The sequence below is a fragment of the Streptomyces sp. NBC_00878 genome (assembly GCF_026341515.1).
In the GTDB taxonomy this organism is placed as follows: Bacteria; Actinomycetota; Actinomycetes; order Streptomycetales; family Streptomycetaceae; genus Streptomyces.
Window position 1 is genome coordinate 6,641,256 of record NZ_JAPEOK010000001.1, and the last position, 115,343, is coordinate 6,756,598.

Consider the following 115,343-nt stretch of genomic DNA (forward strand, 5'->3'; position numbering starts at 1 on the left):
CTACGAAGACCTGCTCTTCTCCGCTCAGGCCTACGCCGCCGCCCGCCGCATCACCCTCATCCCGAACCGCGTCTACGACTGGAACGTCGTCGACAAGGCCGCGACCAAGTCGATCAGCAACCGGCGCGCCGAGATCGCCAACTTCGCGCACCGGATGGAGATCCATCGGCGCGTCGATCAACTCCTCGTCGACAAGGGGCTGCTGGACCTCAAGTTCCACAAGGACGTCAAGTTCCTCAAGCACGACCTGGTGCTGCATCTGCGTGATCTGCCGTTCCGGGACGCCTCCTACCGGGAGGAGTTCGCCGCGATCGCCCGCGACTACCTGGAGTCCATCGACCGCGCCGCCTTCGACGAGGTGGAGCCCATCCACGCCATCTGCGCCTATCTGCTGCAGAAGAGCGACTGGGACAACCTCCTGCCGGCCGTCGACACCCTCACCAACCGCGACAAGATCTCCTCGCCGCTGGTGGAGCGCGACGGCCGGATCTACTGGTGTGCGGAGCATCTCGACGACCATCTCGACGACCATCTCGACGACCACCTCGACGGCGACTTCGCCCGGCACGTCCTCGACGTCACCGAACTCGGCTATCACGCCAAGCCCGTCGAGAAGATGTTCCTGCGCAACGTCCTGACCGGGTACACCGGGCATACCGGGTACACCGGTCACGAGGAGGCCGCCGGGGCTGTCCGGCTGGTCGGGCGCATCACCAATCCCCTCGGTGTCATTCCGTCCGGCGCCCGGCTCAGCGGCGAGCTGGAGTTCGCCGCCCGCCGCAAAGGCGTGCGGTTCCAGACCTTCCGCTTCCCCGTGGCCACCCTGCGGCACGAGGGCGAGGCCATCGCCTGGGAGGCGTCGGTCGACCTCGCGCGCGGGCTGCGGCCGCTGGGCATCGTGGACGCGGTGTGGGACGTACGGCTGCACCTCGGCGTCGACGGCGTACGCACCACCACCCGCCTCACCGCCGCCGAACCCGGCCTGGTCGCCGGGCGGTTGCCCGTCCGGCCCCGGCTCACCCGACTGGTCGCCGACCACATCACGCCCGAGATCTCCTCGCGCGGTCACCTCTGCTTCCGGATCGTGACCCGCGAGAAGGTGGACGCGCTCGTCGAGCGGGGTGTGCGGGGCGCCCCCGGCCGGTTCGCCAAGTCCGGGTACCGGAAGGCGAAGGAGGTCCGCAGGAAACTCACCTCCGGTGACACCAAGATCCGGCTCTACCACGAGGTGTTCAGCCGGCTGCCCGTGAAGAAGGGGCTCGTCGTCTTCGAGAGCCACCTCGGCCGGCAGTACAGCGACAGCCCGAAGGCGATCTACGAGGAAATGCGGCGCCAGGGGCTCGACTTCGAGGCCGTGTGGTCGTACACGGGGAACAGTCCTTCCGGGTTTCCGGCCGACGCCACTCTCGTACGCCGCTGGTCGCTGCCCTATCTGAAGGCGCTCGCGCAGGCCGAGTTCTGGGTCGACAACCAGAGCTATCCGCTGAAGCTCACCAAGCGGCCCGAGACCACCTACATCCAGACCTGGCACGGCTCGGCGCTCAAGCGCATGGGCTTCGACGAGCCCGAGTGGAAGCTCAGGTCCCAGCCCGAGCAGGCCGAACAGCAGCGCACCCTCGACCGCTTCGACCGGTTCCTGATCCGTTCCGAGCACGATGTACGCACCCTCGCCCGCGCGTTCCGCCTGAAGGAGAAGACGCTGCTGCGGGTGGGTTACCCCCGCAACGACGCCCTCGTGCAGACCAGGAAGCGGGAAGCGGACGTCGGCCGTCGCGAACGCGGGGCGCTCGCGGTCGAGTTGGGGATTCCCGATGGCAAGGCCGTGCTGCTGTACGCGCCCACCTTCCGTCAGCACGGGGGCAGGCAGCGGCGGTTCGAGCTGCCCTTCGACGTGGAGCGGTTCGCCGACACGTTCGGCGACCGGTACGTCCTGCTCGTGCGCTCGCACTACCTGAACCACGTCGTGCTCCCGCCGTCCGTGCGCGGGCGCGTCATCGACGTATCGGCACACCACGACGTGACCCCGCTGCTCGCGCTCGCCGACGGGCTGATCACCGACTACTCGTCCGTGATGTTCGACTACGCGCTCCTCGGCCGGCCGATGTTCTTCTTCGCGTACGACTACGAGGAGTACGTGCACGAGGGGCGCGGTACCTACTTCGACCTGCTGGAGCGGGCGCCGGGGCCGGTCGCGCGCACCGAGGACGAACTGCACACCGCCCTCACCTCCCTGGACGAGCAGGCCGCGAAGTACGCGGAGGCGCGGGAGGGGTTCGTGGCGGAGTTCGGCGAGTACGACCGGGGAAACGCCGCCCAGAGCATCGTCGACCAGTTCTTCGCGCAGTGGAGGCGTGGATGACCCTCGTGAGTACGGATCCGCAGCGGGACGTCTTCTTCGTCTCCAACAGCGTCAACGAGCTGGGCGGAGTGACCAGTTGGTCGCACCAGATGGCCCGGCTCCTCACCGAGCGCGGGCATCGCGTCCATGTCGTCGGCATCACTCCGCCCGGCGTCGAACAGGAACTCGGCGATGTCCCGTACCCGTTGACCACGTTGTACGCCGGACAGCCGCCGCGTCCCGGCCGGGCGCGGGAGGCGAGCATGCGCGAGCAGGCCGCCAGGCTCACCACGCTGTTCGGGGCGGCGCGGCCCGGCGCGGTCGTCATCGTCACGCAGGTGTGGGCCATGGAGTGGGTCGCGCAGGCCGACACCCGCGGGATGACCGTCATCGGCATGAGCCACGAGTCGTTCGACTACTCCAAGGCGTCCTCGCGCTTCCAGCGGGTGCGGCAGCACTACCAGGACGTCGACCGCATGCTGGTACTGACCCGCGAGGATGCCGACCTGTGGATCGGGCAGGGCCTGAACAACGCCTCGTTCATGCCGAACCCGCTGCCGTTCATGCCCGAGGTGCCCTCGCCCCGGACCGAGAAGGCGGTCATCAGCATCGGCCGACTGCAGGACCAGAAGGGCATCGACATGCTCCTCGACACCTGGGCGGAGGTCGCGCCGCGCCATCCCGACTGGCGGCTGCGCATCTACGGCTCGGGCGAGGACGAGGAGATCCTGAAGAAGCGGTGCACGGCTCTCGGACTCGACAACTCCGTGGACTGGATGGGCCGTACGAGCGATGTGCCGGGCGCCCTGCGCGGCGGTTCCGTCTTCGTCCAGTCCTCGCGCGGCGAGGGTTTCCCGCTCGCCCTCATGGAGGCCATGGCGACCGCCGTACCCTGCGCCGCCTTCGACTGTGCCCCCGGTGTCCACGAAATCGTCCGCGACGGCGAGGACGGCCTGCTCGCCACCGTGGGCAATACCGGTGAACTGGCCCGCCGCCTCGACACGTTGATGTCCGACAAGGAGCTTCGGGACAGAATGGGAGAGGCGGCGAGGATCAATATCCAGCGCTATACGACGGACGAGGTAGTGCGGAAGTGGGAGGACCTGTTCGCGTTCCTGGAGCGCTGAAAGGCGGCCTTCCGTCTGTCACTTGCCTCCGCCTGCGGTGAACTTCTCGTATTCCTTCAGTACTTCCTCCGTCGGCCCGTCCAGGCGCAGTTCACCGCGTTCGAGCCACAGCACCCGGTCGCACGTGTCCCGGATCGAATTGTTGTTGTGGCTCACCAGGAACACCGTCCCGGCATGCTTCCGCAGCTCCCGGATCCGCGCCTCGGACCGCTGCTGGAAGGAGCGGTCCCCGGTGGCCAGCGCCTCGTCGATCATCAGTACGTCGTGATCCTTGGCGGCGGCGATGGAGAAACGAAGCCGCGCGGCCATACCGGACGAGTACGTCCGCATGGGCAAGGTGATGAAGTCGCCCTTCTCATTGATGCCGGAGAAGTCGACGATCTCCTGATACCGCTCGCGCACCTGCTCGCGGGACATTCCCATCGCGAGACCGCCGAGATAGATATTGCGCTCACCGGTCAGGTCGTTCATCAGGGCGGCGTTCACCCCGAGCAGTGAGGGCTGCCCGTCCGTGTAGATCCGCCCGTGCTCCACCGGAAGCAGTCCGGCAACGGCTTTGAGCAGCGTGGACTTTCCGGATCCGTTCGTGCCGATGAGCCCGATCGCCTCTCCTCGGTACGCCGTGAAGGAGACCTCTTTCACGGCGTGCACCTTCCGTACGCCCGCCGCCTGTTCGGCCTTTTTCCCGCGCAGGATGCGATTCAGTGCGGCGGTGGCGCTGCCGCGTCCGGCCCCCGTGCCGTTGACGCGGTAGACGATGTCGACGCGGTCGGCGACAACCGTGGGGACGAGTTCGGCCGCGACGGTGGGGACACGGTCCGCGACGAGAGCGGGGACGGGTGCGTTCTTCGGATCAGCCACGGCCGTACGTCTCCTCAGCCTTCCAGAAGTAGATGAAGCCGCCGACGCCGGCGAGCAGGGCCCAGCCGACCGCGAGCGCCCACACGTGCGGGGGCAGCTGGCTCGCGTGGAAGGTGTCGATGAGTGCGAACCGCATGAGGTCGATGTAGACCGCGGCCGGGTTGCACTCCAGGGCGATCAGCACGATGTGCGGCAGGTTCTGGTGAGCGGTGAGCACCTTGTCGATGCTCCACATGACACCGGACACGTACATCCAGGTGCGCAGCACGAACGGCATCAGCTGTGCGATGTCCGGCGTCTTCGCACCCATCCTGGCCATGATCATCGCCACGCCCGCGTTGAACGCGAACTGAAGTGCCAGCGCGGGAACGGCCAGGAGCCAGGACACGCTGACGGGCACTCCGACGCAGAGCAGGATCACGAAGAGCGCGGCCATGGAGAACAGCAGCTGCTGGAGCTGTTGCAGCGCGTACGAGACCGGGAGCGCGGCCCGTGGGAAGTGCAGGGCGCGGACGATGCCGAGGCTGCCGGAGATGGCCCGGGTGCCCGCCATGATCGAGCTCTGTGTGAACGTCCACACGAAGACGCCGGTGACCAGGAACGGGATGTAGTCCGGCACGCCCCGGCTCGTGCCCATGAGTTCGCCGAAGATGAAGTAGTAGACCGCCGCGTTCAGCAGGGGCGTGGCCACCTGCCAGACCTGGCCGAGCTTCGCCTGGCTGTACTGGGCGGTGAGCTTGGCCGTCGCGAACGCCGTGATGAAGTGCCGGCGCGCCCACAGCCGGCGGACGTACTGCGGCAGTGAGGGGCGGGCGCCGCTGACCGTGAGGCCGTAGCGGGCGGCGAGTGCCGCGGGGTCGTCGGACAGGGCGGCCGATGACCGCACCGGGTCCGGTGTCGGGGGCGGTGTGTGGAGGACCTGACTCACATCCGCTGCTTTCGCTCGGAGCGCGGGGCTCGGGGGAGGGGGTGTGCGAACGCTTCTTTTACGTCGCTACGGGCCCGTCTTTACCTGCACCTGAAACCCTCTTTACGTCGGGACGGGGCCGTATCGTCGTAACGTGAGCGTAGGCCGATCTTGCGTCGGAACGCAACCGTTTCGTCGTAACGCCCCTATGCTGTTCCGCATGACCACGAACGCCGACGGGGCACCAGAGAGCCCGCAGCAGCCGCGTCGCCGGGCTCCCGCCGGGGCGGCGGTGCTCCGGGAGGACGTGACAGAGGCCATCAGGGCGGCCGTCTTCGAGGAACTCGCGGCCGTCGGATACGCGCGGATGTCCATCGAGGGGATCGCGCGCCGCGCGGGTGTGGGCAAGACCGCGGTGTACCGCAGGTGGCGTTCCAAGCTGCACCTGGTGCTCGACCTGGTGTCCGCGGTCGCGGTTCAGGGGCTGCCGGCGCCGGACACGGGCACCCTGGAGGGCGACCTGCGCCTCCTGTACGAGGTCACGTCACGCGCCCTGCGTCACCCTGTCGCCTCGCAGATCATCCCCGACCTCCAGGCCGAGGCCGCCCGCAATCCGGACATCGCCGAGGCCATGCAGAAAGCTCTGCGGGAGGGGCAGGAGGGCGTTGCCAGCGGTATCGTCGCCGCGGCGGAGCGGCGCGGCGAGGTCCGTATGGGCATCGACGACGAGCTGGCCCTCGACCTGATCTCCGGACCGCTGTACTGGCGCTCGGTGGTGATCCGCAGCCCCAAGCTGCCGAAGGGGTACCTGGAGAGCCTGGCCCGGGCCACGGCGGTGGCGCTCAAGGCGTTGTAGGGCGCTGTAAGGCGTTGCAAGGAGTTGTAGGGCGTCGTAAGGCGTCATAAAGGCGCCATAAGGGCGTCGTGCGGCGTTCTGCGGTGTCGTGAGGCGTGGCCGGGATCACGAAGTCGGCGTTCGCGCGCGGGTCGTGGTGGCGGCCGCGGCTGGTTCCGCCCATGCCGTGGAGCCGCGCATCGTCGCAGCTCCGCACGTATGGAGGGGTGCCCCCGCACGGCGCGTCAACCTCGTAGCGTCCGGATCGTTGTCATCCGGGCCTCACTTTCGAGGCCCTCGGGGGCGCATACTGGACTGACGATGACGAAGCCATCCGCGCCCCGGCGCCACCTGTCCACCAGTCCCTTCAAAGCTCCGGTTGTCCCGGTCGCCAAGCACTTCGCCCTGGGTGACCGTGTTACGCACGACCAGTTCGGCCTGGGCAGGATTGTCGGCGTCGAGGAGGGCATTGCGATGCTCGTCGACTTCGGCTCCCGCCAGGCCCGTATCGTCAGCCCCTATACCCGTATGGACAAGCTCTGACGGATCCCGTCGCACACGTCACACACTCGCCGCGGCCCCGGACGATGTCCGGCCCGCGGCGAGTGTGTTTCTGAGCGTGTGGCCCTGTCGGCTTCCCCGGTCCGGCGCCGCCGGCCTCCCAGCTTTGGCCCAGCCGGGCCTCTGGTCCAGCGGCCCTAGGGCCCTGTCGTCGCGTGGCAGGCGGGAGTTTGACGACAGGTCCTAGCCCAGCCGGGCCTCGGGATGAAGTCGTACCCACCCCTCCCAGGCCGACGTGATCATGTCGTGGACGTCGTACTTGGCCTTCCAGGCCAGTTCGGCGGCGATGCGGTCGGCGGAGGCGACGACGCGGGGCGGGTCGCCGGGGCGGCGCGGGGTGACGGTCGGGGGGAGCGTGTAGCCGGTGACCCCGTTGATCCGGTCGATCATCTCGCGGACCGAGACGCCCTCGCCCCGGCCGATGTTGAGGGTCAGGTCCGTGCCGGGCGCGGCGGCCAGGCGGCGGGCGGCCGCCACATGGGCCTCGGCCAGGTCGGTGACGTGGATGTAGTCGCGGACGCACGTGCCGTCGGGGGTCGGGTAGTCGTCGCCGAAGACGCGCGGGGGCGCGCCCTCCGTGAGCTTCTCGAAGACCATGGGGATCAGATTGAAGACGCCCGTGTCGGCCAGCTCCGGCGCCGCCGCGCCCGCGACGTTGAAGTAGCGCAGGGAGGCCGTCGACAGGCCGTGGGCGCGGCCCGTGGCGCGGACCAGCCACTCGCCCGCGAGCTTGGTCTCGCCGTACGGGCTCATCGGCACACAGGGCGTCTCCTCGGTCACGAGGTTGACGTCCGGCATGCCGTACACCGCCGCGGAGGACGAGAACACGAAGGACGGCACCGCGGCGGCCGTGACGGCCTGCAGCAGCACCCGCAGCCCCTCGACGTTCTCGCGGTAGTAGTGCAGCGGCAGGTCCACGGACTCGCCGACCTGCTTCTTCGCCGCCAGGTGGACGACGCCCGTGACGGCGTGGTCCTGGAGCGTGCGGGCCACCCGGTCCCCGTCCAGGGTCGAGCCGACGACCAGCGGTACCCCGTCGGGCACGCGCTCGGCGATTCCGGTGGACAAGTCGTCGTACACCACGGCCCGTTCGCCCGCCTCGGTCATCGCGCGGACGACGTGCGCCCCGATGTAGCCGGCGCCGCCGGTGATCAGCCAGGTCATGTATCGGCCGTCCCCTCGTGTGTCGGTTCGTGTGTCGGTTCGTGCGTGGCCGGAATCACTGAGCCGCCTCTCAGTGAAGCAAACGCCTCATTCTGCGGCGCAGCACAATGGTCATTCCGCGCCAGCCGGGCGCCAGTCGCAGCGCCAGGGAGCCCGCGTGGGTCGCGTACGGCTGGACGAGCAGCATCCCGTGCCGGCCGTTCGGCACGACGGAGCGGCGCAGCAGGCCAGGTCCCGCGACGGCGTGCGCGGTGGTCTCGCGGCTCGTGCCGTCGTGGAAGCGGAGGCGCAGACGCAGGTCCCAGGTGCCGGACCCGAGCGCCGCGAGGTCGACGGCCGCCTCGGCCGTCCAGGAGCCGATGCCCGAGCCGATGCCCGAGCCGATGCCCGAGTCGATGCCCAAGCCCGTGTCCATGCCCGGGACAGCGCCCGAGTCGTCGTCTCGGGGATCGGGGTCGTCCGGCCGGAACTCCGCCGTCACCGTCAGCCCGACCACCCCGTCCTGCCGGTTCACGAACTCGGCGTCCACGGACGCCGGTGCCGCGTCCGCCATCCGCCCGTACAGCTCGTACAGGCGCAGCCGCAGCCGGGTGGCACGCATGCGTGGCCGCAGTTCCGCGTCGACGGCCACAGGGAGGAGGCGTACGGGCCGGGACAGGAGGTGTTCCAGCGTCACCTGGGGCAGGTCGGCGGACCAGACCGGCGTACCGTCCGCGAGCCGGGCGTAGGGCGGCCGCAGCCGGGCCGGGCGCGCCGCGACCTCCTTGACGCGAGTCAGGTCGCGCGGCTCCTCGGAGGCCCTCACGACCTGCGCGACGACCCGTCCGGGCGCCGGCGCGAGCGCGAGGTCGGCCGCGTCGAACGTCGCGAGGTACGCGCGCGTGAGGGCCCACCACTCGTTCCGGTACTCGGGGCCGCGCCGATCGAGCTCACGCGCGTACATCCGCAGCGAGTGGTCGAGGAACCTCGCGCGCGTCGCCCGCGCCAGCCGCTTCTCACCGGCGCCGAGGAGGATGTCGTACGAGAGTCCGTGGGCGGTGATCCTGGACCGCCAGTTGTCGACGCCCGCCCGGTCAAGGGAGATCGACAGCCGCTCGGCGCCGCGGCGCACGTGCCAGACGTACACCGTGTCCGGGATCAGCGCGACGCGCGGGCCGGCGGCGAGCACGCGCGCGGTGAAGACGAAGTCCTCGTAGGGGAAGCGTCCTTCGGGGAAGCGGATGCCGTGCTCGCGCAGGAAGTCGGTGCGGTAGAGCTTGTTGACGCAGAGGGTGTCGTGGACCAGGTGGATGCGACGGGACGGGTGCGTCACCAGGGCGGTCGTCGCGTACAGCTCGGGCTGCCAGGGGACCTCGCGGCCGGACGGCAGCTCGCGGCGTACGCACAACCCGGCCGCGACCTCGGTCCCGCGCCCGGCGACCGCGTCGAGGAGCGCGTCCACGGCGCCGGGCGGCAGGACGTCGTCGCTGTCCAGGAACATCACGTACGGGGCCGTCGCGGCGTCGATCCCGTCGTTGCGGGGGCTGCCGCAGCCGCCGCTGTTGACCTCGCGGCGGAGCACCTTCAGACGTGGCTCGTCGAGGGCGAGCCGGTCCAGGAGGTCCGCGCTGCCGTCGGCCGAGCAGTCGTCCACGGCGATCACCTCGCGGACGGCGGGCCCCTGCGCGAGGGCCGAGCGCACCGCGTCCGTCACATGGGCGGCGTCGTCGTACCCGATGACCACGACGCACACCTGTGACGGGAGGGGACGCAGGCCTGCTTGCGCGGGTGGCACGGGCTGTACGGGCTGTACGGGCTGTACGGGCTGCTCAGGCTCGACGGGTCGCTTGGGTCGTATGGGGTGCATGGGTCGTATGGCTTCCACGGGACGAAATAGTGAACTGTGTAGGTAATTTTCCGTTAAGAGGTGCTTACTGTCTCGTGGGGAAGATGGCGGGAATTGTGTGAGGGTTCCATCTCGGTGGATCGGCTTCCCGTGGGCCTGCTTCCGGTGGGCCGGATTCCGTCCGGCCGCATTGCGGCGGTCCACAGGCGGCGGAAGGAGAGCGCCGCGGCCGCGACGAGCAGTCCGTTGCGGACGAGCATCAGCAGCGAGCCGGTCCAGGTGCAGTCCATGACGTCCTCGTACAGGACGGGGTACACGAGGGCGCTCGCCGCCGTGGCCGCCGTGATCAGCGCGGCCACCGGGCGCTGCGTGGTGTGCCGTGAGGTCAGACACACGGCGGCCAGACCGAGCAGCCACACCAGGTACTGGGGGCTGATCACCCGGCTCGTCACGGTGAACAGGAGTACGGCGCAGAGCGCGGCGTCGTACGGAGTGGCCGGCGTCCAGCGGCGGGCCCGCAGCCGCCACAGCAGCAGGGCCCCGAAGGCGGCGACGGTGAGCGCGAGCGACATCGCGGCGACCGCGGTGACGTACGGCCCGGTGAACTCCATCGCCCCGTACCGGTAGTGCACCTGTCCCGGCCAGCCGGCGTGGCGGGCGAAGGAGAGGGCCGTCCCGCCGAGCGACTCGATCTGTACGCCCCGGCCGCCCTGCTGGCGCAGGAAGTCGAAGGGGTCGCGGAAGAGCGCCGCGAGAGCGAGGAGCAGGACGCACGCGGTGACGGCCGCCGAGGTCCACACCTCCCTCGTCGTCCGTCCCCTGGGGGTGCCGATCAGGGTGAGGGCGGGCCACACCTTCACGAGGGCGCCCATAGCGGCGAAGGCACCGCACGCGCGCGTGGAGCGCGAAAAGGTCAACAGGGCGATGACGGCGAGGGCGGTGACCTGCACGTCGTAGCGGGCGAGCGGGAGGTGCAGGAGGAGGGGGAGACCCGCAGTCCAGAGGGCCGCGCCGCGCAGGCTGCGGCCCGTCCGGGTGCCCGCGCGCGTGAGGGCGACGGCGACCAGGGCGTCGGCGGCGAGCGTCACGAGCACGAACGCCTGGAAGTACGTCAGCCCCGGCAGCAGCCCGGGGGCCAGCATGACCGGTCCCGCGCCCGGCGGGTACTGCCACAGCCGGTCGCCCGACGGGAACGTGCCGTGGGCGAGCACGCCGTACCAGCGGGCGTACAGCTGGTGCACCTCACGTGCGATGCCGCCGATGCCCAGCGGGGCACTCTGGTCCCGGGTCAGCAGCCAGAGCATCAGGGCGCGGGTGGTCAGCCAGCCGGCGGTGAGGGGGAGGACGCGGGGCTTCATCCAGGGCTTCACGCGAGGGATCGTAAGCCGCAAGAAGACATATACCGTCTGATGACGGGTCAATCACCAATGAAGGCTGACTAATAGCACAAAATATCTTGCATGCTCGTCAAGCGCCCGCAGGTCGCCGTCGTCGTCGCCGTGCTCGTACCCGTACTCGTCATGTCCGGGATCGGTCTCTGGGGGATCGATCGTGGCGGGATGTGGCGGGACGAGGCCGTCACCTTCGAGGTGGCGCGGCGCTCGCTCCCGCAGATCTGGCAGCTGCTGCACTCCGTGGACGCCGTGCACGGCCTCTACTACTTCCTCATGCACGCCGTCCTCGCCCTCCACCCCGGAGAGGTCGCCCTCCGCCTCCCCTCGCTCTGCGCGGCCGCCGTGACGGCGGGCCTCGTCGCGGCCCTGGGGGCCCGGCTCGCCCGCCCGAGGGTGGGCCTGTGGGCAGGCCTGCTGTACGCCGTGACACCGATGACCGGGCACTTCGCCCAGGAGGGACGTTCGTACGCGCTGGTCGCCGCCGGGGCCACGGCGGCGACGCTGCTGCTGGCGCGAGCGGCGACGGCGACGGCGACTGAGGCGACGGTGACGGTGAAGGTGCCGGCCGGCCCTGCCGGGAGGCACGCGCGCGTGGAGGAGCGGACAGAGCACGCGCGCGTGGAGGGACGGAAAGGGCACGCGCGCGTGGAGGGACGGAAAGGGCACGCGCGCGTGGAGGGACGGAAAGGGCACGCGCGCGTGGAGGGGCGGAAAGGGCACGCGCGCGTGGTCGCCTGGTGTGCGTACGGAGGGGTCGTCGCCGTCACCGTCCTGCTGCACGAGTTCGCGGTACTGATCCTGCTCGCGCACGCCGCCACCCTGGCCCTCGCACGGATGCCCCGCCGCGTGTGGCGGGAGTGGGCCTGCGCCGCGGGTGCCGTACTCCTCGTACTGCTGCCGCTCGCCCTGGTCTCCAGCGGCCAGGCGGACCAGGTCGCCTGGCTCCAGCCCCCGGGCGGCGGCACCGTCGAACGCCTGCTGCGCTCCTTCACGGGCCCGACCCAGCTGGTCCTGGGCCCGTACCTGCTGCTGATCGCCCTCGCCCTGCGCGCCCCCTTCGCCCCGCCCGCCCGCCGGGGCGAACTCTCCCTCCCCGCGGTTGCCCTGCCGCTGCTGCTCCTCCCGCCCGCGGCCCTCATCGCGGTCTCGCGCCACTGGCCGCTGTACGACGACCGCTATGTGCTGTACGCGCTGGCCGGGGCGCCGCTGCTGGCGGCGGCGGGGGCGGAACGGCTGATCGTGGCGGCGCGCCGGGTCGGCTTTCCACGGCGGGACCCTGACGCCTCAATGACCTCCGCGACCCTCGCCGCCTCCGCCACCGCCTCGGCTTCGGCCTCCGCCGCCGACGCCCCGACGGGGGACCCGGGTGGCGCTCCGGGTCGCGTACGTGGAGGCGTCCGGGTGCCGTACGCCGCCACGCTCCTCGGCGTGCTGGCCATCACCCTCGCCTTCGTCTCGCAGTTCCCCGTCCTTCGGGAGGACCGGGACCCCGCCCGCCGCCCCGACAACCTCGCCGTCGTCTCCGCGGCGGCGGCCCAGCGGATGAGCCCCGGCGACCCCGTGCTCTTTCTCCCGTCGGTCGGCAGGCGCTCGGCGCTGGCGTATCCGAAGGGGTTCCGGGGCACGTGGGACATCGCGCTGGAGGAGCCCGCCCGCGTCTCCGGAACGCTCTACGGGCGCGAGACCGGCCCGGACGAGCTGCGCCGCAGACTCGGCGGCCTGGACCGTGTATGGGTGGTCGCCGAGCCGCGCGCGCTGAGGCCGGGCTGGCATCCGAGCGATGCGACCGAGCGGGTCAAACTCGCCGTCGTGGGCAAGGAGTTCGTGCCGCGGGCGGAGTTCGTACGGAAGGGGACGATTCTGCGGCTGTATGTGCGCAAGGCTTCGACGATGTGAGGGGCGGGGTGAGGGCTGGGGTGGGCGGGGTGCGTGGGCGTGGTGCGTGGCCGGGAGTGTGGTTCGGCAGCGCGTTGTCGTTGGTTACGCGTCGGATCCCGAAGTCTCGTCCAGTGCCGCCGTGTCCAGTGCGTTCGTGAGTTTGTCGAGGCGGGCCCGCAGTTCGAGGACCTCGGTCAGGTCGAAGCCCGTCGCGGCGGCGATCCGGCGCGGTACGCGCACGGCCCGCTCGCGCATGGCCGCGCCCTCGTCCGTGAGCCCGACCACCACGGACCGTTCGTCCCGGGCGCTGCGCTCACGCCGTACGAGACCGGCCGTCTCCAGCCGCTTCAGCAGCGGTGACAGCGTGCCGGAGTCGAGTCGCAGATGTTCGCCGACCTTCTTCACGGGCAGTTCGCCGTGTTCCCACAGGACGAGCATGACCAGGTACTGGGGGTAGGTGAGCCCCAGCTCCTTCAGGGCGACCCGGTACACGCTGCCGAAGGCGCGGGACGCGGCGTTCAGGGAGAAGCAGATCTGTTGGTCGAGACGGAGGAAGTCGAGGAAGTCCTCGTCTCGTGCGGGGTGGTGTGCGGGCGTCGAGGTCATGCCCTCAGGATACCTCCAGTGCGTCATTTAGTTGTGCGCAATTAAGTTGTGTGCTCTACTTGTGGCCGTGAGGCGGCCGGACCAAGGCTCGCCGATACGACATTGACCTTGAGAGGGATGGTTTCCATGGACGCGCTCTACACCGCTGTCGCTACCGCCACCCACGGCCGTGACGGCCGCGCCTACAGCTCCGACGGGAAGCTCGACCTGGAGCTCGGCATACCGACGGAGATGGGCGGCAACGGTCAGGGCACGAACCCGGAGCAGCTGTTCGCGGCCGGTTACTCGGCCTGTTTCGCCAGTGCGCTCGGTGTGGTCGGTCGGATGGCGAAGGTTGACGTCAGCGACGCGGCGGTGACTGCCGAGGTCGGTATCGGCAAGCAGGGGGAGGGGTTCGCGCTGGCTGTCACGCTGCGCGTGGAGCTGCCCGAGTCCGTGGACGCCGCGCTCGGGCGCAAGCTGGTCGAGCAGGCGCACCAGGTGTGCCCGTACTCCAACGCGACCCGGGGCAACATTCCGGTGGAGATCGTCGTCGAGTAGGGCTGTCCTCGCCCCCGCCGCCCCCAAGGACGAAAGACAGGGGCGCAGCCCCGTCTTTCAGGGGCGCGGGGAACTGCGCGACCAGCCCCCACGCACCCGCACCCGACACACCACACTCCCGCTCCTAAAGACAGGGGGCCTGCCCCGCAGGCGCGGGCACGCCGGCGAGCGGGGCCGAAGGGGACTGGTCCGCCGCCGACATCGCCGGCGGCGCCGGGCGGCGGTCCGCGAGCGGTACCACCGCCGGGAGCCCCGCCGTCTCGCCGAGCACGAGTCGGCGTACCACCCTCTCCGCCGCGTGCCCGTCGTCGTACGGGCAGAAGCGGGCCCGGAACGCCGACCGGAGCTGCGTGGAGCGGGACCCGCGCCAGTGACCCGTCGCGAAGATGTCGATCAACTCGTCCTCGCTGCGCGCCACCGCACCCGGCGGGAACGCCCGCAGGTCGAAGTAGGTCCCGCGGGCCGCATCGTACGCGTCCCAGTCGTCCGCGTGGATCACGATCGGCCGGTCGAGGTTGGCGTAGTCGAACATCAGCGAGGAGTAGTCGGTGACCAGCGCGTCCGAGGCGAGGCACAGGGACTCGACGCTCGGATGGTCCGACACGTCGATCAGGCGGCCGGAGCTGCGGGCGAGCGGGGCCCCGTACGTGTGGTGTGCGCGGGTCAACAGGACGAAGCGCGGGCCGAGTTGGCGCAGGATCCGCTCCAGGTCGAGCGCGGTGCGCTGGGTGCGGCGGTAGTCGCGGTGCGTGGGCGCGTACAGGACGGCGACCGCGCCCTCGGGGATGCCGAGGCTCTCGCGCAGCCGGGCCACGTCGGCCGAACTCGCCCGCTGGAACACGTCGTTGCGCGGCTGGCCGTACTCCAGTGTCGTGTGGGCGGACGCGAAGACGCGCTCCCAGACGAGCGTGGAGTGGCGGTTGCCGGACAGGCAGTAGTCCCACTGGTCCGCGCCGCGCAGCACCTCGGCGAAGTCCGTGTCGCGGGCCGCCGCCGGGCGGTCCTGGAGGTCCAGGCCCATCTGCTTGAGCGGTGTGCCGTGCTGCGTCTGGACGAGGATCTGCCCCGGGCGCTTGACCAGTCGGGGGTCGAACTCGGCGTTGTTCACGAGGTACTTGGAGCGGGCGAGCGCCGTCCAGTACGCGGCGGTGCCCGGCGTCAGCCGACGGGTCGACGTCGGGATCGTGTGGTGGAACTCCGGGCGCGCGATCCACGCGGTGCGCACCTGAGGCGCGTACGTCCGGAACGCGTCCTCCAGCGCCCCCGGGTTGCAGCCGTGACCGCGCCCGCCGTGGCTGGCGAACACGGCCCGGTCGGCACGGACGGGCAACCGGAGCTGGACCTTGTAGTGCAGCCGGAGCGCGGCCGTCCGGACGGTCCGGGCCAGCGCCCCGGTGAGTCGCGCGGCTCGTCGCGTCAGCCGCGTCGCCGCCCACACCGCGCGGTACGCGCGGAGACTGCCCAGGCGTACCAGCGCGTGCCGCGGCCAGGTGTGGGGCGGGGCCTCGACTCCCTGTACGCGGTAACGGCCGTAGTGGGCACGGGCCTTGCGCAGGAACCGGGCACGGGAGCCGTGCGGCAGCCGGTCGCGCTTGAGGAACACGGCCGACAGATGCTCGACCATGCGGCCGAACAGGACCGGGCGCCACTGCGCCAGTTCGGGGTGCGCGTCGAGATGCGCGAAGACCCGTTCGTACTGGTCGAAAATGTCGAAGTGCCGGTCGCTGACCGTGCCGAGGATGTTCCCCTGGCGCCGTTGGCGGTAGTGGACGCAGACCTGGTCGAGGGTCGCGATCGTCTCGGCGGTCATCAGGACGGGGGCTGTCCAGGGGATGTTCTCGTAGTAGCCGGGCGGGAAGGCGAAGCTCTCCCCGGCGACGAACTCCCGGCGGTACGCCTTGTTCCACACGACCATGAGGAGCTTCAGCAGCCCCGGACGGTCGTCGAGGCGGAACGGCGCCGGGCCCTGCTCGGTGAGTTGGCCCGCCTCCGCGTCGCGTACCTGCTCGCCCGACCAGAAGGTGCGCGCGTAGTCGTAGACCAGGACGTCCGGGTCGCCGGTCTCCTCGATGCGGTCGGCGATGGCGCGCAGGGCGTCCGGGGTGAGGCTGTCGTCGCCGTCCAGGAAGACCAGGTAGTCGCCGGTCGCGTGCCGCATACCGGCGTTGCGGGCGCGGCCGAGGCCCACGTTCTCCTCAAGGTGGACGGCCCGTACGCGGGGGTCTCGGGCCGCGAACTCGTCGATGATCGTGCCGCAGGCATCCGGTGAGCAGTCGTCCACCGCGATCAACTCAAGGTCGGTGAAGGACTGTTCGAGGACCGATGCCATGCACTCGTGCAGATACGCCTGCACCTGGTACGCGGGGACAATGACACTGAACCGGGGCAAGGTACATCCTTGTGTCGGCGCGGGCATACGGCCCGGGAACGGCCAAAGGGGTGACCTGGTTACGCCGAATGCGGCATGTGGGGGACCCCGGGTGAACGCGAAAGGGGCGGACCGGTGTCGGCCCGCCCCTCGCGAGATGTACTCCAGGTGCCTCGACTCGCAGGCCCCCGACTCGGAGGCTCTCCGACTCGGAGGCTCTCCGACTCGGAGGCCCCGGACGCTACTTCACCGCTCCCGCCATCACCCCGGACACGAACTGCCGCTGGAACGCGAAGAACACGGCCAGCGGGATCACCATCGAGATGAACGCGCCGGGCGCCAGCGTCTCGATGTTGCCGGAGAACTGGCGGGTCTGCTGGGTCAGGGCGACTGTCAGCGGCCGTGAGTCGGAGTCCGAGAAGACCAGCGCCACCAGCATGTCGTTCCACACCCACAGGAACTGGAAGATGCCGAGCGACGCGATCGCGGGCGCGCCGAGCGGCAGGATCACGGTGGTGAACAGACGGGTCTCGCCCGCCCCGTCGAGCCGTGCCGCCTCCAGGAGTTCACGGGGGATCTCCGCGAAGAAGTTCCGCAGCAGGAAGATCGCGAACGGCAGGCCGAAGCCCACGTGGAACAGGACGACACCGATGATGGTGCCGAAGATCCCGAGATCGCCGAAGAGTTCGGACATCGGGATCAGGGCGATCTGCACCGGCACCACGAGCAGCGCCACCACGGCCAGGAACCACCAGTCGCGGCCCTTGAAGTCCATCCAGGCGAAGGCGTATCCGGCCATGGCCCCGATGACGATGACCAGCGCGGTGGCCGGCACGGTGATCCAGATCGTGTTGAGCAGGGAGTCGGTGATCTCCTCCTTGCCGAGCAGGGTCGAGTAACTCTCGGTGGTGAGCTGGGCCGGCTTGCTGAAGACCGTCCACCAGCCGGAGTCGGCGATGTCGGTCGGGTCCCGGAACGACGAGGCGAGCAGCCCCACCGTCGGCGTCACCCAGAGCAGTGCGACCACGATGAGGAAGACCCGCATCACACCGCCGGTCGCGCCGCTCGCCAGCCTGGAGACGAGCGACCGCTCGGGCGGACCGGCCGCTTCCGCGGTCTCCGGCGGGGCTTTCAGGGGTACGGAGGGTGCGGTCACCGTCGGCGCTCCCTTCGCAGTCGGCGGATGTTGACGATCATCACCGGCATGACGAGCAGCAGCAGGACCACACCGATCGCGCTGGCGAGGCCGAGGTCTCCGCCACCGCCTGTGTACGAGTTGTAGAGCTGCAGGGCCAGGACGTTGGCCTCGTCCTGGGTGGGCTGCGGGGCGATGATGTAGATCAGGTCGAAGATCTTCATCACGTTGATCATCAGCGTGATCAGTACGACGACGAGGACCGGCGCGAGCAGCGGAACGGTGACCCGGCGGAACACCTGCCACTCGTTGGCCCCGTCGACCCGGGCCGCCTCCAGGAGGTTGCGGTCCACTCCGGCGAGCCCCGCCGCGATGAGCACCATCGCGAAACCCGCCCACATCCACGCGTACGAACCGATGATGGCCGGCGTGATCAGGCTCGGGCCGAGCCAGTCGACGCCGTTGTAGGGCGCCGCGAAGTTCGAGGCGGGCAGGCGCAGTTGGGCACCGTCGGCGGAGGCCGGCAGCGTGAACGTACCGTCGTCGCCCGCCTTCGTGGAGGCCACGACCTTGCCGTCCTTGACCGCCTCGACCTTGATGCCGGGCAGAGCCTTCTCACCCGCGTCGATGGCGCCCTTCTCGCCGCCGCCACCCAGTTTGAAGTCCAGCCAGACCGTGCCGGACACCCCGTCGCCCGAGGCCTGGGCAGGCTCCGCGTCCCCCGGGTCGCCGGGCAGCTTGTTCGGGGCGATACCGACCAGCGGGAGCAGCACCGGAGTGCTCGCGCTCACCGTGCCCGTGGAGGTGAAGGAACCCCCGCCGGACGCCTTGAGATCGCTCTCGGTCGACGGGCGCGCCTTCGGATAGACCGACGACTCGGCGAAGGTGTCGTGCACGCCCACCACCACGGCGTTGGCCACGCCCTGGTCGGGGTCCGCCTCGTACACGAGCCGGAAGATGATGCCCGCGGCCAGCATGGAGATGGCCATCGGCATGAAGATGATGAGCTTGAACGCCGTTGCCCAGCGCACCCGTTCGGTCAGTACGGCGAAGATCAGGCCGAGCCCGGTGACCAGGGCGGGCGCCACCGCGACCCAGATCGCGGTGTTCTTGACCGCGGTGAACGTGGCGTCGTCCGTGAAGATGTCGCCGTAGTTGCCCAGCCCCACGAAGCCCGAACCGTCGGCGTCGTACAGACTGCGCCAGACCGAGTACCCGATCGGGTAGACCACGAGCGCGCCGAGCAGCACGAGCGCGGGCAGCAGGAACAGACCTGCCACCCACGGCCGGGTACCCATCACGCTCTTGCGTTTTCCGGCGGGGGGCACCGGACCAGCCGGGCCCCCCGCCGTCGCCACCTGCGACGACATGGGCTGCCGTCAGCCCTTGTACGCCTTGGCGGCGTCCGCTTCGAGCGCCTGCTGCGCGCCCGCGACGTCCGAGGGGGTCTTCAGGAAGTCCTGCAGCGCCTTCCACTCGCCCGCGCCCTGGGTACCGCCGAAGGCGGCCGGGGCCTGGTCGGACATGTCGAAGCGGAAGTCGTCGCCCGCGTCGAGCAGCGCCTTGGCGATGTCTCCGGCCACGTCGTCCTTGTAACTCTTCAGGTCCATCTCCTTGTTGGGGGAGATGATGCCGCCCTGCGCCGCCCAGAGCTCGGCCGCGTCGGTCGACGCGAGGAAGGTGATCAGGGCCTGCGAGGCCTTGTCGTCCTTCAGGATCACGGCCACGTCACCACCGCTGACCACCGGCGACTCGTCGCCGACCGCCGGGAACGGGAAGACCTTGGCGTCCGTGCCGATCTTCGCCTTCGTGTCGGCGTTGATGTTCGCCGCGACGAAGTCGCCCTCGTAGACCATCGCGGCCGGGGTGTCACCCGAGAAGGTGTTCGTCACCGACTTGGGGAACTCGGTGCGCAGTGCGCCGGCCTTGCCGCCCGCGATCAGGTCGTCCTTGCCCCACAGTTGGGCCAGCGTGGTCAGAGCCTCCTTGACGGAGGGGTCCGTCCATTTGATCTCGTGCTTCGCCAACTGGTCGTACTTCTCCGGTCCTGCCTGCGAGAGATAGACATTTTCGAACCAGTCGGTGAGGGTCCAGCCGTCCTGTCCGCCGATGGAGACCGCGGGCGAACCGGCGTCCGACAGCGTCTGCGCGGTCTGGACGAACTCGTCCCAGGTCTTGGGTTCCTCGGTGATCCCGGCCGCCTCGAACGCGGCCGTGTTGTACCAGACCAGGGACTTGTTGGCGGCCTTCGCGTAGACGCCGTACTGCTTGCCCTTGTAGGCGCCCAGGTCCTTCCAGCCGGCCGAGAAGTTCTTGTCGATCTGCGCCTGTGCCTCGGCGCCGAGGGGCTTGACCCAGCCCTTGTCGACGAACTGATGCAGCACACCGACCTGCGGCAGGAACGCCACGTTCGGCGGCTTGCCGCCCTGGATCTTCGTGCCCAGGAAGGTGGACGTGTTGTTGCCGGTCGGTACGAAGCTGACCTCCGCGCCCGTCCGCTTCTCGAACTCGTCCATGACCTTGGTGAAGTTGTCCTGCTCAGGGCCGGTCCAGACGGCCGCGACCTCCAGCTTCTGGCCGTCGAGCTTGGGGAGTTGAACACTGGCGGCGCTGCCGCTGGTCTCGCTTCCCCCGCCTCCTTCGTCGCCCTTGTCGTCGTCACCGCCGCACGCCGTGAGCGTGAGCGCCATCGCCCCCGCGACGACGGCGGCCGCGGTTCGTGCGGTCCGGCTCCTCTTGCGCGATGCGTTGTGAGACGTGTTGTGCGACGCGTGTATACGAAGAGTGTTGCTGCGCATGGCTTGCCCCGTTCTCCGTCGAACGTCCGAGCGTTGTCCGTGCGTTCTTGGTCTACGCCCGTGCGCTTGGAGGCGGCAAGAGCGCCTGCGCTGTCAAGACCGTGATCGTGACCGCGTCGTGACGTGGGGTCATGGGGGCGGAGCCCCGGGGGGACTCGGGGGCTCCGCCCCCGAACCCCCGCTCCTCAAACGCCGGAGGGGCTGACTACCAGCCTGTCCGGCGTTTGAGGACGAGCGCGTTCAGCGCGATGCGGGGGTCTGGGGGCGCAGCCCCCAGAAAGGGACGATGGGGGTCCCCCCGCTCGAGCGAAGCCGAGAGTGGGGGAGGGTAGGGGCGGCGGGGGCGAAGAAAAAACCAAACGCCGCCGGCGCTAAAGAAGCGACGGCACCTCCGTCGCCGACACGGACCGTGCGGCCCGCTCCAGCGCGCTCGCCAGCAGCGCCAGATCCGTCGGCCCATTGCCCAGCTCGCGCACGGGCCTGCGCGCGGGCGGATCACCCATCCGAGCCCACTCCAGCGGCACAACCGTGGGCCGCAGCGTCGCCGTACGAGGAATACGCCCCGTCACCCGGCCCGCCTGGAACGGCGTTGAACGACCGGCCGACACGCCGAGACGCCCCCGCCCCGGCGCGGGCTCCTCCGGCCCGGCCGTGGGCGCTTCGAGAACGACCCGCAGGCTCGCCCGCCGGGCCAGCTCCGTCTCGTCCGTCCGGGCCCCGCCCCCGGTCGCCGCGACCAGATGCACCCCGAGCCGCTCCCCGTCCCGCGCCACCGCTTCCAGCGCCCGCACGACCGAACCGGCCGCCGGCCGCCCGGGGGAACCCAGCGCGGGGGACAGCAGCGCGTCCAGGTCGTCGACGACCACGACGAGCCGGGGGAGCGGCGGGCCAGCCTCCGGCCGGGGCCGGGCCGCGGCGGGCCGCAGCCGAAGCGTGGAGGTGGAGGACGCGTCGAGGTCCCCGGCACCCGCACCGGCGGCGACCCCGCCCGCCGACCCAGCCGTACCAGCCGCGCCGACCGAACCAGCCGACCCGGCCCCGGCGGAGCGCTGCGCGACGACACGGCCCGACACCCCTTGCCGGTCGTGTCGGTCGTGCCGATCCTGCCGGTCGTTGCGGTCCTGCCCGGCGTGCCACTCGGCGAAGTCGAGCCGCCCGAGCAGCTCGGCCCGCCGCTTCAGCTCCGCGGACAGCGACTGGGCGAACTCCCGCATCCGTACGGGATCGTGGGCGCCCAGGTGCGTCGTGACATGGGGCAGGTCCGTGCACACCTGGAGCCCGTCCCCGCGCGTGGCCGCGCCACCGCCCGTACTGTCCCTGCCGTCGATGAGCACGATGCCGAGCCGGTCGGGCCGCTCCGCGGCGGCGAGCGAGGCGGCGACGGAGCGCAGCAGCTCCGTACGCCCGCTGCCCGAGGGGCCCTCGACCAGCAGATGCGGGCCCTCGTCCGAGAGGTTCACGCAGACGGGCCCACGAGGGCCGGCGCCGAGCACGGCCGTGGCCCGGCCGCCGAGCGCCTCCGTGTCGTCGGCCGCGTCCGCCCAGCGCGCCATCAGCGACGCCGGGGTGGCCCTCGCCAGCCCCAACTCGTCCAGCAGCCGGGCGGCTTGGGGCAGCGGCGCGGACACGCGCGTGTGCCGGTCACCGGCCACGCCGTCCGCGCGGAGCGGTGCCAGCGCCCGGGCGAACCGCTCCGCCCACGCCATGGACACGGCGTCCACCGCGGCGACCGTGCCGTGGCCGACCGGGCCGCCCTGTGGGGTGGCCGAGCCGCCGCCCGCCGGCTTGCCGTGCGCCACGCGCAGCAGCCGCAGCGCCGTCGCCACGTCACCGCTGAGCAGCGCGACGGCACCGCACTCCCGGAAGGCGGGCGAGGCCGCGCAGGCCGCCTCGTACGTGTCCGTCACCGGCGAGGCGGGCGACGCGGACGGTGTCTCGGCGAGACAGATGACATGGATGCCGGCCTGGGGCCCCTCGGCCGCGAGCCGTGACACGGCCTCCCGTACACCGGCCGACCCGGGGTCCCCGTCCACCACGACGACGGTGTGGGGGCCCTGCCACCCGGCCCGCGCCGGATCGTCGGACCGCGCCCAGGAGGGCCGCCTGGCCTGTCCTCGGGCGGCCGCGTCACTGGTCTGCGTACCGCTGCGGGGGAGCCCCAGGTGGGTGGTGTTGCTGTCGCGGGCGGTGGGGTGGGCGCGGGCGGGTGCCGGGCCGGAGGTCTGGTCGGTGGTCCGGGACCTGGAATCGGTGCGCTCACCGGCGAGGGCCGGGTCGTCGTCCGACGCGTGGCGTGGGCGGGCGCGGGTGGGGTCGTCGGGGGACGCCCCGGGGCGGTCGTTCGTGCCGCCGCCCTGGCCCCGCTCGGTGCCTGGCTCCCGCCGCTCGCCGGCGCCCGATCGGTTCAACGGCGAGAAGGCCCCGTTGTCGTCCGGTGAGCCCGCGCCGAGCCGAAACGCTCCACCGCCGGCAGCGGACGCCCGGCCCACCTCCGCCAGGTGGTCCTCAAGGCGGCGGACCAGCTCCTCCGTACGCGCCGTCGCCTGTTCGCGGTCGTAGGCCAGGAGGAGACGGCAGTCCTGGCCGTGGGTGGGACGGAGGTGGGGGAGCCAGCCGAGCCAGGACCACTCGGCGGTGCGCTCCTCCACGGAACGCGAGCGGTCGGTGCTGATCAGGGTGATTTCCAGGGTGTCGGGCGAGTGCAGCGCGGCGAGCTGGGCGACCACCGCGCGCGCGAGCCCCGACAGACGGCCGCGCGGCCCGGCCAGGCCCAGTGCGCCGACCTCCCGCAGGCCCGCCGTCACCGGCACCGAGGGCAGTGTGCCGGAGCCGTCGGGCGCGCTCCGGTCCGCCGTGCCGAGCCGCACCGTGAGCGTCTCCGGGTGTCCCGGGCCGCGCTCCCACAGCCGCGGTCCCGGTCCGAGCGCGGTCAGCAGCAGCGCGGCGTGATCGGGCCACCGCTCGGGCTCGGGCGCGCCCGCGGCCACCGGCTCGGCGGCCGGTGTCTCGTACGCCCCGTACGTCTCGTACGCGTCGTCGTCCTCCGCGTCCGGCTCGTCGCTCCGGCCGCCCGCCAGCCGGCGGGCCCACGCGGAGAGTCCGCCGCGCTTGCGCGCCTCGCGCGGCGCGGACGTCCCCCGGAGGGGAGTGCCTTTCCGCCCGCTCTCACCGGGGGCCGAGGTGTCCGGGCTGTCTTCGGGGACCGCTCCGGATGGCGCTCCGGAGTCGGTGCTCTCCATCCGCGGCGCCCCGCCCTGTCCGGGCACGACGGCCGGGCCCGCGGGCGTGTGCCCCTGGGCCCCGTGGGAGCGCCCGCCCTCGGCGGCACCCCAACCGGCGGTGCCGTACCCGTGATGCGTCTCGCCGGTGGGCGGTGCGACCCGGGAACGGGACGCCTCCGGAGCGCCCCCGTCACTCTGGTCGCCCTCCTCGCCCGCCTCGCGCGCGTGGGGCACTCTCGCGGCCTCGCCGGGCGCCGACTGCTTCTGTCCCGCACCGCCGACAGGGGCCGGCGGGGCTCCTCGCCCGGGTGTCTCCGGGGCCGTCACGACCCGGACACGGCCCTCGCCGTCCGGCGCTGTCTCCCGTACGACATCCGGTTCGCCCGCCGGGGTCAGGCGCAGTGCCGACTCGCCGACCCGCAGGAGGGACCCCGGCGCCAGTCGCACCGGGCGCTCGCTCACGCGTCGGCCGTCCAGTGTCGTGCCGTTCGTGGAGCCCAGGTCCGCGACCGAGACGTGGCCGTCCGCCGCGACCGTCACGGCGCAGTGGAGGCGGGAGACGTCCGGGTCGTCCAGGGGTACGTCGGCGTCGGCGGAGCGGCCGATGTCGATCCGGCCGCCGTGCAGGAAGTGGACCCCTCCGGCATCGGGTCCTGCGACCACGCGCAGCTGTGCCGCGGCGGGGTCGAGCTCGGGACCGGGCTCCGCGGGGGCGCCCAGGGACAGCACGGCGCCGTCCATGAGAGGTGGCTCACCCAGCGTGCAGCGCTGTGCGTCGAGCCGCTCCGCTCCCGCGAACAGCACCCCGGCGCCCTCGCCTCCGACCGCCGAGGCGAGGCCGGAGGCCACCGCCGCGAGCGCGGTCCCGGCGGGTGCTGTGACCAGCACGTCGCAGGACGCGGGGCGTCCCTCGGGGCGCGTCCCCAGCGGGTCTACGACGGTCAGCCGGATCTGCATCGCCGTCAGCGGTCCCTTCTGTCGCGGGCGCCCGCGCCGGGGCGCCCCGCGGTCCCCCACCGCAGATTCCCCCCACCGCACACGGGCACGTCGGCCAGTACGGGGAGCATCCTCCCACCTGCCACTGACAATGCGCCCGCGGTCCACCGGCAAGTGATCTTGATTGGTCGGCTCTGCCCGCAAAAGTGCCTGACCAATGCCTGGCCGATGTCCGCTTGAGATCGGTCACGTCAAGGTCAGGCAACCAAACCACCCAAAGCGAGCGTCTTTTCATCGAACACATACCGGCACGCCCTGCGTAATGCATGGGCGGACGGAGTGAGGGAAACCGCAGCAGGACGACAGCCCGGTGCCAGGTTCGGCGGCACTACAGTGGGGCGGAACCACCCGTATCACGGTGGACGGATCAGTCAGGCAAGCAGCAGGGAGCGCATGACGTGCGGCCGGTAGGGAGCAAGTACCTCCTTGAGGAGCCGCTTGGACGCGGCGCCACAGGCACCGTCTGGCGCGCCCGCCAGCGGGAGACAGCGGGGGCCGAGGCGGCTGTGCCCGGTCAGCCGGGCGAGACGGTGGCGATCAAGGTCCTCAAGGAGGAGCTCGCCAACGACGCGGACATCGTGATGCGGTTCATGCGGGAGCGCTCCGTGCTGCTCCGTCTGACCCACCCGAACATCGTTCGCGTACGGGACCTCGTCGTCGAGGGCGATCTGCTGGCGCTGGTCATGGACCTGATCGAAGGTCCCGACCTCCATCACTACCTGCGCCAGAACGGGCCGCTGTCGCCGGTCGCCGCCGCGCTCCTCACCGCCCAGGTCGCCGACGCGCTCGCCGCCAGCCACGCCGACGGTGTCGTGCACCGCGACCTCAAGCCCGCGAACGTCCTGCTCGACCAGGCCGGCGGCCAGATGCACCCGATGCTGACGGACTTCGGCATCGCCCGCCTCGCCGACTCCCCGGGTCTGACGCGCACCCACGAGTTCGTCGGCACGCCCGCGTACATCGCGCCCGAGTCGGCCGAAGGCCGCCCGCAGACCTCCGCCGTCGACATCTACGGCGCCGGAATCATGCTGTACGAGCTGGTCACCGGCCGTCCGCCGTTCGGCGGCGGGTCCGCTCTGGAGGTCCTTCACCAGCATCTGAGCGCCGAGCCGCGCCGGCCCTCCACGGTCCCCGACCCGCTGTGGACCGTCATCGAGCGCTGCCTGCGCAAGAACCCCGACGAGCGGCCCAGCGCCGAGAACCTCGCCCGCGGCCTCCGTACGGTCGCCGACGGCATCGGCGTGCACGCGAACTCCGCGCAGATCTCCGCAGCCGAGGCCGTGGGCGTCATGCTCGCCCCGGACCCGGCGCCCGCCGCCGTACCGGGCGTGCCCGGCGCCGCCGACCCCACGCAGGTGCTCCAGCAGGGCGCCGGATCGTACGACCCGAACGGCGCGACCAGCGTCCTGCCGCACACCGGCGCCGCCGACCCCACCGCCGTACTGCCCCATCGCGGCGCGGCCGACCCGACGGCCGTGATGCCGCCGGTGCCGCCGAACCAGCCCGGGGCGGGCGGCGGCCCGGAGGAACCGCACCCCTGGCAGAACCAGCTGCGCGCGGCCCGCGACCGCAACGAACCGACGCAGGTGCAGTCGTACATCGACCCGAACGAGGACCCGCTGCGGCGGCGTCCGCAGCGACAGGTCGCGCGGCCCCAGCAGCAGCCACCGCCGCCGCCGAGGCAGCAGCAGCCTCAGCAGCGCAGGCAGCAGCGGCCGCCCCAGAACCAGCCGCAGTACGGCTATCCGCAGGGACAGCAGCCCCAGCAGCCGCAGGGGTACGCCCCCCAGGGACAGCCTCAGCAGCGGCATGCTCCGCCCCAGCAGCCCCAGCAGCCTCAGCAGCCCGCGCCGCGGCCGCCGCGCGAGCCCCGGCAGCGCAGCGCCAACCCGATGAAGATCCCCGGGCTCGGCTGCCTCAAGGGATGCCTGTTCACCATCGTCATCCTGTTCCTGGCCGCGTGGGCGATCTGGGAGTTCAGCCCGCTCCAGAGCTGGATCGGGACGACCGAGAGCTTCTGGGACCAGCTGACGGACATGTTCGACACGGTCGCCGGGTGGGTCGAGGACCTGGGCGGCGGATCCGGTAAGTAAGTCTTTTCAGGAGGCTGTAAGCCTTTTCCGGTCTTTCCTGCTCTTTCCTCGGATTGCCCCTTGAAATCCCCAGAACTGCGGTGCGGTTCTGGGGATTTGTCGACACCTGGGGGGTGATTTCTGTCGCGGAAGTGAAGGTTGGCGCTGCGGGCGCGTAGCTTTATCGGCAACACGCGCCCGTAGGAGCAGTCTTGGTACGGAAGATCGGCAGCCGGTACACCGCGCACCAGATTCTGGGGCGGGGCAGCGCCGGCACGGTGTGGCTGGGTGAGGGCCCCGACGGGCCCGTCGCCATCAAGCTGCTGCGCGAGGACCTCGCGTCCGACCAGGAGCTCGTGGGCCGGTTCGTGCAGGAGCGCACGGCCCTGCTCGGCCTCGACCATCCGCACGTCGTCTCGGTACGGGACCTCGTGGTCGACGGCAACGACCTCGCGCTGGTCATGGACCTCGTCCGCGGTACGGACCTGCGGACCCGGCTCGACCGGGAACGGCGGCTCGCGCCCGAGGCGGCCGTCGCCATAGTGGCCGACGTCGCCGACGGACTCTCCGCGGCCCACGCAGCGGGGGTCGTGCACCGCGACGTCAAGCCGGAGAACGTGCTGCTCGACATGCAGGGGCCGCTCGGACCCGGCGGCTCGCACCCCGCGCTGCTCACCGACTTCGGCGTGGCCAAGCTCATCGACTCACCGCGGCGGACGCGGGCGACGAAGATCATCGGTACGCCGGACTATCTGGCGCCGGAGATCATCGAGGGGCTGCCCCCTCGGGCGGCCGTCGACATCTACGCGCTGGCGACCGTGCTGTACGAACTCCTCGCGGGGTTCACGCCGTTCGGCGGGGGACACCCGGGGGCGGTCCTGCGGCGGCACGTCACCGAGACCGTCGTCCCGCTGCCCGGAATCCCCGAGGAGCTGTGGCAACTGCTCGTGCAGTGCCTGGCGAAGGCGCCCGCGTCCCGCCTGCGCGCCTCCGAACTGGGCGAGCGGCTGCGGGAGCAGCTGCCCCTGCTGGCGGGAATGCCGCCGCTGGACGTGGACGAGCCGGACGGGGACGAGGACGGGGGCGGCGGGTACGACGACGCGCCGACCGAGCCACAGGCTCCCCGCGAGCGGGTCCGTCGCGGAGCCGTTCCCCTCGTACCCGGGGCCAAGCCCGACTCGAACCGGGACACGCATACGTCGATGCGGGTGCCGGGGCCGGACGAGCTCGCGGGCGGCGCCCGTGGCACGGCCCGCGCTCCGCGTGCCGCCGGGGCGCCCCGGCCGGGGTCCGCGCGCCATCGGGCCGCCGCGGCCCGGCGCCGGCGGATCACGCTGGGGGTGGCGGGGGTGGCGCTCGTCGCCGCGGTGGGGGTGGGCGCGTGGCTCGCCACCTCGGGCGACGACGCGGGCGCGACGCCCCAGGAGACAGGGACGTCGGCACCGGCTTCGCCCTGACGGGCGGGGGCCGTCTTCCGGCTGCGGGTGGGTGGGGGCTGGTCGCGCAGTTCCCCGCGCCCCTGAAAAGCAGGGGGCTGCGCCCCTGAAAGACGGGAAACGAGAGCGCCCCGCCTGTTGGGCGGGGCGCTTGTGGTTGCTCAGCGGGTGAGACCGGCCCTGGCACCGTCAGGCGTCGGCCATCGCGGAGACGATCGGCCTCTTCGCCGCCCTGCGGGCGGGCAGTACGGCCGCGATCGCGCCCGCGAGCGCGGTCAGCGCCGAGTACCCGGCCAGTTGGAACAGCGGGACCTCCAGCACCAGGTTGCCGTCGCTGCCGAGCAGGGCCTGGCTCGTGGCGAGTCCGTAGACCACACCGAAGGTGATGCCGACGACCGCGCCGACCAGTGCCATCAGAACTGCCTCGATCACCAGGGTGAGTTGCAGCTGTTCCCGGGTCAGGCCGAGAGCGCGGAGCATCGCCGACTCGTGGGTGCGCTCCAGGATGGACAGGGAAAGGGTGTTCATGATGCCGATGAGCGCGATGACGATCGCGAAGGTGAGCAGGGCGGCGATGATGCCGATCATCGACCCCGCCGCGTCGCTGATCTTTTCCTGGTTGCCGGCCGTGTCGCTCACGGAGACCAGCGGGTGCTGGACCAGGACCTTGTCCAGCCGGTCGCGTGACTCCTTGGCCGGGACGCCCTCGGCGGCCTTGACGAGGACCTTGGTGTCGTCCTTCCAGTTCTGTACGGCCGCCATGTCCTGCCAGCTGACCACTGCCCAGCCGATTTGGCTGAAGCCGGTGTAGGTGGCGACGACGGTGAGGGTCCGGGCCTTGCCCTTGGCGATCTTCACCTTGACCCGGTCGCCCACGGCGACCTTCAGAAGCCCGGCCTGCTCCTTGCCCTGGTACACGGCGATGGTGCCCTTCCGGAGGGCCTTCATCGACCCGGTGCGCGCCTTGGGCAGGGCCGAGGTGCCGGCCGGGTCCACCGCCGCGATGTTGTCGACCGAGAGCCCGTCGTCCTTGCCGTTGTCGATGGAGCCCTCGGTGCTGCGGACCCTCGCGACCGTGGCGAACCTGGAGTCCTTGCGCAGCTGCTGCGCGACCGTGACCGGGACGCCTCGGGGCTGCTTGTCGGCGGAACTCTCCTCTTCCGCCACGGCGCTGGGCCGCCCCTGATCGTCGGACGTGACGTCCTCGAGCATGGCCGCGCTGAGGACGTAGTCGACGGGGAAGTCGTCGTTGATCTCGGCACTGGCCGACGCCTCGGCGGTGGCGATGATCACGCTGCTGCCCGCCATCAGGCTGACACCGATCATCAGAGCGACCGTGGTCGCCGCCGTACGGGCCGGATTGCGCCCCGCGTTGGCCGCCGCGAGCCGGTACGTCACCGAGGCCCGGCGCCCGGGGAGCCGGCCCAGGAAGGCGATGAGCCGTCCGGCGAACAGCGGCGCGAGAACCACCACCCCGAGGAACGCGGTCACCCCGCCGAGTACGACCTGCACCATGGCGTCTTCCGTGTTCACCGCCGTCTTCGCGTCGCTCAGCCCGTCGAGCGTCAGATACACCCCCAGGCACAGGAGCACTCCGGCGAGGACCATCCGGCCGAGACCGATGCGGCGCTTCGTGTCGGGCGCTGACGACTCGGCGCGCAGGGCGGCCAGCGGCGGTACCCGGGTGGCGCGGACCGCGGGGATCAGCGAGGACAGTACGGTCACGACCAGGCCGACGAGCACCGCGGCGACCAGCGGCAGGGTGGTGACGACCGGCGCGTGCAGTGGCAGTGCCTGGCCGATGACCGCGGTGCCGCCGAAGAGGGCGTAGCAGACGACCAGTCCGCCGGCGATGCCCACCGCCGCGCCGAGCAGGCCGAGCACCACGGCTTCGACCAGCACCGAGCGGAAGAGCTGGCCGCGGTTGGCGCCGGTGCAGCGCAGCAGCGCCGTCTCGCGTACGCGCTGGGCGACGCGGATGGTGAAGGTGTTGTGGATGACGAAGGCGGAGACGATCACCGCGATCACCGCGAAGACATTCAGCGCCTTGAAGAAGCCGCCCACCTTGCCCAGCGTGCCCTTGGCGAGGATGTCAGCGCGTTCTGTGCCGGTGAGGACCTTTGTGCCCGAGGGCTGCACGCCCCCGATCCGGCCGGCGAGCTCGTCCGCGCCGACACCGGAGTCCGCACGGACGGCGATCTCGTCGTAGCCGGATGCGCCGGTGAAGGCGGTCAGCTGGGCACGCGTCACCACGACGACGGACTGGCCGGAGTAGCGCGGTGAGATACCGAGGTCGATGACGCCGACGAGCTTGAGGGTGCGCTTGGCGTGCTTCTGGTCGAGCACGGTGACGGTGTCGCCGGGCTGGTAGCCGGTCTGCTCCGCGGTGGCGCGGTCGAGTGCCGCCTCCCCCGCCGCGGTCGGCACCCGGCCCTCGCTCAGGTCGTACTCCCGCATGGTCTGGTCGTCTCCCGCGGAGATGCCCAGACCCGGCGACCCTCCGCCGGAGGTGATCAGTCGGCCCTTCTTGTCCAGAAGGGGCAGGAGCTGGGTCATCCGGCCCTCGGCGGCGGCGACTCCGGACACCGCCTCGATCTTCTTCAGGGTCTTTGGCGCCAGCGGGTCGCTGCTCTCTTCCCGCATCGCGAAGACGTCGACGTTCTTGGCGCCGCGGGCGAACTCCTCGTACACCGCGGCCTTTGCGGTATCGCCGAAGATGAGGGTGCCCGCGAGGAATCCGACGCCGAGGGCGACGGCGAGGAGAGTGGCGAGGAGCTGGCGGGTCTGGGCCCGCAGGCCGGCGAGTGTGACGCGCAGCATCAGGCCCTCACCTGCTTGAGGCTGTCCAGGACCATTTGAGCGGTGGGCTCGATGAGCTCTCCCGCCACCCGGCCGTCGTCGAAGACCAGCACCCGGTCCGCGTAGCCGGCGGCGGCAGGGTCGTGCGTCACCATGACGATCGTCTGGTTCAACTCGTCGACGCTGCGGCGAAGGAAGTCCAGCACCTCGTGGCTGGTGCGCGAGTCGAGGTTGCCGGTCGGCTCGTCGGCGAACACCACGTCGGGCCGGGTGACCAGGGCGCGGGCGCACGCGACGCGCTGCCGCTGGCCGCCGGAGAGCTGCCCGGGTGTGTGGTCGAGCCGGTCGCCGAGTCCGAGGACGTGGACGAGGTGGGCGTACCACTCCCGGTCCACCCCACGGCCGGCCAGGTCCAGTGGCAGCCGGATGTTGTGCGCGGCGGTCAGGGTGGGCAGCAGGTTGAACGACTGGAAGACGAAGCCCACCCGCTCGCGGCGAAGACGGGTCAGCTGCTTGTCCGTCAGTGCGGTCAGCTCCGTGTCGCCGAGGTGTACCGTCCCCGCGCTGACCGAGTCCAGCCCCGCGGCGCAGTGCATCAGGGTGGACTTGCCGGATCCGGACGGACCCATGATCGCCGTGAACCTCCCGCGTGGGAAGTCGAGGGACACGCCGTCGAGCGCCGTCACGGCCGCGTCCCCCGTGCCGTAGGTCTTCACCACGTTCCGCATGGTGATGGCCGCTTGGTGAGGTGGCGCGCTGGTTGTGATCATGGTCGTTCTCTCCCTTGGTCGCGGTGAGAGCGACACTAGGAACGGCCGGGGTGCGCGGTCGTCTGCCCCCGGGCCGCATTCCGTGTATGCCTCAGGTCCCCGTCGAAGGGGGGCCCTGTCGGCGGAGGGGACCTTTCGGCAGCGCGAGGAAATCTTTTTTGCGGCCTATGTCAGGCTTTCGGCACGGTACGGCCGGGTGACAGGGCGTCCCGTGGTCCCGCGGCAGGCATACGTCACCCCCGGCGTGTATGCCTCACGGCATACACGTCAGATCTGTCCTGGTCCGGACGACGCCGACCTGAGCTCCTCCCTAGTGTTGCGGCCACATCGAATGACGTTTCGGAGGAGAGAGCATGCGCAGGATGATGTCGATCGCGGCGATTACCCTGACGGCGGGAGTGCTGACGACTAGCTGTGGCCTCCTCGACAGGAGCGGCGGCGCCTGGGAAGTGGAAATGAAGGTGACCGGCGACAAGGTCGAGTCGATTTCCTACTCCCTGCCCGACACCAGCCGAGAGGGAGGGAAGGCGGAGCCGAGCGTGGAGTCCAAGCCGACCCTGCCCTGGAAGATTCTGCGGGTCGGGGAGCATGGCGAGGCGGTCCTGACCGTGGTGCCCGCGAAGGACGGCACCGCCACGTGCGAAATCCTTGTCGAGGGTAAGAAGACCGAACAGAAGGGGAAGCCCGGGCAGAAGGTGACCTGCACCGCGAAGCTCGAAGACTGAGGCTGCCGGTCGGGGCCCGCTCCGCGCACCACGGCATCACCCCGAGAGAGGAAGACCATCCGATGGATCGGACGCCGAACTCATCGGAGACCGGTGCCCCGCCGGACGGCGGCAACGCGCCCGGTACCGGAGACGCCCCACCGGCCGGGGCTCTCCCGCACCCCGCTCCCCGGCGGTCGTGCAGGTCGGTGGTGTTCGACAGCCTGGTGGCCTGCGTCACGGGCATGTTCGCGCTGCCCATGCTGGCCGGACTGGACTCTCCCGCCCTGCTGATCAACAGCCTTGCCATGGTGGCGGCCCTGCTGTGGCGCCGCCGCCGCCCGGTCCAGGTGCTGGCGGCGGTGGCGGCACTCGCGCTGTGCCAGGTGGTGTTCCTCGACCCCCGGGCCCTTCCGGTGGACGTGGCGACGCTCGTCGCCATGTACTCCGTGGTCCGGTACGGGCGGGACATGCGCTCCTCGGTGCTGGCCGCGGTGGTGATCGGGACAGGCGTCGGGTTCCAGCTCCTCCAGCTGGACTTCTCCGAGGGGGCGGGCCCGGCCCTTCTCTACGTCACTGTCTGTTCGGGGGTGTGGATGGCCGGCTACGCGATGCGCGCCCGTGACGAGACGCTGCGGGCGCTGGAGGAACGGGCCGCCCTCGCCGAGCGGGACCGCGACCATCTGGCGCAGCTTGTCGCGGCCGACGAACGGGCGGCCATCGCGCGCGAGCTCCACGACGTCGTGGCGCACGGGCTGTCGGTGATGATCGTCCAGGCCGACGGGGCGGCGTGCATCCTCGACCCGGAGTCCGAGCAGGCGCGCGGCGCCCTGGAAGTGATCGCCTCGACGGGCCGGGACGCCCTGGAGGACATGCACCTGATCGTCGGCATTCTGCGGGGCACCCGCACGCTCCCCGACGCGGACCGCCGCGTCAACACCGTCGACGAGATCGGCACCCTGGTGGAACGGGCCCGCGCCGGCGGACTGCGGGCCGAGCTGCATGTCACCGGGGATGCCTCCGGCATCAGTGCCGCGGAGCAGCTCACCGTCTACCGGATCGTCCAGGAAGCACTCACCAACGTGCTGCGCCACGCGGGAGCCTCGCCCGCGGTGGACGTCCGCCTCCTCTACGCGCCGGACAAGGTCACGGTGGTCGTCACCGACGACGGCGCCGGGCAGCTCGCCACGGATGCCGGGGTGGGCGTCGCTTCCGGTGGGCACGGGCTGGTGGGCATGCGAGAGCGGGTCGCGGTCCACGGCGGGACGATCGAGTCGGGCGCGCGGCTCGGAGGGGGCTGGCGCGTCAGCGCCACCATTCCGTTCAAGGGCACCCACCCCGATAGGGTGCGCGAAACCCAGCGAGCACGATGAGCGAGGCCGGCCATGGCTTCGCAAGGTCAAGGTACGAAAGCGGGCTGTATGGCCATCAAGGTCGTAATCGTCGACGACCAGCCGTTGGTGCGGGCCGGCTTCCGCATGGTGCTCTCGAAGCAGCCGGACATCACGGTGGTCGGCGAGGCCGGTGACGGCGAAGAGGCCCTGAGGCTGCTGGCTCGGACACCGGCCGACGTAGTTGTCATGGACATCCGGATGCCTGTCCTCGACGGCGTGGAGGCCACCCGTCGGCTGCTGGCCGAGTCCGTCGACCCGCCCAAGGTGCTCGTCCTCACCACCTTCGACACCGACGAGGACGCCTTCGCCGCGCTGCAGGCCGGTGCCAGCGGTTTCCTGCTCAAGAACTCCCCGCCGAGCGACCTGATCACGGCGATCACCTCGGTCGCGAACGGTGACGCCGTGGTCGCCCCCCGGATCACCCGCCGCCTCCTCGACCGCTTCGCCCACCAGCTCACCCCGGCCGCCCCGTCCTCGGAGGACGCCCCGTCCCCCCTCACCGACCGGGAACGCGAGGTCCTGCTCCACGTGGCACAGGGCCTGTCCAACGCCGAGATCGCCGTACAGCTCTTCATCGCGGAAGGCACGGTCAAGACCCACATCGGCCGCATGCTGACGAAGCTCGATCTGCGCGACCGGGTTCAACTGGTCGTGTACGCCTACGAGTCGGGACTCATCCGTACCGTGAAGTGAGCGTGTCGTTCATCCGTGCCCTCACGGGGCGCGTGGCTGTGCCATGTGCGGCTCCGCCGCGATGGGGGTCCCCCGCTCGAGCGAAGCCGAGAGTGGGGGAGAAGCCGAGAGTGGGGAGCGACCAGCCCCCACCGGGCCCGCACCCGACAAACCGAGCCCCGCAAACACTGACCCCCGTTCCACCGGCGGAGCCGCTTCGTGGAGCCGTTACGCTGGACGCGTGGCAGTCGTCGATGTATCCGAAGAGCTCAAGTCCCTCTCCTCGACCATGGAGTCGATCGAGGCCGTCCTGGACCTCGACAGGCTGAGGGCAGACATCGCCGTGCTCGAGGAGCAGGCGGCGGCGCCGTCCCTGTGGGACGACCCGGACGAAGCGCAGAAGATCACCAGCAAGCTGAGCCACCTCCAGGCGGAGGTGCGCAAGGCCGAAGCGCTCCGCGGGCGTATCGATGATCTCAGCGTCCTCTTCGAGATGGCCGAGGAGGAGGACGACCCGGACACCCGCGCCGAGGCCGAGACCGAGCTCACCGCCGTCAAGAAGGCGCTGGACGAGATGGAGGTCCGGACGCTGCTCTCCGGGGAGTACGACTCCCGCGAGGCGCTCGTCAACATCCGCGCGGAGGCCGGCGGCGTCGACGCCGCCGACTTCGCCGAGAAGCTGCAGCGCATGTACCTGCGCTGGGCCGAGCAGCACGGATACAAGACGGAGGTCTACGAGACCTCTTACGCGGAAGAGGCCGGCATCAAGTCGACCACCTTCGCCGTCCAGATCCCGTACGCGTACGGGACGCTGTCGGTGGAGCAGGGCACGCACCGCCTGGTGCGGATCTCGCCCTTCGACAACCAGGGGCGGCGGCAGACGTCGTTCGCGGGTGTGGAGGTGCTGCCCGTCGTCGAGCAGACCGATCACATCGAGATCGACGAGTCCGAGCTCCGGGTGGACGTGTACCGGTCGTCCGGGCCCGGCGGCCAGGGCGTCAACACGACCGACTCCGCGGTGCGGCTCACCCACCTCCCCACCGGCATCGTCGTCTCCTGTCAGAACGAGCGGTCGCAGATCCAGAACAAGGCGTCCGCGATGAACGTGCTGCAGGCCAAGCTCCTCGACCGGCGCCGGCAGGAGGAGCAGGCCAAGATGGACGCCCTCAAGGGCGACGGCGGCAACTCCTGGGGCAACCAGATGCGTTCGTACGTCCTGCATCCGTACCAAATGGTCAAGGACCTGCGCACGGAGTTCGAAGTCGGAAACCCCGAGGCCGTTTTCAATGGCGAGATCGATGGGTTCCTGGAGGCCGGAATTCGCTGGCGCAAGCAGCAGGAGAAGTAAGCGACATTGCCGGACATCGTTTTGTCGACAGGGCAACTGCCGTCCACGGGACGGCGGTTGCCCTTTGTGCAGCCCAATGTCTGGGTTTTACATCACACTCACATGACACTGTGCCGGTCAAATGAGCTGGATCGGGACATCGCGGTCGCAACGACCTTGACGTTGCTTTGAAAAGTGGGAAGGCTGACGCGCGGCATGCGTATCTCTGGGGCGCATGTGAACCGGGGACTTCACTGAGCTTTCCCCGACTGTCGCGGCCCCGGGCGCTGCACCATTGACGATGAGCTACTGGGGGTAGCAACCAGATGACCAAGAAGACGCGCATCCGGATCGCGCGGATAGCCGCCGGCGCGGTGATCGCCGCCGGTGCTTCGATGACCGCCGCCGGTGCCGCCTCGGCCCTCGACGTCGGTGTCAACGTGGCCGGTCTGAACGTCGGCGCCAGCGTCGACGAGAAGGGTGTCGGTGTCGGCATCGGTGTCGACGACCCCACACCCACCGACCCGGGCACCGAGGAGCCGACCGACGAGCCGACGGTGATCCCGACGGATCCCACGGACGAGCCGACCGACCCGGGCACCGAAGAGCCGACGGACGAGCCGACCGAGCCCACGGACGAGCCGACCGACCCGGGCACCGATGAGCCGACCGACCCGGGCAACGGCAACGGCGGTACCACCGGCGGCAACGACAACGACCCCGACGGCGGCTCCAAGCCGGTCGAGCAGGGCGCGGGCAAGGAGGCCCTGACCGACACCGGTTCGGACACCTCCGCCCAGGGCACCGGCGGCGAGCTGGCCGAGACCGGCGCCGCCGAGAACATCACGTTCCTGCTGATCGGCGCCGCGACGATGATCGCCGGCGGCATCGGCTTCCGTATGCTGCCCCGCCTCATGAACGGCCGCGGCGCCGCTGCCTGACGGATGTCCCGAGGGACGTCCCGGCGGATGTCCTGTACGTAGCCGCGTGAGTGTGTGAGAAGGGCCCGGAGCTCCTGGAGCTCCGGGCCCTTCTCGTTGCTTCTCCGCCGCCGTGCCTCGGGCCTTGTGTGTGCCCCGCTGTGCCTCGCGCGCGTCCTACGCGGTCTGGTGGGCCAGCAGGGCCACCGCCGCGATCAGTACGGCGAGCAGGGCGATCAGCGCCATGGGATTGAGGCCTCCGAAGGGGCCCTCCTGCTGCAGCCGGGCGCGGTTCGCGCGGCAGACGGGGCAGCGGCCTTCGTTCACGGGCGCGGCACAGTTCGCGCACACCAGCCGGTCGTACGTCATGCGCTCGCCCTCCTTGCACCGGTTCCACGTACACAACGCTCTCGGGAACGGATACGTTCCCCCTCCACTGTGCCAGGTTCCTCCGGAGGGTGCGCGGGTTCTTGTGCGGGGGCTGGGCGGGGCGCCTCCTGAGGGGTGGCTTGCGTTGTCTCGCGGCTACAGGCCGTGTGTGGCTGGTCGCGCCCACGCGGCGGAGCCGCATATCGATACAGCCCCGCGCCCCTGGCGGGGGCGCGCCCCCGCCCCATCCCCCCTCAAAGGTTGCCCCGTACAAAAGCGCACAACCCTTGCGCAACCTCTCTCGGCGACTGCGCGCGTGTACCCGGGTCGCGTATGGTCACGCTCATCTAACCCCGATACCCCCGACGGCCTGTGGTGCATCCGTGATCCGATTCGACAACGTATCCAAGGTCTACCCCAAGCAGACCCGCCCCGCTCTCAGGGATGTCTCCCTGGAGGTCGAGCGTGGTGAGTTCGTGTTCCTGGTGGGGTCCTCCGGCTCCGGAAAGTCCACCTTCCTGCGGCTGATCCTCCGCGAGGAGCGGACCAGCCACGGCCAGGTGCACGTGCTGGGCAAGGACCTCGCGCGCCTCTCCAACTGGAAGGTGCCGCAGATGCGCCGCCAGCTCGGGACGGTGTTCCAGGACTTCCGGCTCCTGCCGAACAAGACGGTCGCCGAGAACGTCGCGTTCGCGCAGGAGGTCATCGGCAAGTCACGCGGCGAGATCCGCAAGTCCGTGCCCCAGGTGCTCGACCTCGTCGGGCTCGGCGGCAAGGAGGAGCGGATGCCCGGTGAGCTGTCCGGTGGTGAGCAGCAGCGCGTCGCGATCGCGAGAGCCTTCGTGAACCGGCCCAAGCTGCTCATCGCCGACGAGCCGACCGGAAACCTCGACCCGCAGACCTCCGTCGGCATCATGAAGCTGCTCGACCGGATCAACCGGACGGGCACGACCGTGTTGATGGCGACGCACGACCAGAACATCGTGGACCAGATGCGCAAGCGCGTCATCGAGCTGGAGAAGGGCCGACTAGTCCGCGACCAGGCGCGCGGCGTGTACGGCTACCAGCACTGACCGCGACCTCCCTCACGCTCTCGGCGCCACCGCAGAGCAGAGGGAGGACTCCCCACGCATCCGCCACGGAAAGGCCTGAGAAGACGCCATGCGCGCCCAGTTCGTTCTGTCGGAGATCGGTGTCGGTCTCCGCCGCAATCTGACGATGACCTTCGCGGTCGTCGTCTCGGTCGCCCTGTCCCTAGCCCTGTTCGGCGGTTCGCTCCTGATGAGCGACCAGGTGAGCACGATGAAGGGCTACTGGTACGACAAGGTCAACGTCTCGATCTTCCTCTGCAACAAGAGCGACGCGGAGTCCGACCCCAACTGCGCCAAGGGAGCGGTCACCACCGAGCAGAAGAAGCAGATCGAGACCGACCTCGACAAGATGTCCGTCGTCGAGACCGTCTCGCACGAGTCCAGCGACCAGGCGTACAAGCACTACAAGGAGCAGTTCGGCGACTCCCCGCTGGCCGCCTCGCTCACCCCGGACCAGATGCAGGAGTCCTTCCGCATCAAGCTGAAGGACCCGGAGAAGTACCAGGTCATCGCGACCGCCTTCGACGGCCGTGACGGCGTGCAGTCCGTGCAGGACCAGAAGGGCATCCTCGACAACCTCTTCGGGCTTCTCAACGGCATGAACTGGGCCGCCCGCGCGGTGATGGCGATGATGCTCGTCGTCGCGCTGATGCTGATCGTCAACACGGTGCGCGTCTCCGCCTTCAGCCGTCGGCGTGAGACCGGGATCATGCGCCTGGTGGGCGCCTCGGGCTTCTACATCCAGGCGCCGTTCATCATGGAGGCCGCGGTCGCCGGGCTCATCGGTGGCGGGGTCGCGTGTGCCTTCCTGCTGATCGCCCGGTACTTCATCATCGATCATGGGCTGGCCCTGTCGGAGAAGCTGAATCTGATCAACTTCATCGGCTGGGACGCCGTTCTCACGAAGCTGCCGCTCATCCTCGCGACGAGTCTGCTGATGCCCGCTCTTGCCGCGTTCTTCGCGTTGCGCAAGTACCTGAAGGTGTGACGCATGACAAGAGGGCCGTACCGGCAAGCGCCGGTACGGCCCTTCTCGTTGTCCTAGACTCACCGGCATGTCAGGCCGTGACCTGTTCTGTCAGCCCCGCCGCTTCGGCCGCGGGGCGGCCCTGACGTTGGTCTTCACGAGCGTTCTCGCGGCGGGCGCCGCGACCGGCTCGTTCGACACCACAGGCCGGAAAAGCACATCCTCGTCGGCCCGGTCCGCCCCGGCGGGCCACCAGGAGGACGTCGCCGACGCCGCCGCCGAGGCGATGGCCGACGGCAAGTCCCCGGTCGAGGCCGCCGAGCGGGCCGTCAGCCGCAGCGGCGACCGCTGGGGCGCGGTCTACTCCCAGGGCGAGTACGAGGAGTTCGAGGAAGCCCTCGACGGCCAGTACACCGGCGTCGGCCTGTGGGCCCGGCGCGAGCGTGACGGACGGATAGAGGTGAGCCGGGTGCAGTCCGGCTCACCCGCGCAGGCCGCCGGGATCCGCAAGGGCGACCGGCTGCGCAGTGTCGACGGCCGCCGGGTCGACGGCAGACCGGTTACCGAGGTCGTCTCCTTACTGCGCGGCGACGCCACCGACGCGACCGCCGGCACCACCGTCACCCTTGGCCTGGAGCGCGGCACGCGCGCGTGGAGCGAGACCCTGCGCCGGGCGCGCCTGTCCACCGACTCCGTGACGGTCCGCGAACTGCCCGGCGGCGTCACCGTGATCAAGGTCGCCGCGTTCACCAAGGGCTCCGGCGACCGCGTACGGACCGCCGTGGCCGACTCCCCCGCCGCCGGGATCGTGCTCGACCTGCGCGGGAACTCCGGCGGCCTGGTCACCGAGGCCGTCACCGGTGCCTCCGCCTTCCTCGACGGCGGCCTCGTCGCCACGTACGACGTGAACGGCGACGAGCGCGCCCTGCACGCCGATCCCGGCGGGGACACCACCAGACCCCTGGTCGCGCTCGTCGACGGCGGCACGATGAGCGCGGCCGAGCTTCTCACGGGAGCCCTTCAGGACCGCGGTCGCGCGCTGGTCGTGGGGTCCAAGACGTTCGGCAAGGGTTCGGTCCAGATGCCGAGCCGGCTGCCCGGCGGTTCCGTCGCCGAGCTGACCGTCGGGCACTACCGCACCCCCTCCGGACGCGGGGTCGACGGCCGCGGCCTCACCCCCGACCTGGAGGTCGAGGACGGCGCGCTGGAGCGGGCCGAGACCGTACTGAGCGGGCTCGGCGACCCTTCGTAGCCGAATGTAGCTGAACGTATCCGACCGGCACAGTCTTCTGGACCGACGGTTCGCGGCCTTCGGGGCCGACACTTCGCGGCCTTCGTAATCGGCTTTCCCTCCGACCCCTCTCTAGTGCGAAAATGGCCAGCACTATGAGCAAGGGCATGTACGTACCGAAAGAGTCCCAGCCGAAGCAGGGAGGGGGTACCTCCGGCAAGGTCAAGGACGGCAAGCGCAAGATCGTCGCGCAGAACAAGAAGGCGCGGCACGACTACGCGATCGTCGACACCTACGAGGCCGGGCTCGTCCTGACCGGCACGGAGGTGAAGTCGCTGCGCCAGGGCCGGGCCTCGCTGACCGACGGCTTCGTCCAGATCGACGGGAACGAGGCGTGGCTGCACAACGCCCACATCCCGGAGTACAGCCAGGGCACGTGGACCAATCACTCCGTGCGCCGCAAGCGCAAGCTGCTCCTGCACCGCGAGGAGATCGACAAGCTGGCGTCGAAGTCCGACGAGACCGGGCACACGATCGTGCCCCTCGCGCTGTACTTCAAAGACGGCCGGGCGAAGGCCGAGATCGCGCTCGCCCGCGGCAAGAAGGAGTACGACAAGAGGCAGACCCTGCGGGAGAAGCAGGACCGGCGGGAGTCGGACCGGGCGATCGCCGCGGCCAAGCGGAAGCAGCGGGGCCAGTAGCGGGCGGGCCCGTGGGCGCGCGGCGGCCGGGAATGCGGTGGCATGTGCGCACGTTGGTCACGTACGATGGCGTCAGCGCCTCACCGAGGGCGCGTGGGTCGAAAGACCCGGCTTTGAAAACACAACATGGGGATGATCGGTTTCGACAGCGGCTGTCGAAGCAGGGGAAGCGAGCCGAGGAAGCGGCAATGATCTCGTTAACCATATGTCGCAACCAATAATCGCCAATTCCAAGAGCGATTCCCAGTCCTTCGCCCTCGCTGCCTAATAACAGCGACTGAAGGACCCTAAAAGGGTGTCAGCCCGGGGGTGTTCCCGACCCGGATCCTGGCATAATCTAGGGAACTAAACCGCCGAGCCCGGTCACGGGGTTCGGTGGGAAATCAAACAGTGACTGGGCCCGTCGGAGACTTGTTCGCGAGATCTCCGGGGCCGAGAAAATCACAGCGAACTGCGCTCGGAGAAGCCCTGATTCTGCACCGGTGGACGCGGGTTCGATTCCCGCCATCTCCACTTTCCCATGTTAAACGAAGGCCCCGCTGCCCAGGCAGCGGGGCCTTCGTCGTGTCCGTACCCGTATCCGTGTCCCAGCGTTGTGGCGCGCGTACTGTTCTTGGGGCCCGTCATCCGGGATGCTCCTGTGGCATGAGAAGAGTGGGAAGACCCAAGAGATCTCACAACTCCCGTGTGTATCAGTGGACCTGGGCCGTTGTCCTGGGCCTGGTGGTGGCGGGGCTCGGGTCGAGTGGGCCGGCCGGGGCCGATGCCGGGAGCAGTGGGCTGCCCGAGGCCGTCGACACCATCCTGGGGGACGCGAGGCTGGAGGGCGGTGCGGCGAGTGTCGTGATCGCCGACGCCGTGAGCGGTGACGTGCTGTACCAGCGGCAGCCCACCCTGCGGCTGATGCCCGCCTCCAACACCAAGCTGCTCACCTCGGCGGCAGCGATGGAGATCCTCGGACCGGACTACACGTTCACCACGGACGTTCTGACGACCGGGCGGCAGGCCGGCTCCGTACTGAGCGGCGACCTGTACCTGCGCGGCACCGGCGACCCGACCGCCCTGGCCAAGGACTACGACGCCCTGGCCGCACGCATCGCCGAGGCGGGCATCACCCGCGTCGACGGGCGGCTGCTCGCCGACGACACCCGCTTCGACCGCAACCGCCTCGGCCCCTCCTGGGCCTCCGACGACGAGTCCGCGTACTACTCGGCGCAGATCAGCGCGCTGAGTGTCGCACCGGACACGGACTACGACACCGGTTCGGTGATCGTGCAGGTCGCACCCGGCGCGGCGGCCGGTGACGAGCCCCGGGTCACCGTCACCCCGAAGACGAAGTACGTGGACATCGACGTGCGGGCCACGACCGTCGCCGCGGGCGGCGCGAACGACCTCACCGTGGAGCGGGAGCACGGCGGCAACACGATCGTCGTCAGCGGTACGACACCGGTGGGCGGCTCCGGTACCTCGGAATGGGTGAGCGTGTGGGAGCCCACCGGGTACGCGGCCGCCGTGTTCCGCGACGCGCTCACCGCGCACGGGGTGAAGGTGACCGGGTCGACGCGGCTCGGGCACGCCACGCCCGCGGCGGCGCGGCAGCTCGCCTCGCACACCTCCATGCCGCTGAAGGACCTGCTGATCCCCTTCATGAAGCTGTCGAACAACATGCACGCCGAGATCCTCACCAAGGCCATGGGCCGCAAGGTCTCGGGGGAGGGGAGCTGGAGCGCCGGGATCGCCGCCGTGCGCGGGTACCTGAAGGGTGTCGGCGTCGACACGGGCAAGCTGCGGCAGGTCGACGGATCGGGGCTCTCCCGGATGAACAACATCCCCGCCGGTCAGTTCGCCAAGCTGCTGCTCGCCGTGCGGGCCGAGCCCTGGTACGCCGACTGGTACAAGTCCCTGCCGGTCGCCTGCGACCCCGACCGCTTCGTGGGCGGCACCCTGCGGACCCGGATGTGCGGGACGCCCGCTGCGCTCAACGCCCGCGGCAAAACGGGGTCGTTGACGGGGGCTTCCGGGCTCTCCGGGTACGTGAAGGACGCGGGCGGACGTGAACTCGTCTACAGCATCGTGCTCAACAACTACCTCGCCTCGACCGTGAAGCCGCTGGAGGACGCGATCGTGGTGACGCTGGCGCGGTCCACGGCGGACGAGGCGGTACTCGTGAAGCCGGGCAGCAGCACGCGGAGCGCCGAGCGGGCCGAGGGAGCCGAGCAGGACGCGGGCCTGGAGTGCTCGTGGAGCAAGTCGGGGGAGTGCTGAGCGAGTGAGGGAGCGCTGAGCGAGTGCTCAGGGAGTAGCGAGCCGCGGCCCGGGGCGCCTTTTCGGTGTCCCGGGCCGCGGCCGCACTACCTCGTCGCCGGTCCGCCTCCGGTCGTCACGCAGTGGTGACTCATCACGCGGTCGTTCGGCGGGCCGTGCTCGACCGCACGGTCAGCCGTGGTGACAGCAGGGTCGCCTCCGGTACGGCAGAGGCGCCGCCGAGCTTCCTCATCAGCAGTTCCACCGCTCCGGCGCCCACCTCGGCGGTCGGCAGATCGATCGAGGTGACGGGGACGCGGGCCCGCTCGGCCACCTCGTCCGGGCAGATCGCCGTCACCGACAGATCCCCGGGCACCCGTAGGCCGAGTGCCTCGAACGCGTCGATCAGCGGCTCCAGGACCGGCTCGTTGTGCACCACGACACCCGTCAACGCGGGCCGCTCCCGCAGGAGTTGCTCGGCGACCTGACGGGCCGCCGCGGGCGCCGCCTCGCACGGGTGCACCGAGGAGGACAGCCCGCCCCGGTCGGCCGCGGCCGTGAAACCCTGGACCACCCGCTGGGCGAACCCCGTCTCCCGTACGTACACCTCGGGCGGTGAGCCCACCAGGCCGATCACCCGGTGTCCGAGGCCCGCCAGATGCTCGACGCACAGTTCGCCCGCCGCCGTGAAGTCCAGGTCTATGCAGGTCAGCCCGGCGGGCTCGGCCGGGAAGCCGATGAGTACCGACGGCCGGTCCAGGGCGCGCAGCAACGGCAGCCGCCGGTCGTGGAGTTGGACGTCCATCACGATCAGCGCGTCCACGAGGGCCGTGTCCGCGACCCGCCGCAGCCCCTCCTCGCCCTCCTCCTGCGTGAGCAGCAGTACGTCGTGGTCGTGCCGGCGCGCGGCCGTCACCACGGACACCGCGAACTGCATCACCACCGGCACATGGATGCCGGCCCGTAACGGCACCACCAGCGCGAGCACGTTCGACCGACTGCTCGCGAGGGCCCGGGCGCCCGCGTGCGGCCGGTAGCCCAGTTCGCGGATGCTGTCCTCGATGCGCTGCCGGGTCTCCTCGGAGATCGGGCGCTTGCCGCTCAGCGCGTACGAGACGGTACTGGCGGACACCCCCGCGTGCCGTGCCACGTCGGTGATCTTCACCATGCTCAGCCCCGCTCCTGCGCGGCTGCCGGCTCGGGTCCCAGGTCGAGGGAGAGGAACCCGGTCCCGGCCTTCGCCCGCGCCACCCGTTCTCCTGCCGCCAGCGCCCAGGGCGCCGACGGGTCGCTCGACGAGGCCCGCAGGGTGTCCCCCTCGCGTACGACGGTGAAGGTCACGCCGTCCACGGGCACCGTGACCTGCGCGCCGTGATCGAGCCCGTACGCGTGCAGGGTCACGCCGTCCGCGTACGGATAGTCCGGCCGGTCGTCCACGGCTCCCACCGGGATCACCGCGCCCGGCCTGACCAGCAGCGGCACGCTGGAGAAGCCGTGCTTCTCGCGGACCCAGCGCGGACCGGTCACCGGCCGGCCGCTGAGGAAGTGCGTCCAGGTGCCCTCGGGCACGTAGTACGAGACGTCCCCCTCGTCGGAGAACACCGGGGCGACCAGCAGGTCCGGGCCGAGCATGTACTGCCGTTCCAGGTGCGCGCACCCGGGGTCGTCCGGGAACTCCAGGAGCATCGCGCGCATCATCGGCACCCCCTCCGCGTGCGCGGTGCGGGCGGCCTCGTACAGATACGGCATGAGGCGCAGCTTCAGCCGGGTGAACAGGCGCAGGACGTCCACGGCCTCCTCGTCGAAGAGCCATGGCACCCGGTAGGAGGAGCTGCCGTGCAGGCGGCTGTGCGAGGAGAGCATGCCGAAGGCGAGCCACCGTTTGAACAGGGCCGGTGTCGGGGTGCCCTCGAAGCCGCCGATGTCGTGGCTCCAGTAGCCGAACCCGGACAGGCCGAGCGACAGGCCGCCGCGCAGCGACTCGGCCATCGACTCGTACGTCGCCTCGCAGTCGCCGCCCCAGTGCACGGGGAACTTCTGGCTGCCGGCGGTCGCCGAGCGCGCGAAGACGACGGCCTCCGCCTCGCCCCGGTGCTTGCGCAGCACGTCGAAGACGGTCCGGTTGTAGAGGTAGGTGTAGTAGTTGTGCATCCGCTCGGGGTCGCCGCCGTCCGCGTACGCCACGTCGAGCGGGACCCGCTCCCCGAAGTCGGTCTTGAAGCAGTCGACGCCCTGCGCGAGCAGCGCCTCCAGCTTCGACGCGTACCAGTCGCGGGCGGCCTCACTGGTGAAGTCGACCAGTGCCATGCCCGGTTGCCACAGGTCCCACTGCCAGACGCTGCCGTCCGGCCGCTTCAGCAGGTGTCCGAGGGCCTTGCCCTCCGCGAACAGTGGTGAGCGCTGCGCGATGTACGGGTTGATCCAGACGCTGATGTGCAGCCCGCGCTCCTTGAGGCGGGCCAGCATCCCCTCCGGGTCCGGGAAGACCCGCGGATCCCACTCGAAGTCGCACCAGTTGAACTCCCGCATCCAGAAACAGTCGAAGTGGAAGACGGAGAGCGGGAGTTCACGCTCCTTCATGCCGTCGATGAAGGAGGTCACGGTCGTCTCGTCGTACGACGTGGTGAAGGACGTCGACAGCCACAGCCCGAACGACCAGGCGGGCGGCAGCGCCGGACGGCCGGTGAGGGCCGTGTATTTGCGGATGATGTCCTTCGGGGTCGGGCCGTAGATGACGTAGTACGTCAACTTCTGTGTCTCGGCGCTGAATTGGACCCGGGACACCGTTTCCGAGCCGACCTCGAACGACACCCTGCCCGGATGGTCGACGAACACGCCGTAGCCCGCGTCCGTCAGATAGAACGGCACGTTCTTGTACGCCTGTTCCGTGGCCGTGCCCCCGTCGGCGTTCCACATGTCGACGACCTGGCCGTTCTTGACGAGCGGCCCGAAGCGCTCGCCGAGTCCGTAGACCTGTGTGCCCACACCGAGGTTGAGCTGCTCGCGCAGATAGTGGCCGCCCGTGCCCGAGTCCCGCATGATGCCCATGCCCTTGGCGCCGCTGGTGGTCAGCGTGCGGCCGTCGGCGAGGAAGTCGACGTGCCAGGGTCCGGTGCGGCTCACTCGCACGGACAAGGCGCCCGCGGTGAGGGTCGCGGACTCCTCGTCGTACTCGGCGTGCGCTGCGAACTCCTCCCTCCCCAGCTCGAATTGGGGCCCGCGCGACTCCTCGCCCTCGAAGTGCGTGAACGTGACGCCGATGACGTCCGGCATCGGCGCGTGCGCGCTGATCGTCACGACCGGTCCCTTCAGCAGGTCGCCGCGGTGGCGGATGGGCTGGGTCGGCGCGTGGATCTCCAACGCGCCCTGCCCGGCGGTCACATCGAGGACCTCGACCGGATGGGCCGCGCTCACGCCGTCGCGCAGCAACCAGTAGCCGTCGGTGAACTTCACACGCACACCCCTTACTCGACCGCGCTCAGGGCGGTCACTTGAGCGCTCCCACGGCGATGCCGCGGGTGAGCGTCCGCTGGAAGACAAGGAAGAAGACAAGAGCGGGCAGGACGCCCAGAAGCGCGGCAGCGTTCGTCATCGTGGCGTCCATCAGGCGCTGGCCCTGGAGGACGCCGAGGGCCACCGACACGGTCTGGTTGTCGTTGGAGATCAGCATGACCAGGGGGAGCAGGAACTCGTTCCAGGTCCAGATGAAGAAGAAGACGAGGAGTACGCCGATGGTGGGGCGGCTGACCGGCACCACGATCCGCCACAGCACCTGCCACTTGTTCGCCCCGTCGATCCGGGCGGCCTCGATGATCTCGCGCGGGAACTGTCCGAGGACGGAGGCGAGGAGATACGTGCCGAAGGCGGCCTGGATCACGGTGAAGACGATGATCACGCTCAGTCTGGTGTCGTACAGGCCGACTTCCTTGCTCAGGTAGTAGACCGGGTAGACCAGCGCCTCCTGCGGCAGCATGTTCGCGAGCACGAAGAAGGCGAGCACCCAGGTGCGGCCCTTGATGCGGCCGATGCCGATCGCGTACGCGTTGAGGACCGACAGGACGACGGCGCCCAGGGCCACCGACCCGCTGATGAGGACCGAGTTGACCAGCTTCTGCCCGAAGTCGACGCGCTCCCAGAAGTCCTTCAGACCGTCGAGGTAGACGCCCTCGGGAAGGCTGAGCGGGCCGTTCGACGAGTACTCGGCGGGCGACTTCACCGCGTTGACGGCGACGATCAGGAAGGGCAGGACCATGAAGAGGGCGCCGATGAACAGGGCGATGAGGACGGGATAGCGGCGTAGGGCGGTCACACTCGGAGCCCTTCCTCGGCGTCTTCGGCGCGGGTCTGGAGCTTCAGTCCCGCGAGGGCGAGGACGAGGATGATCACGGTCAGGACCGTGGAGATCGCCGCTCCGTAGCCCACCTGCGTCTTCTCGAAGAAGGTGGTGAAGGAGAAGTAGGAGGGGACGTTCGTGGTGCCGCCGGGCCCGCCCTTCGTGAGTACGTACACCGCCCCGAACACCTTGAGCGCGGCGATCGTGCACCACAGGAGCACGACGTAGATCTCGGGCCTGATCTGCGGCAGCGTGATGTGCCAGAACCGCCGCCACCAGCCGGCGCCGTCCAGTTCGGCGGCCTCGTACAGCTGCGGGTCGACGCGTTGCAGGCCCGCCATGAAGACGACGAGCGGGAAGCCGAGCTGCACCCAGACCATCACGCCCATGACGGTGTAGAGGGCGAGGTCGGGGTCGCCGAGCCAGTCCTGTTGGAGGCTGCCGAGGCCGATGGCCTTCAGGAGCTCGTTCAGCGAGCCGTTCTCCGGCGCGAGGATCCAGCTCCACACGATGCCCGCGACCGCGATCGGCAGGACCTGCGGCAGATAGAAGCAGGCCCGCAGCACGGCGACCGTCCTGCTGCCGAAGTGCTTGCCGACGAAGTCGAACAGGGCGGCGGCCAGGACGAGTCCGACGACGGTCGGTACGGCCGCCATCGCCACGACCATGAACAGGCTGTGCCGGAAGGACGCCCAGAACTCCGAATCGTCCATCAGCTCCCGGTAGTTGGCGAGCCCGGTCCACTTCGGGGAACCGACGCCCTGCCACTCGGTGAAGCTCACGCCCGTGTTCATCAGGAACGGCACGACGATGATGGCGAAGAAGGCGAGCACTCCGGGGAGCAGGAACAGCGCGTACGAGTCGCGGGGTCGGCGCGGGTGTTTCGCGTGTTGATGCGCTTCGACGATCCGGCCTCCTTTGAACCGGCCGCCCCCGAACCGGCCGCCCCTGCCGCGCCGTTCGACCGTGACCGTCATGGGGCCTGTACGCCCTTGTCGTACGCCTCCCGCACCGCGTCCAGGTAGGCGTCCGGTTTCGCGGTGCCCGTGATCAGCTTCTGGGTCTCGGAGACGAGCACGTCGTAGAAGCCGGCGACCGGCCAGTCGGGGTAGAACGCCAGACCGTCCCGCTCGGCGAGGGTGTTGAAGTTGGCGATGAGGTCCTTGGACCGCGGGTCGGTGATGGCGGCCGGGTCGGCGGCCACCGGGATGCCGCCCTTGTTGCCGAGCAGGTTCTGGATCTTCTTCGACATGGTGATGTCGATGAAGTCGTACGCCAGGTCCTTGTTCTCGGCGCCCTTGGGGACCACCCAGAGGTTGCCGCCGGAGCCGAGCGTCATGTTCGAGCCGGGCCACAGGAAGGTGCCCCAGTCGACCTTGCTCTCCGCGACGAAGCGGCCGTACCACCAGCTGCCCGAGAACAGGATGGGACTCTTGCCCTGGATGAAGGAGACCCCGGCGTCCTCCGCCTTCGTACCGGTGGACTTCTCGCTGATGTAGCCCTTCTTCACCCAGTCCGCGAAGGTCTCCGCGCCGTACGTCCAGGCGGCGTCGTGGAAGTCGGGCTTGCCCTTGTAGAGCTCGTACGAGTCCACCCAGGCGCGGTCGGCCTTCGACAGGGCCAGCTGGTAGAGGTACTGCTGGGCCACGTACTCGGCGCCCGCGTTGGCGAGCGGGGTGATGCCCTCGTCGACGAACCTGTCCATGGCGGCGGTCAGTTCGTCGAAGGTCTTCGGCTCGGCGATCCCGTACTTCTTGAAGAGGTCCTTGTTGTAGAACACCATCGTGTACTCGGCGTAGTTGGGGATCCCGTACCACTTCCCGGAACCCATCACGCCCTTGGCGTCGTACTGGCTCGTGGTCCGCACACCGGCGCTGAGCTTCTTGTCCCAGCCGCGCTTGGTGGCCTCCGCGGTCAGGTCGGTGAGAAGCCCCTGCTGGGAGAGGTGTCCGGCCGTCGCGTTGCCCTTGTTGTACTCCATGAGGTCGGGCGCGTCGTTGGAGTTGAGGACCATCGGGGCCGTCTTCTGGATCTGTTCGAAGCCCTTCTCCTCGAACTTCACCTCGACGCCCGGATGGGTCCTCTCGAACTCCTTGATGGCCTCGTTCCAGGCCAGGCCCATCGCGCTGTCGGGCCCCTCGTAGTGCCACAGCTTGAGCGTCTTCCCGTCGGCGGATCCGCTGCCGGAGCCGCCGCCGCAGGAGGCCAGCAGCAGGGTTCCGCTCAGCACCGCCGCAGCCGTCGCCAGCACACGCCTTCGTGTCGTCGACATCCAGTGCCTCCAGGGGAGTCGGATGGGGTATCGGGACCTCACGCAGCGTTCATCGAATCGATTCGATGCGTGACGTCGAAGCGCTTCGACGATGGGAAGGTATGTGGGGGCTGCGGGCGCGTCAATGGGGTGCGCGTGAATTGGGCAGGGTTTCGTGAACGCGGGCGGCTGTTCGACGGGCCGAACGGATGTGGACCTCTCAGCGGATGCCGTGGAACCTGGCCCCCGCCCCCAGCGCGGCCACACTCACGAAGGCGACGGCCAGCAGGTAGTACCCGGGCGAGACCTGTGAACCGGTCGCCGTCACCAGAGCCGCGGCGATGGTGGGAGTGAAGCCGCCGAAGACCGCGACGGTGGTGTTGTAGCTGAACGAGAGGCCGGTCGCGCGGGCCTCGGCCGGGAACGCGTCGGACATCACCGACGGCAGCGCTCCGAAGTAGGCCGCCTTCAGCAGGCCGAGGATCGCCATGCACAGCACGAGCGTCAGGAAGGACGGCGACCTGGTGAGCCAGAGGAACAGGGGTACGGCACTCGCGCCGATCAGCAGCGCGGCCGGGACCATGATCCGCAGCCGGCCGAACCGGTCGGCCAGCAGACCCACCACCGGCGTCCCGAACGTGAGGATCGCACCCGCGACGAACAGCGCCACGAACGACAGGGAGTCGTCCAGGCCCAGCTCCTTGATCCCGAAGGTCGGCAGGTACTGGAGGATGAAGTTCAGAGCCGTCGACACGACCAGGGCACCACCGGCGATCAGCAGGCCGCTCCAGTGATGACGAAAGACGGCGCGGATCGGCGACGGCGAAGGCGATGGCGACGGGCTCACCTGGCTCACCTGGCTCGTCGGGCTCACCGGCGACTCGTCGACGTACCGGCGGACGAAGTACCCGACCGGGCCGATCAGCAGGCCGAACACGAACGGCACCCGCCAGCCCCACGACGTCATCTGGTCCTCGGACAGCGTCGCGGTCAGCCCCGCGGCGAACGCGGCGGCCATCAGCGTCGACAGGCCCTGGCTCGCGAACTGGAAGCTGCCGAGGAAGCTCTTCCGCTGCTCGTTCCGCTCGACCAGGAACGAGGTGGCCGCCCCGAACTCCCCGCCCGCCGCGAAGCCCTGGACCAGCCGCGCGACCACGACGCCCAGCGGCGCGAGGATGCCGATGGCCGCGTACCCCGGCATGAACGCCATCATCAGCGTGCCGACCACCATCAGCCGGATCGACAGCATCAGCGCCTTCTTGCGCCCGTGCCGGTCGGCGTACGCGCCGATCAGCAGACCCCCGATCGGCCGGATCAGGTACGTGATGCCGAACACCGCGTACGTCTGGACGAGTTGTACGCCCGGGTCATCGGCGGGGAAGAACGCCCGGCCTATGTACGAGGCCATCAGGGCGTACACCACGAGGTCGAACCATTCGAGGGCGTTGCCGATGCTGGCGGCGGCGACCGCCCGGCGGGTGGAGGAGCGCCCCGGGCCGGACGGCTCGGCGAGTGGGGCGGTCGGCGTCGGCCGGGAGGACTCGGCGGACTCGGCCGACTCGGCGGACCCGGCCGACTTGGCCGACTTGGCGGACCCGGCTTCCTGCGGGGAGATCTCGGTCATCTGGGGGCCTCCGGGGACGGGGGGAGGGCGGCGGGGAGGGTGACGGGGAGCGGGTGGTCGGGCGTGGGGTTGCCCAGTGCGTGGAAGAGAGCGGTCGCCAGGACGACGCCCTCGCGGGCGATCGAGCCGAGCATGTGCTCGTCGGGGGCGTGCTGGAGACAGCCCGGGTACGAGTGCGGCAGCCACAGCGTCGGCAGGCCGAGGACGTCGGTGAACACGTGGTTGGGGAGCGAGCCGCCGATGTTGGGGAGGACGGCGACGGGCCGGCCCGCGGCCTGTTCCAGGACCTCCACGGCCCAGCCGACCCACGGGTCGTCGAGGGGCGTACGGCTCGCGGCGAAGTGGCTGCCGACGGTGACGCCGACCATGTCGTAGCCATGGGCGGCCAGGTGCCGGGTGACGACGTCCGTGACGCGGTCGACGTCCGTGCCGACGACGTACCGGAGTTGGAGAACGGCTCGTGCCCCGCCGGGTATCGCGTTGACGGGACGCTCGATGTCGGCCGCTCCGAGCGACAGGACCTCCAGGGTGTTCCAGGCGTAGAGCCGCTCGGCGGGGGTGAGTTCGGTCGCTCCCCAGCTCGCGTCGGGCAGGGGGTCGCCCGGGCTGTCGGCGACCGAGACCCCGGCGAGCGCCGTGCGGACGGCCTCGGGCAGTTCGGTCGGCAACAACTCCGGGACTCGTATACGGCCGTGCCCGTCGACGAGGGTCGAGATCGCGCCAGTCAGGGTCGTCGCGGGGTTGCGGAGGACACCGCCCCAGTTGCCCGAGTGGTACGCGTCCGGCCGCAGGTCGACGTCGAGTTGGAGCTGTACGCCGCCGCGCGAGCCGAGGAACAGGGTCGGGGTCGCCGCGTCCAGGCGGGGGCCGTCCGAGGCGACGAGCACATCGGCGCGCAGCAACTCCCGGTGCGCGGCGGCGAATTCGGCGAGACCCGGCGAACCGATCTCCTCGCCGGTCTCGAAGAGGAAGGTCAGATTGAAGCCGAGTCGCCGCTGCTCGGCGAGGAGCAGCCGCAGTGCCGCGATGTTGACCAGGTGCTGTCCCTTGTTGTCGGCGCTCCCGCGGCCGTACCACCGGTCACCGTCCGCCGTCAGGGTCCATGGATCGCGGCCCTCGCTCCACTGCCCGGCGTGCCCGTCCACGACGTCGGCGTGTCCGTAGCAGAGCACGGTCGGCAGCTCGGGGTCCTCGACACGGCGGCCGACGAGGAAGGGGCCGCCGGACGGGTTCTCGGCCTCGGTCACCGAGCACCCGAGGTCGAGCAGGGCAGGTGTCAGTACTTCGTCGAGGTATGCCTTGACGGCAACGCCACGCTCGGGCCGGGAACTCTCGGTGGGGTACGCGACCATGGCGGCCAGCTCGTCGAAGTAGGCACCCGAGGTGGCGTACGCCTCGGCTTTACGGACCAGTTTCTCGGGGATCACAGGGAGATTTCTCCTGAGGAACGCAGGGGAGGAGAAGGAGGAGGAGAAGGGGAGAGGGCGGTACGCGGAGACGCCGTGTTGGCTCAGCAGCGTAGAGCCGTTTTCGGTCGACGACCATTGCCGTTTGTGCCGCTCTGCGTTCTACTTTCAGCAACGCAGGAAAGGGTCGGAGGTCCGGCCGTGGGAATGGGGCCGGAGGTCCGATGCAGCAACTCGTCCCGGTGAGCCTCGCGTACTTCCTCGAAGTCGCCCGGACCGGATCGGTGACCGAGGCCGCCCGCACGCTGAACGTCGCCCCTTCGGCGATCAGCAGACAGATCGCCAAGCTGGAGTCCGGCATCGGTGTACCGCTGTTCACGCGCCATCCGCGCGGGATGACCGTGACCGACGCCGGGTCCAGGCTGCTCGCGCACGCCCGCCGCAGCGAGGCCGAATCGGCTGCCCTGGTCGACGAGTTGAGGACCGGACGGGGAGCCGACGTCCGAAATGTCACCGTGGCCTGCTCGGAGGGGTTCGGGCGGCAGCTCGTCCCGCGTGCGATGGCAGCCTTCCGGCGTGACCATCCCGACGTGGTCTTCCAACTCGATGTCGTCCAGCGCCAGGAGGCGACCCGCCGGGTCGTCGAGGGGATCGCCGACGTCGCCGCCACCTACGCGATGGGCCCACAGCACGACGTACGGGTGGAGTGTGCCGTCGTCATCCCGGTCGCCGCCATCGTCCCGCTGGGGCACGAACTGGCGGGCCGGGAGCTGATCACCCTGCCGGAGCTCTGCGCGCATCCGCTGGCGCTCGCCTCGCCGGGCACCAGTCAGCGTGAACTGTTCGACATCGGGGCGCAGTTGGAGGGGCTGACCGTCACCCCGGCCCTGGTCTGCGACGCCCTCGCCCCGCAGTACGAGTTCGTCCGCTCCGGCGGCGGCATCGCCCTCGTCGGCGACCTCGGCGACCTGGACCGGGACGGCCGCGCCGAGGGCGTCACCCATGTCCGCGTCGACCACCCGGTCTTCCGGCAGCGCGAGGCCCAGATCCAGACGGTGCCGGGCCGTCGGCTGTCCTGGGCGGCGACGCGGTTCACCGAACTGCTGGTCGCGCTGTTGCGAGGGAGATCAGCAGAGCCGTCACGGCCGCGGTGACCGGCACGCCGTACCCGGCGGTCGTCGACACGTGCTCCGCGACCCACCCCCCGGCCGCCGACCCGCAGGCGATCCCGCCCAGCAGGCCCGTCACCGCCAGGGTCATGCCCTCGTTCAGCCGGCCCTCGGGCGTGCGGCGCTGGACCAGGGTCATGGCCGTGACCATCGCCGGGGCGGTAGCCATCCCCGCCATCAGCAGCGCTCCGGCGAGCACCACGAGGGAACCCGTGAGCGAGGCGGCCAGGAGCGGCAGCCACATGAGGACGGCCATCGCGGCGAGAGCCCACGGGTGGCGCCGCTCGGCCGGGCCCGCCGGCAGGGCTCCGTAGAGGAGCCCCGCAGCGCACGACCCGGCCGCCTGGAGACCGAGGACCACCCCGGCCGCCGCCCGGTGCCCCTGCGCGTCCGCGTACGCGATCGTCACCACCTCCATCGAGCCGAACACCGCGCCGGTGGCGAGGAAACCGACCAGCAGCGGGGGTATGCCGGGAGCGCGGACCGGCGACGGGGCGCGTGGGGCCGTACGACCCTGCGCGGGCGGTTCCGTCGAGCGCCGCGCCGCGAAGGCCAGGACACCGGTCAGCAGCAGGACGACCCCGACGAGGGTGCCGGCCTCCGGGAAGAAGGCCCCGCACAGGAACGCGGCCAGCACCGGTCCGAGCATGAAACTCAGCTCGTCCGCGGCCTGTTCGAAGGAGTTCGCGGTGTGCAGGCGCGCCGGGTCGCCCTTCAGGACATGGGCCCAGCGTGCCCGGGACATGCCGCCGGTGTTGGGCGTGGTGGCCGTGGCGGCGTACGCGGCGAACAGGGTCCAGTCGGGCGCCTCGTAACGGACGCACAGCAGCAGCGCGAGCGAGCCGAGCGCCGCGAGCGCCGTGGCGGGCACGGCGATCCGCGCCTGCCCGTACCGGTCGACCAGCCGCGCCGTCCAGGGCGCGACGACCGCCGTCGCCGCCAGCCCGGTCGCCGCGACGGCCCCGGCGAGCGCGTACGAGCCCCGCGTCCCCGCGATCATGATCACGGCGCTCACGCTGAACATGCCCATGGGGAGGCGCGCGATCAGACTCCCGACCGTGAAGGCCCGGGTGCCGGGGACGGCGAAGAGGCGGCGGTACGGGTTCGGCCCGCGCGGGGGCCGTCCGGGGGCGGTGGTCCGCCGCCGTGGGCCGGGGGTCCGGCGTCCAGGGTCGGGGACCCGCCGCCGGGGTCCGAAATCGGCCACCACCAGGGCGTCGGCGGTGACGGTGGGGAGGGTCGTACGGCCCTGGGGGCGGGGGTAGGGCCGAGGGGGCTGCCGCGGGCCTTGCCGAGGAGGCGGCTGGGCGGGCGGTTTCGGTGTGCGGGCGGGGGGTTGCGGGGCGCCGATGGGTGGTTGCGGCGTACGAGGGGGCGGTTTCGGCGTGTGGGCGGGCGATTGCGGCATGCGGAAACCGTCGCCCGATCCGCCGTCAGGGGTCCAACACCTACTCCGTACCGATTGACGCACCCGCGTTGTAAATTCGCCGGGTGCCGATGCCCGCCCACCTCGACCCCCGCCTGCTGCGCGCCTTCCTCGCCGTCGCCGAGGAGCTGCACTTCACGCGCGCGGCCGCCCGGCTGTACGTCGCCCAGCAGGCCCTCAGCCGTGACATCCGGCGCCTGGAGCGGGAGTTGGGCGCCACCCTCTTCGTACGGACCACCCGGCAGGTGACGCTCACCCTCGACGGTGAGCGGCTGCTGCCGTACGCGCGGCGGGCGCTGGCGGCGCAGGACGAGCTGCTCTCCGTCTTCGGGCGGCCGGACGCCGAGCGCCCCCTGCTCGTGGATGTGAACAGCCCCGGGCTGTTCTCCGGGCGCGTGCTGGCGCTGGCCCGCGACCTCGCCCCCGACTGCGAGCTGATGACCCGCTTCGAGAGCGGTCTCACCGGGGCCGCCGCCGAACTGCTCGCCGGCCGGCTCGACGCGTCCTTCGGGCGGTTCGCGGGCCTGGACCCGGCGGTCCGCGCCCGCCTGGAACAGCAGCCCGTGCGGTACGAGCCCATGGCCGTCGTGCTGCCGGAGGACCACCGTCTGGCCGGATTGGATGCCATACCGCTCGACGCGCTGGCGGGCGAGCAGGTGTACGCCGGTGCCGGAAATCCCCGCACGTTGGAGTGGACCGATCTGGCCCATCGGCTTTTCGAGGGACGCGGGATCGAGGTCGCGGCGCCGGCGCCGCTCGCCGTCGGCACCGAGGAGTTCCAAAGGATCATGGCCAAGAAACGGAACCCCATCCTCGCCGTGATGGATTTTCCGGCCATGCCCAAATCGATACTTCGACCCCTGATCGACCCCGTGCCGCTGTCACCAGTGTCGCTGGTGTGGCGCAAGGGGCTTATGCATCGTGGCATGGAGGCGTTGCGCACCGCGGCGGCGCGTCTCGCAGCCGAAGAAGAGTGGCTGAAGTGCCCTTCGGATGGGTGGATTCCGGCCACAGATGCACTCATCATGATGAGCCGGGCCTGACACAGAACCCTCACTGATGCTTACGTGCGCTACATTCAGGGGCCGGGTGCAGTGTGATAAAAGGGGCGCTCGGGCTGGATGGGGGTCCGGTCCGGACGATGAGTACGAGTGCCCGGGTCGTACCGCACCCCTGGAACCAGTCCCGTGGGGGGATGTGCGTGCGCGTGGAAAATTGGCGGGAAGACGCCCAACGGGGTCGGAGTGAATCCGATCAGCCCGGTGAGGGCGGGGCCCTTCCGTCGGACCGTCATGAGGACGGTCCGTCGTTCCGGGGCGAACCCGGTCGAGCAGTCCGTCGGGAGGCTGGGCAGTCGTTCCGTAAGGACTCCGGTGACGGTGCCCCTGGCGGTAGCGGTTCCGGCGGTGGTTACGCCGGCGGCAGTGACTCCGACCGTGGTGACTCGGATCGTGGTCCGTCCGACGTGTGGCTCCGCCGTGCCGCGGCCCCGTCGGTGCCTCAGCAGAGAGACGACGAGCCGAGCGACGGTCGACGGAGCGACGACGAAGGCGGGAGACGTGGCGAGCCTCGGAAACACCGTGCCGGGGGAGCCGTCGAGCGGGGCGTGACGCCGCTGGAGCCCGGCCGGCACGTCGGGTCCGTCGGTTCTCCCGTCGGGTCCGATGGGACCACCTGGGGCGACGCCGACTCCTACGCCGGTCAGGACTCCTGGCAGGAGTCCGAGCACCCCGAGCACACCCATGACCCGCACGAGGTCACGGTCCAGATGGACGGTGTGGGACGGCAGTTGGAGGACTGGCTCGTCCAGCAGGCCAAGGGCGCCCCCAGCGCCCAGGACGCCTCGGACGGCCCGGTCTTCGTCGACGAGACGGGCCGCCGCAGCCGCAGGTACCGCAGGATCGGCATGGCTGTCGGCATGGCCTGCGCGGTCTACGCGGTGGTCATCCTCGGCACGCTCCTGTCGGGCAACTCCAGCGCGCCCTGGCTCCCGGAGCTGGGCCAGAAGCAGGAGGACGGCCCGGCGGGCAAGGTCGACACCCCGCCGCTGCCCGCCGACTCCGCTGGCCCTACCGGCTCGGTGAGCCCCTCGCCCGGTGTGACGCCGCCGGCGGGCGGCACGGTGACCAACTCGCCGGGGGCCGGCACCTCGAAGGACCCGTCGGCCAGCGCCTCGAAGACGGGGGAGAGCCCCGATCCCAAGCCGTCGGTGACCAGCACGAAGCCGGACACCCCGAAGCCGACGCCCACCGGGCCCTCGAACACGCCTCCGACCTCACCCGACCCCGATCCGAGCGTCAGCGTCAGCAGCGACCCCTCGGTTCCTCCGGGCGGTGTCGACACCGACACGGTCGCCGGTGACCCGCTCACGCCCGAGCCGATCCCCCTGCCTCCGGACCCGAGCGCCGCCCCATCCGCACAGTCCCCGGAGAACACCCTCTGATGGCACGCCGCACCAGCCGCCGCGGCGCAGAGCAGGGCGCCGTCAGGCGCCGTCGCCTGCCCATGCGCTACCTGCTGCCCTCGCTCATCCTCGTCGCCCTGATGGCGATGCTGATGCTGCGGGGCTTCGTACACAACGAGATCCTCGCCGACCACCGCATCCAGGCGTCGGCCGCGTCCGACCGGGTCCCCAAGAACATCTTGGAGGGCGGCCCGGTGATCGACACCCGCAGCGGCCGCGAGGACAGCGTGAAGGTCCCGGACCACAAGCTGGTCCTGACCTTCGACGACGGCCCGGACCCCGCGTGGACGCCCAAGGTGCTCGACGTGCTCAAGAGGCACGACGCGCACGCCGTCTTCTTCGTCACCGGCACCATGGCCTCGCGCTATCCGGACCTCGTCCAGCGCATCGTCGACGAGGGCCACGAGGTCGGTCTGCACACCTTCAACCACCCCGACCTCTCGCTCCAGTCCAAGCGCCGCATCGACTGGGAGCTGTCCCAGAACCAGCTCGCGCTGGCGGGCGCGGCCGGCATCCGGACCTCACTCTTCCGGCCGCCGTACTCGTCGTTCGCGGGCCAGATGGACAACAAGTCGTGGCCGGTGACCGAGTACATCGGCAGCCGCGGCTACATCACGATCGTCAACAACACCGACAGCGAGGACTGGCGCAGGCCGGGCGTCGACGAGATCATCCGCAACGCCACGCCCAAGGGGGACGACGGCGCCGTCGTGCTGATGCACGACTCCGGCGGCGACCGCTCGCAGACCGTGGCCGCGCTCGACCGGTACATCGCCGGACTCCAGGACGACGGCTACACCTTCGACACGCTCACCGCGTCCCTGAAGGTGCCCAGCGCGCACACCGAGGTCACCGGCCCCGACCTGTGGAAGGGCAAGGCGTGGGTCGTAGCGGTCCAGGCGTCCGAGAACACGACCTCCGCCCTGGTCGTCGGCCTCGCCATCATCGGCGGCCTTGTCCTCGCCCGCTTCGGGCTGATGCTGCTGCTCTCCGTCCTGCACGCCCGCAAGGTCCGCCGCCGCGGCTTCAGCTGGGGGCGGCCGATCACCGAACCGGTCTCCGTCCTGGTGCCCGCCTACAACGAGGCGAAGTGCATCGAGCAGACGGTCCACTCGCTCACGGCGAGCGATCACCCCATCGAGGTGATCGTCATCGACGACGGGTCGAGCGACGGCACCGCCCGCATCGTCGAGAACCTGCGTCTGCCGAACGTACGCGTAGTACGCCAGCTCAACGCGGGCAAGCCCGCCGCCCTCAACAGGGGTGTGGCGAACGCCCGTTACGACCTCATCGTGATGATGGACGGCGACACGGTCTTCGAACCGGCGACCGTCCGCGAGCTGGTCCAGCCCTTCGGCGACCCGAGCGTCGGCGCCGTCGCGGGCAACGCGAAGGTCGGCAACCGCGACTCGCTGATCGGCGCCTGGCAGCACATCGAGTACGTGATGGGCTTCAACCTCGACCGCCGGATGTACGACATGCTCAACTGCATGCCGACCATCCCGGGCGCGGTGGGCGCGTTCCGTCGCTCCGCGCTCAAGCGCGTCGGCGGCATGAGCGACGACACGCTCGCCGAGGACACCGACATCACCATCGCGATGCACCGCGACGGCTGGCGGGTCGTATACGCGGAGAACGCCCGCGCGTGGACCGAGGCCCCGGAGTCCGTCCAGCAGCTGTGGTCCCAGCGCTACCGCTGGTCGTACGGCACGATGCAGGCGATCTGGAAGCACCGCAGGGCGATCATCGAACGGGGCCCGTCGGGCCGCTTCGGCCGGGTCGGCATGCCCCTGGTGTCCCTCTTCATGATCCTGGCCCCGCTCCTCGCCCCCCTGATCGACGTGTTCCTTCTCTACGGGTTGGTGTTCGGCCCCACCGAGCAGACGATCCTCGCCTGGTTCGGCGTCCTGGCGGTCCAGGCGGTGTGTGCGGCGTACGCGTTCCGCCTCGACAAGGAACGCATGACCCATCTGCTCTCCCTCCCGCTCCAACAGATCCTGTACCGCCAGCTCATGTACGTCGTGCTGCTCCAGTCCTGGATCACCGCGCTGACCGGCGGCCGACTGCGCTGGCAGAAACTCCGGCGTACGGGCGCGGTGGGGCTTCCCGGCGGCGCCAGCCCGGGCGGCGGCGCGCCGCAGCAGCAGGAGATGGACCGGAGGCCGGTCGGATGAGCAGTACATTCCCTCCCCAGAAGGTGCCGCACACAGTGACTGCGTCGACTCTCCCCTCCGGCCCTCCCGGGACGGAAGAAGTACCCGACCCCGCCCCGGCGCCCCGGCGCGCCCCCGTCCGGGACCGTTACTTCGACCTGCTCCGCGCGCTGGCCCTCTTCCGAGTGGTCCTCTATCACCTCACCGGCTGGGCCTGGCTCCCCCTGCTCTTCCCCTCCATGGGCGTCATGTTCGCCCTGGCCGGCAACCTGATGGCCCGCTCACTGAAACGCCCGGCCGGACAGGTCATCAAGAGCAGGATCCGCCGTCTGCTGCCGCCCCTCTGGCTCCTGGGAGTCGTGGGCGTCACCGGCATGGTCCTCCAGGACTGGGGACCGAACACCGACGGCCATCCTGGCTGGTGGTGGCTCCACCTCACCTTCTGGATCCTCCCGCTGAGCGATCCGCCGTACGGCGAGGGACTGCCCGGCATCCACGGCGTCATCGGCGAGAACTGGGCCTCCGACCTCGCCGGACCGCTCTGGTACCTCCGCGCGTACCTCTGGTACGTCCTCCTCTCGCCGTTCCTGCTGCGTGCCCTGCGCGCACTTCCCGTGACGACGATCGCGGCGCCGATCGCGTTGTCGGCCGCGTTCGAGCTGGGGTACATCACCCTTCCCGGGGAGCGGATCCCCTCGGCGCTCACGGACTTCAGCACGTTCGGGGCCTGCTGGATCCTGGGCATGGCCCACCAAGAAGGCATCCTCCAGCGTCTACCGAAGTACGTCATTCCGTCCGTGGCCCCCGCCATTGCCCTGATCGGCCTCTGGTACGCCCTGAACCACAACTTCGGCCAGGGCAACGACCTGGACAGCATGCCCCTGGCCCAGGCCCTCTGGTCCTGCGGCACGGTGATGCTGCTGCTGCACGTCAGCCCGTCCTGGTCCGAGTGGCCACGTCGGCTGCGTCGGTGGGACAGACCGATCACGCTGCTCAACTCCCGGGCGGTGACGATCTATCTGTGGCACAACACCTGCATCCTGATTGCGGCGACCCAGTGGGACCGGCTCTGGGACATCGACGTGATCTGGCAGCACTTCTCCTGGCTGCTGGAGAGTCCGTGGCCGGTGCTGGCGATCACGTGGGTGTTGATCGCGGGGTGCGTCGTGTGCTTCGGCTGGGCGGAGGACCTGGCGGCGAAGCGGAAGCCGCAGCTGTGGCCGGACGGGGTGAAGCAGGGCCGGGCCAGAGCCCAGGGCGGAGCGCACCGAGGCTGAGAGACGTTCGGGGACGGTCTCTCCGAGAGAGCGTCCCCGACGTCCGGCTCAACTCACCGCAGTCACACAGTGAATGGTCACCGGCGGATCAGCCGTCCGCCGGACAGGGCCATGGCGGCCAGTCCTACGGCGAGCACGATGAACCGTAACGCGACCGCGGCGGACCCGGCGTCCTCGAAGCGCTCACGCAGCGACGGTATCTGCGTGACGACGAAGAGGCCGAAGCCCAGCATGCCGAGCCCCCAGAGTCTCGGACGCTCGATGTGTCCGGACAACCAGGACGGCAGCCATCCGAGGACCAGGGCCGCGAGGCCCGGCGGGATGGTCACGGCTCCCACCAGGATCAGGAGAGTTGGCATGGTGTCACCTGTCTTCAGGGGTTACTGGGTCTGGGCCTTCGGATAGCCGAAGTAGATCTTCAGTCTGACTCCCTTCTTCGGGCGCAGGTACTCACTGATGAGGTCCGAGACGTACCAGTAGTACGCGGAGATGACGCCGGCGATCACGGAGAACAGCTGACCGCCCGGCATGAAGCCGAGGATTGCCGCCACCGCCGCTCCGACGGCCGCGTGCCTGTTGAGCACATGCATCGCGTGCGTCGCCCGCTTGTTGCTCATGTTGATCTCCAGGCCCCACCAGTGCCACTTGTGGCCGTTGTAGTTGTGCTTGCTCAGGCCGTCGAGGTCCAGGCAGTTGACCGGATCGCCCGAGCAGTACTCGTAGGCGTTGGAGCTGCCCCCGAAGACCGGGTCGGTGGACAGGAAGCGGCCGGTGCCCGCGTTGTAGAGCCGGGCGCCCATGAGGATCACACCGGACGGGGTGTCCGCCGAGCGCTGGTAGCCGCCCAGCCAGCCGTAGCGGCCGGCCGAACCCGCGGTGGCGTTGCCGTACTCGTCCGTCGTGACGACGGTTGCCGTCGTGCCGTCCGCGAGTGGCCGCACCACGCTGACGTCACCGTGGATGTTGGTGAACTGGAGCTTCACGTCACCGGACTTGCCGGTGGTCGCCGCAAGTCCGACGCCGATTCCCAGAACGTTGCGGGTCAGGGCCCCGCTGCCGGAGTCCTCGACGATCCACTTCGGGGAGTCGCTGTCACCCGCGTAGTGGTTCACCTTGGCAGCGGTGGTGGACCAGGCGCCCGAGGACTGCGTCTCCTCCGTCCAGGAGCGGAAACGGTAGGCGGAGTCCAGGGCCCAGGTCTGCCGCTCGGTGCCGCTGGTCTGCTGGTGGACCAGGTCGGTGGCGTAGTAGCCGATCGTGGATCCGGGCAGGCTGGTGGTGCGGCCGAACGCGTCGTACACATACCCGGAGTCGACCAGTCGGTCCCCGCTGTCGTAGCTGTGTGTGGTGCTGGACCCGGTGGACGGGCAGGCGGCATTGGCGGCACCGGAGGCGGCGTACTGGGCGATGCGGTTGGCCCGCTTGTCCAGCGTGTAGGAGCGCGTGGTGCACACTCCGCCGGTGCCGATGTCCTGGACCGTGTTCAGCCGGCCGGCACCGTCGTAGGCGTAGTGCTGGGTTCCTCCGGTGTTGGAAGCCCGGCTGGTGACCTGGTCGTGGACGGAACGGACGACGGACTCGGCGAAGACCGCGGTGCTGTCGCTGTCCCGCGTGTAGGTGCGCTTGGTGAGCGCGCCGTTCGGGTCGGTCGTCTGGTCGAGGGTGTAGCCGCCCGGGAGCTTCTGGCTGGTGATGGCCCCGTCGGCGTCGTACGTCGCGGTGAAGGAGCCCGCCACGGAGTCGGTCAGCTTGGTCACCAGACCGCGCGGGTCGGACGCCGTGTCGTAGGTGAAGGTGGTGGTGGAAGGCGCGGTGTCGGTGCTCTTCACCGGTCGGCCGAGGTCGTCGTACTCCGTCGTGGTGGTGCCGTTATCTGCGTCGGTGTAAGAGAAGGTGCGGCCGAGCTTGTCGTAGTCGCGGGTGATGGTGCCGCCGCCGGTCGATGTGGTCTTCACCAGTCGGCCCGTGTCGCTGTCGTAGGTGTGGGTGATCGCGGGCACGGACTGGCCGAGGTTCCCGGTGACCGTGGAGGTGAGGAGGCGGCTCGCCGCGTCGTACGTGCGGGTCGTCGTCCGGTAGCTGTCGCCGGAGGTGTCGACGGTCTTGAGCGGCTGGCCGTAGATGTCGTACGTGGTGGTGCTGTCGACCGAGGTCGTCGGGTTGCTCCCGCCCCCGGTGATGGCACCGGCGGGACCGGTCCAGCACAGCAGGCCCTCCCACTCGGGGCGGCCCTGGCACGAGCCGCTGCCGGTGGCCTTCCAGTAGGAGTAGACCTTGCTGGTCGCGTCGTTGCCGGTGCCGCCTGACAGGATGATGCCGGTGACGCGGCCCTGCGCGTCGTAGCCCGTGTTGGTGTTCAGCGCCAGGCCGCCCGAGTCCTCGGTCACGAGGGTGGGCAGGCCCTTGACCCAGTCGTACTGGGTGACTGTGACCCGCTTGTCGGTCATGATCGACGAGTAGCCGTCGACGCGCAGACCGGCGGTGACGATGGTGAGCCGGTCTTTGACCTTGGCTGTGCCGTCGGTCGGGCGTCCCTTGTCGTACTCGTTGACCGACCAGGAGCGGGCCGAGACGGTGGTTCCCGCCGGGAGAAGGACCGTGCTGCCGTTCTTGAAGTCCTTCGTCAGCTCCACCCGGTGCAGCGGGCCGAACTCCTCCAGCAGCCTCAGGCCGTTGTCGCTGTAGTAGTTGTACGACGACAGCAGCTCGGCCCGCTGCGCGGTGCCCAGCTCTGAGATGCCCAGCTCGGCGAGTTGGCTGCTGTCGGCCGGGGTCAGGCCGAGCGCGAGGGAACGGTTCGCGGGGGTGAGCTTGCGGACGACGTTGCCGAAGCGGTCGTACTGCGTGCTGGCGATGTTGCCGCCGGGCTCGATGCTGTCGACCTCACGTCCTGAGTCGTCCAAATAGACGACGTCGGCCCGCTTGTAGTCGCCGGAGGAGAGGGCGCCGCCGTCGTGGGACGCCGGTACCTGGTCGGCGGGGAACACGGCCGTCGCGTCGGCCGGGCCCTGACGCTGACCCCACGCCGCCGTGTCACCGGACGCCATCGCGTAGGGCGCGGCGCTGCCGCTGACCGGAACCTCGTAGACGAGGCTGGTCTTCGCGCTGCCGCTGACCGTCGACTTGGTGCCCTGCGCCAGAGCGGGGCGGGAGACCGACAGGAGCATGCCCTCGCCGGAGGCGGAGCTGCTGCCCGCCTTGCCGTACTCGAAGGTCCACGGCAGCTCACCGGGCGGGGTGAGAGTGGTGACACGTCCGGCGGTGTCGTAGGTGTAGGCCGTCTTGAGCGGGGTGCTCAGCCGCGCGTCCCAGGCCTGCCGCAGTCGGCCCGAACTGTCGTACAGATACTTGGAGATGGTGGTGGCGGTCGACGCGCTCGCGGCGGGGGCAGTGGCCCAGAGATCGATCCGCGCCACGCGTCCCCTGTAGTCGCCGAGGTCCGAGGAGGTGGCTGTGGTGGACGTCGCGTAGACGAACTCCAGTACCCGGCAGCCCTGTGTGGCCGGCGTTGCTTTGCAGGTGGCCGCGGAGACCGCGCCGGTCGGCGCGATGAGGTACTTGGGGCGGGCCAGGGTGCTGCTGCCGGTGGTCACGGTCTCCGAGACCACCGTCGTGGTGGAGTCGTCGGTCGGCAGCGACGCGGTGGTGACGTTCCACGCGGGGGAGGCGCTGTCCGCCTTCGCGAAGGCGGTCACAGTTCCGTTGGTCTCGGCCAGCGTGAAGGAGCCGGTGAGCGAGCCGGTCAGGGTCAGTGAGCCGGAACCGGTCTCCGAGGTCCAGCCCCCGGCCGCGGTGGCAGTGAAGCCGGTAGCGATGCCGTCGGCGTCGACGACCGCGACCGACGTGCCGGAGGTCTGCTCCAAGTACTTCCAGGTGGAGCCGCTCTTGTCGGCGGTGACGCCGGAGACCCACTCGGGCCCGAAGATCGGGACCTGGCCCTCCTGCTGGTCGCCCGCACCCGGCCGGCGCGATGAGGCACTGCGGGAGACGCTCAGCCCGAACACCGATACGTCCCCGGCGGACAGGGTGTAGTCACCGGTGAGCAGGTTCACCGCACCGGGGCCGATCTCCTCCTCGGGAGCGTCGCCCGCGATACGGTCCACCGTGACGGCGACTGTCTGGCTGTAGCCGCTCGCCGTGCCGTTGCTGAACTTGGCGCGGACCTCGATCGGCCCGTCCTCGGTGAGGGTGTCGGTCGCCTTCCAGGTGAGGGCGGTGGCCTTGCCAGCCGTCACGGCGACAGGCCAGGTGACGGCCGCTCCACTGGAGGCGACGGTGACATCGCCGGCGGGGACGGTCTTCCAACTGTCCTGCTCGCCGCGCCGGTACTCGTAGACGGCGTCCGTGTAGCTCGACCTGCCGATCGCGGTGAGCGGTACGCGGCGGGCGGAGCGCTGTCCGTCCTCCGGGGACGTCAGGGCGACGCCGTCGCTGCCGACACCGAAGCTGTAGGAGGTGGCGTTCGCGGAGTGGTTGCCGGCCTGGTCGACGGTCCGTACGTAGAGGGTGTGCCAACCGCGGTCGGCGGTCACGGTGACGGACTTGGCACCGCCGCCGGTGCCGTTGGTCTCGTCGTCCAGCCGCTCGGGGGTGTTGGGATCGTCGAGGCCCCAGACATAGCCCTGGCCGTCCGCGGCCGAGGTGTTGAACGTGCACGTGGTGCCGTCCGACAGCGGGGCGTTCCAGTCGCCTTCCGTGTACCCGGCGCAGCTGACGCCGGGAGCGGCGGGCCGGGTCGTGTCGACGGCGAACGTGGAGTACGCGGACCAGTCGCTGTAGGCCTCGCCGTCGTAGGCACGCGCGCGCAACCGCAGATGCTTGCTGTCCGGCAGTGAACTGCCCGACGGCACGGATAGGAGAGCGTTCACGCCGGAAGCGGTGCTCGCCGATGTGCCGGTGTACGAGTAGGTGGTGTCCGAGAAGGCGGGATCGGCCGTCAGTTCGAACTGGGCCTTGTAGGTACCCCCGTCACTGTCGACGGCCTTGGCCCACAGGGTGGGTGTGCCGCGGGTGGTGAAGCGGCCACCGTTGTACGCGTTGACGGAACTGGGGCTGAGGCCCCAGCCGCTCGGTGCCTGCGGGGCGGTGTTCGCTGCGGACTCCGCCAGGGGAGCCTCGACGGCGAAGACCTGGCCCGAGGTCAAGGCCATCACGCAGGCCTCGGTGACCAAGATCAGGGAGAGCGACACGGCAGTACGCCATGGGCCGGAACCACGTCTTCGCGCTGCAGGTGTGCGGAACATGCTTCTCCTCGGGTGCTCTCCCTCGTGGGTCGAGGGGATCTTGGTGAGGGTGACATGTTCATTGTCGATGTGGAGATCTCCTGGTGAGGGTGGGGTGAGTTCGGGTGGCCGGATGAATGGTATTCAGACACTCCTCCGTCGAAGTTTGTCCATTTATCTGACGGAAGGTCGGGTGGCCGGGTATTCCACTTCGGGCTAGGAGTAGACGGTTCGGGACGGGTAGTCCCTTCAAGGGTGGGCTCGGTAGATCCTCTCTGAGTTCCTTCCGGTTCCGGCTCGGCGATGTTGTCCTGTCTGATGCTGCTTTCTCCATGTGGGAGGGGGCTGTGGCAGCCTTCCGTCTCGGCCTCGTCGGCGGTTCTCGTGGCACTGGCCGCGAGAACCGCCGACGATAGTCAGGTTCGGCCGGTGTGCAGTTGAGGTGACGGTAGTGAATACCACGCATCGCGCCCGCTCGACCAACGGTGCGTCAGGTCGTACGGGTGGCTGCCACAGCGCCGGTGTAGAGCTGTGTGGTGAAGTCGTCCTCGTGGATGCCGAGTTCGGTCATAACGGATCGAACGTCGCTGAGTGCCGCTGTCAGGTCCGGCTCCCCACGGATGATCGTTTCGACCTCCAGGAAAGTTCCCTCGATTTCCGGCACCCCCACCACAGCGGCGAGAAAGTTTCGACCAAGGGGGCTGAACTCGTAATTGTGGCAGTGCTTCTGGAACTCGATGACCGGAACATATCCGGTAGCTATTCAGCGGGGTTGAGCGGTGGGGTCAGGCTGCTGCGGTGTCGGGTGCGCGGGATCCACGCTCCGGTGGTGGAGTGCGTCGTAGCGGCTGATGCCCCACTTGGCTGCGGTCGACAGGTACGACTGGACGATGGCGAAGTCTGCCAGCCTTTGGAGGGTTCGCCAGCAGCCTCCGAAGGGGCGTTGCTGAACTTTGGCGGGTCTGCTGTCGCGTTCCGCTTGATTGTTGGTGAAGGGGACGGTGAGGTCGGTGGTGAAGCGGAGGGTGACCTCGCGGTGTTCCTCGAAACGTTTGGCCAGGGTGCGGGCGTGTCAGCCAAGTTGGTGCCGGCCCAAGGGGATGCCCTCAGCGCACTGATTCGGGAGGACCTTTCGCGCAGCCGTATGGCGGTCTTCCTGCATGGCGCGGTTGTTCTGACCGGCGTGGCAGCACTTGTTCCTGTTGTGATCGTCGACGCCGCGACCCCGGACGGGAACGACGCCACGGATGTGGCGGTGGCAGCAGTGCTGGCCTGCGTGCTGCTTGCTGTCCTCGGGGTCCTCGTGTAGAGCAGGCCATCCGTGGTCGGGAGCGCAGGCGCCAGCAGTATCGCGGACAGCTGAGCGCACCTGCAACTGCCCAAGTCTCCGGGGCCCATCCTGCTGTGCTCTACATCGCCTTCATCGCCCCATCGAGGCGATGGGCCGCTAGCTGTGCGCGCAGGCACCGCGCCTCGAAGGAGTGGCAGGCGACCCCGTACTCAACCTCGCGGCCTCCTACCGCACCGCCAGTTTTGTCATCCTGAAGGAGAACGGCATCCCGGCCCGCCTGCGTCCTTACGTGGATCGCGTACGGAGCCGCCTGATGGCGTACGCCCCCGAGAAGAAGCCCTGCGTTCCCTACATCGCGGCCCGGAGCTCCTACCCGCCGCGCTGCCCGGACTGAACCGTGTTGCAGAAGGCCGCGAGCAGTAGGGCTTCCAGGCGGGGCAGATCCGGCCGACGGTGTCCCGGTCGGTGATGTCCCGCTCGGCGGAGAGCAGGACGTCGCTGTCGCCGATGAAGAACATGAACTGCTGGAAGCCGCACAGGTTCAGCAGCCGCCGGGTTCCACCTTCCCGGTGTGGGCGGTTCGGATCGTTGGGCGGATGCTTTGCAGTGGCCAACGCGGTGATGGTGTTGCTTCCCAGGGGGCACTCCTTCGAAGGCTGCAGGCTGCAATTTCATGGATCTATGGGCGGGTTGAGGTCGATGTGGGCGGTCCCTCGGCGTAATTCGCTCTGGTGTCGTCCGGGCCCCGTCGGTAGCGTGGCTGCGCTCATGTCCCCCTCGCCCCACCGGGAGCCGTCCGTGAACCGCCGCCCCACCCTGCTCGTAGCGATCGCGCTGACCGCCGTCGCGGCTCTGTCGCTGTCCGCCTGCGGTAGTGACGACAGTTCCGAGGACAAGGCCAACGACAAGATCGCGGGCGCCGATACAGGCACGGACAAGTCCGCTTCGCCGAGCGCTTCTGCTCCAGCCCCCGCCGGGCGGCCGAAGATCGAGCTGCCTTCGGATCTGACGTACACCTTCGACTGGCCGAAGACGGGCGACAAGGAGAAGGACGCGGTCCTGAGCGACAGTGAGCAGTCCATCAAGGCGGTCGATCTGGCCATCGCCAACCAGAACGCCTTGGACAAGGCGTACCTCTTCTATTACGAGGGCGAGGCGGCCGCGGGGACTGAGCAGTTCATCCAGAACTACGTGAAGAACAAGGCGCGAACTATGGGCGCTTACCGCTTCTACGACCCAGCGGTGACGGTTGGTGGCGACGGGACGGCTTCGCTCAGCTACTGCGAGGACCAGGGCAAGGCGTACGTGATGTACCTCAAGGACAAGAAGGTCAAGAAGACCGAGGTCACTGCGAAGAGCTACGTCAGTTACCACACGTCGCTCAAGAAGAACAAAAAGGGTGTCTGGGTAATCCAGAAGATCATCTCTCAGAGTGGGAGTTCCAAGTGCCAGCCCTGAAGCGCAGGTTGACGACGACTTCCGCGGTGGTCGCCGTCGGAACCCTCCTGCCCCTGCTTCTCGTTGCGGGTGTCGCGCGTGCCGACGACACGCTGGGCGGCAACACTCAGAATCCGCCCCCGACCGGCCCGACCGGCGGCGTCGACGGCGACACCATCTCCTCCGGCGCAGGCGGCGTCGTCTTCGACCGTTCCAAGAACGGCAGTGGCGGTTCCGTCGGAGCCGTGAGACCCACCACGACCTGGACCCCACCCGCCTGCTGGTACGCCCCGAAGTACACGCCGGCTCAGCTCCAGGCTCATCTGGAGCCGATCTGGGAGGCGGGGGCGACGGGGTACGAGTGGGACGCCGAGCAGCGCAAGATGTACGTCGGCGGTGACCCGTACAAGGACTTCAACAAGGACAAGACCGGCAAGGGCTACTTCTGGGACTCGTACGTCAACAAGAGCTACCCGCCCGGCTGGGACAAGTGCAATGAACCCCCCTTCTGGGTGGATCAGGGCGAGGCCCCGCCGCCCGAGATCGAGAACGCCATCACCCCGGAGATACTCGCCCAACTCGCGTACGCCGAGATCCGCGTACCCGGTACCGAGGTGACCCTGGCCCCCGAAGGCACGACGAAGGTGAACCTGCCGACGTGGGCCTGGCTGGACGCAGCGGACTTCAAGCCGGTCTCGGTCACGGCGTCGGTACCCGCGATCGGTATCCAGGCGACGACGACCGCCGAACCGGTCTCCCTGAAGATCGAGCCGGGTACGGCCGACGCGGAGACCTACCCCGCTTCCGGGGTATGCGAGCTCAACGGTGACCAGATCGGCGAGGCGTACGCGAAGGGCAAGTCCGACGAGACCCCGCCGTGCGGTGTGAGGTACCTGCGCTCGTCGGGGGACGGTTCGTACAAGCTCCAGGCGACGGTGACGTGGAAGATCCACTGGACCGGCACCGGCGTGAACGGTGAACAGCCGTTGCCGGACGGCGAGTTCGGGGCGGACCAGGACGTGATCGTCCAGGAGATCCAGGCCGTCAACCGCTGACCGAGGTGGCGGATTCGGGCCGGTCGGCCAACCGCGCCTCCGAGGAGCGGTTGGCCGACCGCCAGGAAGAACGGATAGCGTGATTCCGCTTTCAGGGGAGGCGGAGAGGACGGCACGACGCGACGGCGTGGCCTGTCTTGTCTCGCGGTGCTGCCTGCCTCGCTCGTCATCAAAGTGGAAGCTTTGGGACACCGGGCGTGGCGCTTGGGCCCGACATGGTGTCCCAAAGTTGCCAATTGGTCAGGTGGTGCGCTTGGAGGGGGGCGTCGCTTTCGCGGAGGTGGATGGCTCTCACGCGACTTGGCGGGGCCGAGGGCGCACGACTCGTACTGCCGCATTGGTGGCGCCACTTGCCGGAAGAGTGCTCGTGCGTGGTCCGTCGTCTGAAGCAGGGCGGGAATGTGGATGATCAGCGCCGCGCGCAACCCGGCCGCGTGGTGCTCGAGTTCAGCCAGGTCGATCAGTGCGGCGGGCAGGTGTTCGCGGTATTCCTCCCGCCACCCGCGAGTCCGACGCCCTGTCATTGCGGTCAGGGCATCGGCCAGGGCATCGGCCAGGGCGTCAATGAGCTGACCGTCCGCGCAGTCGTACACGTTGGCCGTGGAACGGACCCGGTCGGCGCTGATGGGCGTACGGCCGGTCTCGGTCATGCTGACGCGCGCCTGGTTGACGCCGAGCAGTTCGGCGGCGCCGGTGGCGGTGAGCCCGGCCCGGTCGCGGAGGTTGCGCAGCTCGGCGCCGAATCTCCGCTGCCGCAACGTCGGATTGCCGGCTGACGGCGTCGCCGCGGTGCGGATGAGATCGCCTTCGTCGTCTCCGGGTGCTTTTGGGTGCTTATGGCGGAGCTGTTTGGTCTTCGGGTCCTCGTTGCGCGGCAGGGCAACGCGAAGTTCGCGGTGCGGTTGCGGGGCGCCGGGTTCACTCCTGTGCCGGGCGAGACCGGCAGGGTTCGCTATCTGAGGCAGGGTGCGTGGTTGCCGGGGTGCGCGGATCCCTTCGGCGGCGGAATGCCCGGCGCGGGAGGTCCGTACGCTCCGTAGACGGGAGGTCCGTACGCTCTGTAGCCCGGTGCCGGAGGCCCGTACGTACTCCTGCCCCGTACCCTGGTCCGCAGGCCCCGGCCCGTACGGCGGGTACACCGGACACTCCCGACGCCCGCGCCCGCCTCCCCTCAACGCCCCCCTGGCACCCCCCTCACCAGTAGAAACCCCCCACCCCCCGAAAAAACCCTCACCGCGCCCCCGGCCCCGGGGTGAGAGCAACGTTCCCCGGCGGTCACCCGTAGCCACAGGCCGGAAACGCGCCGTCCCTACCTTCGGGCACACCACCCGGTAGAAAATGTGGAGGCGTGAGATGACAGCCCCGAGCAGCAGCATCGCACCGCGCAAGGGGGGCCGCTGGATCGAGCAGTGGGACCCGGAGGACGAGACGTTCTGGAACGAGACGGGGGAGAAGGTTGCCCGGCGCAATCTCTTCTTCTCCGTTCTTTCCGAGCACATCGGGTTTTCGATCTGGACCCTGTGGTCCGTCATGGTGCTCTTCATGGGGCCCGAGTACGGGCTCACCCCGGCCGACAAGTTCTTCATCATCTCGATGGCCACGCTGGTCGGCGCCATCGTCCGCGTGCCCTACACCTTCGCCGTCGCTCGCTTCGGTGGCCGGAACTGGACCATCGTCTCGGCGAGCATGTTGCTCCTCCCGACGATCGCGGCCTTCATCGTGATGGAGCCGGGGACCTCCTTCGGGACCTTCCTCGTGTGCGCCATGCTCGCCGGTGTGGGAGGCGGGAACTTCGCCTCCTCCATGACCAACATCAACTCCTTCTTCCCCCTGAGGAAGAAGGGGTGGGCTCTTGGGCTGAATGCCGGGGGCGGCAACATCGGAGTGCCCGTCGTCCAGCTCGTCGGGCTCGCCGTCATCGGCGCCAGTGCCGGACCGCGCGTGCTGCTCGGCATCTACATTCCGCTGATCGTCATCGCCGCCGTGCTCGGCGCGATGTACATGGACAACATCACGTCCGTGAAGAACGACACCGGCGCCGCCAAGGAGGCCGTGAAGGACCCGCACACCTGGATCATGTCCTTCCTCTACATCGGGACGTTCGGGTCGTTCATCGGGTACAGCTTCGCCTTCGGGCTCGTGCTCCAGACGCAGTTCGGGCGTACGCCGCTGGAGTCGGCCTACGTCACCTTCATCGGGCCGCTGCTCGGCTCGCTGATCCGGCCCGTGGGCGGCTGGCTCGCCGACAAGTACGGCGGCGCGAAGATCACCCTGTGGAACTTCGTCGGCATGGGCGCCGCGACCGCCGTCATCGTGGTCGCCTCCATGGAGGAGTCGCTGGCCCTGTTCACCGCGGCGTTCATCGTGCTGTTCGTGCTGACCGGAGTCGGCAACGGGTCCACGTACAAGATGATCCCCGGTATCTTCCAGGCCAAGGCCGCCGCCATGGGGCTGACCGGCGAAGAGGCAGCGTCCTACGGGCGGCGGTTGTCCGGTGCCTCGATGGGGCTCATCGGGGCCGTGGGCGCGCTCGGTGGTCTCGGTATCAACCTCGCCTTCCGGCAGTCGTTCCTGAGCGTGGGGTCGGGCACCGGGGCCTTCGTCGCCTTCCTCGCCTTCTACGCGGTCTGCTTCGCGGTCACCTGGGCCGTATACCTTCGCCGCCCGGCCGCCGCCGGGTCCCCGGCAACCACCGCTTCCGAGGCGAAGTCGCAGCTCAGCTACGCGGAAGTGTGACGTAACACGGATGACATCAACCGGAACCGAGCCTGTCACGCACGATTGACAGGCTCGGTCATCCGCCATGATGCGGGCAAATAGGGCGTGCGGGACGCCCGCCCGGGAGCCCACCCCGCGAACGCGACAGCAGGAGCGTCCACCCCACCCACGCACGCGACAGCGGGACGCTTCACGCGGGACGCCCCCACTCAGCGGGTGACGCAGGACGAACACCACTCCAGCGGGACGAGAGTCATGTACGAAGAGCAGCGACCGGAGCAACGCATCGAGCAGCTACCCGAGCAAAGCCCTGCACAGCTACCCAAGCAGCTACCCGAGCAGCGACCCGTGAAGCGCCCCGAGCAGAGCGTTGAGCGGCGGCCCGAGCGGGCGGACCACGGTCCCCTCGCCGGGTTCACCGTCGGCGTGACCGCCGCCCGCCGTGCCGACGAACTCGGAGCCCTGCTCCAGCGGCGCGGCGCCGCCGTCCTGCACGCGCCCGCCCTGCGTATCGTGCCCCTCTCCGACGACAGCGAGCTGCTCGCGGCGACCAAGCAACTGCTCCACGAGGCCCCGGACATCGTGGTCGCCACCACCGCGATCGGGTTCCGTGGGTGGGTCGAGGCCGCCGACGGGTGGGGGCTGGGGGAGGACCTGCTCGACACGCTCCGCGGAGTCGAGCTGCTGGCCCGCGGACCCAAGGTCAAGGGCGCGATACGGGCCCAGGGGCTGACCGAGGAGTGGTCACCGTCCTCCGAGTCCATGGCCGAGGTGCTCGACCGGCTGCTGGAGGAGGGAGTCGAAGGGCGCCGGATCGCTGTCCAGTTGCACGGTGAACCGCTGCCCGGGTTCGTCGAGTCGCTGCGGGCCGCGGGCGCGGAGGTCGTCGGCGTCCCCGTGTACCGGTGGATGCCGCCGGAGGACATCGGGCCCGTCGACCGGCTGCTCGACGCCACGGTCACCCGCGGCGTGGACGCGCTGACCTTCACCAGCGCCCCGGCCGCCGCCTCGCTGCTGGGCCGCGCCGAGGAGCGCGGGCTGCTGCCCGAACTGCTCGCCGCCCTCAACCACGACGTGCTGCCCGCCTGCGTCGGCCCGGTCACCGCGCTGCCGCTGCAGGCCCGGGGCATCGACACGGTCCAGCCGGAGCGCTTTAGGCTCGGCCCTCTCGTGCAGGTGCTGTGCCAGGAACTGCCGTCCCGGGCGCGGACGTTGCCGATCGCCGGTCACCGGGTGGAGATCCGGGGGCACGCCGTGCTGGTGGACGACGCGCTGCGGCCCGTACCGCCCGCCGGGATGTCGCTGCTGCGCGCGTTGACCCGGCGGCCCGGCTGGGTGGTGGCCCGGGCCGAGCTGCTGCGGGCCCTGCCCGGCGCCGGCAAGGACGAACACGCCGTGGAGACCGCGATGGCCCGGCTGCGTACGGCACTGGGGACGCCCAAGCTCATCCAGACGGTAGTCAAGCGCGGCTACCGGCTGGCGCTCGACCCGGCCGCCGACTCCAAGTACGGCGACGTCTGACGCCCGTCCCGCCCGTACCGGCCGTACAGCACGAGCGCCCACGCCAGGAAGCCCAGGGCCAGCGTGTGCAGTACGGCCCGTACGGCGTTCCAGGCCACCCACGGGTCCTCGAACTTCTCGCGCACGGCGGCCGGATCGGCCAGCGTGGCCGGATTACCGGCGTTCGCGACGTCCTCGTTCAGCGGGATGTTGAAGACGGCGGTCACCAAGAACGCGAGCGTGTACGCGACGAGCGCCGCGAACACCCACGCCCGCACGCGTGGCGAGCCGCGCAGCTGCCAGGCCGAGACGGCCGTCAGCAGCAGCGCGCCGGCGAAGGTAAGGAAGAACATCGGGTTCTGGATGACCTCGTTGATGTCCTGGATGACCTCGATGTAGCCGCGGTCGTCACCGCGGGCCAGCGCCGGCATCACGTTGTTCGCGTACGTGTAGAAGAGCCCGGCGATCAGACCCGTGGCGACCGTGGCCGCGACCAGTACACCCCCGGCGGCCGTCCGCCGCCCGTCGTTGCGCTCCGTGGTAGCTGTCATACCTATGAGTCAACCCGTCGGTCGCCGCGGACGACATGCTCCGGACGCGCGCCCGCATAAGCGGACGTCCAGCGCGTGGTGGTCGCGTGGCGGTCACGTGGCGGAGCGGCGGGTACGAGTCGGCGCGGGGGTTCCCGCCGCGCTCGGGGGAAGGCACTGTAGGGGGTACGGGCCACGCACGGCCCCCTCCTGTACCCCCCGCTCCCGCATCCCCCTCACGATCCCTCTCCGACCCCCTTATGGCGGTAACCCCAAGGCGGTGACAGGCACATGGCACTGGGCACGGCCACAGCCACGGCCTCAGCCTCGTACGAGCTGCGGTTCGACTCCGGACGGATCTGTCTCGATCTCCTGGCCACCACGCACCCCGAGGAACGGCTCGACTCCGCGGAGCCGTTGCGGGCCTGGATCACCGGATCCGGACTCGTCCCGGCGGGCACGCCACTCGCGGCGGCCGACGCCTCCTGGCTCGTCGGCTTTCGCGAACTGCGCGGCCACATAGGGCAGTTGGTGCGAGGGGAGCCCTCCAGGGATTCCCGTCCCTTCGGCATCGCGCTGGCCCGGGTCAATGAACTCGCCCGTACCGCACCGCCCGTGCCGCATGCGGTGTGGGACCCGGGCGGCTCGCTCGTACGCGCTCTGGAGGGCCCGCCCGCCTGTGCCGAGCTCCTCGCGTCCATCGCCCGTGACACAGTGGAACTCCTCACCGACTCGGCCGCTCGTGCGAGCATTCGCGAGTGTGAGGGAGACAACTGCCCCATCGTGTACCTGGATACGTCCAGAGGGCGTCGTCGCAGGTGGTGCTCCAGTGAAGTGTGCGGGAACCGCGAGCGGGTGGCGAGGCACCGGCGCAGAGCAGCCCTCGCGCGGGCTTAGAGTTCACTCGTGAAGGAGAGCCCCCCAACTTCCCCACACTCTCCTCACAAAGAATGCCCGTCACTTTGAACACAGCCGCGCCTGCGCCCGTAATCCGGGATGAGCGACCGACTGGGGGATCCCCCGGACACCGGAGGTAGGCGTGCGCAAGGATTCCGCCGTGGCCGATGAACGATCGCCGAGGGCCCGACATCGTATGTCCCAGCCCTCGGAGCCGGACGAGGAGCTGATGCGTGCGCTCTACCGTGAACACGCCGGACCCCTGCTCGCCTATGTGCTGCGGCTGGTCGCCGGGGACCGGCAGCGCGCGGAGGACGTCGTGCAGGAGACGCTCATCCGCGCCTGGAAGAACGCCGGGCAGCTCAACCGGGCTACCGGTTCGGTACGCCCCTGGCTGGTGACGGTCGCTCGGCGCATCGTCATCGACGGGCACCGCAGCCGGCAGGCCCGGCCGCAGGAGGTGGACCCGTCGCCGCTGGAGGTCATTCCCGCGGAGGACGAGATCGACAAGGCGTTGTGGCTGATGACACTCTCTGACGCGCTCGACGACCTGACCCCCGCCCACCGGGAGGTACTGGTCGAGACGTACTTCAAGGGGCGTACCGTAAACGAAGCCGCCGAAACCCTGGGGATACCCAGCGGCACGGTTCGCTCACGGGTGTTCTATGCCCTGCGTTCAATGAAACTCGCACTGGAGGAGCGGGGGGTGACGGCATGAGCACATACGGGGGATACGGAACGGGTAGTCCTGGACCCATGCAAAGTTCGCAGGGGCAGGGCGATCTGCACGAGACAGTGGGTGCCTACGCACTCGGCATCCTCGACGACGCCGAGGCGACCGCCTTCGAGGCGCATCTGGCGACCTGCGAGTGGTGCGGGCAGCAGCTCGACGAACTCGCGGGCATGGAGCCGATGCTGGCCGCTCTGGCGGATCTGCCGGCGGCCCAGGGCACTCCGGCCATCGGTGAGTCGCTGGCCGCCCGCCCGAGCCCGCAGCTCGCGGACCGGCTGGTCGTCGAGGTCGCCCAGACCCGGGTCCGCGCCAAGAGGACCCGGCGCATGTTCTTCGGGCTCGCGGCCTCGCTGATCATCGGCGGCCCGATCGTCGCGATCGCGGCGACCGGCGGCGGCGACGAGGCCACCAACCAACCGCTGGCCCAGTCGAGCAGTCCCGCCAAGGACGCGTTCACGCAGATGACCGAAAAGGTCGAGGCCACCGACGCGAGCACCAAGGTCACCGCCACGGTCGGCATCGAGAGCAAGGCCTGGGGCACCCACTCGGTCCTGGAGCTGAAGAACGTCAAGGGGCCCGAGAAGTGCTCCCTGATCGCCGTCGGCAAGAACGGCGAGCGGGAGACGGCGACCACCTGGGCCGTCCCGAAATGGGGCTACGGCATCAAGAACGCCACCACCGAACAGGCCAAGAGCCCGCTCTACGTACACGGCGGCGTCGCCATGAATCCCGAGGACATCGACCACTTCGAGGTCATGACCTTCGCCGGCAAGAAGCTGGTCGAGGTCGACGTGTAGGCGATCAAGAGCGGAAACGTAGCCTGCCGGGCTCCCCTTCGCGTACGGTTGACGGCTGCGATGCACGTCAGAAGGGGGCCCGGTGGCGGCTCAGGTTCAGCAGGAAACGGCGTTCGATCCGGTGGGCGACTCCGTGCGCGACCAAGAGGTCGGAGTCGAACAGGAACACCTGGATCGGGTGTACCGGCGCCTTGAGGAAAAGATCCACGAGGCGGAGTTCCTGATGAACGACGCCGCCAAGCGCGGCCAGGTGGGTACGCCGGGAGCACTCGCGGAGCGTGACGCGCAGGTGTTCCGGGCGGGGGTCCACCTCAACCGCCTGAACAACGAGTTCGAGGACTTCCTCTTCGGACGGATCGACCTCCTCGCGGGCAAGGACGGCAAGAAGGGCCCGGACGGCGCGTACACGGCGGTGGAACCCGCCGAGGGCGCTGTACGGCCCGACAACACCGCCGACATCGCGGAGACCCTCCACATCGGCCGTATCGGCGTCCTCGACTCGGACTACGCGCCGCTGGTCATCGACTGGCGGGCCCCGGCGGCCGCCCCGTTCTACCGCTCCACCCCGGTCGACCCCGGCCGGGTCGTACGCCGCCGGGTCATCCGCTCCAAGGGCCGCAGGGTCCTCGGGGTCGAGGACGACCTGATGCGCCCGGAGCTGAAAGCTTCCCTCTCCGGCCGCGAACTGCCGGTGATCGGCGACGGCGCGCTGATGGCGGCGCTGGGCCAGGCCCGCAGCCACACCATGCGGGACATCGTCGCCTCCATCCAGGCCGAGCAGGACCTCGTCATCAGGGCGCCCGCCGCGTCCGTCACGTACGTCGAGGGCGGGCCCGGCACCGGCAAGACGGCGGTCGCCCTGCACCGGGCCGCCTACCTGCTCTACCAGGACCGCAGGCGGTACGCGGGCGGCATCCTGATCGTCTCGCCCACGCCCCTGCTGGTCGCGTACACCGAGGGCGTGCTGCCGTCCCTCGGCGAGGAGGGCCAGGTCGCCATCCGCGCGGTCGGCTCCCTGGTCGACGGCGCCGAGGCCACGCTGTACGACGCACCGGCGGTCGCCCGGGCCAAGGGCTCGTGCAGGATGCTGAAGGTGCTGCGGAAGGCGGCACGGGGAGCCCTGGAAACGCCGGACGCGTCCGGGCGCACGCCCGCGCGAGGCCGCCAGAACGGACGGAACGGGCGGAACGCCCAGGACGAGCAGAACGGGCAGCTCGCGTTCGGCGACCCTGACGACGACTTCGCCGACTCGGACGACGAACCGCAGACTCCCTCCGGGACGCCCACCCGCCTCCGCGTCGTCGCCTTCGGGCGGCGCCTGGAGCTGGAGGCGCCCGAGCTGGACCGGATCCGCCAGAACGCGCTGTCCGGTACCGCCCCGGTGAACCTGCTGCGCCCGCGCGCCCGCAAGCTCCTGCTGGACGCCCTCTGGGCACGGTCCGGCGCCGGGACCCGGCACACCGACCCCGAGCTGGCGGCCGAGCTGCGCTCGTCGTTCGACGAGGACGTCAGCTCCGAGGACAGCTTCATCGCGTTCGTCGACGCCTGGTGGCCCGAGCTGACACCGCGTGCCGTCCTGGAGGCGATGGCCGACGAGAAACGGCTCGGCCGCTGGGCGCGCCGGATCCTCAACCCCGGTGAGGTGCGCCGGGTGGCCCGCTCCCTCAAGCGGGACGGCCTCTCCGTGCACGACGTGGCCATGCTCGACGAACTCCAGGCGATCCTCGGCACCCCGGTCCGCCCCCGCAGGAAGCGCGATCTCGACCCGCTCGACCACCTGACGGGCCTGGAGGAGCTCATGCCCGTACGCGAGGAGACGCAGCGCGAGCGGGCCGAGCGCCTGGCCCAGGAGCGTACGGAGTACGCGCACGTCATCGTCGACGAGGCGCAGGACCTCACGCCCATGCAGTGGCGCATGATCGGCCGCCGCGGACGGCACGCCACGTGGACGGTGGTCGGCGACCCCGCCCAGTCCTCGTGGTCGGACCCGGACGAGGCCGCCGAGGCCCGCGACGAGGCCCTCGGCACCCGCCCGCGCCGCCGCTTCACCCTCACCGTGAACTACCGCAACCCGGCCGAGATCGCCGAGCTCGCCGCCAAGGTCCTGGCCCTGGCCATGCCCGGCTCCACCTCGCCGTCCGCGGTGCGCTCCACGGGAGTACGGCCGCGTTTCGTCGCGACGAACAACGGACACGGCGCGGTGGTGCGGGACTCCCTGGCGAAGACCGTGCGGGAGGAGGCCGCGCGGCTGCTCGACCAGGTCGACGGCACGGTCGGCGTCGTGGTCGCCATGAACCGCCGTGCCGAGACCGCGCGGTGGCTCGCCGGGCTCGGCGACCGCGTGGTGGCGCTCGGCAGCCTGGAGGCGAAGGGCCTGGAGTACGACGCCACGGTGGTCGTCTCCCCGGCGGAGATCGCCGACGAGTCACCGGCCGGACTGCGCGTGCTGTACGTGGCGCTGACCAGGGCCACTCAGCAGCTCACCGTCGTCTCGGCCGACCGCGACGAACCGGACGCGAACGGGGTGCCGGACCTGCTGCGGGACTGACCGGGACCACGGCCCGCGCCCCGACGGGACCGTCCGGCGGAACCTTCTCTGTGAACCTCCGGTACGGGAATTGCCTTACGGGGATCGTTTGTTACGGTTGGTGTGGCACCGGCCCGATCCAAGCCCCCGGGCCCAACCTTCGTCGCTACGAGCGACCACTTGCCGCGAGGCGAGCATGGCGGGTCGGTGTCATTGAACGTGTAGTGAACGTGTTCCGTTCGACGTGTCGTGAGCGGACGAGAGGCCCCTGTCACCCAGTGACAGGGGCCTCTCTTTGATTGAGAACAAAACGTTCGCAATCCAGGGCGGCTACCACGTACTCCGCGGTAGGTGCGACCATCGGACCGGCGAACCCGCGAACCAGCAGCGCTCGCAGCACCCGGTGAAAGCAGAGGAAGTCGGCCATGGCAACGGCGCCCAGCGTCTCCTACTCGATTACGGTCCGGTTGGAGGTGCCCGCGAGCGGAACCGCGGTCTCCCAGATCACCACGGCCGTGGAGTCCCACGGCGGCTCGGTGACCGGCCTCGACGTGACGGCCTCCGGCCACGAGAAGCTCCGGATCGACGTCACCATCGCGGCGTCCTCCACGGCGCACGCGGACGAGATCGTCGAGCAGCTGCGCGGCATCGATGACGTCACGCTCGGCAAGGTGTCCGACCGTACGTTCCTGATGCACCTCGGCGGCAAGATCGAGATGCAGTCCAAGCACCCGATCCGCAACCGTGACGACCTCTCGATGATCTACACCCCGGGCGTGGCCCGGGTGTGCATGGCGATCGCCGAGAACCCCGAGGACGCCCGCCGGCTGACCATCAAGCGCAACACGGTCGCGGTCGTGACGGACGGCTCGGCGGTCCTGGGCCTGGGCAACATCGGCCCGATGGCCGCCATGCCGGTCATGGAGGGCAAGGCGGCCCTCTTCAAGCGCTTCGCCGACATCGACGCCTGGCCGCTGTGCCTGGACACCCAGGACACCGACGAGATCGTCGCGATCGTCAAGGCGATCGCCCCGGGCTTCGCCGGCATCAACCTCGAAGACATCTCGGCCCCGCGCTGCTTCGAGATCGAGGCCCGCCTCCGTGAGGCCCTCGACATCCCCGTCTTCCACGACGACCAGCACGGCACGGCGATCGTCGTGCTCGCGGCCCTCACGAACGCGCTGCGGGTGGCGGGCAAGGCGATCGGCGACATCCGTGTCGTCATGTCCGGCGCGGGCGCGGCCGGTACGGCCATCCTGAAGCTGCTGATCGCCGCCGGCGTCAAGCACGCCGTCGTGGCCGACATCCACGGTGTCGTGCACGCGGGCCGTGCGGACCTGGTGCATGCCGCCGCCGACTCGCCGCTGCGGTGGATCGCCGACAACACCAACCCCGAAGGGGTCACGGGGACGCTGAAGGAGGCCGTGCGCGGCGCGGACGTCTTCATCGGCGTCTCGGCCCCGAACGTGCTGGACGGCGACGACGTGGCCGCCATGGCCGAGGGCGCCATCGTGTTCGCGCTCGCGAACCCCGACCCCGAGGTCGACCCGGCGATCGCCCGGCAGACCGCGGCCGTCGTGGCCACCGGCCGCTCCGACTTTCCTAACCAGATCAACAACGTGCTGGTCTTCCCGGGTGTCTTCCGCGGTCTGCTGGACGCTCAGTCCCGCACGGTCAACACGGAGATGATGCTTGCGGCCGCAACGGCCCTGGCGGACGTGGTGACCGAGGACGAGCTCAACCCGAACTACATCATCCCCAGCGTCTTCAACGACAAGGTCGCGGGCGCGGTCGCGGGAGCGGTCCGCAACGCGGCGAAGGCCGCGGGCGCGACGGCCTGAGCGCCGTCCCGCCCCGTCTGGGGGCCGCCGCCCCCAGGCCCCCGCTGTCGGCCTGAACGGCCTCGTCCTCAAACGCCGGACGGGCCGGTAGGCGGCGACTGTGACAGTGGCCACCCGGCGCCCGTACCGGCGCGTCGCCGGACGTGGGGCCTCGGGCCGCCTCTAGGGTGGCGGCCATGGCTCAGTCCCTGAGGGCCCACCAGGGGCTAAGTCCCTGAGGGCCCACCAGGCCCTGCGGTCCGCTGCCGGGAACCGACGAAGCGTCACCAATTCGAGGCCGTGGCGCTTTTCGTGTGACTCCCAGGGGTGCCGGATTGGCTTTCCCGCCGCAGGTGGGGGCAGGATGCGTCTTCGGGCGCGAGGGTCCGGTCCCCGGACCCGGGTCCGGGGACCGCCGAGGAACCTGGCAGCATCGGCTTCGACGTGCCCAATATGCGGCTCCGCCGCGTGGCACGCCTCAACGGCAAGAAGAACACGGGAGTAACAACATGAACCGCAGTGAGCTGGTGGCCGCGCTGGCCGACCGTGCCGAGGTGACTCGCAAGGACGCCGACGCCGTTCTGGCCGCCTTTGCCGAGACCGTCGGTGAGATCGTCGCCAAGGGCGACGAGAAGGTCACCATCCCCGGCTTCCTGACCTTCGAGCGCACCCACCGTGCCGCTCGCACCGCGCGCAACCCGCAGACCGGCGACCCGATCCAGATCCCGGCCGGCTACAGCGTGAAGGTCTCCGCGGGCTCGAAGCTCAAGGAAGCCGCCAAGGGCAAGTGACCTTGCCGTCCACACCTCGCGGGACGGTGTTCGGCAGGTAGGCAGCAGGTAGGTAGCAGCAAGTGCGATGGGGCGGCACCCGGAGTTCGGGTGCCGCCCCATCGCTGTCGCGCTTACCGATGGCCTCAAACGTCGGCCGGGCCGACTGGTGCCCGGCTGAGTTGAGTGGCCCCGGCCGGGCTGAGTGATCCCCGGCCGGGACTGTGTTCTCGCTAGCCGAGCGCCTTGCCCGGCAGCTCCACCTTCGCGCCCAGCTCAATGAGCTTCTCCATGAAGTTCTCGTAGCCGCGGTTGATCAGGTCGATGCCGTGGACGCGGGACGTGCCCTGGGCCGCCAGTGCCGCGATGAGGTACGAGAAGCCGCCGCGGAGGTCGGGGATGACCAGGTCGGCGCCCTGGAGCTTCGTGGGGCCCGCCACGACCGCGGAGTGCAGGAAGTTGCGCTGGCCGAAGCGGCAGTGGGAGCCGCCGAGGCACTCGCGGTAGAGCTGGATGTGCGCGCCCATCTGGTTGAGCGCGGAGGTGAAGCCGAGGCGGGACTCGTACACCGTCTCGTGGACGATGGAGAGGCCGGTGGCCTGTGTCAGGGCGACCACCAGGGGCTGCTGCCAGTCCGTCTGGAAGCCCGGGTGGACGTCCGTCTCCAGCGCGATCGACTTCAGCTGGCCGCCGGGGTGCCAGAAGCGGATGCCCTCGTCGTCGATCTCGAAGGCGCCGCCCACCTTCCGGTAGGTGTTCAGGAACGTCATCATCGAGCGCTGCTGGGCGCCGCGGACGTAGATGTTTCCCTCGGTCGCCAGCGCCGCCGACGCCCACGAAGCGGCCTCCAGGCGGTCCGGAAGGGCCGCGTGGGTGTAGCCGCCGAGCCTGTCGACGCCCGTGACACGGATGGTGCGGTCGGTGTCCATCGCGATGATGGCGCCCATTTTCTGCAGGACGCAGATCAGGTCCTCGATCTCCGGCTCCACGGCCGCGTTCGAGAGCTCCGTCACGCCCTCCGCCAGCACGGCGGTCAGCAGGACCTGCTCGGTCGCGCCCACGGACGGGTACGGCAGCGCGATCTTCGCGCCGCGCAGCCGCTGCGGAGCCTCCAGGTACTGGCCGTCCGCGCGCTTCTCGATCGTCGCGCCGAACTGGCGCAGTACCTCGAAGTGGAAGTCGATCGGCCGGCCGCCGATGTCGCAGCCGCCGAGGCCCGGGATGAACGCGTGCCCGAGGCGGTGCAGGAGCGGACCACAGAGGAGGATCGGGATGCGCGACGAGCCCGCGTGCGCGTCGATGTCCGCGACGTTCGCGCTCTCCACGTGCGACGGGTCCATGATCAGTTCGCCCGGCTCCTCGCCCGGACGGACCGTCACCCCGTGCAGCTGCAGCAGTCCGCGGACGACCCGCACGTCGCGGATGTCGGGGACGTTGCGCAGCCGGCTCGGAGCGCTTCCGAGCAGCGCGGCGACCATGGCCTTCGGTACGAGGTTCTTCGCACCGCGAACACGGATCTCACCCTGCAGCGGGGTTCCGCCATGGACAAGGAGTACGTCGTCTGAACCGTTGACGGTCATGTATCTCGCGTTCCGGTTGGTGGGGCAGGGCCGAAGAAACAAGCGTAATGGCCGCCTACCCCGGTTCAGTAAGTCCAAGTGCGCCTCAGGAACGTCATAGCTTTGCCACAACACGAACCGCTCGCCGACGGACACACGCGGTCACCGGCGGGGGTGTGCGCTCCACCTGCCTCTGTACGCCCTGAGCTGCATTCACCCGGGTAAGGGCATTGCCTCCCCCCGCATGGGGAAGATGCGAGATCATGTCTCGCATGACCGAGGTGTCCTCGCTCACAGGGCGGTTGCTCGTGGCCACACCCGCCCTGGCGGACCCCAACTTCGACCGCGCGGTCGTGCTGCTCCTCGACCACGACGAGGAGGGCTCTCTCGGCGTCGTCCTCAACCGCCCCACACCGGTGGACGTGGGCGACATCCTCTCGGGCTGGGCGGACTTCGCGGGCGAGCCGGGCGTGGTGTTCCAGGGCGGTCCGGTCTCGCTCGACTCGGCGCTCGGCGTGGCGGTGATCCCCGGGGGCGCGTCGGGGGAGCGGGCTCCGCTCGGCTGGCGCCGGGTGCACGGGGCGATCGGGCTCGTGGACCTGGAGGCCCCGCCGGAGCTGCTCGCCTCGGCCCTCGGTTCGCTCCGGATCTTCGCGGGATACGCGGGCTGGGGCCCCGGACAACTGGAGGACGAGCTCGTCGAGGGCGCCTGGTACGTCGTGGAGTCGGAGCCCGGAGACGTCTCCTCGCCCTCTCCGGAACGGCTGTGGCGCGAGGTACTGCGCCGCCAGCGCAACGAGTTGGCGATGGTGGCCACGTATCCGGACGACCCTTCGCTCAACTGATGCCCCCAGGCTTCAGTACTCTTGCGTCTATGAGCACTCTTGAGCCTGAGACCCAGCCCCAGCGAGGCACTGGGACGGGGACCCTCGTAGAGCCGACGCCGCAGACGTCGCACGGCGACGGGGACCACGAGCGCTTCGCCCACTACGTCCAGAAGGACAAGATCATGGCGAGCGCGCTGGACGGCACGCCCGTCGTGGCGCTCTGCGGCAAGGTGTGGGTCCCGGGCCGTGACCCGAAGAAGTACCCCGTGTGCCCCATGTGCAAGGAGATCTACGAGTCCATGGGCGCCGGCGGCGACGAGGGCAAGGGCGGCGGCGACAAGTAACGCCTCCGGCGCGTCTTTGCCTCCGCCTCCGGCATCCGCCGGACCGGGCAGGCTTGTTCCCGTCCGGCTCGGACATGGGACGGACCTGGCCCCGTCCGGTCCCGACCGGCCCGGCCCGGTGCGCCGCGCAGATCCAGTACGGCCGCGGCGCCCCGATGCGGGTGCCGCGGCCTCGTCGTTCCGGGGCCGGGGAGTCGTGTCGCGCTGCGGCCGGGGGCCCGTCCGCCCGCGTGGGAGGGGAGCCCGTCCGCTCGCGTGGGACAGGTCCCGCGTGTCCGCGCGGGCACACCTCGGAGTCCTGCGCGGGCACACCCCGGAGCTCGTGCGGGCACACCCGGCGTTCGTACGGGCACACCCCAGAGTTCCGTGCGGGCACGTCCACCGTTTCCCTCGGGCACGTCCACCGTTTCCCTCGGGCCCGCCCATCGTTCCCCTCGGGCACGTGGGCGTTATCACAGACGTCGGCCCCGATGCGCGTTATCGTCGCGCCCGGGGCTTTTGTCCTGCCTGCCCGTTGCATGGAATGCTTTCGCCGGTCACAGAGTGGTTGAGACCTCTTGTGGGCACGTTCATGTACTCCATAACCTCCCCGTGTTGTGCAGCGTAAAACCACCATTGCACGTGCTGCAACGCGCTCCCCCGGAGGACGCCCCATGAAACTCCCCAAGCTCTCTGCCCGAATGGTTGCCCCGATCGCCGCACTGGTCGTCGCCGGGCTCACGGCCACCGCCTGCGCCCCCGAGTCCTCCGACAACTCCGGGGGCAAGGACGAGAAGAGCGGCACCCTGCGGGTGTGGCTCTTCCAGGAGGTCGACACCGCACCCAAGGAGAAGGTCGTCGATGGTGTCGTCGCCGCCTTCGAGAAGGCCCACAAGGGCACGAAGGTCGACGTCCAGTACATCCCGGTCGAGACCCGTGCCGAGAAGATCAAGGCCGCCTTCAACGACCCCAAGAGCGCTCCCGACCTCATCGAGTACGGGAACACCGACACGGCCGGTTACGTGAAGGACGGCGGTCTCGCCGACATCACCAAGGAGTTCACGGACTGGAGCGAGTCCAAGGACACCGACCCGACCGCCAAGCAGTCGGTCACGGTCGACGGCAAGATCTACGGCGCCCCGTACTTCGTCGGCGTCCGTGCCCTCTACTACCGCACGGACATATTCAAGGAACTGGACCTCGACGTCCCCAAGACCCAGAGCGAGCTGATCAGCACCGCCAAGGCGATCCGGCAGGCGAAGCCGGAGCTGTACGGGCTCGCGGTCGGCGGCGCCTACACGTACGGCGCGATGCCGTTCATCTGGTCCAACGGCGGCGAGATCGCCGAGGGCAAGGGCGGCTCGTACGCCTCGACGATCGACAGCGCCGCCGCCCAGAAGGGCATCACGGCCTACACCTCGCTCTTCGGTGACGAGAACTGTCCCGCCGCCAAGTGCGCGAGCATGGGCGGCAACGACACGGTGACGGCCTTCGCCTCCGGCAAGGCGGGCATGGCGATCGGCGGCGACTTCAGTCACTCGGCGATCGAGGCCGGGAAGGTCAAGGGCAAGTACGCGGTCGTGCCGCTGCCCGGTGTGAAGTCGGGTGAGATCGCTCCCGCGTTCGCGGGCGGCAACAACCTCGGCGTGCTGAACAGCACCACGCACCGCAGCCTCGCCGTCGACCTCATGGAGCAGCTCGCCTCGAAGAAGGCACAGGACGAACTCTTCGACGCCATGGGCTTCCTGCCGACCTTCACGGACGTACGCCAGGACGTCGCCAAGCGCGAGCCGTTCGTCGAGCCCTTCGTGAAGACCCTCGGCGCGGGTGCCAAGTTCGTCCCGGCCTCGCCCGCCTGGTCCCAGATCGACGCGTCCCTCGTCCTGCCGACGATGTTCCAGGAGGTCGTCAGCGGACGTAAGAGCGTGGCGGCGGCCTCGAAGGACGCGGCGAAGAAGATGAACACCGCGTTCAGCTCCGCGGGGTGAGCCGGATGACGAACCGTCCGCTGCCGGGTGCCGCCCGGCCGCCGGGCCCGTCCGCGCAGCCGGCCTCGCAGGGCGGCGGGCCGGACGCGGCGGAGCCCGGGGCCGCGGCCCCGCCCGCGCCCCGACGGGGCGCGGGGTCCGGCCCGGCCAAGGGTGCCTCGCCCGCACCCGCCCGCACGGCGGCCCGCCCGGGCCGCCGTGGCGGTGCGGGCCGCAAGTCCCCGCTCGCGCGGGGCGGATGGACGCCCTGGCTCTACCTCGCCCCCGCACTCGTCGTCATCGGCGGGCTGCTCGTCTACCCCGTCTACCAGCTCGGGCTGATCTCGTTCCTGGAGTACACGCAGGCCCAGGTCAGCGGCGGCGAGCCGACGACCTTCCAGGGGTTCGGGAACTACGCGACGCTCTTCGGGGACGAGCAGTTCTGGCAAGTGCTGCTGGCCACCGTGCTGTTCGCGGGCGCGTGTGTCGTCTCGACGCTGGCGGTGGGCTGCGCGCTGGCCGTCCTTCTGACACGTGTCCGCGCCGTGCCGCGGCTCGCGCTGATGCTGGCCGCGCTCGGCGCCTGGGCGACGCCCGCGGTGACCGGCTCGACGGTGTGGCTGCTCCTCTTCGACCCCGACTTCGGTCCGGTCAACCGGATCCTCGGGCTCGGCGACCACTCGTGGACGTACGACCGCTTCAGCGCCTTCGCCCTCGTCCTGCTCGAAGTCGTCTGGTGCTCCTTCCCGTTCGTGATGGTCACCGTGTACGCCGGCATCCGCGCCGTACCGGCCGAGGTCCTGGAGGCCGCGTCCCTGGACGGCGCCTCCCAGTGGCGGATCTGGCGCTCGGTGCTCGCCCCGATGCTCCGTCCGATCCTCGTGGTCGTCACCATCCAGTCGATCATCTGGGACTTCAAGGTCTTCACGCAGATCTACGTCATGACGGGCGGAGGCGGCATCGCCGGCCAGAACCTCGTACTGAACGTGTACGCCTACCAGAAGGCCTTCTCGTCCTCCCAGTACAGCCTCGGCTCGGCGATCGGAGTGGTGATGCTGCTGATTCTGCTCGCCGTCACGCTCGTATATCTGAGGCTGATCAGAAGGCAGGGGGAGGAGCTGTGAGTTCCGCAAGTCCCGTGAAAACCGAAGGCTTTGTACGCGATTTCGCACGCCGTTCCGTACAGCGACCGTGGCGGCTGGCCGCCGAGGTCTCGGCGCTGCTGATCGCGGCGGTCGTCGCATTCCCCCTCTACTGGATGGTGCTCAGCGCCTTCAAGCCCGCCGGGGAGATCGAGTCGACCGAGCCGCGACCCTGGACGCTGGCTCCGTCCCTGGATTCCTTCCGGCGTGTCTTCGGGCAGCAGGAATTCGGCCGGTACTTCCTCAACAGCCTCATCGTCGCGGTCACCGTCGTCGCCGTCTCGGCGCTCATCGCGTTTCTCGCGGCGACCGCCGTGACACGATTCCGCTTCCGTTTCCGCACCACCCTGTTGATCATGTTCCTGATCGCGCAGATGGTGCCCATCGAGGCCCTGACGATCCCCCTCTTCTTCCAGATGCGGGACTTCGGGCAGCTCAACACGCTGGGCGCGCTGATCCTGCCGCACATCGCCTTCTCACTGCCCTTCGCGATCTGGATGCTGCGGGGCTTTGTGAAGGCCGTCCCGGAGGCCCTGGAGGAGGCGGCGTACATCGACGGGGCGAGCAGGACGCGGTTCCTGTGGCAGATCCTTTTCCCGCTGGTCTTTCCCGGGCTCGTGGCTACCAGTGTGTTCTCGTTCATCTCCGCATGGAACGACTTCCTGTTCGCCAAGTCCTTCATCATCAGTGACACCTCGCAGTCCACGCTTCCGATGGCTCTCCTCGTCTTCTACAAGCCCGACGACCCCGACTGGGGCGGTGTGATGGCCGCGTCCACGGTGATGACGATTCCGGTACTCATCTTCTTCGTACTCGTACAGCGGCGGCTGGTCTCCGGACTGGGCGGCGCGGTGAAGGACTGACGTGAGGGACGTGAGTGACGTGACAAACAGCGACGTGGCGGGGGCCGGGACAGCGAACGGCGGTACGCCGAGCGGGGGTTCCGGCTCGGCCGGGGTGATTCCGGCGCCCGTCGCCGTCGAGGGTTCCTCGGGCGACGGCGTCCCGCTCGGTGTGGGCACGACCCTGTGGGCCGGTCCCGGCACCGGCAGCACCGAACGCTGGCTGCGCGCGACGCTCGGTACGGCCCTGGGCCTTTCGCTGCCGCCCGGTCCTCAGGACGCCGAGAACTGCGTGCGGTTGCGAATCGACGACACCCTCGAACCGGAGGCGTACGCACTCGGCGTCGTCGCCGGCCGGGGGATCGAGATCCGCGGCGGCGGCCCCGCCGGTGTGTTCTGGGGCGCCCAGACACTGCGTCAGCTCATCGGTCCGGAGGCTTTCCGGCGCGCTCCCGTGCGACGGGACCTCACGTACACCGTCCCGCCCCAAGTCGTCGAGGACGCCCCGCGATTCGCCTGGCGCGGTCTGATGCTAGACGTCTCGCGGCACTTCATGCCCAAGGACGGTGTCCTGCGCTATCTCGACCTGATGGCAGCGCACAAGCTGAACGTCTTCCACTTCCACCTCACCGACGACCAGGGCTGGCGTATCGAGATCAAGCGGTACCCGAAGCTCACGGAGACCGGATCGTGGCGGGCGCGCACCAAATTCGGCCATCGCGCCTCGCCTCTCTGGGAGGAGAAGCCGCACGGGGGCTTCTACACCCAGGACGACATCCGCGAGATCGTCGCGTACGCCGCCGAGCGGCATATCGCCGTCGTCCCCGAAATCGACATCCCGGGGCACTCGCAGGCCGCCATCGCCGCATATCCGGAACTCGGCAACACCGACGTCATCGACACGACCTCCCTCTCCGTCTGGGACACCTGGGGCGTCTCCAAAAACGTACTCGCCCCCACTGACAACGTCCTTCGCTTCTACGAGGGCGTCTTCGAGGAACTCCTCGATCTGTTCCCCGTGGACGCCACGGCGACCTCGGCGTTTTCGGCGTTCATTCACGTCGGCGGCGACGAGTGCGCCAAGGATCAGTGGAAGGCCTCGCCCGCCGCGCAGGCGCGGATCGAGGAACTGGGGCTCGTGGACGAGGACGCGCTGCAGTCGTGGTTCATCCGGCACTTCGACGACTGGCTGACCGCGCGCGGGCGCCGGCTGATCGGCTGGGACGAGATCCTGGAGGGCGGGAGTCGAGCCGAAGGGCGCGCCCCTGTCGAAAGCGACGAGGAGGAGGGAGCGAAGCGACCGCTCGACGAGGAGTGTCGACAGGGGATCCGAGCGCCCGGAGGCGAGACGACAAAATTGGGCCTCGCCCCCGGCGCCGCCGTGTCCTCGTGGCGCGGCTACCAGGGCGGCATCACGGCCGCGCGCGCGGGCCACGACGTCGTCATGTGCCCCGAGCAGCAGGTCTACCTGGACCACCGTCAGCACGGCGGCCCCGACGAGCCGGTGCCCATCGGCTTCGTACGCACCCTGGAGGACGTCTACCGATTCGAACCCGTACCGCCCGAGTTGACGCCCGATCAGGCGCGGCACGTCCTGGGCACCCAGGCCAACCTGTGGACCGAGGTGATGGAGGACCGCTCGCGCGTCGACTACCAGGCGTTTCCCCGGCTCGCCGCCTTCGCCGAGGTCGCCTGGAGTGCTCTGCCCGCCCCCGCGGAGCGCGACTTCGCCGGCTTCGAGCGGCGGATGACCGCCCACTACGGGCGACTTGACGCCCTCGGAGTCGCCTACCGGCCGCCCACCGGCCCGTTGCCGTGGCAGCAGCGCCCCGGAGTGCTCGGACGCCCGATCGAGGGAGCGCCCCCGAACGTGTGAGGTGTCTCCCAAGGGGTGCCGTCGAAGCGGTTGTCCTGGGACGGTGACCCCCATGGAAAAAGACACCCAAGGGACATCGAAGGCTGCCAATTCGCGCTGACGGGCGATGTGGTGCGAAAACGGACCATCTGCCGGTGGCGGGTAGGAATGCCTCCTAGCGGACCCCCGCGTCGTGGGGCCGGGAAGATGTGCCAGAGTTGCCACGTCCGCCCTGTCAGCACGTACCGTACGGCAACACAGGTGGGACCAGGTGGGGCAGCGGGAAGGGGCAGCCGGTTTGACCACGCACGCACCGCAGGCGGCGCAGGCCGTGACGCTGCCCGCCTCGCTGGACGAGGCCGTGGCGGCGCTCGCCGCCATGCCCGCAGCCGTTCCCGTGGCCGGCGGCACCGACCTCATGGCCTCCGTCAACTCCGGGCAACTGCGGCCCGCGGCACTCGTCGGCCTCGGCCGGATCAGCGAGATCCGCGGCTGGCAGTACCAGGACGGCCACGCGCTCCTCGGCGCCGGCCTCACCCATGCCCGCATGGGCCGCCCCGACTTCGCCGCCCTCATCCCCGCCCTCGCGGCCGCCGCGAGGGCCGCGGGACCACCGCAGATCCGCAACGCGGGCACCCTGGGCGGCAACATCGCCACGGCGTCCCCCACGGGGGACGCGCTTCCGGTGCTGGCCGCGCTGGAGGCGACGCTCATCATCGCGGGCCCGGGCGGCGCCCGCCGCGAGATCCCCGTCTCGCACCTCCTCGCGGGCATGGAACTGCTCCGCGGCGGTGAACTCATCGGGTACGTGCGCGTGCCGCTGCTGCACGCCCCGCAGGTCTTCCTGAAGGCGACCGGACGGACCGGACCCGGGCGCGCCATCGCGTCCGTCGCGCTCGTCCTCGACCCCGCCCGGCGCGGAGTGCGGTGCGCCGTGGGCGCCATAGCGCCGATGCCGCTGCGGCCGCTGGACGCCGAGCTGTGGGTCGCCTCGCTGATCGACTGGGACAACGGCCGCGCGATCGTGCCCGAGGCGCTCAACGCCTTCGGGGAGTACGTCGCCGCGGCCTGCATCCCGGACCCGGGGCCCGCCGAGGACGGCTCCGAACAACAGCTGCCGCCCGCCGTACTGCACCTGCGGCGCACCGTCGCCGCGCTGGCCCGACGAGCACTGGGGAGGGCACTTTCGTGACCGACGACCAGCACGGAGAGGGCACCCCCCGGACGGGCAGCCGCTGGGATCCGCTGCCCCAGGGCGACTACGACGACGGCGCCACGGCCTTCGTCAAGCTTCCCGAAGGGGGCATCGACGCCCTCCTCGCGGACTCGCCGCTCGCCGCGCCCGGCCACGGCTACGTACCGCCGCCGATAACGGTCGCGCCCGCCACGGACGAGGGAACCGACCCGGCCGCCCCCGGCCCGTGGGGCGCGCCGCCCCAGGGCCCCGAGGGCGGGCAGCCGCAGGCCGTGCAGTGGCCCGACCCCAACGCCCTGCCCGAGGAGCACCGGCAGCACGCCCAGGACGCCTTCGCGTACAACCCCGGGTCCACCGGCCAGTGGACCTTCGACGAGCCCCCACAGGGCGGCCAGGGCGCGCCGGGCCAGGACGTGACCGGACAGTGGTCCATTCCCGTCGCCAACGGTGATCTGCCCGACGAGTCAGGCGAGTTCTCGACGTCGTCGCTGGTCGAGCAGTGGGGCGGGACCCCGCCGGCCACCCTGCCGGGCGGGGCGGCGGCGCCCTGGGCCAGCGAGCCCTGGGCCCAGCAGCCGTCCCCGGACCAGCCGTCGCCCGCCGAGGAGGCCGTGGCCCACGCCGAGCACGGCACCGTCGAGCACGACGCCGCCGAGATCATCGATGTCTCCGGAGAGCACGCCGACGAAATCGCCGTCTCCGTAGACCGAGAAGAATCGATGCGCGAAGGCACGATGCGCGCAGAACCGGCGGAGGCGTCGTCCGGTCACGGCCCCCCGGAACGGGCCGGCGAACCCGGCGACGAGCCCGGGGCGCCCTCTCCGGAGGAGCGCGCCGCGGCCCGCGCCGACACCGCTGACGCCACCGAGGAGTCCGCGGCCGACGACACCCCAAGTGCGCCCGCGCACAACGACCACCCCCTCGCGTCGTACGTCCTGCGGGTGAACGGTGTCGAACGGCCCGTGACCGACGCCTGGATCGGCGAATCGCTGCTCTACGTGCTGCGCGAGCGGCTCGGCCTCGCGGGCGCCAAGGACGGCTGCTCCCAGGGTGAGTGCGGGGCCTGCAACGTGCAGGTGGACGGACGGCTCGTGGCGTCCTGCCTGGTGCCCGCCGTGACCGCCGCCGGGAGCGAGGTGCGCACCGTCGAGGGACTCGCCGCCGACGGGCAGCCCTCCGACGTCCAGCGGGCGCTCGCCAAGTGCGGCGCCGTGCAGTGCGGATTCTGCGTCCCGGGCATGGCGATGACCGTGCACGACCTCCTGGAGGGCAACCCGGCGCCCACCGAACTGGAGACGCGCCAGGCCCTCTGCGGCAACTTGTGCCGCTGCTCCGGCTACCGGGGCGTCCTGAACGCCGTACGCGACGTCGTCGCCGAGCGCGAGGCACACGCGTCCGGGGACAACGCCACGGACGCTGCGCCCTCTGCGGATGCCCGTATCCCGCACCAGGCGGGCCCCGGCGCCGGAAGTGTCAACCCGTCCGCGTTCGAGTCACCACAGCCGCACCAGCAGCCGCACCAGCAGTCCTACGGCCAGGACGGAGGCCAGGCGTGAGCAACGACACCGCCACCGCGACCACCGCGGAGCCCGGCACCGCTCCGGAGCCGCTGCCCCACGGCCTCGGCGTGTCCCTGCCGTCCGCGGAGGCCCGCGCCAAGACCGAGGGCACGTTCCCGTACGCGGCGGACCTGTGGGCCGAGGGCCTCCTGTGGGCCGCCGTCCTCAGATCACCGCACCCGCACGCGCGCATCCTGTCCATCGACACCACCCACGCGCGCGAGATGCCCGGCGTGCGGGCCGTCATCACCCACGAGGACGTGCCCGGCAACGCGCTGCACGGCCGCGGCAGAGCCGACCGGCCCGTGTTCGCCTCCGAGGTCGTACGCCACCACGGGGAGCCCATCGCGGCCGTCGCCGCCGACCACCCCGACACCGCCCGCATGGCCGCGGCCGCCGTCATCGTCGAGTACGAGACACTCGACCCGGTGACCGACCCGGAGCAGGCCTTCGAGGCCGAACCCCTGCACCCCGACGGCAACCTGATCCGCCACATCCCGCTGCGCCACGGCGACCCGGACGCGGTGGGCGAGATCGTCGTCGAGGGCCTGTACCGCATCGGACGCCAGGACCCGGCCCCGATCGGCGCGGAGGCCGGCCTCGCCGTGCCCCGCCCCGACGGCGGGGTCGAGCTCTACGTGGCGTCCACCGACCCGCACACCGACCGCGACACGGCGGCCGCCTGCTACGGCCTGGAACCGGAGCGCGTGAAGGTCGTCGTCACCGGTGTGCCCGGTGCCACCGCCGACCGCGAGGACCAGAGCTTCCAGCTCGCGCTCGGACTGCTCGCCATGAAGACCGGATGTCCGGTCAAGCTCACCGCGACGCGCGAAGAGTCCTTCCTGGGCCACTCCCACCGCCATCCCACGCTCCTGCGCTACCGGCACCACGCCGACAGCGACGGCAGGCTGGTCAAGGTCGAGGCGCAGATCCTGCTCGACGCGGGCGCGTACGCCGACACGTCGTCCGAGGCCCTCGCCGCCGCCGTCTCCTTCGCCTGCGGCCCGTACGTCGTCCCGAACGCCTTCATCGAGGGCTGGGCCGTCCGCACCAACAACCCGCCCTCCGGGCACGTACGCGGCGAGGGCGCCATGCAGGTGTGCGCCGCCTACGAGGCTCAGATGGACAAGCTGGCGAAGAAGCTGGGCCTCGACCCGGCCGAGCTGCGCTTGAGCAACGTCATGGCCACGGGGGACGTACTCCCGACCGGCCAGACGGTGACGTGCCCGGCCCCCGTGGCCGAACTGCTGCAGGCCGTACAGGACTTCCCGCTGCCCGCCCTCCCGAAGGACACGCCCGAGGACGAGTGGCTGCTGCCCGGCGGCCCCGAGGGCGCCGGCGAACCGGGTGCCGTGCGACGCGGCGTCGGCTACGCCCTGGGCATGGTCCACATGCTCGGCGCCGAGGGCGCGGACGAGGTCTCGACCGCCACCGTGAAGGTCCACGACGGCATCGCCACCGTGCTGTGCGCGGCCGTGGAGACCGGCCAGGGCTTCACCACCCTGGCCCGGCAGATCGTCCAGGAGACGCTCGGCATCGAAGAGGTGCACGTGGCCTCCGTGGACACCGATCAGCCCCCGGCGGGACCGAGTTGCCGCGGGCGCCACACCTGGGTGTCCGGCGGCGCGGTCGAACGGGCCGCCAAGATGGTCCGTACGCAGCTGCTGCAGCCCCTGGCGCACAAGTTCGGGATGTCCACCGAGCTCCTCCAGATCACCGACGGCAAGATCACCTCGTACGACGGTGTGCTGTCGACCACCGTCACGGAGGCGATGGACGGCAAGGAGCTGTGGGCGACCGCGCAGTGCCGCCCGCATCCCACCGAGCCGCTGGACGGCGCCGGACAGGGCGACGCCTTCGTGGGGCTCGCCTTCTGCGCGGTCCGCGCGGTCGTCGACGTCGACATCGAACTGGGCTCGGTACGGGTCGTGGAACTGGCGCTCGCCCAGGACGTGGGACGGGTCCTGAACCCCGCGCAGCTCGCCGCCCGCATCGAGGCCGGCGTCACCCAGGGCATCGGCGTCGCCCTCACCGAGAACCTGCGCACCGCGCGCGGGCTGGTGCGCCACCCCGACCTCACGGGGTACTCGCTGCCGACCGCCCTCGACACCCCCGACATCCGCATCGTCAAGCTCGTCGAGGAGCGTGACGTGGTCGCGCCCTTCGGCGCGAAGGCCGTCAGCGCGGTGCCGGTGGTCACGTCCCCGGCCGCGGTCGCGTCCGCGGTACGGGCGGCCACGGGGCGTCCGGTGAACCGGCTGCCGATAAGGCCACAGGCGGCCGTGGTGACGGCTACGCAGTGACCCCTCCCGGGCGGCAACTGGCGAAGACCGGCGAGAACCACGGGTAGTGGTCCGCTGTTCACGGCAGTGCCAGGGCTCTGGCAGGGCGTTGTCAGTGGTGCCGCGTAGTGTTCTGGGCAGTGGGAAGGACCGCTGGGCGGCGGACGACTTCCACGAATCTCTGTGGGCTTTCCGCGTCTTCCGCGGATTGCCATGGGTTGCCGTGGATTTGCCTGTGCTGCCGCCTGGTCCGGTCCTGCCGGGGGACTCTGAAACACCACGCGCGGGGGCACGATGAGCACGAGCACGAGCACGACCACGAGTACGGACACTGGCACCAAGACGATCACCTTGACCGAGGATGAACTGGACCCGTACGTCACGCACGCGGCGACGCGGAGCTGGCTGGCGAGTCCCGGACTGCCGGGCCCCGGACTTCCGGGCGACGGCGGCCTGTTGACCTTCGAGGCGCTGCGCGCGGGCGGCCCGCGGACGGTGGCGGATTCGATGGGAGACCCGGATCTGCTGGCGGCGGACCTGCGGGACCAGCTGGTGATAGGCGCACTCCGCGGCCCGGCCGACGCCGAGACGGAGTCGATCCTGCTCGACGGAGCGACGGGTGAGGTCTCCACCACGTACGTCCTCCAGGACCGTCCCGACCTGATGGACCGCCGCCCGCTCGCACCCTCGCTCCAGGTGCTGACGGACTTCGTGGCGGCGACGGAGGAGATGGCCGCCCGACGCGGTCGATTCGCTTCCTACGAGGGCCGGTTCGGGCCGAAGGCCGTGGCCGGGATGTCGCGGCAACTGCTCGCGGTGTTCGAGGAGGGCACCGGCGGCGAGGTCCCGCCGTTCTGGCGGATGGCGGCGCTGATCCGCCCGCTGGCACTGGTCGCGGGCCCGCCCGCCGACGCGGCACTGACCCTGGACCTGCCCACTCGTCTGCTGGACGAGGAGTTCGGCCAGGGCCGGGTCGCGCGCTTCGAGGACGTCGACTTCCCGGCGGCGCTGGCGCACGAACCGACCCGCCGCTTCCTGCGGGAGACGGGTCTGCCGGAGGACGGCTTCCTGTTCCAACTGGACACGGACGTGCCGCTGCCGACCCTCGCCGAGTACTACGAGGACGAGCGCCCGGGCGAGTACACCGCCGACGAACTCCCCGACGACGCGGACCACTTGATACGCCTCGGCCACCTCATCGAGGACAACAGCCTGGTGGTGGACGGCGCGACGGGCGCGATCCTCAACTGGAGCGAGCCCGAGGCCACGCTCTACGCCCTGAACACGGACATCTCCACGCTGGCCTTCACGCTCTGGCTGCTCCACCGCGAGAAGACCATCGACGAGACCCTGTCCCACGAACTGACGGCGGATGCCTACGACCAACTGGCCACGACGATGACGCAGACCCTGTCCACGGTCGACCCCACGGGCTCGGCCCCGCAGTCGACTTGGCACTACTGGACGGAACTGTTCCAGGACGAGGCGGGCGGCGTGCTCTGAGCCCTGCGGAGGTCGAGGTGGTTCATCCGGAGGGTCGCGGGCGGTCCGGGTCGGTCCGATCGGTCCGGCTGTTCCGCCAGGTCCAGGCGGCGATGCCGACGCGATTGCGTACGTCGAGTTTGCGCTGGATGTTGGCCACATGGGTTTTGGCGGTGCCGGCCGTGATGAAGAGTGCGGTGCCGATCTCCGCGTTGGTCCGTCCCTGGGCCACGAGCCGGGCGACCTCGGCTTCCCTGTCGGTCAGTGGTTCCGTCAGTGGTTCCAGCAGTGGTTCCGCCAGTGCTTCCGTCGGGCTCAGGTGGTGGTCGCTGGAGCGGGGAGCGAGGTGGCGCAGCAGCCGTACGGTGACGGATGGGCTGATGAGGACGTCTCCTGCCATGGCGGCGCGGACCGCTTCGGTGAGCAGGGCGGGGCCGGAGCGCTTGAGCAGGAAGCCGCATGCGCCGTTGGCCAGGGCCGTGTACACGTATTCGTCGAGGTCGAAGGTGGTGACGACGATGACCTTGGTCGGTTGCGCGGCGTCGGGCCCGGCCAGGACGCGGGTGACCTCCAGGCCGTCCGGTCCGGGCATACGGATGTCGGCCAGGACGACGTCGGGACGGAGCCGGCGGGCGCGCTCGATGGCGGTGGCACCGTCGGCGGCCTCGCCCACGGTGCGCATGTCGGGTTGCGCGTCCAGGATCATCCGGAAGCCGATCCGGATGTCGCGTTGGTCATCGGCCACCAGGATCCGGATGGGTGTCGCGGTCATCGGGTCCGTGGTGGCCATGGTTCCTCCGGTGTCGTCGACAAGGTCGCTCGCGTGGGCGTCCGCGCCGAGGCGGACATCGGCAGGACGGCCGTGACCTGCCAGGTGCCCGGGGCGGTGGGGCCCGCCGTGAGCGTGCCGCCGAGCGCCTCCACGCGTTCGGCCAGGCTGATGAGGCCGAGACCGTGGCGGCGGTGCGCACCGCCGACGGTGTACGCGGGTACCGCGTCCTGACGGCCCGCCGGGGCACGGCCGTTGGAGACGACGACAACCAGGCATGAGCCGCTGCCCTCGTCGCCCGTGCGCTCCTGGTCGTCGGGGTCCTCGGGGCCGCCCGGGCCGCCCGGGCCGTCGTCGCAACCAATGCTGATCTCGACGTGGGCGGCTGTGGGGGCATGGCGGCGGATGTTGGTCAGGGCTTCGGTCACCACCCGGTAGGCGGTGGCGGCCGTCTCCCGGTCCGACGCGGCAGCCGCCTCGTGGTCGACGTGCAGGCGGGGGACCGAGGGGCCGATGGCCGCGAAGTGACCGACCAGGGCGGGAAGGTCGGCCAGCGTGGGCACTCGGGGCGGGCCGGGGCCGACGGCCGGTTCGTCGTCCGTGCCCCGCAGCATGTGCACCGTACGTTCCATCGAGGCGAGGGCTCTCTGCCCCGCCTCCTCGATGCGTTTCAGGGCCGCGCCGACCTCGGGCTGCCCGGCCAGTACATGGGTGGCGGCCTGAGCCTGGACCACCATGCCGGTGACGTCGTGGGCGACGAAGTCGTGCAGGTCCCGGGCGAGTTCCAGGCGCTGGGTCCGGCGGGCCGCCGCGACGGAGCGCGCCCATGCCTCGTCCATCGAGCGCAGATGCAGGCCCACGGAGACGGCGACGGCGGCCCCCAGCGACCAGTAGGCCGTCGTCAGGAGCATGTTGGACAGTGACTCGGGCCACACGACACGTACCATCAGCCCGGCCTCGGCCAGGCAGATCACTGCGATGGCGACCGCGGCCCGGCCGAGCGTCGCCGCCCGCCTGCACACCAGCACGGTCAGTACCAGGAGCGCCCCGGCCTCTCCCACGCCCCACACGGCGATCGGGACTGTCACCCCGCCGCCGACGAGCAGCACCGGGGTCACCCCGGCCGAGACGAACGCGGCGAGTCCGGCCAGAGCGGCGGTCCAGGGCAGGGTGCGCTCGGGGAACACGATGAGGACGACGACCGCGGCCACCGCGAGGACGGCGGGGAGCGGGGCCAGCGGACCGGCGGTGACCCATCCGACGACGGCCAGCACGCCCACCCCGGCGGCGGCCGCCCCCGGTAACCACGACCGCACCCGCTCCCACCCTCCACCGGACATGCAGCTCAACGTACCTCCGGCGGCGCGCGCACCGCGATCTGCCGAACGGCAGAGGACGGCCGACGTCCAACGGTCGGTTTCCGCCGTACGGCAGATGGCGGGCCCGACCGACACACCACGACGCTGGTGAGCAGTCCAGGCCCGGGTCCAGACCCGGACCGGACCCGAACCCGACGCCGAACCGGACGCCGAACCGGCGGGAACCACACCTCACCGATGGAGGACTGACATGACGTTACGCTCGCCCGCGTCAGATCAGCGGCACACTGCCCGGCGGACCGGTCTACGTCGGCCCCTCGCCCTGGCCGCCGCGGCGGTGTTCGCTCTCGCCACGGGCGCGAACGCGGCCACCGCCCCGGCCCCGGACCCGGCAGGCGGCCACCTCACGGCGACGAGTGAACTCACCGAACCCACGGGATCAGCCGGACCAGCCGGACCAGCCGAAGCCACCGGATCGGCCGGATCGGCCGGATCCGCACTTCCGCAGCTCAAGCGACTCATCGAGCGGCAGGCCGACGCGTGGAACCGAGGAGACGGCGCGGCCTTCGCCAACACCTACGCCGAGGACGCCGAGTTCATCACTTTCGACGGCACGCACCTGCGCGGCCGGCCGGAGATGGCCCGCAACTTCCAGATCTACTTCGACAACTACACGAAAGGGACCCGCCTGGTCTTCACCAAGGTACCCGTGACGCTCCGCTACCCGACGCCCACGACCGCCGTCGTGATCACCAACGGCTGTGTCGCCAACCCCGGTGAGCCGGAATGCCGCCCGGACAGCCACTCCGTCCAGACCTACGTGGCCGTTCACCGGGAGCGAGGCTGGGAGCTCGTTTCCTTCCAGAACACCCGGGTCCAGAACCTCCTCCCACCGCCACGGACCTGACCGGCGCCCGCTTTGGTCCCGGGCCAGGGCGTGGCCGGGGGCGAACGCTTCGCCCCCCACCCGTTTGCTTCCGTTGCGCCCCATTCGCGCCCTGCCCCAGGCCGTAGACCACCCGCAGGCTCGAACTCATGGGGGATACAAGCGAGTCGAGCATCATCCCGATATCCGGCCCCGATGGACACCGGCAATCGCCACCGGACGCGCCGCGAGCGTGGGAGAACACCGACCGCGCCCAGGCTGTGATGGAGGGTGCCGCCGGGCCCGAGCCGCCGGCCGGCCCCACCTGCCCCAACTGCGGGCTGGTCGGCGACCGGCATGTCACGTACTACGGCATACACGTTCTCCTTGAGCCGGGTATGCCTGTGCCCGCGCACATGGTGCCCGCCTGGCACCGCTGGTACGTCGACTCCAACGGGACGGCATGGAACAGCCGCGAGGACGAGCCCGCGCCTGGCGCCGTGTGCCGGATACCGCATCAGATCGCTTGTCCGGGCTCGAACCGAAACTGACGGCCAAAGGGGCGGCACCTCTTCCGAGGTGCCGCCCCTTTTGTTATGCCTGTTCAGGCGCTTGAGGCCGTGGCGGGAATTGAACCCACGTGCCTCGCTTTGCAGGTTTGTCCTGGCGGGTCAGGGGGTGGTCCAGACGTGTTCGCGCCCGTTCAACGCTGTACGGACGCTCTACCCGGTGAGGCAGCGTGAACGGGTCCGGACGGCCGCGCACGACTACGAATGAGACGGAAACTGAGACGGAGCCAGGGCCACTGACCTGGGCGGTGTCTCGGGGAGGGGACTTGCAACGAGCTATGCGCTGCACAGTCTCCGTCCGTCGGAGTGCTTAGGGCACCAGCGGTAGTAGCTGTCATCGAGGTTACGGCTGTGCGTTGCCCGGCCGTGCCGGGGCCGCCATCCAAGCCAGTGGCGGGTGTTGCAGCGATTGCACAGCGGCGCGCGTACGAATCCGTGGGTGTGGCAGTGGTCCCACACGACTGCTCTCACGGTCATGCAACACGCGCACATGAACTGTGCCGCGGTCGGCCAGTTTCGTCGGCCAGTGCGATCGACGCGGTAGCGCTCACCCGCCAAATTGCCGTCGTACACCGTGGCGTCCGCGTCGCTGCCCCTCGCGCCGTATACAACCGCTGTGCGCGTGCACTCGCCTCGGTCCGCCACCACTGCGTCCCCGACGCGTTCGAACCACCCGGCGGCATCCTGTCCGTGGTGCGCCCCGAGGCACGAGCAGTGACACTCAGCGCCCATTGCTTCCAAACATGCCCTGGTGCACTGCGACAGCCTCGACATATCTCGCCAGAGCACGATGAACCCGTACCGGTCGACCGCCGCTGTCACCAGCCGCACGAGGCTACTGCGTGGCAGGTTCCATCGGTCGTCATTGAAGTCCGGAGAACGAATGCCCACCGTCTCGTGGAGCCAACGGCGGTTGCCTTTCCGCGGCGGGAGCTTGGCGACGACCTGTCCGTTCAGAGGGAGCCACACCAACGCCACTGGGCCCACCCCGGGTTGGGTGACTGCGTGTCCATCGACGATGCGAACCGGTAAGTCGTCCGTCATGATCCCACGGTGGCATGAAGACCGGGAGTGAGGAACCCCGCCTCCTGATTGTCGGGGCTGGTCAGAGCATGTTCCGGACACGTTCAGAGCCGTACCGTGGGTGTGCGTTGTACGGGCACCACGGCGACAGGTAGACGCCAGGAGCCGGACCGCTGCTGCTGTTCGGCCTCTGGGTCAGTGGAAGCTGCGATTCGAACTCGTGAAGGGCCGTCCCCAACACGCTTTCCAACTGTCCGCTTGGCCGTACGGGGACGTCCGTGGGGGTTCACGCGGCAGGTCAGACGGGGGGCGCGTACGGGTGTGAACGGTGGCGTCCATCAGTGAGCTTCTTCAGCGTTGCCGCTCCAGGGTGAGGATGGCTTTGGAGATTGACGTCATGCGGTTTGGGCTGCATCGGGATCTGCGGAAGATCTGCCAGGCTTGGAGGCGTGCGACGCCACGTTCGACGGGTGCCCGTGCCGAGGCCAGGGCCCGGTTGACGGTCTTCTCGGTGAGAGTGAGTTCCTGCAGGAGCCTGCGTTTGATGCCCGTGGTCACCCAGGGACCGCCGCCCTGGTAGGCGAGATCGGCCAGGACGGGGACGCCCTGGCGCTCGCAGATGGATAATCCGGTGCGTGCGGGCGGCGGTCATGTCGTGGGCTCGGCCCGGCAATGCGGGTGAGAGCCATAGCAGTCGGCCGCTCGGATCGGTGACCACCTGCACGTTCACCCCGTGCCGGCGGTGCTTGTGGGAGTAGTCGGCCCGTCCGTCGCCGACCCGGTCGCACTCGGCGAGCGTGCCGTCCAGCAGGACGAAGTCCGCATCGGTCTCGCGCAGGACCTTCAGCAGACCCGGGGCGCGTTCGGCGAGCAGGTGGATGACTGCACTGGTGTAGGCGTGGGCGGTGGACTCGCTGATCCCGAACCCGGCAGCGATCTTCGCCAGGGTGGTGTGTTCGCGCAGGTACACCAGTGCCACCATCGCGCGCTGGGACGGGCGGAGCTTGCAGCGCCGGTCGCCCTCACGGGTGACGACGAGCATGGTGACCCACTCCACGAGTGCATGGGGCAGGTCGAGTGCGGCAGGATGGATGACCAACGAGGTCCCCGAGCAGCGTGGTTGAGACGTCAGACATCTCGATCAACAGCTCGGGGGCCTCGCTCGTTGCGCTTCGCGGACCGTCACCTGATCGGTGGTGGCCAGCTCGAAGAAGCTCAGTGCACTGGACAAAGACCAGGACAGCGAGCGGTTCTGAGTCGCGAGGTCTCAGGGCGGTTCATCAAGTCGGCGGTCGCTGCCGTGTCCAGGCACGTCTGCGTACGGCGATGAACGAGACGGAACTGAGACGGGTGCGGCCTCCCCTGAGGTAGAAACGCTCGCCCTGTCGCTCAGGCAGCGACGCACCTGAGTTAAAACTGGGGACAGGCGGCAGCCAGCAATGCGACGATCTCATACGTCACCTTCTATTCGACGCACGCCCCGAAAAAGCGACTCGCCAGCACGACTATTATTCTGAAAGGCGCCGTCATGCCGAACGCGGAAAACGTACCAGAATTCGCACAACTAAATAATGGTATGAAGCCAGAAGACTTGAAAGAGGCCATCAGTCGTTCGGGGTACCCGTTTCAGGCCACAACGGCCGCATCCTTGCGTAATCGACTCGCGCGGCATTTTAACGATGTCAATATTCAAGAAGAATGGGAGTACATTGATTCTGAGACGCAACAGGCAAGGAGCGTAGACATCCTTGCAGATATCGGGGTCCTGAACTTCGACCGCCGAGTTTATAAAGCCCCCGCAATGCCGCTCTTTTGTCGATTGAATTTGGTCGTCGAGTGCAAACAGAGCGAGAACCCGTATATATTTTTCCTTCGGGAGGCTCCGCCAGAGGGGGCGCCATCTTTCCCGGAAATGTTCGGACCCATAAAGGAAGCAGTCAAGGTATTTGAAAGAAGCGAAGAGGGTGATATCTCGGACCGCGCAGCGATACTCAATGTTCGAGATCTACTCGGATTCTACGAGTTTGACTTTGTGCTGCCTCCCTTGCCTTACGCGGTGTCCCTGGCGAAAGCGCTCAGGAGTAAATCGAAGGTGGAGGTTACGGGGGAGGAGACGTACCGGGCCCTAACGTACCCGCTCTTGAAGGCCGTAGATCACCTCAGAGCTACAGTAGAAGCGGGCTCGAATTCCCAATTTCAGGAGCGATTTATCGTCCCTATCGCTGTGGTTAGAGCGCCAATGGTTGGCAGTATTTTTTCGCCAGAAGGGGAGCAGAGGCTGATTTCCCTGCCATGGGTCAGGGTGAGTAGGCTCGAACCCGTTCGAAATACTGCCGAAGGGAAAAATGTGGGTACCTTGGTTCGATATTATGACGTGGTCCATGAATCCTATCTTGACACCTACATGGATGCTCTTGCCGAGGCTCTCATCAAGATTTCTAGACGGATCATGGAGCATCCGGACGAGCTTCGTTCTGGCACCGGATCTAGTAACTCCTTCGTGCAGCCATATAGATCACTTGAGGTGCTCCCGGATGATTTTAGGGAGAGCGGTGAAAAGTTGCCCACGTACATGAAGGCCATATATCCAAGTGTCACCCTGGAGGATGACCAGGAGGGTGATCGCCATTCCGTTGGAGGAGCCAATTTTATCGGCTGGACATTTCCAAACCTCCGCATGTGATCTTGGCGCGTTTAATGGCGTCCACTCTCGCGCGGACGTCGTGCCCACTTTCCAACTGTCCGCGTGGCCGTATGGGGGCGTTCATGGGGGTTCACGCGGCAGGTCAGATGGGGTGCGCGTACGGCGGTGAACGGTGGCGTCCGTCAGCGCACTGGACAAAGATCAGGGCAACGAGCGGTTCTGTCCGGGCTGGCCAAAGCGTCATCCGATGACCCGGATCACCTTGTTTTGTAAGGGACCCTGAGCGCAGCAGCCCGATAGTGGTGGACATACCTGGGGTGCCATGGTAGATGCTCACTTTTGAGATTTGAGGTTTGAAAGCACCCCGTACGGCCTACGGCTTCGTGCTCTAGCTGGACGCTCTCAATGTGCGCAACGGTAGATCCTGTGGCAGCTTGGTATTGCCCAGACGAGCTGCGGATGAGACGGGACGGAGGCATCATGGCGGCTAGTAGTGCTTCTCGTCGGAATCTTAAAGCGAAGGCTGGACTGGCGAAGAAGCGTAGAGGGAAACAAGGCAAGCGCATCAAGGAATCCGTTGATTTGCTCGAAATGGAGTATCGTTCTGGGAATATCGACACTCGGGGCTTGATTCAAGGTATGGCTCAAATAAAGAGCTATGCGACTCGGATGCTTGATGGGCAGTGCAGGATTCAGACGCCGTACGCGCCACTGCGTGCGATTTTGGGCAAGGATGGCTTTCGTTATTGCTGCACCCATAAGCCGGTACGGCACTGCTCAAAAGCGCCTTAGTGAAGGGCTGGATGTAGAAGCATGAGCAAGCTTGCCTCATTGCTCGCTACGCTCGCAGCCCCAATTGCTGCACTCCTCGGAGCGCTCCTTGCGTGGCTTTGGGTGGAGGGTGCGTTCTGGTTCGCACTTCTTGCCGTCATTGCCGTGGTACTCATCGGCTGTGTGCTCTATTGGATCGGCGTTCGGAGGATTCCAGTAGACCCCAAAGGTTCAATCCCGTGGCTGGAATGCCGCGCTCTAGCCTTGGGTGGGATGGCGGCGGCGGCGTCAGCTCTCGTAATCCACGTGGCGATCTGGCTGAGCCCTGGAGACAAGGCCAGCGATGGCGTCAAGGAGATTCTTGGAGCGGTAAGCGGAGCCATTGCAGTCGCGCTGGCTGCTCTCTTTATCGATGCTTCCAAGGAAGCGGGATCAAAGTGGCTAGCCGATCCAATTAAGGGGGCCTTTCAAGAGGTATTTAAGTCACATCAATTTGATCCAGAGCAGCCAGCTGCTGTTGCCTTGTATGATGACGAAGGCGGCTGGGGATTCACAGAGAGGCGTCGGCGAGCTAAGGAAATCGCTGACGATATCGGCTTGCCTGTTCGATCGCCATAGCTCATCCCCTGGAGATTTAGGGGATTTCCTTGTGAAGCTGCACCCGGTGTCTTCTAGGTAAGCAGGGGGAAATTTCGCGATGGTCATTCACCATTGACAGAAAGCTACTGTGGCATCGTCGCCTGACTTATATCGAGGCCATCGGATCCCCGTCGGGTCTGTCGCTTCAACTTTCCGTACTTTTTCGATCAACTCGGCTGGCCCGCCCGAGCGGAGTGACGCGAATAGCTCGGCCCAGGTGGCCACCTGGAGAAGCAGCGCGACGCCAAGACCATGAAGAAGCCTGGCAAGGCGTGGACGGTCAAGGCGTGGCTGACGCATTGGATCGAGAACGTTGCGCCCCTCGCCGTCAACGAGAACACGATGGTCGGGTACGGCGTCGCCGTGCGGAAGCACCTGATCCCCGGTTTGGGGGCTCACCGTCTCGACAGGCTCAAGCCCGAGCACATCGAGGTGCTCTACTCCAAGATGCAGGCCAACGGCAGTAAGCCCGCGACCGCTCACCAGGTGCACCGAACCCTCCGCACCGCCCTCAATGAGGCCGTGCGGCGCGGGCATCTCGGCAAGAACCCCGTTCAGTTGGCCAAGGCACCGAAAACGGGAGAGTACGAGGTGGAGCCCTACAGCGTCCAAGAGGTACAGCGGTTGCTCAAGGCCGCTGACCAGAACCGCAACTCCGCTCGCCGGGCCGTTGCCCTCGCCCTCGGACTGCGCCAAGGGGAAGTGCTCGGGTTGAGGTGGGAGGACGTGGACCTTGACGGTGGGTTCCTCGTGGTTCGGCGTAGTCGACACCGGCCGCAGTACGCGCACGGGTGTGTGGACCCCTGCGGGCGTAAGGCCGCCGGCTACTGCCCACAGAAGCGACGCACGAACCCGGAGCTGTCCACCACCAAGTCGCGTGCCGGCCGCCGCGCCGTCGGTCTCCCCGAACAACTCGTTGACCTACTCCGTGCGCATCTCAAGGCGCAGGAAGGGGAGCGAGCGGAGGCCGGGGAACGCTGGGAGGAAAACGCCTTGGTTTTCCCGGATGAGCACGGTCGAAGCCCCTCGCACCGCCGGGACTAGGCCGAATGGAAGGCTCTTCTCACAGAGGCGAGGGTGCGGGACGGGCGTCTGCACGACGCGCGCCATACAGCCGCCACGGTCCTACTCATCCTCGGTGTCCCCGAGCGGGCTGTCATGGGCCTCATGGGGTGGTCGACCACGGCCATGGCCGCTCGTTATCAGCACATGGTGGACGCCGTGCGGACGGACATCGCGAAGCAGGTGGACGGACTGATCTGGAAGCCCGAGACGGACCGGCCGGACGACGATGACGATGGAGCCGCTGGGAAGCTCGTGCGGGCTGGCTAGGGGCGGCTGAGGGCCGCAGTTCCTCGATATGAGAGGTGCGGTCCAACCTGCCGAAACTCGTGCGCATCCGGTCTCCGGCCGCGACATCCTGCCCTTATGGACGAAGGACTTGTGGCGCTAGTGACGGCGGGCGTCGGACTGGTCGGGGCGCTTGGCGGCGCAGCTATAGGCGGACTGGCTGCGGTCCGTGGGGCGCGTACGGGGGCGGAGACCACGGCGCGCGCGACGATCGAACAGGCACGGACCCAGGAGCGTGCTCAACACGACCACTGGTTGCGGGACGAGAGGAAACGTGCGGCGGTCCTCATGCTTGAGGCGTACGACAGGTTCACCATTGCCGCATCCAACGTCACGCGCATGTTCGACCTGGAGATCGAGGCATCAACCGACGTCTGGAGCGCCCATAACACGAGCATGAACGAGATTCGGAGGGCCTACTTCCCCCTCCGTCTCCTCGGACCCGCTCGGGTGCATCAGGCGGCACGTGAGCTTTGGCAGTTGATCGAGCAGTACCACGAAGGGATTCAGGAGTGGGCCGAAGGCATCATGACGGTGACCGACGAAACCAGGGCCGAGTGGCGGGCTCGCGAGGAGCAGCAGAGGTACACGCTCGGACGTGCGCACAGCGACCTGATTGACGCTGTGAGCGGGTCATTGCAGGGCAATGATGCCGTCCTGCGCCCCAACTGAGACGGCAACTGAGACGGAGGACCAAAAGGGCGGCACCCTTCCGGGGTGCCGCCCTTTCCTTTTGCCTGTTCAGGCACTTGAGGCCGTGGCGGGAATTGAACCCACGTGCCTCGCTTTGCAGGCGAGTCCCTAAGCCACTCGGGCACACGGCCACTCTTGAGTTCGGTGTGCCAGCTTTCCGATGTGCCGGTTTTCTGGTGTTCCGAACTCGATATGTCGACCGTAGGCCGTAGTCGGGCGGGGCTCAAGGGTAGGGGCTGGGCTGCAATGGGACTGCCACACGGCGTTCATGAACGGAGGCGGGGAGGGCAGGGAAAGGGCTGAGGGGAGTGGAGGGGGCGAGGGGTGGTCGTACGACCAAGGTCCCGGGGCAAGTCCCGTCTCCCGACAGGGGTCAATGTCAGTGGTGCCCCTTACCCTGGCGGGCATGGCCACCCTGGACCCGAGCGATACCGGCGTCGCTGACAGCCCGAACCCGCAGATCCCGTCGGCCGAAGCCGGCGCCCATGACGGTGTGCTCAGTCGTTCGTATCGGGCGCTCAGTATCGGGATCGTGTCCGTCGTGCTGCTCATCGCCTTCGAGGCGACTGCCGTGGGGACGGCCATGCCGGTGGCGGCGCGGGAGTTGGACGGGGTCTCGCTGTACGCGTTCGCGTTCTCCGGGTACTTCACGACGAGTCTGTTCGGGATGGTGCTGGCCGGGCAGTGGTCGGACCGTGCGGGCCCGCTGGGGTCGCTGACGGCGGGGATCGGGGCGTTCGCGGCGGGGCTGCTGCTGTCGGGGACGGCAGGGGTGATGTGGCTGTTCATCCTCGGGCGGGCCGTGCAGGGGCTCGGCGGCGGGCTGGTGATCGTCGCGCTGTACGTGGTGGTCGGGCGGGTCTATCCGGAGCGGTTGCGGCCGTCGATCATGGCGGCGTTCGCGGCGAGCTGGGTGATCCCGTCCGTGGTCGGGCCGCTCGCCTCCGGCGCGGTCACCGAACACATCGGCTGGCGCTGGGTGTTCGTCGGGATACCGGTCCTCGTCGTCCTGCCGGTGGCACTCGCGCTGCCGCAGATACGGCGGCGGGCCTCCGGCCCGGCGGAGGGCGCCGTCGCGGCGCCCTTCGACCGGCGGCGTATCCGGCTGGCGCTGGCCATCTCTCTGGGCGCCGGGCTGCTGCAGTACGGGGCGCAGGCCGTGTCCGACGAAAGCACGCGGTGGCTGTCACTCGTACCGGCCGTGGCGGGAGCCGCGCTGCTGGTCCCGGCGATGCTGGGGCTGCTGCCGAGGGGGACCTACCGGGCGGCGCGCGGGCTGCCGTCCGTGGTGCTGCTGCGCGGGGTCGCGGCCGGGTCGTTCATCGCGGCGGAGTCCTTCGTGCCACTGATGCTGGTCACCGAGCGGGGCCTGTCGCCGACGATGGCCGGATTCTCGCTGGCGGCGGGCGGGGGCACCTGGGCACTGGGGTCCTACGTACAGTCCAGGGCGCGCGTGGAACCGTACCGGGACCGGCTGATGGCGCTGGGCATGGTACTGACGGCGTCCGCCATCGCCGCCGCCCCGAGCGTGCTGATCGACGGGGTGCCGGTGTGGACGTTGGCGGTGGCCTGGGCCTTCGGCTGCTTCGGCATGGGCCTGGTGATCTCCTCCACCAGCGTCCTCCTGCTCCACCTCTCCGCCCCGGAGGAGGCCGGTACCAACTCCGCCGCCCTCCAGATATCCGACGGCCTCTCGAACGTCCTCCTCCTCGCCGCGGGAGGCGCCGCCTTCGCGGCACTGGGCGGGGGCACGGTGACCCATGCCGCCACAGAGGCCTCCGGCTCCGGCGGTCATCCGGCAGCCTTCGCCGCGGTGTTCCTGCCGATGGCGGGGGTGGCGTTGGCGGGTGCCTGGGTGGCCACGCGGGTGCGGGTCGCCTGAAAGTGGTACCACGGCGACCCCAAAGGTAGTACCGTAGTGGTATGGCTATGAATCTTCGTCTGCGAGACGACCAGCAGGAGGCGCTCAAGCTGCGTGCAGAGGAGGAGGGGCGCAGCATGCACGCCATAGTGCTTCAGGCGATCGACCGGTATCTGGAGCAGGAGGCGGACAGGGCCACGGTTCGTCGCCTGGGGGCCAAGTACGCGGCGGGCCACGCCGACCTGCTGCGGAGGCTGGGGGAGTAGATGAAGTACCTCACGGTCCAGGAGGTCCTGGACCTGGCGGAGCTGGCTTGCGGGGAACAGACCCAGGTTGCCGTACGTGACCTGGGTCTGCTCAGCTCGGCCGTCCACCGTCCCCAGTCGCAGATGTTCGGAGTCGAGGCATACACGGACCTCTTCGAGAAGGCTGCGGCGCTACTCCAGTCGCTTGCCTTGAACCATCCTCTGGTGGACGGCAACAAACGCATGGCGTGGATGTGCACGGTCGTTTTCCTCGACTTCAACGGTACGGAGATGCTCGACGTCGACCAGGAAGAGGCGTACAAGCTCGTCATCGAAGTAGCGGCGGGCAGCCTGGAGGACGTAGGGCTGATCGCCCTGCGCCTGAGGGCCCTGCGTGAGGCGATGTGACGTCAGTCCCATCCCCGGCTGACCCGGCGTCGTCCGCGCGTTGACGCGGTCGGGGCGCCGGTAGGGTGGCCCGGTTGTCATACGCAGCAGTTGTCATACGCAGCCCGAGCCGCCCAACCACCCCACGGAGACCGTGACTACCACCGCCGCCAGCGCCACCTCGCACCACCTGTCACCCGCGTTCCCCGGGCGCGCCCCCTGGGGTACCGCCAGCAAGCTGCGTGCCTGGCAGCAGGGGGCGATGGAGAAGTACGTCCAGGAGCAGCCGCGTGACTTTCTCGCCGTCGCCACGCCCGGGGCCGGAAAGACGACCTTCGCGCTGACGCTCGCCTCGTGGCTGCTGCATCACCATGTCGTGCAGCAGGTGACCGTGGTCGCGCCGACCGAGCATCTGAAGAAGCAGTGGGCGGAGGCGGCCGCGCGGATAGGGATCAAGCTGGATCCCGAGTACAGCGCGGGGCCGCTCAGCAAGGAGTATCAGGGGGTCGCGGTCACGTACGCCGGTGTCGGCGTGCGGCCCATGCTGCACCGCAACCGCTGTGAGCAGCGCAAGACCCTCGTCATCCTCGACGAGATCCACCACGCCGGTGACAGCAAGTCCTGGGGCGAGGCATGCCTCGAAGCCTTCGAGCCCGCCACCCGCCGGCTCGCCCTCACCGGTACGCCCTTCCGCTCCGACACCAACCCCATCCCCTTCGTCACGTACGAGGAAGGGAACGACGGGATCCGGCGGTCCGCCGCCGACTACACGTACGGGTACGGGAACGCGCTCGCCGACCACGTCGTCCGGCCCGTCATCTTCCTCTCCTACAGCGGCAACATGCGGTGGCGTACGAAGGCGGGGGACGAGATCGCCGCCCGGCTCGGTGAGCCCATGACCAAGGACGCCGTCTCGCAGGCCTGGCGTACCGCTCTCGACCCGCGCGGCGAGTGGATGCCCAGCGTGCTGCGCGCCGCCGACCAGCGGCTCACGGAGGTCAGGAAGGGCATCCCGGACGCCGGCGCCCTCGTCATCGCCTCCGACCAGGACTCGGCCCGCGCCTACGCCAAGCTCATCCGCGAGATCACCGGGACCAAGGCGACCCTCGTCCTGTCCGACGAGGCGGCGGCCTCCGACCGTATCGACTCGTTCAGCCACGGCGACGACCGCTGGATGGTCGCCGTCCGCATGGTGTCCGAGGGCGTCGACGTGCCCCGGCTGGCGGTCGGGGTGTACGCGACCACCATCTCCACGCCGCTCTTCTTCGCCCAGGCCGTCGGCCGTTTCGTACGGTCCAGGCGGCGTGGCGAGACCGCCTCCGTCTTCCTGCCGACCGTCCCCGACCTCCTCACCTTCGCCAACGAGATGGAGGTCGAGCGCGACCACGCCCTCGACAAGCCCAAGAAGGAGGGCGAGGAGGACCCGTACGCCGAATCCGAGAAGGAGATGGAGGAGGCGAACCGGGAGGAGGACGAGGACACCGGAGAGCAGGAGCAGTTCTCCTTCGAGGCGCTGGAGTCCGAGGCCGTCTTCGACCGGGTGCTCTACGACGGCGCCGAGTTCGGCATGCAGGCCCATCCGGGGAGCGCGGAGGAGCAGGACTACCTGGGAATTCCAGGGCTGTTGGAGCCCGACCAGGTTCAACTCCTGCTCCAGAAGCGGCAGGCCCGGCAGATCGCGCACAGCCGCAAGAAGCCGGACGACGAGGCCGACCTCCTCGAACTGCCCGCCGAGCGGCGGCCCGTGGTCTCCCACAAGGAGATGCTGGAGCTACGGAAACAGCTCAACACGATGGTGGGCGCGTACGTCCATCAGAGCGGCAAGCCGCACGGCGTGATCCACACCGAGCTGCGGCGCGTCTGCGGCGGGCCGCCGAGCGCGGAGGCGACGGCCGGGCAACTGCGTCAGCGGATCGCCAAGGTGCAGGAGTGGGCCACGCGTATGCGGTGACCCTGCCTGTTCCTATGCTCATTCCCATGACCATTCCCATGCCTCTTGGTCCCATTACCCGTACGTCCCCGTGAGCGTCGGTGCCTTCATCGCGTCGGCATCGCATCGGCGCTCACCGCTCGTGTGCGCTCCGTGTGAGGGGCGTGCACACCCAGTGGCGTGCGCCGGTCATATGGGGGCGAAAGTGAACCTAACTTCGGGTAACCGAACGCGGTCCGTACCTACGAATGCCCGGATTCTGGACGGAGACTTCCGCTGAGCGAACCAGCTCGCTACTGTCCCGCTACGCACACGCCCCGTGGCAGCGCCGCCGCGGAGCGCAGCCGGTGCCGCCCGGGAGAGCCCGGGACGCAGCCGACCGGCGGCCTCTGACGCGCGTCGCCGACGGGACCGGTGACGCATCCGCCGCGTAAGGGGGCCGTCGACCCTCACCACTAAGGAGTGGGCGTCGTGACCGCGGAAACCTCCCAGACGCTCGACCGGGGACTGCGCGTCCTCAAACTGCTCGCCGACACCGACCACGGTCTGACCGTCACCGAGCTGTCCAACAAACTCGGGGTCAACCGGACCGTCGTGTACCGCTTGCTCGCCACGCTGGAACAGCACGCCCTCGTACGTCGTGACCTGGGCGGCCGTGCCCGCGTCGGGCTCGGTGTGCTGCGGCTCGGGCGGCAGGTGCATCCGCTGGTCCGCGAGGCCGCGCTGCCCGCGTTGCGCTCGCTGGCCGAGGACATAGGGGCGACCGCCCATCTCACGCTGGTCGACGGTGCGGAGGCGCTCGCCGTCGCCGTGGTCGAGCCGACGTGGACCGACTATCACGTGGCCTATCGCGCCGGGTTCCGGCATCCGCTCGACCGGGGTGCCGCCGGCAAGGCGATCCTTGCCGCGCGGGCCGCTGCCGCGGAGGAGCCGGGTTACACCCTGACGCACGGGGAGTTGGAGGCGGGCGCCAGTGGTGCGGCCGCGCCGCTGCTCGGGGTTACGGGGGTGGAGGGCAGCGTGGGGGTCGTGATGCTCGCGGATGCCGTGCCGGAGCGGGTGGGGCCGCGTGTCGTTGACGCGGCCAAGGAGGTGGCTGAGGCGTTGCGCTGAGCGGAGGCCCTCCGGGGGGAGGGGGGAAGGGGGAGAGGTTGTACGACGGCTGCGGGTTGGTTGTGGCTGGGCGCGCAGTTCCCCGCGCCCCTAAAAAGCGGGCGGTTCCCTCGCCCCTGAAAGCCAACGGTTTGCCGCGCTCCTAAAAGCGGGCCGTTTCCCGCACCCCCTGCGAAACGGGGGCGCCCAGCCCCCCGCATTGGCGCTTCCGCGCTGCCCAGGCCCCGGCTGCCGGAATTCGCCCTCACGTTAGATTGATCCCGTGCTCTCTCGTCTCACGCGGTTCCAGGCCGTCGCCGTCTGTGCTCTTCCCGTTGTGGCTCTGCTTGCCACGGCGGTGTTCTCGCCGTTGCCCTTCTCGGTGGCTCAGCCCGGGATGACGGCGAACGTCCTCGGCGAGAACAAGGGCGACCCGGTCATCACGATCACCGGCGCCGACAGCCGCGAGACGCGCGGCCAGCTGCGGATGACGACCATCGAGGCGACGGGGCCCGACCAGGACGTGAGCCTGGGTGACGTGCTCGACGGCTGGTTCCGTACGGACCAGGCGGTGATGCCGCGCGACTCCGTGTACCCGAGCGGCGACACCGTGAAGGAGATCGAGGATCACAACGCCGAGGAGATGAAGGAGTCCCAGGACACCGCCACCGAGGCCGCCCTGAACCACCTCGGTGAGAACTCCGGCGACATCAAGGTCACCCTCGAACTCGCCGACGTCGGCGGCCCCAGCGCCGGGCTCCTCTTCTCCCTCGGCATCGTCGACAAGCTGGACGGCGACGGCAGCGGCGGCGACCTCACCGGCGGTCGCAACATCGCGGGCACCGGGACCATCGACGCCGACGGGAAGGTCGGCGCGGTCGGTGGCGTCGCCCTCAAGACGCAGGCCGCCCGCCGCGACGGCGCCACGGTCTTCCTGGTCCCGAAGGCGGAGTGCTCGGACGCGAAGACGGACCTCCCGAAGGGGCTCCGCCTCATCCCGGTGACGACCTTGAAGGACGCGGTCGGCGCCCTGGTGGCCCTGGAGAAGGGCCAGGGCTCGGTCCCGAGCTGCTAGAGCCCATTGGAACCGGCTCCCCCCGAGCCCCCCGGAAGAGTCCGGCCTCGCTCAGCCCTCCCTCACGAACCCCTCCTCCTTCATCCAGTCCAGTGCCACCGCGTGCGGATCCTCTCCGTCCACGTCCACCCTCGCGTTCAAGTCCTGCGCCACGTCGTCGTCGCAGTCGTCGTCGCAGCCGTCGTCTCAGTCGTCGTCCTCCGCGGCCTGTTCCACCAGCGGGATGATCCGCAGCGGTACGGGGTTCTCCATGACGATCGCCGTGGAGGCCCGGACGATGCCATCAAAACCGACAACCCGGTCGATCACCCGCTGAAGATCGGCGTTGGACCGCGCCACGAGCCGGCACAGCATGTCCCCGCCGCCCGTCGTCGTGTGCAGCTCCAGCACCTCGGGAACGGTCGTCAAGTGCGCCCGTACGTCCCGG

Annotated in this window: 86 protein-coding genes, 1 tRNA gene, 1 other RNA gene and 5 pseudogenes (2 of these 93 cut by a window edge); 58 read left to right on the forward strand and 35 right to left on the reverse strand. The window is 69.6% G+C overall.

Annotation, left to right across the window (positions count from 1 at the left end; translation table 11 throughout):
- Together OHA11_RS28840 and OHA11_RS28845 are read left to right on the forward strand one after the other, a co-directional pair.
- A protein-coding gene (locus OHA11_RS28840; protein ID WP_266501303.1) for a bifunctional glycosyltransferase family 2 protein/CDP-glycerol:glycerophosphate glycerophosphotransferase crosses the window boundary here: on the forward strand, positions 1–2,359 show its 3' portion. It extends 575 nt beyond the left edge of the window; 2,359 of the gene's 2,934 nt are visible here — the last part of the coding sequence; the start codon falls outside the window, past its left edge; the stop codon is at positions 2,357–2,359.
- On the forward strand, positions 2,356–3,465 hold the full coding sequence (locus OHA11_RS28845; protein ID WP_266501305.1) for a glycosyltransferase: 1,110 nt from the start codon (positions 2,356–2,358) through the stop codon (positions 3,463–3,465). The genes OHA11_RS28840 and OHA11_RS28845 overlap by 4 nt, the downstream gene beginning before the upstream one ends.
- 18 nt (positions 3,466–3,483) lie before the next feature.
- Here OHA11_RS28845 and OHA11_RS28850 read toward each other — a convergent pair whose 3' ends face one another.
- Both OHA11_RS28850 and OHA11_RS28855 read right to left on the reverse strand, forming a co-directional pair.
- Entirely contained in the window at positions 3,484–4,326 is an 843-nt protein-coding gene (locus OHA11_RS28850) for an ABC transporter ATP-binding protein (protein WP_266501307.1), read from the reverse strand.
- Positions 4,319–5,254 carry an ABC transporter permease gene (locus OHA11_RS28855; RefSeq protein WP_266501310.1) on the reverse strand — a complete coding sequence of 312 codons (936 nt, stop codon included), beginning with the start codon at positions 5,252–5,254 and terminating at the stop codon, positions 4,319–4,321. Before OHA11_RS28855 ends, OHA11_RS28850 begins: the two co-directional genes overlap by 8 nt.
- A 199-nt stretch (positions 5,255–5,453) precedes the next feature.
- On the opposite strand from OHA11_RS28855, the gene OHA11_RS28860 reads away from it, so the two are divergent.
- Positions 5,454–6,089 carry a TetR/AcrR family transcriptional regulator gene (locus tag OHA11_RS28860; protein ID WP_266501312.1) on the forward strand — a complete coding sequence of 212 codons (636 nt, stop codon included), beginning with the start codon at positions 5,454–5,456 and terminating at the stop codon, positions 6,087–6,089.
- Between the two features lie 300 nt (positions 6,090–6,389).
- Positions 6,390–6,611: a hypothetical protein gene (locus OHA11_RS28865; RefSeq protein ID WP_055517933.1), complete on the forward strand. Its 222-nt coding sequence runs from the start codon at positions 6,390–6,392 to the stop codon at positions 6,609–6,611.
- Between the two features lie 201 nt (positions 6,612–6,812).
- On the opposite strand, the gene galE is transcribed toward OHA11_RS28865, so the two are convergent.
- The 3 genes from galE to OHA11_RS28880 form a co-directional block, all read right to left on the reverse strand.
- On the reverse strand, positions 6,813–7,793 hold the full coding sequence (galE, locus tag OHA11_RS28870; RefSeq protein ID WP_266501316.1) for a UDP-glucose 4-epimerase GalE: 981 nt from the start codon (positions 7,791–7,793) through the stop codon (positions 6,813–6,815).
- 70 nt (positions 7,794–7,863) lie between these two features.
- Entirely contained in the window at positions 7,864–9,546 is a 1,683-nt protein-coding gene (locus OHA11_RS28875; RefSeq protein WP_266507528.1) for a glycosyltransferase family A protein, read from the reverse strand.
- A gap of 146 nt (positions 9,547–9,692) precedes the next feature.
- A complete protein-coding gene (locus tag OHA11_RS28880) occupies positions 9,693–10,976 on the reverse strand; it encodes a glycosyltransferase family 87 protein (protein ID WP_266507529.1) in 1,284 nt (427 codons plus the stop codon).
- A gap of 102 nt (positions 10,977–11,078) precedes the next feature.
- On the opposite strand from OHA11_RS28880, the gene OHA11_RS28885 reads away from it, so the two are divergent.
- Positions 11,079–12,908 (forward strand): glycosyltransferase family 39 protein, encoded by a 1,830-nt coding sequence (locus OHA11_RS28885; RefSeq protein WP_266501318.1) that lies wholly within the window; start codon positions 11,079–11,081, stop codon positions 12,906–12,908.
- Positions 12,909–12,992: 84 nt separating this feature from the next.
- Here the strand turns inward: OHA11_RS28885 and OHA11_RS28890 are convergent, their stop codons facing one another.
- The gene (locus OHA11_RS28890; RefSeq protein WP_266501319.1) at positions 12,993–13,496 is read right to left on the reverse strand and encodes a MarR family winged helix-turn-helix transcriptional regulator; all 504 of its coding nucleotides are present in this window, start codon (positions 13,494–13,496) and stop codon (positions 12,993–12,995) included.
- A 126-nt stretch (positions 13,497–13,622) separates the two neighbouring features.
- Between OHA11_RS28890 and OHA11_RS28895 the strand changes: the two genes are divergently transcribed.
- Positions 13,623–14,036, forward strand: a complete 414-nt coding sequence (locus OHA11_RS28895; protein WP_266507530.1) for an organic hydroperoxide resistance protein — start codon at positions 13,623–13,625, stop codon at positions 14,034–14,036.
- Between the two features lie 124 nt (positions 14,037–14,160).
- Here OHA11_RS28895 and OHA11_RS28900 read toward each other — a convergent pair whose 3' ends face one another.
- The 5 genes from OHA11_RS28900 to OHA11_RS28920 all read right to left on the reverse strand — a co-directional run bounded on the left by OHA11_RS28900 (position 14,161) and on the right by OHA11_RS28920 (position 24,515).
- Entirely contained in the window at positions 14,161–16,425 is a 2,265-nt protein-coding gene (locus tag OHA11_RS28900; RefSeq protein ID WP_266501321.1) for a bifunctional glycosyltransferase family 2 protein/CDP-glycerol:glycerophosphate glycerophosphotransferase, read from the reverse strand.
- A gap of 220 nt (positions 16,426–16,645) precedes the next feature.
- On the reverse strand, positions 16,646–17,449 hold the full coding sequence (locus OHA11_RS28905; protein WP_266507531.1) for a carbohydrate ABC transporter permease: 804 nt from the start codon (positions 17,447–17,449) through the stop codon (positions 16,646–16,648).
- A gap of 107 nt (positions 17,450–17,556) precedes the next feature.
- Entirely contained in the window at positions 17,557–18,837 is a 1,281-nt protein-coding gene (locus OHA11_RS28910) for a sugar ABC transporter permease (RefSeq protein ID WP_323186687.1), read from the reverse strand.
- 81 nt (positions 18,838–18,918) lie between these two features.
- The gene (locus OHA11_RS28915) at positions 18,919–20,337 is read right to left on the reverse strand and encodes an ABC transporter substrate-binding protein (RefSeq protein ID WP_266501325.1); all 1,419 of its coding nucleotides are present in this window, start codon (positions 20,335–20,337) and stop codon (positions 18,919–18,921) included.
- A gap of 371 nt (positions 20,338–20,708) precedes the next feature.
- Complete coding sequence (locus tag OHA11_RS28920) at positions 20,709–24,515, reverse strand: FHA domain-containing protein (RefSeq protein WP_266501326.1); 3,807 nt, start codon at positions 24,513–24,515, stop codon at positions 20,709–20,711.
- Between the two features lie 437 nt (positions 24,516–24,952).
- Here OHA11_RS28920 and OHA11_RS28925 point away from each other — a divergent pair, with 437 nt between their 5' ends.
- Both OHA11_RS28925 and OHA11_RS28930 read left to right on the forward strand, forming a co-directional pair.
- On the forward strand, positions 24,953–26,647 hold the full coding sequence (locus OHA11_RS28925; protein ID WP_266501329.1) for a serine/threonine-protein kinase: 1,695 nt from the start codon (positions 24,953–24,955) through the stop codon (positions 26,645–26,647).
- Positions 26,648–26,838: 191 nt separating this feature from the next.
- Entirely contained in the window at positions 26,839–28,083 is a 1,245-nt protein-coding gene (locus tag OHA11_RS28930) for a serine/threonine-protein kinase (protein WP_266501331.1), read from the forward strand.
- Between the two features lie 168 nt (positions 28,084–28,251).
- On the opposite strand, the gene OHA11_RS28935 is transcribed toward OHA11_RS28930, so the two are convergent.
- Entirely contained in the window at positions 28,252–30,882 is a 2,631-nt protein-coding gene (locus tag OHA11_RS28935) for an ABC transporter permease (RefSeq protein WP_266501332.1), read from the reverse strand.
- Positions 30,882–31,631, reverse strand: coding sequence for an ABC transporter ATP-binding protein (locus OHA11_RS28940; protein WP_266501333.1), 750 nt, complete (start codon positions 31,629–31,631; stop codon positions 30,882–30,884). The genes OHA11_RS28935 and OHA11_RS28940 overlap by 1 nt, the downstream gene beginning before the upstream one ends.
- A 353-nt stretch (positions 31,632–31,984) precedes the next feature.
- On the opposite strand from OHA11_RS28940, the gene OHA11_RS28945 reads away from it, so the two are divergent.
- From OHA11_RS28945 to OHA11_RS28965, 5 genes are all read left to right on the forward strand, one after another.
- Entirely contained in the window at positions 31,985–32,356 is a 372-nt protein-coding gene (locus OHA11_RS28945; protein WP_266501334.1) for a hypothetical protein, read from the forward strand.
- A 62-nt stretch (positions 32,357–32,418) separates the two neighbouring features.
- Complete coding sequence (locus tag OHA11_RS28950) at positions 32,419–33,708, forward strand: sensor histidine kinase (RefSeq protein WP_266501335.1); 1,290 nt, start codon at positions 32,419–32,421, stop codon at positions 33,706–33,708.
- 48 nt (positions 33,709–33,756) lie between these two features.
- Positions 33,757–34,422 (forward strand): response regulator transcription factor, encoded by a 666-nt coding sequence (locus tag OHA11_RS28955; RefSeq protein WP_266501336.1) that lies wholly within the window; start codon positions 33,757–33,759, stop codon positions 34,420–34,422.
- Between the two features lie 220 nt (positions 34,423–34,642).
- The gene (prfB, locus tag OHA11_RS28960; RefSeq protein WP_266501338.1) at positions 34,643–35,749 is read left to right on the forward strand and encodes a peptide chain release factor 2; all 1,107 of its coding nucleotides are present in this window, start codon (positions 34,643–34,645) and stop codon (positions 35,747–35,749) included.
- A 305-nt stretch (positions 35,750–36,054) separates the two neighbouring features.
- Positions 36,055–36,669, forward strand: a complete 615-nt coding sequence (locus OHA11_RS28965; RefSeq protein ID WP_266501340.1) for an LPXTG cell wall anchor domain-containing protein — start codon at positions 36,055–36,057, stop codon at positions 36,667–36,669.
- A gap of 156 nt (positions 36,670–36,825) precedes the next feature.
- Here the strand turns inward: OHA11_RS28965 and OHA11_RS28970 are convergent, their stop codons facing one another.
- Positions 36,826–37,017 (reverse strand): hypothetical protein, encoded by a 192-nt coding sequence (locus tag OHA11_RS28970; RefSeq protein ID WP_217453454.1) that lies wholly within the window; start codon positions 37,015–37,017, stop codon positions 36,826–36,828.
- Positions 37,018–37,400: 383 nt separating this feature from the next.
- Between OHA11_RS28970 and ftsE the strand changes: the two genes are divergently transcribed.
- The 6 genes from ftsE to dacB all read left to right on the forward strand — a co-directional run bounded on the left by ftsE (position 37,401) and on the right by dacB (position 43,272).
- Positions 37,401–38,090 (forward strand): cell division ATP-binding protein FtsE, encoded by a 690-nt coding sequence (gene ftsE / locus OHA11_RS28975; RefSeq protein ID WP_266501350.1) that lies wholly within the window; start codon positions 37,401–37,403, stop codon positions 38,088–38,090.
- Between the two features lie 88 nt (positions 38,091–38,178).
- Positions 38,179–39,096, forward strand: a complete 918-nt coding sequence (gene ftsX, locus OHA11_RS28980) for a permease-like cell division protein FtsX (protein WP_266501353.1) — start codon at positions 38,179–38,181, stop codon at positions 39,094–39,096.
- Positions 39,097–39,163: 67 nt separating this feature from the next.
- On the forward strand, positions 39,164–40,327 hold the full coding sequence (locus tag OHA11_RS28985; RefSeq protein WP_266501355.1) for a S41 family peptidase: 1,164 nt from the start codon (positions 39,164–39,166) through the stop codon (positions 40,325–40,327).
- Between the two features lie 146 nt (positions 40,328–40,473).
- A complete protein-coding gene (gene smpB, locus OHA11_RS28990; protein WP_266507532.1) occupies positions 40,474–41,007 on the forward strand; it encodes an SsrA-binding protein SmpB in 534 nt (177 codons plus the stop codon).
- Positions 41,008–41,135: 128 nt separating this feature from the next.
- Positions 41,136–41,523, forward strand: a transfer-messenger RNA (tmRNA) gene (ssrA, locus tag OHA11_RS28995).
- Positions 41,524–41,652: 129 nt separating this feature from the next.
- Entirely contained in the window at positions 41,653–43,272 is a 1,620-nt protein-coding gene (gene dacB, locus OHA11_RS29000) for a D-alanyl-D-alanine carboxypeptidase/D-alanyl-D-alanine-endopeptidase (protein ID WP_266501358.1), read from the forward strand.
- Between the two features lie 133 nt (positions 43,273–43,405).
- On the opposite strand, the gene OHA11_RS29005 is transcribed toward dacB, so the two are convergent.
- The 7 genes from OHA11_RS29005 to OHA11_RS29035 all read right to left on the reverse strand — a co-directional run bounded on the left by OHA11_RS29005 (position 43,406) and on the right by OHA11_RS29035 (position 52,886).
- Positions 43,406–44,419 carry a LacI family DNA-binding transcriptional regulator gene (locus OHA11_RS29005; protein WP_266501360.1) on the reverse strand — a complete coding sequence of 338 codons (1,014 nt, stop codon included), beginning with the start codon at positions 44,417–44,419 and terminating at the stop codon, positions 43,406–43,408.
- A gap of 2 nt (positions 44,420–44,421) precedes the next feature.
- Positions 44,422–46,704, reverse strand: coding sequence for an alpha-xylosidase (gene yicI / locus OHA11_RS29010; RefSeq protein WP_266501362.1), 2,283 nt, complete (start codon positions 46,702–46,704; stop codon positions 44,422–44,424).
- Positions 46,705–46,738: 34 nt separating this feature from the next.
- Entirely contained in the window at positions 46,739–47,503 is a 765-nt protein-coding gene (locus tag OHA11_RS29015) for a carbohydrate ABC transporter permease (protein ID WP_266507533.1), read from the reverse strand.
- A gap of 53 nt (positions 47,504–47,556) precedes the next feature.
- Positions 47,557–48,561, reverse strand: coding sequence for a carbohydrate ABC transporter permease (locus OHA11_RS29020; protein WP_266501365.1), 1,005 nt, complete (start codon positions 48,559–48,561; stop codon positions 47,557–47,559).
- Positions 48,558–49,856, reverse strand: a complete 1,299-nt coding sequence (locus tag OHA11_RS29025; protein ID WP_266501367.1) for an ABC transporter substrate-binding protein — start codon at positions 49,854–49,856, stop codon at positions 48,558–48,560. Before OHA11_RS29025 ends, OHA11_RS29020 begins: the two co-directional genes overlap by 4 nt.
- A gap of 199 nt (positions 49,857–50,055) precedes the next feature.
- Positions 50,056–51,459, reverse strand: a complete 1,404-nt coding sequence (locus OHA11_RS29030) for an MFS transporter (protein ID WP_266501368.1) — start codon at positions 51,457–51,459, stop codon at positions 50,056–50,058.
- Entirely contained in the window at positions 51,456–52,886 is a 1,431-nt protein-coding gene (locus OHA11_RS29035; RefSeq protein ID WP_266501369.1) for a M20 family metallopeptidase, read from the reverse strand. The genes OHA11_RS29030 and OHA11_RS29035 overlap by 4 nt, the downstream gene beginning before the upstream one ends.
- Before the next feature lie 203 nt (positions 52,887–53,089).
- Between OHA11_RS29035 and OHA11_RS29040 the strand changes: the two genes are divergently transcribed.
- Complete coding sequence (locus OHA11_RS29040) at positions 53,090–54,019, forward strand: LysR family transcriptional regulator (protein WP_266501372.1); 930 nt, start codon at positions 53,090–53,092, stop codon at positions 54,017–54,019.
- On the opposite strand, the gene OHA11_RS29045 is transcribed toward OHA11_RS29040, so the two are convergent.
- Complete coding sequence (locus OHA11_RS29045; protein WP_266501374.1) at positions 53,958–55,442, reverse strand: MFS transporter; 1,485 nt, start codon at positions 55,440–55,442, stop codon at positions 53,958–53,960. The genes OHA11_RS29040 and OHA11_RS29045 overlap by 62 nt on opposite strands.
- An 89-nt stretch (positions 55,443–55,531) precedes the next feature.
- On the opposite strand from OHA11_RS29045, the gene OHA11_RS29050 reads away from it, so the two are divergent.
- The 4 genes from OHA11_RS29050 to OHA11_RS29065 all read left to right on the forward strand — a co-directional run bounded on the left by OHA11_RS29050 (position 55,532) and on the right by OHA11_RS29065 (position 61,354).
- Positions 55,532–56,503, forward strand: coding sequence for a LysR family transcriptional regulator (locus OHA11_RS29050; RefSeq protein ID WP_323186780.1), 972 nt, complete (start codon positions 55,532–55,534; stop codon positions 56,501–56,503).
- Positions 56,504–57,066: 563 nt separating this feature from the next.
- The gene (locus OHA11_RS29055; RefSeq protein WP_266501379.1) at positions 57,067–57,903 is read left to right on the forward strand and encodes a hypothetical protein; all 837 of its coding nucleotides are present in this window, start codon (positions 57,067–57,069) and stop codon (positions 57,901–57,903) included.
- The gene (locus OHA11_RS29060; RefSeq protein WP_266501382.1) at positions 57,903–60,098 is read left to right on the forward strand and encodes a bifunctional polysaccharide deacetylase/glycosyltransferase family 2 protein; all 2,196 of its coding nucleotides are present in this window, start codon (positions 57,903–57,905) and stop codon (positions 60,096–60,098) included. The genes OHA11_RS29055 and OHA11_RS29060 overlap by 1 nt, the downstream gene beginning before the upstream one ends.
- A gap of 35 nt (positions 60,099–60,133) precedes the next feature.
- Positions 60,134–61,354 (forward strand): acyltransferase, encoded by a 1,221-nt coding sequence (locus tag OHA11_RS29065; protein WP_266501384.1) that lies wholly within the window; start codon positions 60,134–60,136, stop codon positions 61,352–61,354.
- Between the two features lie 77 nt (positions 61,355–61,431).
- Here the strand turns inward: OHA11_RS29065 and OHA11_RS29070 are convergent, their stop codons facing one another.
- The 3 genes and pseudogenes from OHA11_RS29070 to OHA11_RS29080 form a co-directional block, all read right to left on the reverse strand.
- The gene (locus tag OHA11_RS29070) at positions 61,432–61,713 is read right to left on the reverse strand and encodes a hypothetical protein (protein WP_266501386.1); all 282 of its coding nucleotides are present in this window, start codon (positions 61,711–61,713) and stop codon (positions 61,432–61,434) included.
- 21 nt (positions 61,714–61,734) lie between these two features.
- Positions 61,735–66,543 (reverse strand): RHS repeat-associated core domain-containing protein, encoded by a 4,809-nt coding sequence (locus tag OHA11_RS29075; RefSeq protein WP_266501389.1) that lies wholly within the window; start codon positions 66,541–66,543, stop codon positions 61,735–61,737.
- Between the two features lie 796 nt (positions 66,544–67,339).
- Positions 67,340–67,645: pseudogene (locus tag OHA11_RS29080) on the reverse strand (transposase); the annotation flags it as partial.
- A 412-nt stretch (positions 67,646–68,057) separates the two neighbouring features.
- On the opposite strand from OHA11_RS29080, the gene OHA11_RS29085 reads away from it, so the two are divergent.
- From OHA11_RS29085 to OHA11_RS29095, 3 genes are all read left to right on the forward strand, one after another.
- Positions 68,058–68,261 carry a hypothetical protein gene (locus tag OHA11_RS29085; RefSeq protein ID WP_266501392.1) on the forward strand — a complete coding sequence of 68 codons (204 nt, stop codon included), beginning with the start codon at positions 68,058–68,060 and terminating at the stop codon, positions 68,259–68,261.
- Between the two features lie 404 nt (positions 68,262–68,665).
- Complete coding sequence (locus tag OHA11_RS29090; RefSeq protein ID WP_266501394.1) at positions 68,666–69,325, forward strand: hypothetical protein; 660 nt, start codon at positions 68,666–68,668, stop codon at positions 69,323–69,325.
- A gap of 92 nt (positions 69,326–69,417) precedes the next feature.
- On the forward strand, positions 69,418–70,359 hold the full coding sequence (locus OHA11_RS29095; RefSeq protein WP_266507534.1) for a hypothetical protein: 942 nt from the start codon (positions 69,418–69,420) through the stop codon (positions 70,357–70,359).
- 323 nt (positions 70,360–70,682) lie between these two features.
- Here OHA11_RS29095 and OHA11_RS29100 read toward each other — a convergent pair.
- Positions 70,683–71,090, reverse strand: a pseudogene (locus tag OHA11_RS29100) (Scr1 family TA system antitoxin-like transcriptional regulator); the annotation flags it as partial.
- A gap of 622 nt (positions 71,091–71,712) precedes the next feature.
- Here OHA11_RS29100 and OHA11_RS29105 point away from each other — a divergent pair.
- Positions 71,713–73,095, forward strand: a complete 1,383-nt coding sequence (locus OHA11_RS29105) for a NarK/NasA family nitrate transporter (protein WP_266501396.1) — start codon at positions 71,713–71,715, stop codon at positions 73,093–73,095.
- 330 nt (positions 73,096–73,425) lie between these two features.
- Positions 73,426–74,598 carry a uroporphyrinogen-III synthase gene (locus tag OHA11_RS29110; protein ID WP_266501398.1) on the forward strand — a complete coding sequence of 391 codons (1,173 nt, stop codon included), beginning with the start codon at positions 73,426–73,428 and terminating at the stop codon, positions 74,596–74,598.
- Here OHA11_RS29110 and OHA11_RS29115 read toward each other — a convergent pair.
- The gene (locus tag OHA11_RS29115) at positions 74,547–75,128 is read right to left on the reverse strand and encodes a DUF1772 domain-containing protein (protein ID WP_266501400.1); all 582 of its coding nucleotides are present in this window, start codon (positions 75,126–75,128) and stop codon (positions 74,547–74,549) included. The two genes, OHA11_RS29110 and OHA11_RS29115, sit on opposite strands and share 52 nt — an antisense overlap.
- A 270-nt stretch (positions 75,129–75,398) precedes the next feature.
- Between OHA11_RS29115 and OHA11_RS29120 the strand changes: the two genes are divergently transcribed.
- The 6 genes from OHA11_RS29120 to OHA11_RS29145 all read left to right on the forward strand — a co-directional run bounded on the left by OHA11_RS29120 (position 75,399) and on the right by OHA11_RS29145 (position 82,672).
- A complete protein-coding gene (locus tag OHA11_RS29120) occupies positions 75,399–76,004 on the forward strand; it encodes a CGNR zinc finger domain-containing protein (RefSeq protein ID WP_266501403.1) in 606 nt (201 codons plus the stop codon).
- A gap of 196 nt (positions 76,005–76,200) precedes the next feature.
- Positions 76,201–76,722 (forward strand): sigma-70 family RNA polymerase sigma factor, encoded by a 522-nt coding sequence (locus tag OHA11_RS29125; protein WP_010039908.1) that lies wholly within the window; start codon positions 76,201–76,203, stop codon positions 76,720–76,722.
- Between the two features lie 38 nt (positions 76,723–76,760).
- Positions 76,761–77,534 carry an anti-sigma factor gene (locus OHA11_RS29130; protein WP_266501406.1) on the forward strand — a complete coding sequence of 258 codons (774 nt, stop codon included), beginning with the start codon at positions 76,761–76,763 and terminating at the stop codon, positions 77,532–77,534.
- Positions 77,535–77,616: 82 nt separating this feature from the next.
- Entirely contained in the window at positions 77,617–80,082 is a 2,466-nt protein-coding gene (locus tag OHA11_RS29135) for a UvrD-helicase domain-containing protein (protein ID WP_266501408.1), read from the forward strand.
- A gap of 404 nt (positions 80,083–80,486) precedes the next feature.
- On the forward strand, positions 80,487–81,902 hold the full coding sequence (locus OHA11_RS29140) for an NAD-dependent malic enzyme (RefSeq protein ID WP_266501410.1): 1,416 nt from the start codon (positions 80,487–80,489) through the stop codon (positions 81,900–81,902).
- Between the two features lie 488 nt (positions 81,903–82,390).
- Positions 82,391–82,672: an HU family DNA-binding protein gene (locus OHA11_RS29145; RefSeq protein WP_007382399.1), complete on the forward strand. Its 282-nt coding sequence runs from the start codon at positions 82,391–82,393 to the stop codon at positions 82,670–82,672.
- Between the two features lie 212 nt (positions 82,673–82,884).
- Here the strand turns inward: OHA11_RS29145 and murA are convergent, their stop codons facing one another.
- Positions 82,885–84,231: a UDP-N-acetylglucosamine 1-carboxyvinyltransferase gene (gene murA / locus OHA11_RS29150; protein ID WP_266501413.1), complete on the reverse strand. Its 1,347-nt coding sequence runs from the start codon at positions 84,229–84,231 to the stop codon at positions 82,885–82,887.
- A gap of 251 nt (positions 84,232–84,482) precedes the next feature.
- Here murA and OHA11_RS29155 point away from each other — a divergent pair, with 251 nt between their 5' ends.
- From OHA11_RS29155 to OHA11_RS29200, 10 genes are all read left to right on the forward strand, one after another.
- The gene (locus OHA11_RS29155) at positions 84,483–85,055 is read left to right on the forward strand and encodes a YqgE/AlgH family protein (protein WP_266501415.1); all 573 of its coding nucleotides are present in this window, start codon (positions 84,483–84,485) and stop codon (positions 85,053–85,055) included.
- A 29-nt stretch (positions 85,056–85,084) separates the two neighbouring features.
- Entirely contained in the window at positions 85,085–85,381 is a 297-nt protein-coding gene (locus OHA11_RS29160; RefSeq protein ID WP_055614622.1) for a DUF3039 domain-containing protein, read from the forward strand.
- A 653-nt stretch (positions 85,382–86,034) separates the two neighbouring features.
- A complete protein-coding gene (locus OHA11_RS29165) occupies positions 86,035–87,348 on the forward strand; it encodes an extracellular solute-binding protein (RefSeq protein ID WP_266501416.1) in 1,314 nt (437 codons plus the stop codon).
- Positions 87,349–87,353: 5 nt separating this feature from the next.
- Entirely contained in the window at positions 87,354–88,451 is a 1,098-nt protein-coding gene (locus OHA11_RS29170) for a carbohydrate ABC transporter permease (RefSeq protein WP_266501418.1), read from the forward strand.
- A 14-nt stretch (positions 88,452–88,465) separates the two neighbouring features.
- Positions 88,466–89,332 carry a carbohydrate ABC transporter permease gene (locus OHA11_RS29175; protein WP_266501421.1) on the forward strand — a complete coding sequence of 289 codons (867 nt, stop codon included), beginning with the start codon at positions 88,466–88,468 and terminating at the stop codon, positions 89,330–89,332.
- 34 nt (positions 89,333–89,366) lie between these two features.
- Positions 89,367–91,187, forward strand: coding sequence for a beta-N-acetylhexosaminidase (locus tag OHA11_RS29180; protein ID WP_266507536.1), 1,821 nt, complete (start codon positions 89,367–89,369; stop codon positions 91,185–91,187).
- Positions 91,188–91,464: 277 nt separating this feature from the next.
- Positions 91,465–92,358, forward strand: a complete 894-nt coding sequence (locus tag OHA11_RS29185) for a xanthine dehydrogenase family protein subunit M (protein WP_266501423.1) — start codon at positions 91,465–91,467, stop codon at positions 92,356–92,358.
- Positions 92,355–93,917, forward strand: coding sequence for a 2Fe-2S iron-sulfur cluster-binding protein (locus OHA11_RS29190; protein ID WP_266501425.1), 1,563 nt, complete (start codon positions 92,355–92,357; stop codon positions 93,915–93,917). Before OHA11_RS29185 ends, OHA11_RS29190 begins: the two co-directional genes overlap by 4 nt.
- Positions 93,914–96,223: a xanthine dehydrogenase family protein molybdopterin-binding subunit gene (locus OHA11_RS29195; protein ID WP_266501426.1), complete on the forward strand. Its 2,310-nt coding sequence runs from the start codon at positions 93,914–93,916 to the stop codon at positions 96,221–96,223. Before OHA11_RS29190 ends, OHA11_RS29195 begins: the two co-directional genes overlap by 4 nt.
- 273 nt (positions 96,224–96,496) lie before the next feature.
- Positions 96,497–97,705 (forward strand): SUKH-4 family immunity protein, encoded by a 1,209-nt coding sequence (locus tag OHA11_RS29200; protein ID WP_266501428.1) that lies wholly within the window; start codon positions 96,497–96,499, stop codon positions 97,703–97,705.
- A 22-nt stretch (positions 97,706–97,727) separates the two neighbouring features.
- Here OHA11_RS29200 and OHA11_RS29205 read toward each other — a convergent pair whose 3' ends face one another.
- Both OHA11_RS29205 and OHA11_RS29210 read right to left on the reverse strand, forming a co-directional pair.
- Positions 97,728–98,474 (reverse strand): response regulator transcription factor, encoded by a 747-nt coding sequence (locus tag OHA11_RS29205; RefSeq protein WP_266501431.1) that lies wholly within the window; start codon positions 98,472–98,474, stop codon positions 97,728–97,730.
- Positions 98,453–99,793, reverse strand: coding sequence for a sensor histidine kinase (locus tag OHA11_RS29210; protein WP_266501434.1), 1,341 nt, complete (start codon positions 99,791–99,793; stop codon positions 98,453–98,455). The genes OHA11_RS29205 and OHA11_RS29210 overlap by 22 nt, the downstream gene beginning before the upstream one ends.
- Positions 99,794–100,022: 229 nt before the next feature.
- On the opposite strand from OHA11_RS29210, the gene OHA11_RS29215 reads away from it, so the two are divergent.
- Together OHA11_RS29215 and OHA11_RS29220 are read left to right on the forward strand one after the other, a co-directional pair.
- On the forward strand, positions 100,023–100,679 hold the full coding sequence (locus OHA11_RS29215) for an SgcJ/EcaC family oxidoreductase (protein ID WP_266501437.1): 657 nt from the start codon (positions 100,023–100,025) through the stop codon (positions 100,677–100,679).
- Between the two features lie 128 nt (positions 100,680–100,807).
- Positions 100,808–101,188, forward strand: coding sequence for a DUF6083 domain-containing protein (locus OHA11_RS29220; protein ID WP_266501439.1), 381 nt, complete (start codon positions 100,808–100,810; stop codon positions 101,186–101,188).
- Between the two features lie 294 nt (positions 101,189–101,482).
- Here OHA11_RS29220 and OHA11_RS48410 read toward each other — a convergent pair whose 3' ends face one another.
- Entirely contained in the window at positions 101,483–102,250 is a 768-nt protein-coding gene (locus tag OHA11_RS48410) for an endonuclease domain-containing protein (protein WP_323186694.1), read from the reverse strand.
- A gap of 330 nt (positions 102,251–102,580) precedes the next feature.
- Positions 102,581–103,211 (reverse strand): annotated as a pseudogene (locus OHA11_RS48565) (transposase family protein).
- A 546-nt stretch (positions 103,212–103,757) separates the two neighbouring features.
- Here OHA11_RS48565 and OHA11_RS29240 point away from each other — a divergent pair.
- From OHA11_RS29240 to OHA11_RS29260, 5 genes and pseudogenes are all read left to right on the forward strand, one after another.
- Positions 103,758–104,912, forward strand: a complete 1,155-nt coding sequence (locus tag OHA11_RS29240; protein WP_266501442.1) for a hypothetical protein — start codon at positions 103,758–103,760, stop codon at positions 104,910–104,912.
- A 441-nt stretch (positions 104,913–105,353) separates the two neighbouring features.
- Positions 105,354–105,665, forward strand: a complete 312-nt coding sequence (locus OHA11_RS29245; RefSeq protein WP_266501444.1) for a hypothetical protein — start codon at positions 105,354–105,356, stop codon at positions 105,663–105,665.
- A gap of 21 nt (positions 105,666–105,686) precedes the next feature.
- The gene (locus OHA11_RS29250; protein ID WP_266501446.1) at positions 105,687–106,262 is read left to right on the forward strand and encodes a hypothetical protein; all 576 of its coding nucleotides are present in this window, start codon (positions 105,687–105,689) and stop codon (positions 106,260–106,262) included.
- Between the two features lie 246 nt (positions 106,263–106,508).
- Positions 106,509–107,615: pseudogene (locus OHA11_RS29255) on the forward strand (tyrosine-type recombinase/integrase); the annotation flags it as partial.
- A gap of 96 nt (positions 107,616–107,711) precedes the next feature.
- Entirely contained in the window at positions 107,712–108,305 is a 594-nt protein-coding gene (locus tag OHA11_RS29260; RefSeq protein ID WP_266501449.1) for a hypothetical protein, read from the forward strand.
- Positions 108,306–108,385: 80 nt separating this feature from the next.
- Here the strand turns inward: OHA11_RS29260 and OHA11_RS29265 are convergent.
- Positions 108,386–108,457 (reverse strand) — tRNA-Cys (locus OHA11_RS29265).
- Between the two features lie 275 nt (positions 108,458–108,732).
- Between OHA11_RS29265 and OHA11_RS29270 the strand changes: the two genes are divergently transcribed.
- The 6 genes from OHA11_RS29270 to OHA11_RS29295 all read left to right on the forward strand — a co-directional run bounded on the left by OHA11_RS29270 (position 108,733) and on the right by OHA11_RS29295 (position 114,916).
- On the forward strand, positions 108,733–110,208 hold the full coding sequence (locus OHA11_RS29270; protein ID WP_266501451.1) for an MFS transporter: 1,476 nt from the start codon (positions 108,733–108,735) through the stop codon (positions 110,206–110,208).
- Between the two features lie 47 nt (positions 110,209–110,255).
- On the forward strand, positions 110,256–110,453 hold the full coding sequence (locus tag OHA11_RS29275; RefSeq protein ID WP_013003224.1) for an Arc family DNA-binding protein: 198 nt from the start codon (positions 110,256–110,258) through the stop codon (positions 110,451–110,453).
- Entirely contained in the window at positions 110,454–110,840 is a 387-nt protein-coding gene (locus tag OHA11_RS29280; RefSeq protein WP_266501460.1) for a type II toxin-antitoxin system death-on-curing family toxin, read from the forward strand.
- A 133-nt stretch (positions 110,841–110,973) separates the two neighbouring features.
- Complete coding sequence (locus OHA11_RS29285) at positions 110,974–112,770, forward strand: DEAD/DEAH box helicase (protein WP_266501467.1); 1,797 nt, start codon at positions 110,974–110,976, stop codon at positions 112,768–112,770.
- Between the two features lie 450 nt (positions 112,771–113,220).
- A complete protein-coding gene (locus OHA11_RS29290) occupies positions 113,221–113,862 on the forward strand; it encodes an IclR family transcriptional regulator (RefSeq protein ID WP_266501470.1) in 642 nt (213 codons plus the stop codon).
- Positions 113,863–114,124: 262 nt separating this feature from the next.
- Positions 114,125–114,916, forward strand: coding sequence for a S16 family serine protease (locus tag OHA11_RS29295; RefSeq protein WP_266501472.1), 792 nt, complete (start codon positions 114,125–114,127; stop codon positions 114,914–114,916).
- 51 nt (positions 114,917–114,967) lie between these two features.
- Here OHA11_RS29295 and OHA11_RS29300 read toward each other — a convergent pair.
- Both OHA11_RS29300 and OHA11_RS29305 read right to left on the reverse strand, forming a co-directional pair.
- Positions 114,968–115,078, reverse strand: a pseudogene (locus OHA11_RS29300) (glycine betaine ABC transporter substrate-binding protein); the annotation flags it as partial.
- A 24-nt stretch (positions 115,079–115,102) separates the two neighbouring features.
- On the reverse strand, positions 115,103–115,343 hold the 3' portion of the coding sequence (locus tag OHA11_RS29305; protein WP_266507544.1) for an Lrp/AsnC family transcriptional regulator. 233 nt of this gene lie beyond the right edge of the window; only the last 241 of its 474 coding nucleotides appear in the window; the start codon falls outside the window, past its right edge — the gene reads right to left on this strand; its stop codon occupies positions 115,103–115,105.

What these genes read in the sequence shown, in the direction of transcription:
- OHA11_RS29210 (WP_266501434.1), bottom strand. Translation starts at nt 99,793, where the DNA reads ATGTCCGGTGGAGGGTGGGAGCGGGTGCGGTCGTGGTTACCGGGGGCG.
- OHA11_RS29120 (WP_266501403.1), top strand. Translation starts at nt 75,399, where the DNA reads ATGGCACTGGGCACGGCCACAGCCACGGCCTCAGCCTCGTACGAGCTG.
- OHA11_RS28940 (WP_266501333.1), bottom strand. Translation starts at nt 31,631, where the DNA reads ATGATCACAACCAGCGCGCCACCTCACCAAGCGGCCATCACCATGCGG.
- OHA11_RS28895 (WP_266507530.1), top strand. Translation starts at nt 13,623, where the DNA reads ATGGACGCGCTCTACACCGCTGTCGCTACCGCCACCCACGGCCGTGAC.
- OHA11_RS28845 (WP_266501305.1), top strand. Translation starts at nt 2,356, where the DNA reads ATGACCCTCGTGAGTACGGATCCGCAGCGGGACGTCTTCTTCGTCTCC.
- murA (WP_266501413.1), bottom strand. Translation starts at nt 84,231, where the DNA reads ATGACCGTCAACGGTTCAGACGACGTACTCCTTGTCCATGGCGGAACC.
- OHA11_RS29160 (WP_055614622.1), top strand. Translation starts at nt 85,085, where the DNA reads ATGAGCACTCTTGAGCCTGAGACCCAGCCCCAGCGAGGCACTGGGACG.
- smpB (WP_266507532.1), top strand. Translation starts at nt 40,474, where the DNA reads ATGTACGTACCGAAAGAGTCCCAGCCGAAGCAGGGAGGGGGTACCTCC.
- OHA11_RS29220 (WP_266501439.1), top strand. Translation starts at nt 100,808, where the DNA reads ATGGGGGATACAAGCGAGTCGAGCATCATCCCGATATCCGGCCCCGAT.
- OHA11_RS29130 (WP_266501406.1), top strand. Translation starts at nt 76,761, where the DNA reads ATGCAAAGTTCGCAGGGGCAGGGCGATCTGCACGAGACAGTGGGTGCC.
- OHA11_RS29045 (WP_266501374.1), bottom strand. Translation starts at nt 55,442, where the DNA reads ATGCCGCAATCGCCCGCCCACACGCCGAAACCGCCCCCTCGTACGCCG.
- OHA11_RS29020 (WP_266501365.1), bottom strand. Translation starts at nt 48,561, where the DNA reads ATGACGGTCACGGTCGAACGGCGCGGCAGGGGCGGCCGGTTCGGGGGC.
- OHA11_RS28865 (WP_055517933.1), top strand. Translation starts at nt 6,390, where the DNA reads ATGACGAAGCCATCCGCGCCCCGGCGCCACCTGTCCACCAGTCCCTTC.
- OHA11_RS29015 (WP_266507533.1), bottom strand. Translation starts at nt 47,503, where the DNA reads ATGGTCCTGCCCTTCCTGATCGTCGCCGTCAACGCGGTGAAGTCGCCC.
- OHA11_RS28885 (WP_266501318.1), top strand. Translation starts at nt 11,079, where the DNA reads ATGCTCGTCAAGCGCCCGCAGGTCGCCGTCGTCGTCGCCGTGCTCGTA.
- OHA11_RS29280 (WP_266501460.1), top strand. Translation starts at nt 110,454, where the DNA reads ATGAAGTACCTCACGGTCCAGGAGGTCCTGGACCTGGCGGAGCTGGCT.
- OHA11_RS28890 (WP_266501319.1), bottom strand. Translation starts at nt 13,496, where the DNA reads ATGACCTCGACGCCCGCACACCACCCCGCACGAGACGAGGACTTCCTC.
- OHA11_RS29200 (WP_266501428.1), top strand. Translation starts at nt 96,497, where the DNA reads ATGAGCACGAGCACGAGCACGACCACGAGTACGGACACTGGCACCAAG.
- OHA11_RS29260 (WP_266501449.1), top strand. Translation starts at nt 107,712, where the DNA reads ATGGACGAAGGACTTGTGGCGCTAGTGACGGCGGGCGTCGGACTGGTC.
- OHA11_RS28985 (WP_266501355.1), top strand. Translation starts at nt 39,164, where the DNA reads ATGTCAGGCCGTGACCTGTTCTGTCAGCCCCGCCGCTTCGGCCGCGGG.
- OHA11_RS28905 (WP_266507531.1), bottom strand. Translation starts at nt 17,449, where the DNA reads ATGCGGGTCTTCCTCATCGTGGTCGCACTGCTCTGGGTGACGCCGACG.
- OHA11_RS29245 (WP_266501444.1), top strand. Translation starts at nt 105,354, where the DNA reads ATGGCGGCTAGTAGTGCTTCTCGTCGGAATCTTAAAGCGAAGGCTGGA.
- OHA11_RS28880 (WP_266507529.1), bottom strand. Translation starts at nt 10,976, where the DNA reads ATGAAGCCCCGCGTCCTCCCCCTCACCGCCGGCTGGCTGACCACCCGC.
- OHA11_RS29270 (WP_266501451.1), top strand. Translation starts at nt 108,733, where the DNA reads ATGGCCACCCTGGACCCGAGCGATACCGGCGTCGCTGACAGCCCGAAC.
- OHA11_RS29030 (WP_266501368.1), bottom strand. Translation starts at nt 51,459, where the DNA reads ATGACCGAGATCTCCCCGCAGGAAGCCGGGTCCGCCAAGTCGGCCAAG.
- OHA11_RS29165 (WP_266501416.1), top strand. Translation starts at nt 86,035, where the DNA reads ATGAAACTCCCCAAGCTCTCTGCCCGAATGGTTGCCCCGATCGCCGCA.
- OHA11_RS29140 (WP_266501410.1), top strand. Translation starts at nt 80,487, where the DNA reads ATGGCAACGGCGCCCAGCGTCTCCTACTCGATTACGGTCCGGTTGGAG.
- OHA11_RS29145 (WP_007382399.1), top strand. Translation starts at nt 82,391, where the DNA reads ATGAACCGCAGTGAGCTGGTGGCCGCGCTGGCCGACCGTGCCGAGGTG.
- OHA11_RS28935 (WP_266501332.1), bottom strand. Translation starts at nt 30,882, where the DNA reads ATGCTGCGCGTCACACTCGCCGGCCTGCGGGCCCAGACCCGCCAGCTC.
- OHA11_RS28945 (WP_266501334.1), top strand. Translation starts at nt 31,985, where the DNA reads ATGCGCAGGATGATGTCGATCGCGGCGATTACCCTGACGGCGGGAGTG.
- OHA11_RS28965 (WP_266501340.1), top strand. Translation starts at nt 36,055, where the DNA reads ATGACCAAGAAGACGCGCATCCGGATCGCGCGGATAGCCGCCGGCGCG.
- OHA11_RS29275 (WP_013003224.1), top strand. Translation starts at nt 110,256, where the DNA reads ATGAATCTTCGTCTGCGAGACGACCAGCAGGAGGCGCTCAAGCTGCGT.
- OHA11_RS29025 (WP_266501367.1), bottom strand. Translation starts at nt 49,856, where the DNA reads ATGTCGACGACACGAAGGCGTGTGCTGGCGACGGCTGCGGCGGTGCTG.
- OHA11_RS29205 (WP_266501431.1), bottom strand. Translation starts at nt 98,474, where the DNA reads ATGGCCACCACGGACCCGATGACCGCGACACCCATCCGGATCCTGGTG.
- OHA11_RS28910 (WP_323186687.1), bottom strand. Translation starts at nt 18,837, where the DNA reads ATGGGTACCCGGCCGTGGGTGGCAGGTCTGTTCCTGCTGCCCGCGCTC.
- OHA11_RS28860 (WP_266501312.1), top strand. Translation starts at nt 5,454, where the DNA reads ATGACCACGAACGCCGACGGGGCACCAGAGAGCCCGCAGCAGCCGCGT.
- OHA11_RS29115 (WP_266501400.1), bottom strand. Translation starts at nt 75,128, where the DNA reads ATGACAGCTACCACGGAGCGCAACGACGGGCGGCGGACGGCCGCCGGG.
- OHA11_RS29240 (WP_266501442.1), top strand. Translation starts at nt 103,758, where the DNA reads ATGCCGAACGCGGAAAACGTACCAGAATTCGCACAACTAAATAATGGT.
- OHA11_RS28955 (WP_266501336.1), top strand. Translation starts at nt 33,757, where the DNA reads ATGGCCATCAAGGTCGTAATCGTCGACGACCAGCCGTTGGTGCGGGCC.
- OHA11_RS29155 (WP_266501415.1), top strand. Translation starts at nt 84,483, where the DNA reads ATGACCGAGGTGTCCTCGCTCACAGGGCGGTTGCTCGTGGCCACACCC.
- galE (WP_266501316.1), bottom strand. Translation starts at nt 7,793, where the DNA reads ATGACCTGGCTGATCACCGGCGGCGCCGGCTACATCGGGGCGCACGTC.
- OHA11_RS28970 (WP_217453454.1), bottom strand. Translation starts at nt 37,017, where the DNA reads ATGACGTACGACCGGCTGGTGTGCGCGAACTGTGCCGCGCCCGTGAAC.
- OHA11_RS29170 (WP_266501418.1), top strand. Translation starts at nt 87,354, where the DNA reads ATGACGAACCGTCCGCTGCCGGGTGCCGCCCGGCCGCCGGGCCCGTCC.
- OHA11_RS28915 (WP_266501325.1), bottom strand. Translation starts at nt 20,337, where the DNA reads ATGCGCAGCAACACTCTTCGTATACACGCGTCGCACAACACGTCTCAC.
- ftsX (WP_266501353.1), top strand. Translation starts at nt 38,179, where the DNA reads ATGCGCGCCCAGTTCGTTCTGTCGGAGATCGGTGTCGGTCTCCGCCGC.
- OHA11_RS48410 (WP_323186694.1), bottom strand. Translation starts at nt 102,250, where the DNA reads ATGACGGACGACTTACCGGTTCGCATCGTCGATGGACACGCAGTCACC.
- OHA11_RS29105 (WP_266501396.1), top strand. Translation starts at nt 71,713, where the DNA reads ATGACAGCCCCGAGCAGCAGCATCGCACCGCGCAAGGGGGGCCGCTGG.
- OHA11_RS29250 (WP_266501446.1), top strand. Translation starts at nt 105,687, where the DNA reads ATGAGCAAGCTTGCCTCATTGCTCGCTACGCTCGCAGCCCCAATTGCT.
- OHA11_RS29040 (WP_266501372.1), top strand. Translation starts at nt 53,090, where the DNA reads ATGCAGCAACTCGTCCCGGTGAGCCTCGCGTACTTCCTCGAAGTCGCC.
- OHA11_RS29215 (WP_266501437.1), top strand. Translation starts at nt 100,023, where the DNA reads ATGACGTTACGCTCGCCCGCGTCAGATCAGCGGCACACTGCCCGGCGG.
- OHA11_RS28950 (WP_266501335.1), top strand. Translation starts at nt 32,419, where the DNA reads ATGGATCGGACGCCGAACTCATCGGAGACCGGTGCCCCGCCGGACGGC.
- OHA11_RS29060 (WP_266501382.1), top strand. Translation starts at nt 57,903, where the DNA reads ATGGCACGCCGCACCAGCCGCCGCGGCGCAGAGCAGGGCGCCGTCAGG.
- dacB (WP_266501358.1), top strand. Translation starts at nt 41,653, where the DNA reads ATGAGAAGAGTGGGAAGACCCAAGAGATCTCACAACTCCCGTGTGTAT.
- OHA11_RS29005 (WP_266501360.1), bottom strand. Translation starts at nt 44,419, where the DNA reads ATGGTGAAGATCACCGACGTGGCACGGCACGCGGGGGTGTCCGCCAGT.
- OHA11_RS29125 (WP_010039908.1), top strand. Translation starts at nt 76,201, where the DNA reads ATGTCCCAGCCCTCGGAGCCGGACGAGGAGCTGATGCGTGCGCTCTAC.
- OHA11_RS29050 (WP_323186780.1), top strand. Translation starts at nt 55,532, where the DNA reads ATGCCCGCCCACCTCGACCCCCGCCTGCTGCGCGCCTTCCTCGCCGTC.
- OHA11_RS29070 (WP_266501386.1), bottom strand. Translation starts at nt 61,713, where the DNA reads ATGCCAACTCTCCTGATCCTGGTGGGAGCCGTGACCATCCCGCCGGGC.
- OHA11_RS28920 (WP_266501326.1), bottom strand. Translation starts at nt 24,515, where the DNA reads ATGCAGATCCGGCTGACCGTCGTAGACCCGCTGGGGACGCGCCCCGAG.